The following is a 110,746-nucleotide window of genomic DNA, read 5'->3' as shown; positions in this document are numbered from 1 at the left end:
TGGCCGGCGGCCTGCTGGCTCAGGAGCGCCGGGGCCGGCACCGCTATGTGCGTCTGGCGGACCCCGGCATCGCGGAGATGATCGAGGCGCTGGCGGCCAGGGTGCCCCGACGGCTGGTCCCGGTCCGTTCGCTCACCGCCGCCCGCCGGCACCGCGCCGTCGGCTTCGCCCGGGTCTGCTACGATCATCTCGGCGGCTCCGTCGCCGTGGCGACGACCGAGGCCATGACCGCTCGCGGGCTGTTGTCCTGGGAGTCCGCCCTGCGCTCACCGCGTCCGGCGCGGCATGGCTGACGGGCCTCGGGATCGCGGACGAGGCGGTGGGGGCGGCGGGCCGTCCGCATGTGCGCGTAGCTGCCTGGACTGGACGGAACAGCGCCTGCATCTGGCGGGCGCGGTGGCCGCGGCCCTGTTCCACCGCGCGCTGGAGGCGTCCTGGCTCGTGCCCGGCGACGGCTCCCGCGTCGTGCGGCTGACGGATCAGGGACGCGACGCCTTACGACAGCACCTGGGCCTGGCGGACGAGATGCTCACGGCCGGCTGAGCACCTCCCCCGCCCCGGGACGGCCGGGCTCAGAACCGGTCTTGCTGCTGCGGCTGCCCGTACGTCTGGCCGCCGTTGCCACTCGCGCTCTGGGCCTGCAACTGCTCCGCCTGTTCCTTGGTCACCTTCTGTTCCGCACCGCAGAAGGTGCACTGCGTGAGGTACTTCGTCGAGATCGGGAACAGCGGCACGAAGAACAGCGTGAACTTCGTGACGCGCTTCCTGAGCGTGTGGGCGGCGGGGTTGCCGCACTGGCCGCAGACCAGCGTCAGTATCGCCAGCTGGTACAGGTACCCCTTGGTGCCGAAGATGATCACGTGACGGTCCTTCCCGGGTCGGATCTTCCTCCAGTGTCCTGTATCGCGTTCCACCCCGGCGAACCGGTACCCGAGGCGGATGTGCCCTCGTTCGTGTGGAGAGCCGGCGGGGCGTCGTCCAGTCGGGTGAGAGCGGGCCGAGTGCCTCCCGGTGCGCCGATACGGTTCCGCGGTGACCTCACCGGGGACGTTCCGTACCTTTTGGCCGGCTCCCTCGGAGACGGTGCGAACGACCCGGAGGCCACGTCGAAGGCCATCGAGCAGCTGCTGACCAACGCCGGCCTCCCCCCGGGCGAGGGTGTCGTCCACGCGACCCAGCGGCCGAGCCTGCCGGTCGGCCTGATCGTCGTGCCGGGTCGGCCGTCCTCACCGTGCAGCACCTCAAGTCCCGGTTCGTCCCGCCGTCGACCTGGTTGCAGGCCGTGGGCGAACTCGGGTACGCCTACCTCATCTTCGCCACCCGGCCGTGGCCGGAGGGCGCCGAGCCCGGCGACTTCGAGACGCTGGCCGCCTTCACGTCCGACGAGGACGTCCTCACTTCGGCGGCGCATGTCGTCCTGCCCGCCCGCAGCCTGCGGAGCTGAAGCCCGCCCGGCCCGGGCCACCATGCCGTGTCCCGGGCCGTCCCGTGCCGTGCTTCAGCCCGAAAGTGCCGTCAGCACCACGGTCTTGGCCTCTTCCTGGACCTGGCGGAGGTGCTCGGGGCCGCGGAACGACTCGGCGTAGATCTTGTAGACGTCCTCGGTGCCCGAGGGGCGGGCCGCGAACCAGGCGTTGTCGGTGGTCACCTTGATGCCGCCGATGGGTGCGCCGTTGCCGGGGGCCTCGGTGAGCACCGCGGTGACCGCGTCACCGGCCAGGGTGTCCGCCCTGACCTGGGCCGGGGAGAGCTTGGCGAGCAGGGCCTTCTCCTCGCGGGACGCCGGGGCGTCGATCCGCGCGTACGCCGGTTCGCCGAAGCGGGCGGTCAGTGCGGCGTAGTGCTCCGAGGGGGTCTTGCCGGTGACCGCCGTGATCTCGGAGGCGAGCAGCGCCAGGATGATGCCGTCCTTGTCGGTGGTCCACACGGAGCCGTCCCGGCGCAGGAAGGACGCCCCGGCCGACTCCTCCCCGCCGAAGCCGATGGTGCCCTCGACCAGCCCGTCCACGAACCACTTGAACCCGACGGGCACCTCGGCCAGTTCACGGCCCAGGTCGGCGGCGACCCGGTCGATCATGGCGGAGGACACCAGGGTCTTGCCGACACCGGCGGCGGCAGGCCAGCGGTCGCGGTGGGCGTACAGGTAGGAGATGGCGACGGCGAGGTAGTGGTTGGGGTTCATCAGGCCCGCGTCCGGGGTGACGATGCCGTGCCGGTCGGCGTCGGCGTCGTTGCCGGTGGCGACGTCGAAGCGGTCGCGCTGCTCGATGAGCGAGGCCATCGCGTACGGCGACGAGCAGTCCATACGGATCTTGCCGTCCCAGTCCAGCGTCATGAACCGCCAGGTGGGGTCGGTGTGCGGGTTGACCACGGTGAGGTCGAGGCCGTGCTGTTCGGCGATCCGGCCCCAGTAGGCGACGGACGCCCCGCCCAGCGGGTCCGCCCCGATGCGCACCCCGGCCGCGCGGATCGCGTCCAGGTCGAGCACGCCGGGCAGGTCGGTGACGTAGGTGCCCAGGAAGTCGTAGCGGCCGGTGGTGGCCGCGGCGAGGGCCCGGGCGTGGGGGATGCGCCGTACGTCCTTCAGGCCGCCGCGGATGATCTCGTTCGCCCGGTCCTGGATCCAGGAGGTCGCGTCGGAGGCGGCCGGGCCGCCGCTGGGCGGGTTGTACTTGAACCCCCCGTCGGCGGGCGGGTTGTGGGACGGGGTGACGACGACGCCGTCCGCGAGAGTGGTGGTGCGGCCGCGGTTGTGGGTGAGGATGGCGTGCGAGACGGCCGGGGTCGGTGTGTAGCCGTCCGCCTCGTCGATCAGCACGGTCACCTCGTTGGCGGCGAACACCTCCAGCGCGGTGACGCGCGCGGGCTCCGACAGGGCATGCGTGTCGGCGCCCAGGAACAGCGGGCCGTCGATGCCCCGGGCCGCGCGGTACTCGCAGATGGCCTGGCTGGTCGCGGCGATGTGGTCGTCGTTGAACGCGCCGGCCAGTGAGGTTCCGCGGTGTCCGGAGGTGCCGAACGTGACGCGCTGGCCCGGGTCGTCCAGGTCGGGGTGGAGCGCGTAGTACGCGGTGACCAGCCGAGCGACGTCTACGAGATCTTCGGGACCGGCCGGACTGCCCGCTCGCTCGTGCTGCATGGGCCCGCTCCTCCACATGGGTGTGATTCTTCGCTTGCGCTCTCATCCTTCCTCGTCACAGCCGTGACGCGCGAGAGGGGCACCGCTGTGAGGGCCGGATGTGCGCCAAGCCACGCGGCGGACCGGCGGACCGTCGGTCCGCGCCAGGCACCACGAGGAGGCGGCGCCGCGTACCACCGGGGACACCCGGTGTTGCGCCGCGCCGCCTTCCGGCCTTGTGGGCGTCCTGCCGGGCACCCTCCGCCTCGGGTCAGATCCGCCCGCCGGTGAGCCGGGTGAGCGGGCCGTGCGTGTGGCGTTCCGCGCGGCGTCCCACCGCGTACGACGCGGCGCTCAGGGCGGTCAGCCCGGCCCCGACGCCCGCGGCGACGCCCTTGCGGTGGGCGATCGCCGTCCAGGCCGTCTTCGCCGTGGCGGCGACGTGGCCCGAGGCCGCGACGACCGCCTGGCGGCCCGCCTCGACACTCCTGGCCGCGGTCTGCACGGCCGCCGTCGTCGTCTCGGCCGAGCGTTCGGCGCCGGTCTTGACGGCTGATGCCGCGTCATCGGCCTTGGCCGACGCGCGCTTCGCGGCCCGGGTCGTCGGCGCGGTCACCTTGTCCGCGGTGCTGCGGGCCTTGGACTCGGTCGTCCGTATGGTGGTCGGCTTCTGATTCGTGCGCTTGTTCTCTTCGGTCATGGACTCCGACTTGCCTCTGACTCCGACGGCAAACACGTTCGGTCGCGCACCATCCGGGCGGGCGAAGGGCTGAGCACCTCGTCCAAGGGGTAGGCGAGCTACAGGCAAGACGACGTCAGAACACGAGGGAAGTGCATCATGGCCGGCATCCTGAATCGCATCAAGCAGTTCACCCGGAGCCCGCAGGGGCGGCGGGCCGTCGAGCAGGCACGGCGAGCCGCCGCAGATCCTCGCAAGCGGGCCCAGGCCCAGCGGCTGCTGGGCAAGCTCCGCGGCCGCCGCTGACCGGTCCGCACCGGCCGTCGGAATTCTCCCGGAAACCAACTCTTCGGGCACACACGTGTGTTCATGCCCGGCATGGGCACTTGGGTCGCACCACACCCGAGAGGAGCTGGTTCGATGGGCAGGGCAGGGAACAGCAGGAAGGTCTGTGCCTTAGGTGTCGCCGGTGTGCTGGCCGGCACGGTGCTGGTCGGCTGCGGCGACGACGACGGCACGGGTGACCGCGCACGGGGTTCCTCGGCCGGAGGCAACGCACCAGAGCAGGGCACGCAGGCGGTGCGCTCGGCCTACGACAGGACGGCCGAGGAGGACACCGCCAAGGTGAGGCTGCGCGTGCAGACCTCGGCCCAGGGTGCCTCGCAGACCGCGAACGGACAGGGCGCCGTGGACCTGGACGACGGCGACAGCGTCATGACGCTCACGGTGCAGGGACAGCGGATCGAGCAGCGGGTGGTCGATCAGGTGCTGTACCAGAAGGTGCCCGAGGGGCAGGCGCCGGGCGGCAGGCCCTGGATCAAGATCGACCTGGGGAAGGTCGCCGCACAGCAGGGCGCGGGCGACCGGTCCATGAGCGATCCGGCGCAGTCCGCGGCCTACGCCAAAGCGATCACCGACAAGGACGTGACGAAGAAGGGCACGGCCACGATCGACGGCGTCCGGACCACGCACTACCGCGTCTCCGTCGATGTCGCCGAGCTGCCCAGCGGAGACACGCTGCGGAAGCAGGTCGGCCCGACTCTGCCGATGGACGTGTGGCTCGACGGAGAGGGCCGCATGCGCCGTCAGCAGATCGACATGAGCCTCAAGTCCGCTCCGGGCTCGACGGAACGGTCCTCCACCGACGCCTCGTCCTCGCCCCAGCGGGTGACGGTGCGCACGGTCATGGACTTCACCGACTTCGGCACCGAGGTGGAGGCGGACGCGCCCCCGGCCGGACAGGTCACCGACATGACCGGCAAGGCCCTGGAACAGGGCAAGGGGCAGAGCTGACCCAGCTCACCGCACGCCGCGGCTGCGCAACCGCCGTACGAGGTCGTCCGCGGCCGCCGGCCAGTCGGGACGGCCGAAGGTGAAGCCCGCGTCCAGGAGGCGGCCGGGGACGACGCGGCGGCTCTTCAGCAGCAGTTCGGTGTCCGAGCGCAGGGCGAAGGCGCCGACCTCGGCCATCCAGCGCGTCGCGGGCAGGCCCACCGGGACGCCCCAGGCGCTCCGCAGGGCGCGCATGAAGTCGCGGTGCGGCAGGGGCGCGGGAGCGGCGAGATTGACCGGCCCCGTGGTGTCGTCCCGGGCGATGAGGAACTCGACCGCCCGGACGAAGTCCTGGTCGTGGATCCACGACACGTACTGTGCGCCGCCGGCGACGGGGCCGCCGAGGCCCAGCCGGGCCAGCCGCAGCAGGACGTCGAAGACGCCGCCGCTGTCCGGGCTCATCACCATGGCGGCGCGCAGGGCCACCTTCCGGGTGTCCGGGGTGTCGGCCGTCTCCTGCTCCCGCTCCCAGGCCTTGGCGATGTCGACGCTGTAGGCCCAGTAGCCGGGGGCGTCGGGTTCGGTGCCTCCGATCACACCGGTGGCCTCGTCGTTGGGCGCGTCGTAGCGGTGGGCGTAGACGGTCGCGGTGCTCATCTGGAGCCAGACCCGGGGCGGCCGGGCGGCCGCGGCGATCGCCTCGCCCACGACCCGGGCGGAGTGGACCCGTGAGTCCATCATCTCGCGGAGGTTGGCGGGGGTGTAGCGGCAGTTCACGCTCCGGCCGGCCAGGTTGACCACGACGTCGCTGCCGTCGATCTCCTCCACCCACGGTCCCGGGGTCGCGCCGTCCCAGTGCACTTCGTCCCGCTGCCGCGGGCGCCTGCTGAGCACCACGACGTCATGTCCGGCCGCGCTCAGCGCCCGCTTCAGGACGGTGCCGACCTGCCCGGTGCCGCCGGGTATCACGATCTTCATGTCACTCCCCCTCGATGTATGGGAGTGACTCTAGCTCATATTTGAACGCGTTCAAAACACTCGATGACGTAGGACTTAGCCTGCGCAGATGTGCCATCGGGCAAGATGGGGCCATGAGCGTAGTCAAGATCAATGTGCTGACCGTGCCCGCCGAGCAGCGGGAGACGCTGGAGAAGCGGTTCGCCTCCCGCGCGCACACCGTGGAGAGCTCCGACGGGTTCGAGTGGTTCGAGCTCCTCCGCCCGGTGGAGGGCACCGAGACCTACCTCGTCTACACCCGGTGGCGTGACGAGGCGGCGTTCCAGGCCTGGATGGAAGGACCGATGAAGGCCGCGCACCAGGGCGGCGGCGAGGGAGGCGAGCGCCCCAAGCCCGCGGCGAGCGACTCGACGCTCTGGTCGTTCGAGGTGGTGCAGCAGGCGGGGCCGAAGGGCGCCTAGTGGTTCAAAGGAAAGCGCCCTAGCCGTCGCCCTGTTCCGTCGCGGGTTCGGCCGCGAGCACGAGGATCGCGATCTGTACGCGGTTCTCCAGTCCGAGCCTGGTCAGGATGCGGTTGACGGTGCTCTTCACACCGGCTTCGCTGAGGCCGAGCGACCCGGCGATCCGCGCGTTCGAGAGCCCGCGGGCGACCAGTTCCGCGACGTCCCGTTCGCGCCGGGTGAGCGCTTCCAGTGGGTCGCCCGGCCCGCCGGGCGACCCGTCGGCCGGTGACGGCCGGGGCCGCACGCCGGACAACAGCGGCGGCGGCAGGTCGGAGAACGTCCGGATCAGCCGCCGCGTGACCGTCGGCGCGAGCATCGCCTCGCCCGCCGCGACCACTCCGATCGCCTCGACCAGCAGCTCCGGCGTGGTGTTCTTCAGCAGGAACCCGCCGGCCCCGGCGCGCAGCGCGGCGTGCACGTACTCGTCCAGGTCGAACGTCGTCAGCACCAGCACGCGCGGTCGCGGGCCGGGGTGCGGCCAGCCCCGGAGGATCCGCGCGGTCGCCTCCACCCCGGTCATGCCGGGCATCCGTACGTCCATCAGCACCACGTCCGGGCGGAGTTCGTACGCGGCCTCGACGGCCCGCGCGCCGTCCGCCGCCTCGCCCACCACCTCCACATCCGTGCGCCGCCGCAGCATCACCCGCAGCGCCGTCCTGACCAGCTCCTGGTCGTCCACGGTCAGCACCCGCACCGGCGGCGTCATCGGCCGTCCTCCGGCGCGTACGAGCCGTCGGCGGGCACGTATGGGCTGCCGTCCCGCGGCCGGAACGTGGCCACGACGCGCCAGCCGCCGCCCGGCCCGGTTCCGCGCGGAGCGTGCCGCCGAACAGCGCGGCGCGCTCGCGCATGCCGATCAGCCCGAGCCCGGAGCCGGGCATCGGGCGGCGGTCCGCGGCGGGCGCGGCGTTCTCCACCGTGACGGTCAACCGGCCGTCCCGGCAGGCCAGTCCGACTCGCACGGGGACGGCGCCGGCGTGCTTGCGTACGTTCGACAGCGCCTCCTGCACGACGCGGTACGCCGAGACCTGCACGGCGGGCGGCAGCTCCGCGACCGGCCCGGTCACCGTGAGCGTGACCGGGCAGCCCGCCGCCTCGGACTCCCCTGTCAGCCGTTCCAGGTGGCGCAGCGACGGCTGCGGGAGGGGCGCGGCGACGGTCTCCGGCGGTGAGTCCGCGAGCAGCTGGACCAGGCCGCATCTCGTCCAGCGCGGTATCCGCCGCCTCGCTGATCGCCCCCACCCCATGACCGGCGGCGCGTGAGTCGTCCGGCAGGAAGACGGTGACCGCGCGTGCCTGCAAGGCAATCGCGCGTGGTGACGGGGGTCGGTGATGCCTCCCTTGGGGACGGCGGCCGGGGGCCGTGCTCAGGTGCGCCAGGAGCGCGAGGGTGCGGCGGTACGGCCGACCGCCGCCGCCAGCTTGCGGAGCCGGCGCCAGTCCAGGCGGGGTGGCGCCTCGGGGACGCCTGGGCGGTTGCGGGGCACCCGGACGCGCAGGGCACGGCGGGCGATGCGGCAGTGGACGGGAGAGGGCAGGGTGAGGGCTTCGCCGTCGAGGCCGACCTCCAGGTGCGGTGCGTCGGCTTCGACGACCACATGCTGGGCGGTGAGCACCGTGAGCCCCTCCGGGCGCGGGGCCAGCAGGAGTTCGGCCGCTTCCACGGCGCTGTCGACGCGGACGGCGAGCACGCCCAGCTTTCCGGAGTCGAGGCGCTCGCGCCGGCCGAAGCCGAACGGATCGTCCATGCGGTACGGGTTGTTGCTCACCAGCACGGCCTGCGGGTCGGCGATGGTGGTGCCGTCGGCGCCCGCCGTCAGCCGCGGGCCGCTCTGCCGGGTGAGCAGCTCGGGCAGCCGCTCCAGCGCCGCGCCGACCTTGTCCTCGCGATAGCCCGGGCTCTGGACGACGGCCCCGTACACGCCGAACGACGCGTTGTTGACGAAGGGCCGGTCGTCGGCGAAGCCGAGGTCGACGCGGAGTTCGACCCCGTCGGTGAGGGCGTCGAGGCACGTGGACGGATCGTCGCGGTCCAGGCCCAGGTCCATGGCGAAGTGGTTGCGCGTGCCGGCCGAGATGACGAGGAACGGCAGGCCGTGTTCCGCCGCGACGGCGGCGACCAGAGCCTGCGTGCCGTCGCCGCCCGCGACGCCGAGCAGGTCGGCTCCGTCGGCCACGGCGGCCCTGGCCAGCGCCGAGACGTCCTGGTGCTTCTCCGGGTCGAGGAGGAGGACGACCTGTGCGCCCAGCGCCTCGGCCTTCTCCTTGAGGCCGAACTTCCCGACCTTGCCGCCGCCGGAGCGGGGGTTGAGCAGGAGGAAGGGGCGCTTCGGCGGTGGCGTGCGGTACTCCTTGACCCGTACCGGCCGCAGGCCCGTGCTGCGCAGGGCGTAGCGGCCGCTCCAGACCGCCAGGCACCACAGCAGCAGGGACGCGAAGACCACCCAGAGGAGATTCGCGGCGGCGAAGAGGGTGATGACGGCGACGGGGGTGACGACGGCCAGTGCGCCCGACGCCGTGCGGGCCGGTCCCCGGCGGGACAGGACCCACCAGAGTGCCGCCGCGGTCAGGGCGAGTCCCGCCAGGCCGGCCGCGAGCAGCAGCAGTCCTTTCAGACCGCCGGTCACCAGGGGCAGCAACGCCGCCAGCGCGACCGCGGCCAGGGCCCCCCTGGCCGCCCATCTCTGCCGGCGGTGATACCGCTCGCTCATCGCCGATCCCATGAAGTCCCTCCGCTCGAAGGCGCGGGCGGGCCTTCCAGACCGCGCCCGGCCGTGAAACATGGTGCCCGCCGACAGATCGGCATGGCCACTGCCATCCCTGATGGCTCCCCTGCCGTGTGGCACGTCAGACGTGACGATCTTCCGGGGCGGAGCCATCGGTAGCGTACGCGGCCCTTGCGAGCGCGGTTCCGCGCCCCGGGGCACATCGGCGCTCACCGGCGCGGCCGCTGTCGACAGCGACTCCGCACTCCCTCTTGGCCTGGTGAGTCTTATTACGCAACTCTGCTGCCACAGTCCCTGTCGAGGAGGCCGGCACGCGATGGAGTGGACGGGCGCGCGGTACGCGGACAGACCGACGGTCGAGGTGACGACGTGGATCGCCGCCCCGCCGGGGCGGGTGTGGGCGCTGGTGTCGGACGTGACGCGCATGCCCGAGCTGAGCGAGGAGTTGCAGTCGGTGCGGTGGGTCGACGGGGCCAATGGTCCCGCGGTCGGGGCCCGGTTCGTCGGGCGGAACAGGCACGAGGCGTTCGGCGAGTGGGAGTCGACCTCCACGGTCGTCGCGTGCGAGCCCGGACGGGTGTTCTCCTGGGCGGTCGGGGATCCGGACGAGCCCGGTGCCGTCTGGCGGTTCGGCCTCACGCCCAGGAACGGCGGGACCGAGCTGTCGCAGTGGATGCGCATGGGCCCCGGGCGCTCCGGGCTCTCCTTCGCGATCGACGCCATGCCGGAGAAGGAGCAGAAGATCGTGTTCGTGAGGTTGCGGGAGTTCGAGCGCGGCATGACCGCCGCGCTGGAGCGCATCCGGCAGTGGGCTCAGGCGTGATGCGGACGGCGACGACCGTCGAGGCGTCGGGCCTCGGCTCCTGGTCCCGGCAGGCCGACTTCGTCGTCGAGGCCGAGAAACTGGGGCTCGACATCTGCTGGGTGGCCGAGGCGTGGGGCTCCGACGCCCCCTCCGCCCTGGGTTTCTACGCGGCCCGTACGAAACGGATGCTGCTGGGCTCGGCGGTCATGCAGGTCGGGACCCGCACGCCGGTGGCTCTCGCGCAGACGGCGATCACCCTGTCCAACCTGTCCGGCGGGCGTTTCCTGCTCGGTCTCGGCCCGTCCGGTCCGCAGGTGATGGAGGGCCTCCACGGAGTGCCGTTCGCCCGTCCCCTGGCTCGCGTGCGCGAGACCGTGGAGATCGTGCGGCAGGTGCTCGCGAGCGGCAGAATCTCCTACTCTGGCTCGGAGTTCAAGATTCCGCTGCCCGGCGGGGAGGCGGTGCCGATGCGCCTGTCCATGCGGGCCGAGCACGCCGTGCCCGTCTATCTGGCCGCGCTGTCGCCCGCCATGCTGCGACTGACCGGCCAGGTCGCGGACGGCTGGCTCGGCACCAGCTTCGTACCGGAGGGCGCGGCGGACGCCTACTTCGCTCCGCTGGACGAAGGGCTGGCCGCTGCCGGCCGCAGCCGCGCCGGCTTCGACGTCTGCCAGGGCGCCGAGGTCGCGTTCGCCCAGGACGAAGAGGCGCTGCGCGCCATGGTCGCGGGCCGGAAGAAGGAACTCGCCTTCAGCCTGGGCGGCATGGGCTCCGCGTCGGCCAACTTCTACAACCGGGCCTACAGCCGGCAGGGCTGGGCCGAGGTCGCGGCGGAGGTACGGGAGCGCTGGCAGGCGGGCGACCGGGACGGCGCGGCCGGTCTGGTGACCGATGAGATGGTGCTGGCCACCACGCTCATCGGCACGGAGGAGATGGTGCGGCGGCGGCTGCGCGTCTGGCGGGACGGCGGGGTGGACACGGTCCGCCTCTACCCGGCCGGGGAGAGCCTCGATGAGCGGCTCAACACCCTCGGCAGGGCGATCGAGTTGGTCCGTGAGACCGGCGGCGCGGTCTGAACCCGGCGGGCGGGTAGGCTCCCGTGCCGATCACCGGACGACACGACCAAGCCGATCACCGGCGACACGACCAACAGGGGGACTTCGTGCAGGCCAGGGCCACCGTGACGACGACCGCGCTCGCATGCCTGCTGGCGGGCGCCGCCCTGACCGGGTGCGGCGCCGGCGGCACCGGCGAGGAGAAGTCCGCAGGCGACGTCCTCGACGAGGCCAACGCGACGATGCGGAAGCTGAACTCCGTCACCGTCGACATCACCAACCGCACGACGAGCGGCGGTTCGGTCACCAACCGCCTCGTGACCGACCTCGACAGCCGGTGCAGATCCCGGACCACGTGGTCCGGGGGCAGCGCCCTGGAGCAGATCCGGCTCGGCGGGACCGACTACGTCCGGCCGAACCGGGCCTACCTGCAGAAGTGGAAGAGCTATCCGGGCCTCACCGGCGAGCAGAGGCTGTGGGTGAAGACGCCGGTGGATCCGGCCGGCAGGGGCGGTGACGGTCTCGCCTCCTGCGAACGGCCCTTCGACTCGTTCGGCACCGCGCGCAAAGGCGGCTCCGCCCGCGTCGAGGGCACGAAGGCCGTCGAGCTGATCGTGACCGACAAGGCGGACAAGGAGGGGACGTACACCTTCTACGTGGCCGCCGAAGGCAAGCCGTACCTGCTCAGGACGGTCTACAAGAGTGCCGCGCAGCACACCACCACGTCCTTCAGCGCCTTCGACGAACCGCTCGACATCCGGGCACCGAAGGCGGGCGAGGTGCTGAGCGTGCCGGGCGGCCGCTGACCTGGTGCCCAAGGAGAGTCGTCGACAGCGCTTTCCGTTGGAATTCGGCAGCAAGTGGCCGAGCGGGGCGAATCGGCTCACAAGGGCTTGACGGGGCGGGATGGGCTCGGCCTACTGGAAGGCGCAGCCGGCCGTGTCGGGGGTCTGGTCCGGTGCCGGCCCGGTGGGCCGAATCGCTCCGTCCTCCCCCACCGAGACGCAGGTCAGGGGTCTGATGGTGCGGCGACGTTGGGCAGCGGCGGTGGGCCTGGTGGCGTGCCTGCTGTTGCTGCATCTCGCCGTGCCGGGGCTCACGCAGGGCGGGCGCACGGCTGAGGCCGCGGTCACGGCGGCGGTGGATGCGGTGGATGCCGTGGATGCGGTGCAGCCGGGGGCGGCTTCGGACGCCGGGACCGAAGGGGCCAGGGGCGAAGGGGCCGAGGCCGAAGGGGCCGGCGGCGAAAGGCCCAGGGGCGAAAGGACGGGCGGCGAAACACCCAAGGCCGAAAGCGCCGGGGAGCCCTGTCCGTACGAGGAGGAGCCGTCGGTCCGGCAGCAGGCGGCACGGACGCCGAGGGCGGCGGCAGCGGCCCGGGTGGGCGCCGTGGTGAGCGGTGCGCCCGTGGTGGACCGAGGTGGTACGGACGTCCGAGCGGCGGGCACGGCCCGGCGTCCGGAGGCGGTCGCATCCGCCCCGGACGCCGTCGAGTTACAGACGTTCCGCTGCTGAGTGACGGCGGTACCGACCAGGGCCTGCGCCGTGCGGCCCGAGTACTGCCTGGTGCCGGTACGCGGTGATGTGCAGGCCTTCGTGTGTCCCCATGACGATGACACAGGAGGCAGAGTTGCCCGGAAAGCGCGTTCTGATTCTGAAGCCGGACGAACTGAGCCCGACCGACCAGAAGATGTGGCGGGAGATACGGACGGAGTCCGGAGCCCCGGCGAATCCTTTTCTCGACCCGGCGTTCACCACGGCCGTGGGACAGGTCAGGCCCGCGGCCAGAGTGGCGGTGTTGCAGGACGACGGCTCCCCGGTCGGATTCTTCCCGTACGAGAGGGGCCCCCTGGGGCAGGGCCGGGCCATCGGGCTCGGCGTGTCCGACAGTCAGGGGGCCGTGCTGCGCCCCGGGATCCGGCTCGACGCCCGCAGGTTACTGAGGTCCTGCGCGCTGTCGTCCTGGGAGTTCGACAACCTCGAAGCCGGCCAGGGGGTGTTCGAACCCCACGCGGTCGAGGAGCTCGCGTCCCCGGTCATCGACATCGGCGAGGGGTTCGAGCGGTACACGGAGCGGCTGCGGGCGAAGTCGCCGAGCTTCCTCAGACAGACCCTGGCCAAGGAGCGCAAGCTGGCCCGGCAGGTCGGCGAGGTGCGGTTCGTATACGACGCCCGGGATCCGGACGCCCTGCGGGCGCTGATGGAATGGAAGTCGGCGCAGTACCGGCGGACCGGCCGGCGCGACCGGTTCGCGCAGGAGTGGATCACCCGGCTGGTGGGGCTGCTCGGGCGGAGCGAGGATCCGGAGTGCCGTGGCGTGCTGTCCGTGCTGTACGCGGCCAACCGGCCCGTGGCCGCGCACTTCGGTCTGCGCTCGCGCACGGTGCTGTCCTGGTGGTTCCCGGCGTACGACCGCGACTACGCCAAGTACTCCCCCGGCCTCGTGCTCCAGCTGAGGATGCTGGAGGCCGCGGCGGCCGACGGCGTCGAGACGGTCGATCTGGGGAGCGGTCCGGCCCGCTACAAGGAATCCCTCAAGACCCGTGACCTGCGGGTGTACGAGGGGGTGGTGATACGGCCGGTGCCGGGCGGGGCCGTCCACTGGCTGGGCCGGGAGCCCGCGCGGGCCGCCCGTCGCTTCGTCCGCAACCGGCCCCGCCTGGCCGGCGCGGCGGCGCGGACACTGGAGGAAATGGGGCGGCTGCGCGGTCACTGAGACCGGCCCGTCCGGGCGCCCGGCTCCGCGGAACCGGGCGCACCGCGGTCAGCTCGTGCCGCTCCAGCTGTGGGCGACGTCCACGATGACGCGGCCGTCGAGCTGCAACACCCGGAAGGGCAGCCGGGCGCGGACGCCGAGCCCGACCTGGGTCTCGCCCTCGAAGCTGCCGGCGAACCTGGTGTCCCGGAAGGTGCGGTAGCCGGTGAGGTCCACGCCCGGCAGCGGGCGCGCCACCCGGCCGGGATACGTGGCGGCGCCGGTCTCCGGGTCGTAGGCGGGCGCGGCCACCCGTACCTCGAGGACGGCTCCGCCGGCCACGGGGATGTGCCGGCCCGATCCGTCCTGGTGGAGCTGGTCGACGTAGCGGACGGAGTAGCCGACGTCGCTGCCCCCGCCGGGCAGGTCGATGACCATCCGGTCGAAGCAGGCGTGACGGCCGGTCCGGATGTCCTTCACCGGCGCGAGCGTGGCGCTGGTGTCGGTCTTGGGCAGGCTCCCCCAGCCGGTCGGGCAGGTCGTGGCCTGGGCGGCTGCCTGAGGGGTGGCGACCGGTGCGGCACCGGCCGGGACCGCCGCCACGCCCACCGTGGCGCCCACGAGCGCGAGAGTCGCGCATGCTGTTCTGATTCGTACCATTACCGCCCCCAAGGCTCACATGTTGCTGATATGGGGTGAGACGGTCGACGGGTCCGAAAGGTTGCACCCCACCGCGCCGGACCGCCGACGATGGCACATCCTGGTGGGGAGCGATGGGGTCCGGTGCGTCCGTACCGGGAGGACGCGAGATGGATGAGGCAACCGCCGTACCGGACGGGCCGCGGTCACCCGAGGGCCGGAGCCGGGGCGGTGGTGACGGCCGGGTCCGGACCGGGGACACCGGCCGGATCGAGGATGCCCTGACCGCTCCGCTGATCGAGGCCGTACGGGACCTCGGGGGCTACGGCGGACTGGTCTACCTGCGCTCCCGCGACCGGCGTTCGCTCGTGCTCGCGATGGTGACCGGGGTGCCCCGGTCGCTGCTGAGGACCTGGTGGCGGGTGCCGGTGGGCGGTGCGCTGCCCATGGCGGCGGCCTACCGGCGGGGCGAGACCCTGTGGCTGCCCGACGAGCGGGCCACCATGCTGCGCTTCCCGCACTTCACCGCCGGGCTGCCGTACTCCTTCGGCTCGGCCTACCAGCCCGTCCGGGTCGGCGGGGAGCCCGTGGGCGTCCTGGTCGTGCTGCGTTCGGCCGCCCGGTCGCCGATGGACGCGGAGGCGGTGGAGCCGGCGCTGCGCCCCGCCGGACAGGCCATGGAGGAGCGTCTCACCCGCCTCGCCGCCGACCGGGCGGGCGCGGGCTCCGCCGCGTCCTCGATCGAGTACGACGACGAACCGGTCGGCGCGCGGCTTCCCACGCCCGCCGTCCACCCCGTCCGGGTCGGGCTCATCGACTGGGACCTGGACAACGGCCGGTGCTCCGCGGACGACGAGGCCCTCGCCCTCCTCGGCATCGGCCGGGCGGACTTCGGCGGCACGATCGCGGACATCGAGGCCCGTGTCAGCCCCGACGACCTGCACGAACTGCGGGCGAGCCGGCACGACGCGCTCACGCTCGGCCGGGTCGGATCCCGGCACTTCCGGGTGCGGGACGACTCCGCGGGTGACGAGGAGGCCGGCTACCGGCCCGTCGAGCTGTGGGGGCATCTCGGGCGCGGTGGCACGAGTTCCGGCCGGATCCTGGTGGCGGCCCTCGTCGACGCGGTCAGCGGGCTCACCGCGGCCGAGGCCGCCGAGCGGCTGCCCGACGGTCTCTTCTCCCTGGACCAGGACGGCCGCCTGACGTACGCCAACCGCCGCTGCGAGGAGCTACTGGGCGGCGGCCGGGAGGCGCTCCTGGGCCGCTATCCGTGGGAGGTGATCACCTGGCTCCGGGATCCCGCGTACGAGGACCGCTACCGGGCGGCGATGCTGTCGCAGGAGCAGGTGTCGTTCCTCGTGCGGCATCCCGCCGGGAACTGGCTGAGCTTCGTGCTGTACCCGGATGTGCACGGACTGACGGGCCGGGTCCATCCGACCGGCCCGCCGACCGGGGCCGAGGCGGCGCGCGAGGCCGGCTCCGCCGCCGGTCCCGTACCGGGGGCCGCGGCTGCCGCACCGCCGCCCGGGCCGGTCGCCGCGGCGCGTGCCGGAGCGCTCTACCACGTGGTGCAGATGGCGAGCGTGCTCACCCAGGCGGTCACCGTCGAGGACGTCTGCCGGGCCGTGTCCGAGCAGCTGCTGCCCGCGTTCGGCGTCCGGGAGCTCGCCCTGTACACGGTCCGCGACGGCCGGATGTACCTGCTGTGGGAGTCGGGCTACCCGGAGGGCTTCCTCACCCCGTTCGAAGGTGTCACCCTCGACACGCAGCTGCCCGGCGTGCACGCGCTGACCACGCGGCTGCCGCTCTTCTTCGAGTCGCCCGAGGACCTCTCCGTCGCCTACCCGGGCATCACCCTGGACCGTATGAGCGCCTGGTCGTTCCTGCCGCTGATCGCCTCCGGGCATCCCGTCGGCTCGTGCATCCTCGGCTGGGACGCCCCGCGCCGGTTCACCGCCGACGAGCGTTCCGCGCTCACCGCGCTGAGCGGTCTGGTCGCGCAGGCGCTGGAGCGGGCGCGGCTCTACGACGCCGAGTCCGCCGTCGCCCGCGGTCTTCAGGAGGGGCTGCTGCCGCACCGGCTGCCCGCCGTCGAGGGGCTGCGCACCACCGGGCGCTATCTGCCCGGCACCCAGGGCATGGCCATCGGCGGCGACTGGTACGACGTGATCACCACGGGGCGTGGGGTGGCCCTGGTGATCGGGGACGTCGAGGGTCACAGTGTCGGCGCCGCCGCGGTGATGGGCCAGCTGCGCAGTGCCGTGCACGCCTTCGCCGCGAGCGAGCGGCCGCCGCAGGAGGTCATCGCGCACACCAACCGGCACCTGGCCGAGCTGGACGCGGACGTCTGCGCCACCTGCTGCTACATCGAGCTGGATCCGCGTACGGGGCGTGCGTTCGCCGTGCGGGCCGGGCATCCCCCGCCGCTGCTGCGCCACCCCGACGGGCACGCGGAGACGCTGGATCTCGCGGGCGGCGTCATGCTGGGCGTGCAGCCCGACGCGGTCTATCCCGTAACGGCGCTCACGCTGGCTCCCGGCAGCGTCCTCGTCCTGTACACCGACGGGCTCGTGGAGGAGCCCGGCAGCGACATCGGGACGGGTATCGAGGAGGTCCGCCGCTGCCTTGCCGACACCCCGGCGGACTCGGTGGACCGACTCGCCGACCGCCTGGTGCGAACGGCACGCCGCGCCCGGGAGCGGCCCGACGACGTGGCGCTGCTGCTGACGGCGTATCGCTGAGCGAACGGGCTACCGGGGTGCCCTCGCGCCCCGCCCCGGTTTTTCGCAGGTACCTCGCCTCACGCGACCGGCGTCGACGGCGCGGCGCGGGGTACGGTGGGCGGGACGGGCGAGCGAGGCGGTGGTGGCGGTGGACTGGCAGCGGTACGCCGAGCAGATGGCGATGCTCGCCCGGGATCTGGTGGCGCAGGACTCGGTGCAGTCGACGCTGGACGAGATCTCGACAGCCGCTGTGAAGCTGGTCGAGGGCTGTGACGCGGCCGGGATCCTGGCGGTGTCCAAGGGCCGGGCCGTGACGCTCTCCGTGTGCGGCGACATGGTCGAGGAGTCCGACCGGTTGCAGGGCGAGCTGGGCGAGGGGCCGTGCTTCGACGCGGCCCGGCGCGTGGACGGCGAGCGGTTGTTCCGCATCGCCGACATGACCGAGCCGCAGCCGTCCTGGCCGCGGTTCTCCAAGGCGGCCCGCGACCTCGGGATCGGCAGCATGACCGGTGTGCTGCTCTACACCGGCCAGGAGGAATTCGGCGCGCTCAACCTCTACTCACGCCGGCCGGGGGCCTTCGGCAAGGACATCGAGGCCGCGGGCTGGCTGCTCGCCTCCCATGCCGCCGTCGCGCTGGCCACCGCCCGCACCGTCGACCAGCTCGAGCACGCCCTGGAGACCCGGCACGCCATCGGGGAGGCCATGGGGATCCTCATGGAACGCCACCGGCTGAACGAGGACGAGGCCTTCGACGTGCTGCGGCGCATCTCCCAGCACCACAACATCAAGCTGCGCGACGTCGCCCGGCGCGTCCGCACTGACGCCCCGGGCAGGGCCTGACCCGGGCGGCCGGGGCGGGGCCTCACGCCGGGCCGCCGTCGGGGCGGGCGGCCCGCAGGAGTAGCCGTGATGTCGTCGGCGTGCTGTCCGGTGGGTGTCGTGTGGTGGACGAGCCTGTCGATGAGCCGTTCCAGGTCCGTCGCCTGCGTCCAGGGTCACGTCGACGTACTCCGGCCACGGCGTCGGCCGGGGCCACCCGAGGGCGCCGTCCAGCGAACCGGCGCTCCCGGGCGGCTCGTTGCTCCCGGGCATGGTGTTCTCCCGCTTTTGCCCGGACGCTACGCCTCACGGGCGTGGGGGCACGTCATCCGGCCGGGCCGCGGAAGGGCGTGCGGTGCCGAAGGGCGTGGCAAGGCATGGTGCCGTGCTGGCAGAATCGGAGGCCCTCGACGGCGACCGGGAGGCCGGCCTTGCAGACGCTCACCTCGCAGGATCCACTGGCCGTCGCCGTCACCGAAGCGATCCGGGGCGGTGATCTCCCCGGACTGCGGCAGTTCCTCGCAGAGCATCCCGGTCTGGCCACCGTCCGCATCACCGAGCACGGCGAGGACGGCAAGGGCACGCGCAGTCTGCTGCACATCGCGACCGACTGGCCCGGTCACTACCCCCATGGGCCCGAGGTCGTCGCCGCCCTGGTCGACGCCGGGGCCGATCCCAACGCCCGCTTCGGCGGTGCGCACGAGGAGACGCCGCTGCACTGGGCGGCGAGCAACAACGACGTGCCCGTCCTGGACGCGCTCATCGCCGCCGGGGCCGACATCGAAGCCCCCGGAGCGGTGATCGCCGGCGGCACACCGCTCGCCGACGCCCGCGCCTTCGGCCAGTGGCGTGCCGCGCACCGGCTCGTCGAGCACGGCGCCCGCACCACCCTCCAGGACGCCGCCACGCTCGGCCTGCTGGAGCGGGTCCAGGCCTACGTCGAGGCCGAGGAGCCGCCCGCGCCCGAGGAGATCACCAGCGCCTTCTGGGGCGCCTGCCACGGCGGTCACCTGCCCACCGCGCAGTACCTCCACCGGCACGGCGCCGACATCGACTGGTGCGGCTACGACGACAGGACCCCGCTCGACATCGCCCGCGCCCAGGACGCCGACGACGTCGTGCGGTGGCTGCGCGGCCTGGATGCGCGGAGCCGCTCATAGCGTCCTCGGCGTCTCACAAGCAGTAGCGCACGAGCCACTCGTCCTGGTTGTAGGCGGTGCGCGCGGGGTCGGGCGTGCTGGCGGCGCGCTCTTCGACCATGTCCTCCAGGCGCACCGGCTCCGGCAGCGTCCCGAAGCGGGCCTGGCGTGTTGCGGCCTCCGACTCGCTGCTCCGCTGCGTCGCGTCGTCCACGGCGATTCCCCTCTCCGGCTGGTCTCTGAGACCGATCGGCCTACCTGGGTAAAGAGTTGACGCACGAAGCGGGCTCATGGTTCCCGCGGGGTCGCCCAGCCGTGGAGACGGCGGCTGCGGAAGTCGCCCTCGGGGAGCCGAGCCGGCCGTGAGGCTTGTTCGACCCTACGAACTTTCCGCTCGGCTGTTTCCCCTGCACTCCGCCAGCGATAGTTACCCTTCCTATCAGTTCTGCACGGCCGGCTCTTCCAACCCCCACCCTGCTTGGAGGCACCGTGAGACGCCCGTCAACCCCGGCACCGCGCCGCACCGTTCTGGCGCTGTTCGGCGCCGCCCTCGCCGCCGCCCCGTTCCTGAAGCCGCCTGGCGAAGTACCTGCCGGCGCTGCGACGGGTCGACGGTTCCGACTCGCACGACGGGCTCGATCCCGGCTTCCCCGGCGACTGGCGCAGGGCGGCCCGCGACGCCGAGTTCCGGCGGGCACAGGACGACGAGCGCGACCGGGTGTACTTCGGCCCGGCGGTCCGGCAGGGGAGGGCGGACGGGCTGCGGGTGCTGGGCCAGTTCGCGTACTACGACGCCATCGTCATGCACGGCGGCGGCAACGGCTCCCTCAGCTTCCGCAACATCCGCAAGCGGGCGCTGCGCACGGCGAATCCGCCGGCGTGGGGCGGTGACGAGGTGACGTACCTCGACGCCTTCCTGGACGCACGCGTGTGGGCCATGAGGCAGGAGGAGGCGCACAGCGACACCAGCAGGGTCGACACGGCGCAGCGTGCCTTCCTGCGCAAGCGCAGCCTCGACCTCGACCCGCCGCTGGACTGGAAGGTCTACGGCGACAGCTACCACACCGGCTGACCGCCGGGCGTGCGCAGCCCGGCGGTGGATTGGTCCGTCAAGGCGTCACGGAAGTGGACCTCCAACCGGGCCGCCGGGCTGCCTAGCGTCGCGGGCATGAACGCCACCACCACGCGGGGAGCTCTTCTCGCCGCGCTCGCCTGCATCCTCGTCGGAGGATCCTTCACGGCCAACAGCGTCCTGGGCGACTACCCGTACGCGGGCGGCCAGTTCCTGCGCTACGGGCTGGCCTGTCTGCTGCTCGTGCCGCTGGCCGGGAAGGGCGCGACCACCCGGCTGCGGGCGCTGACACTCCGTCAGTGGGTCCGGCTCGCCCTGCTCGCAGCGGTCGGCATGGTCGGTTTCAACCTCGCCGTCATCGCCGCGGAGCGCACGGCGGAGCCGGCGGTGCCGGGCGTGTTCGTGGGTTGTGCGCCGGTGGTGGTCGCCGTGCTCGTGCCCCTGCTGGACGGTCGCAGGCCCCAACGGGCGGTGCTGTACGGGGCGTTGCTCGTGGCCGTCGGTGCCTTCACCGTCCAGGGCTGGGGGCGCACCGACGGCGCGGGCATCGCCTTCTCCGTGTGCGCCCTGGCGGGGGAGGTCGGGTTCGCCGTGCTCGCCGTACCCGTGCTGCGACCCCTTGGCCCGCGGCTGCTGTCGGCCACGGTGTGCGCGGTCGCCGCGCTGGAGTCGGCGGCGGCCGGGCTGCTGGTCGACGGCTCCGGGTGGCTGCGGCGTCCGGACGCCGTCGAGACCTCCGCGCTGCTGTGGCAGGCGGTGGTGGTCACGGTGGTCGGCTTCGTGTGCTGGTACATGGGCATGCAGCGGATCGGCGCGGAACGCGCCACCCTCTTCTCCGGTCTCATCCCGGTCGCGGCGGCCTGCACCGCACCGCTCGTCGGCACGGGCTCCTACGGTCTCGGGCAGGCGGCGGGCAGCGCGCTGGTCGGCCTCGGCGTCGCCCTGGGGTCCGGGGCGCTGACGCGGCCGGTGAGCCCGAAGGGCGGGCCGGGTGCGGCCCGCGCACGGCGGTGGTGGCGGTCAGTGGAGCACCAGGTGGACGAGTGCGACGGTGCCGACCGACACGATCAGCGTACGCAGGACGGCGGGGCTGAAGCGGCGGCCCGTCCTGGCTCCGATCAGGCCACCCAGTGCGGACCCGGCGGCGATGAGCAGGACGGCCGTCCAGTCGAACTCCGCGAAGAAGACGAAGAGCACGGCGGCGACGGTGTTGACGATAGCGGCCAGCACGTTCTTCACGGCGTTGAGCCGCTGGAGCGTGTCGTCGAGCAGCATGCCCATCAAGGAGACGTAGATGATGCCCTGCGCGGCGGAGAAGTAGCCGCCGTAGACGCTGGCGAGCGTCAGGCCCGTGAACAGCAGCGGGCCGCCGTCACGACGGGCGGGACCGCCTGCCGGGCGACGGCGGCGCACCCTCTTGGCGATCAGCGGCTGGCAGGCGACCAGGGCTAGGGCGAGGCTCACGAGGACCGGCACGATCCGATCGAAGGCCGATTCGGGCAGGGTCAGCAGCAGGACCGCGCCCGCGAGGCCGCCCAGTACGGCACCGATGCCGAGCAGCAGGACGCGGCGTCGCTGCCCGCGGAGTTCCTCGCGGTAGCCGATGGCCGCGCTGATGGAGCCGGGGACCAGGCCGAGCCCGTTGGACACCGTGGCGGTGACCGGGGGCAGGCCGGTGGCGAGCAGCACCGGGAAGGTGATCAGCGTTCCCGAGCCGACGACGGCGTTGACGGCGCCCGCGCCCGTACCGGCCAGGAGCACGGCCGCCATCTCGCCCGGCGTCACAGTGCCGCTCCGCCGACGGCACCGCCGCGTGTGTCGTTCCTGGTGAGATTCATGGGATCACGCTAGAGGGTGCGCGGTTCGGCGGCGGCCGAAGTGTGTGTGGGGGTGACCGGGCGACCCAGGAGGACCGGGGCGGCAGTGACGCCTCTGCCTCCACGGTGCGTGCGCCGCTGGCGGCTGGATGACAAAAGGGCAAGGAGAGTTCGCCACTCCTTGCCACTCTCAACGTACAGCGCACCGGGGGGCTTGCGGCAAGGCCCGCATCGCGCCGCAGAATGGTCGGCCAGGGCCAGAACCTGACGAGATGTCAGGTTCGCGAAGTGGGCGTGTTGTTGTCGACGTAGGGGTTGCGGGGACGCGGCGCGGAGAGTCCCGGCGGATCGAAGCGCACTTCGGCTGCCCCCAGGACATCGAACGGTGTCTGGTCGACGACGGCTTCCAGATCGTGCAGAGCCGGCCGATCACCACGCTGTTCCCCATCCCGGAGGTGGGTGACCGAGCCAACCACGTCTATCTCTCCGTCGGTCATCAGCAGATGATGACCGACGCCATGAAGCCCCTCGAAGGGCGGGCCCGGGTCATCCTGGACCTGGCGCAGGCCGATCTCGAACCGGGCGACATCCTGGTCACTGCTCACACGGACCCCAGCTGGTCGCCCCTCTTCGTCGCGATCGCGGGCCTGATGACCCACGGCGCGGTGATCGCACGGGAATACGGCCTGCCGGCCGTCGTCGGGGGTGGAGCACGCCACGCAGCTGATCCGGGACGGGCAGCGGATCCGTGTGAACGGAACCGACGGGTATGTCGAGATCCTCCCGACGACTTGGCGCACTGAGCCCCTGGAACCTGTCGTGCTGCTGAGATCACCGACGGTCAACATGCGCGTCACGACGGCGGTGACGATATCGGCCGGTGTCTCGGTGTCGAAGGCGATGCTGCACCCCGGAACCTTCGCGGTGCCGGTGACGGCGATCCATCCACAACCACGTGGAGCGGGATCACGGCCATGTCCGGCATGCAGAGCAGGCACCGGCAGTTCGTGATCGGCGGCCGGCCCGGGCCTCCCTGGCCCTCATCCAGCAGGGCCTGGCCGACTGGGACCGGCACCGGCTCGCCCGCGGGCCCTCTCGCGTAATCGCTCACCCTGTCGGGTCCGCCGCGTCGGCCGACCAGTGGGGCGCAGCCGGCGGCGACCGCGAGGGCGTAGAGGGTGTTCGCCAAGACGGGTTGCTCCCGGCTCTCCGGGACGCGCGGGCGAGCCCGGCGTCGTCCTGTGGGCCGCGGCTCAGCCGAAGAACACCCCGACCTCGTCGTACAGCCTCGGGTCCACCGTCTTCAGCCGGGCCGTGGCCTGTGCGATCGGGACGCGGACGATGTCGGTGCCGCGCAGGGCGACCATCGTGCCGAAGTCACGTTCGCGCACGCAGTCGATGGCGTGCAGGCCGAAGCGGGTGGCCAGCCAGCGGTCGAAGGGGCTGGGCGAGCCGCCGCGCTGCACGTGCCCGAGGACCGTGGTACGAGCCTCCTTGCCGGTGCGTTTCTCGATCTCACCGGCGAGCCACTCCCCGACGCCGGAGAGGTGCACCGGTCCGGGAGAGGCCGGCGAGTCGGTCCTGAGCACCAGGTGGCCCTCCTTCGGCCGGGCGCCCTCGGCGACGACCACGATCGGGGCGTAGGAGGCCCGGAAGCGGGACGTCACCCAGGCGCACACCTGGTCGAGGTCGAAGGGCTGCTCGGGGATGAGAATGACGTTCGCGCCGCCCGCCAGGCCCGAGTGGACCGCGATCCAGCCGGCGTTGCGCCCCATCACCTCGACGACGAGCACGCGCATGTGGGACTCGGCGGTGGTGTGCAGTCGGTCGATCGCCGCCGTGGCGGTGTTGACCGCGGTGTCGAAGCCGAGGGTGCGATCCGTGGCGGACATGTCGTTGTCGATCGTCTTCGGTACGCCGACGCACGGCACGCCGTGCTCCTCCCACAGGCGCGCGGCCACGCCCAGGGTGTCCGCGCCGCCGATCACGACGAGCCCGTCGATCTCCCGCATTTCGAGGGTGTCCCTGATGCGGCGGGCGCCGTCCTCCTGCCTGAACGGATCGGTGCGCGAGGAGCCGAGGATGGTGCCGCCGCGGGGCAGGATGCCGCGCACCGCCGGGATGCCGAGTGGAACCGTGTCGCCCTGCAGCGCACCGAGCCAGCCGTCCCGGAGCCCGACGAACTCGTAGCCGTACTCCTGCACGCCCTTGCGGACGATGCCGCGGATGACCGCGTTGAGACCGGGGCAGTCACGGCCTCCGGTCAGTACTCCCACCCGCATGGGCTTGTCCCTTCGCCGCAGTGTCCTGCTGAGGCCCACGCTAACGGAGAGGTCATGTCCCACGCCGCACCCGCCGGTTCACGGCCGCCGGACGGGTCAAGAGCCACGGCGCGATCCACCGGCTGCGGGGTGCCGTCACGGCTCGCTGCCCACAGCTGTGTCTCGTCCCGCGCCTCCCCGGGTCCTCACCAGGTCCGTCACCGCCGCGGGTGCTCGCCGCAACGCGTCCCGCACTGCTGCGCGGGTCACGTCGATGAGATCGTGCCGCGTGACAGGAGTGCGTGGGAGCCGGTGGCCGTCGGCGGGAGGGAAAAGAACGATGCGGGGCGATCCCATGGACGTGCTTGCTGCAGAGCTGGGTGCGCGCGGAGGAGGTACGCCGAGTTCGAACGCCGACAGGCGGCGTCCTGCTCGGCTTCCGGTGTGAGCCGGACGCGGGTCTCGACACGTGGCGCCGCGCCCGTGAGCGATACGGATCCATGGGGTTGTGGCCTTTTATGACCCATACCTCGCCGACCCAATGGGAATGGGCGGAAGTATCCAGAGGCGGACGGGACGGGAAGCGGGCGGGCATCGACGTACTGCTGGAGTCGCAGGCGGACGCGCTCCTCAAGGAAGCACAGTGGTTCAAGCCGCCCCAAGAACATCAGGCCGCCGCCCGCGACCTCGAAGACTTGGCCCGACGCCGTGCCGAAGGCTCGGCCGCCGGGACGGCCCGGGTTGGTGCTGCTGTCGGTCGAGCGCCCCCCGTCAGACCCGTTCGAGACAGCACGGGTCGCGATCGAGCACTACGCCTACTGCCCCCCGAGGTCGCCTCCCGGCAGGTCCCGGCGGGTGCCTGGTTCTTCTGGTGGGACTGAGAAACCATCGCGCTGAAGGCTGTCCCGCAAACGCAGAGTCCGGTGTCAGCCACGCAACGCGACGACGAACTGGTAACCGGTGAGCCCGAGCCCGCCGCAGGCCATACCGAGGCCGACGACTGTCATCAGCGCCATCCCGACCTGGAGATAGAGGGACAGGGGGGCGGCGGCGCGGCTGGGGTTGCACGGGTCGTAACTGAGTTCCAGCTGCTCCCCGCCGGTCGAGTCCTGGTAGAAGTGCAGCCCGCCGTTGTGGTCCGTGTAGCGATACACCTTCGTGTTGTTGGTGTAGTGGTCGAGTTCGGCCATCACCGTGATGCCGTGCTTCGGCAGGCGCAGCCCGTCGTACAGGCCGCGTCCCAACGTGAGCACCATGAACGCTCCGGCGCACGCGAAGAGCTGGACGAACGGCAGTGCGACCAGCCACCCCGGCTCACGGAGCACCCCCACCGTCACATCGATCACGGCGAAGACGGCGATCGCGGCGGCAACGAGGAGAACGCGCCTCGACGGCCTCCGGGGCCTCACCTCGGAGACGGCGGTGACCAGATCTTCGCCGTCGACGCGCGGCCCTCCGGGTGCTCTCTCCGGCAGGCGGGCATGCACGGCTGCGCAGAACATGGCCACGGCGGCGGCGCTGGCATCGTGGACCGCGTACACGGAAGCAGGACGGTCGGCCTGCGCGGTCGTCAGCATGACCTCGACCGCGCGGCCCAGGCCGCGGACATCTTCGATGGCCTCCAGCGGGATCCGCGTCACCTGCCCGTCTTGTTCCCACTGCACATAGTCCAAGCCGTCCCCGAAGCGGGCGGTGGAACTGCTGCCACGCAGCACGAGGGAAGGCAAGGAGGGCGTCGTCATGTCCCTATGACAGCTGCGATCAGCAAACGGTTGCACGGCGTGTCAGCAATCATGACGTCGCCGAACGCTCCAAGACCTACCGATACTCCACCAACCACCAGGCCGTCCTCGATGCCGACACCCGACTCGTAGTGGTGGTCGGCCGCACCACCGTGATCGCCAACGGCGGCTACCCAGGCACCGGCCTGGTTCGAGTCGAACATACGAAGGTCCGGCGGGACCCGGAGCCGGTCCGGATCCCGCCGCCGTTTGCCGGTCGTGCCCGTGCCGTCGTCTCAGCCTCGCCTGACGCGGCGGAGGACGACGAAGCCCGCGATGACCAGGACGGCGCCTGCCGCGGCCGGCCAGAGCTGGGCGCCGGTGTCGGCGAGGCCGCCGCTGCCGACCGCCTGGGGCTCGGTCCGGGACGGGAGCGACGGGGTGGGAGCGGCGCTGGTCTCCGTTCCGACGGCCTGGGACTGGCCGAGTCCGTCCCCGTCCGCGTCTTCGCCGGCGTCGTCCTTCGTGCCGCCCTGCTGACCGGTGTTCGCGGTCCCCCGTTCGGGCGTGGGCGTCGCGAACACCTCCGGTTCGTCGGTGCGCGGCGCGGCCGTGGGCGAGCCGCCCTGCTCCGGCTCGGGGGCCGGCTTGTCCGCCGTCGGCGGCCTGGCGGCCTCGCCCTTCCCGCCGTCGCCGTCACCCGTGTCGCCGGGCTTTCCGCCCGCGTTGCCGCCCTGCGGGGCGTCCGGAGTGCGCGTGGGCTGCTCCTGCGGGGCCTCAGGGGTCTTCGTCGGCTGTTCCTGCGGCTCCTCTTCCGGATTGTCGTCCGGCTCGGCTTCCGCTCCGGCGGCGCACTTGCGGCCGTCGTTGATGCAGTCGGCCATCTCCTGCATCAGGTCCTCGTCGAAGACGTTGATGAAGTCGCCGTGGTCCGTGACCGGCTTGTGCAGCTGCTCCGGGAAGGAGTCCACCGCGAACAGCGGTGTCGTACGGCCGCCGTCCTCGAGGCTCGGCGCGTCGACGTCGTAGACGATGCGCTGGACCAGCTGCGGAATGGGCCGGAAGCCGGTCGGGCAGTCGCCGGCGGCGTCCGTGAAGGCCACGTGCGTACGATGGTTGGCGCTGTCGATATTGCGGCCGTCCCAGCAGCTCTGGAACTTGAAGGTGCGCACCACGTCGCTGCCCTGCGGGCACAGCGGGTACTTGTCCTTCAGCTGCCGGTCCTCGAACCCGGTGCAGCTCCAGGAGGCGTTGGCGTTGGCCGGGCCGTTGACGAACGACTTGGCGTCGCCGGTGATGATGCGCAGCAGCCGCGGCATCGCGGTGACCTCGCCGCGCGGGTTCCCCACGAAGGTCAGCGTGACCTGCTTCGGCGTGACGATCTCGCCGGCGTTGCCCTCGATGCCGCCGCCGGGCGAGTTGGCGTCCTGCTCCTGGGTGCCGTTCTGGAGGCGCAGCACGGGCCAGTAGTAGGAGGACTTGTCGCCCTGGTCGACGCAGCTCGTCTCGGCGTTCGCGAGGTCCTGGTCGCTGGCGAAGGCGTTGTTGGCCCGGTTTCCGATGTAGTCGTGGAAGTGGTGGGCGCCGTTGGTGACGCCCGGGGCGGCGATGATGTTGTCGGAGTTGAACAGGCCGTTCTCGTTCACTCCGCAGTCGGTGACGAAGGAGCCCCGGGAGGCTTTGCTCCCCTGGCGGGGGCTGCCCGCGTCGGGCTGGACGCTGGTGATGGGCGCGAAGTCGGCGGCGACGGGGCCGTTGCCCGCCTGTCCGCCGTTGCCGCCCTGCTCCTGCTCCTGCTCCTGGCCGGGCTGCTGGTCGTCGTTGCCGTCCTGGCCTTCGCCCTGCGCGGGGGCCTGGTTGCCGGAGTCCCGTACGGTGCAGGCGGCGAGGGCCTCGAGCCCGTCGGGCCGGTCCCCCGCGCGGTCGATGGCGATCGCGATGCGCTCGATCGTCGCGGTCCGCTTGTCCTTCAGCGGGTTCATGATCACGTTGTCGGCGAAGCCCGAGTCCTGCCGCACCTGCTGCGCCGACTCGCTCAGCCGCTGGTAGGCCTTGGCGATCTGCTCGTCCAGGAGGGCGAGTTCCTTGTCGACCTCCCCCCGCGCCCGCTCGGGGACCGAGGTCAGCTCGCTGCCGACGTCCGGGCAGTCGATCGTGGCGCCCGCGGTCCGGACCCCCGTACCGGACCGCGTCTGAGCGACGTCACCGTCCGAACCGCCGTCGGTCGCGGAGGCGTAGACGTTCGCGGCCATCAGGCCTCCTCCGCCGAGGATCAGTGCGAATGCGGCGAAGGTCGCGCGTCGTGGTCCGGAGGGGCGTCTTCGCGTGTTGCGTCCCAAGGGTGCTCTCCTGCGCTTGTGGCGAACCGGGCATGAAAATCCCCTCGCCCCATACGTACGGGAGCACCGGTGTGTTCAAGTACCTCGAAAATTTTCGGAGAACTCTCATGAGGCCGCGAAACACCCGGACCCCGCCGGACTCACGGTCCGGCGGGGAGGCGCAGGTCAGCGGAAGTTCACGTCACTGCACAGGAAGTAGGTCTGGTCCATGTGCGACGCCTGCCAGATCGTGTACACGACGTGCCGGCCACTCAGGCCCGAAGTGCTCACGGGGATCTCGTAGTTCTGGCTGGGCGCGTACTTGCCGGTGCTCGCGACGAGCCGGAGGTCGTTCCAGGTCAGCGGCTGGGTGGTGGGGTCGAAGCCCTGCCGCGTGACGTACACCAGGAAGTAGTCGGCGCCGTGGCTGGCCTGGTCGTACAGCTTCACGGTGAAGTTGCCGGAGATGTCGGTCATCTTCCAGGCGCCCACCGTGTCCAGGGAGTTGTACCGGCCGCCCTCGGCGCGTCCGCCGCTGCACAGCTGGCCGTCGGGGACCACGGCCTGGAAGTTGCCGCCGGAGCCGTTGCGGTACAGGCCGTTCCAGTTCCACATGGCGTTGGGGTTGTCCTGCCACGCCTGCCAGCACATGGGGTCCTGCTGGGCCATCGCGGGGTTCTGGAAGTCGCTGCCCCAGCGCAGCCAGCAGCCGTAGTTGCGGGATGCCGGGTCGACGACCGAGCCGTGGGCGACGGCGGTGCCGCTCCAGGGGATGAGGCTGAGCAGCGCGGCGACCAGGACACTCAGGGCGAGCGTCAGGCGGGAGCGGACTCTACGAACATGACCATGACAATTCATGATCTCCTTCTTTCGAGTGTGGGGGTTGCGGTGCTCGTTCCGTGGGGGTGCGGGAGCGCGCGTGGGAGCGCTCCCGCAAGCACAGGCTGCGCCCGATGCCCGAGGTCGGCAACGTGCGATTGCGCCACTTCCGTGTCCCCTGGCGGGTTCGATGCCTTCGATGCCTTCGATGCGCTCGACGGAGGGTTCTTCAGAGCCGGTCGAGTTCCTTGGTGGTGCGGCCGAGGTAGGTGGCCGAGCCGGGCTCGGGGACGTCGAGCTCGTGGAAGCCCATGCGGTCGTAGAAGGCCCTGGCCCGGGTGTTGGCGGTGGCCATGGCCAGGTGGACGGCCGGCACTCCCCTGTCCTGGAGGGTCGCCAGGAACGTCCGCATCAGGCGGCGGCCCTGGCCGCGCCCCTGCCACTCGGGCAGCAGGTCGATGTGCAGGTGCGCGGGGTAGGCGGCGAGTTCGGGCAGCACCATCCGCTCAGGGTCGTGCAGCAGTCCCGCCATCGCCTCGTCCGGGGTGCGGGGCGGCTGCGGTGGCTTCGGGTAGCGGTCGGCGACCAGCGGTAGCCATGTGGTGCGGAAGGCCTCGGCGAAGCGCGGGGTGTCCGCCGCGCCGAGGATGTAGCCGACCGCCTGTCCCTGTCCGTCGTCCAGCACGAAGGCAAGGTCCGGCTCCAGATGGACGTACGGAGCCGCGAACGTGGCCGGAATGATGCCCGGGTCCGTGTAATGAGGGCGACTGTCCTGGCCGTTGTGCGCGGTGCGGACGCAGATGTCGTCGAGGGCCGGACGGTCCTCGGGGCGGTACGAGCGGATGGCGGGGAGCTTGGTCATGGCGGCATCGTGCCCGTGCCGGGAGCGCTCCCTCAACCCGATTCGGGGAGCTCGCCGAGGGCCCTGAAACCGAGCGGTGGGTATGCGAAACTCCGGCCATGACCACCGTGACCCAGCTGCGCAAGGCCGCGCTCGCCCTCCCGGAGGTGGAAGAGGGGACGTACTTCGGCATGGTCGCCTTCTCCGTGCGGGGCAGGGGCTTCGCCTCGGTGACGAAGGACGGCCGGGTGCAGCTGCGCCTGTCGCAGGAGGAGACCGACGCCGCCCTGGCCGCGCATCCGGCCGGTGAGCGTCTCGTGCGCACGGGCACGCCGATCGGTTTCCGCGTGCCGCTCGCCGACATCAACGGCAAGGACCTCAACGCCCTGGTCCGGGTGGCCTGGTTCAGCCGCGCCCCGAAGCGGCTGGCCGCGTCGCTCGCCGCGGCTGAGGCGGCGGCCGACCGCCCCGGTGGCGACCTGCCCGCCGGAATCGGCCGGCCCGCTACGCAGGCCCTGCTCGGTGCCGGCGTGACGACGCTGGAGCGGGTGGCACAGCACTCCCGGGCGGAACTTCTGGCACTGCACGGGGTCGGACCGAAGGCGGTGCGTGTGCTGTCGGAGGCGCTGGAGCGGCGGGGGCTCGCCCTGCGGGGGTGACTCGGCGGCGGACAGCCGATGCCGGCATGGCGAGCGCGGCTTAACTGCCCAGCTCGGGGTTACCCGGTCCACATGGTGAAGCTGCATATTCCGGGACGAAAAGAACATCACGCGACCGAGGCTCCACCTCGGTCCTCCGCCCCCGGCCGGGCGCCTGCTCCGGCTTCGGAAGAGCCAGCTCGTGCTGCGGAGAGGCCCGCGCCGAGGCCGGATGAGGAGCCCGGCCCGGGGCCCGAAGTGGAGCGAGCGGCTCCGGACAGTCCGAGTGACCTCCCCCGCAAGTCGTGGGGAGCGGTGCTGAAGGGGAGCCTGAGGGAGTTCAAGGACGACGAACTGACCGACCGGGCGGCCGCGCTCACGTACTACGGGGTGCTGGCGCTGTTCCCGGCGCTGCTGGTGCTGGTGTCGCTGCTGGGCATCACCGGCAGGTCGACCACGGACAGGGTGCTCGAGAACGTCCAGCAGTTCGCCCCCGGCGCGGCCCGCGACATCATCACCCGGGCCGTCGAGCAGTTGCAGGGCAACGCCGGTATCGGCTCGCTGATGGCGATCGTCGGTCTCGTCCTCGCGGTGTGGTCGGCCTCCGGCTACGTGGGGGCGTTCATCCGCTCCGCCAACGCCGTCTACGACATGCCCGAGGGCCGGCCGGTGTGGAAGCTGTTGCCGGTGCGGCTGGGAGTGACGATCGTGCTGATGGTGATGGCGGTGATCAGCGCGCTGATCGTGGTCTTCACGGGTGGGCTGGCCCGGCAGGCCGGGACCGCGCTCGGGATCGGGGACACCGCGCTGACGGTGTGGTCGATCGCGAAGTGGCCCGCTCTGGTGGTGCTGGTCACGATCATGATCGCGATCCTGTACTGGGCGACCCCGAACGCCAAGGTGAAGGGGTTCCGCTGGATCACACCGGGCAGCGTGCTGGCCCTGCTGATCTGGATGGCCGCCTCGGCCGGGTTCGCGATCTACGTGGCCAACTTCGGCTCGTACAACAAGACCTACGGCACGATGGCCGGCGTCATCATCTTCCTGGTGTGGCTGTGGATCACCAACCTGGCGATCCTGCTGGGCCTGGAGTTCGACGCGGAGACGGCCCGGCAGCGGGCCATCGCCGGTGGTCATCCGCCCGAGGCCGAGCCGTACACACAGCCGCGTGACACCCGTACGTGGGACGAAGAGGACCGGCGCCGTATGGAAGGGACCTGACCCGTTCAGCCCATGAGTCCGGCGGCGACCGTCGCGCCCAGTTCCCAGCACTTCTCGACGTCGCCCTTGCCGGGCTCGCCGGTCACGGTCACGGCCTCGGCGGCGCGGCGCCAGCCGAGGCCCGTCGTGATCGACTCGATGCCCCGCACGGCTCCGGTGACGTCGTTCCCGCCGTGCACCCAGTAGCCGAAGGGCCGGCCCCGGGTCGCGTCCAGGCAGGGGTAGTAGACCTGGTCGAAGAAGTGCTTGAGGGCGCCGGACATGTAGCCGAGGTTCGCGGGGGTGCCTAGGACGTAGCCGTCGGCGGCGAGGACGTCGGAGGCGGTGGCGGACAGCGCGGGCACGCGGACGACCCGGACGTCCTCGATCTCCGGGTCCGTCGCCCCGGAGACGACGGCTTCGAACATCGCCTGGCAGTTGGGCGAGGGCGTGTGATGGACGATCAGCAAGGTGGCCACGTCATCCGACCTTACAAGTCGTGACGACCATGCGTGTCCGGCGCGAGATCTGGTACCCGTCCGTCGCTCTCCGTACGAGAAAGGGAGGTATCGCCTTGTCACAGGTAGAGGAATCCATCGAGGTCCGCGTCCCGGTGCACACCGCGTACAACCAGTGGACGCAGTTCGAGGACTTTCCCCGGTTCATGGACGGTGTCGAGCGCATCGAGCAGCGCACGGACACCCTGACGCACTGGGTGACGAAGGTCGGCGGCCAGCAGCGGGAGTTCGACGCGGAGATCACCGAGCAGATCCCCGACGAGCGCGTCGCCTGGACCACGGTGAACGGCGAGGCCAGGCAGGCCGGGGTGGTCACCTTCCACCGCATCCAGGACGACACGACCAAGGTCATGCTTCAGATGGACTTCGACCCCAGTGGCGTGGCCGAGACGGCGGGCGACAAGCTCGGGTTCGTCAAGCGGCAGGTCTCCGGTGATCTGCGGCGGTTCAAGCAGTTCGTGGAGGCCCGTGGGACGGAGACCGGGGCCTGGCGCGGCGAGGTCTGATCAGGCACAGAAGGCGGCCGCCACCACTGCACGTGGTGGCGGCCGCCTTCTGTCGTCGCCCTGTCGTCGCCCTGTCGTCGCCCGCTACGCCCCCACCGGCCGGGCCACCCCGCTCTGAAGCCGCTCCCGGGCCTTCCGGCTCAGGTCGTCGAGGCGCAGGGCGAGTCGTGCCGCGGCGTCGTAGAGGGTGTGGACCGACTGGAGGCGTTCCAGGTGCGGGGCCAGGGCCGAGAGGGCGATGGCCAGGGCCACGCCGGCCCAGCCCACGGGACCCAGCGGGGTGCAGCCGAAGAAGTGGCTGACGCCGGGCGTCTGGACGAGGGCGGCGAGCACGGCGGCCGAGCCGAGGGCGGTCGCCCACACCAGCGGGCTGTGGCGCCGGCCGGAGAGGGTCTGCACGAGCTGGGCGCCGACCACGCCGCACAGGGCCATGGTGGTGGAGCGGCGTTCGGTGCCGGGAGTGAGGCGGCCGATGAGGTACGCCGTGACCGCGCCGAGGCAGGTGGTGACGCCGCGGCGCCGTATGGAGCGCAGCAGCGGCGCGCCGAGGACGTTGAGACCCATCGGGCCGGTCTCGGCGTGCTCCGCCGTCGAGGGGTCGTCGCTCGGCGTGACCGCCACCGCCATGGCCGGGAACATGTCGGTGAGCAGGTTGACCAGCAGCAGTTGGCGCGTCGACAGGGGCGAGGCGCCGGCCAGCAGGGTGCCGAGGACGCTGAAGCCGACCTCGCCGGCGTTGCCGCCGATGAGGATGCTCACCGCGTCGGCGACGCTGCGCCACAGGGCCCGGCCCTCGGCGACCGCGTCCACCAGGACGGACAGGTCGCCGGAGGTGAGCACGAGGTCGGCGGCGTTGCGGGCGGCCGCGGAGCCGCGGGACTCGATGCCGACTCCGACGTCGGCGGCGCGGATGGCGGCGGCGTCGTTGGCGCCGTCGCCGGCCATCGCCACGACCCGCCCGGCCTGTTGCAGGGCCTCCACGACGTGCAGCTTCTGCTCGGGTGCGACCCGGGCGATGACACCCGCGCCGCGCAGCACCCGGACGCGTTCGCGGCGCTCCATGGCGACGAGTTCGTCGCCGGTCACCGCCTCGGTCTCCTCCGGCCAGCCCAGTTGCAGGGCGATGGCGCGGGCGGTCTCCGGGTGGTCGCCGGTGAGCATGACGGGCAGGATGCCGGAGCGGCGCAGTGACGCGAGCAGGGCCTGCGAGGTCTCGCGCGGGACGTCGGCGAGGGCGACGAAACCGCTGAAGACCAGGTCCGTGAGCGGCGCGTCGAGTTCGGCGTCGGCGTCGTCGGCCCGGCAGGGGCGCCGGGCGACGGCGAGGACGCGCAGTCCCTGTCCCGCCAGCTCGTGGGCGGTGTCGGTCGTGCCGTCGGGGAGGTCCCGGCAGGCGGGCAGGATCGTCTCCGGGGCGCCCTTGACGACGAGGAGCTCGCCGAAGTCCGGGTCGCCGTCGCGGCCGATCGCCGCGGCGTAGCCCCGCCGCGTCTCGAAGGGCAGCTCGCCGGTCGGTGACCAGCCCTGGTCGGGCGGGGCGACGTCGAGGACGGCCTCGTCGGTGGCGTGCGCGACGCGGCGGCCCTGGCCCGTCTCCTCCTGCGGGCAGGCGCGGGCGGCCAGGCGCAGGATCGGCAGGGCCTGTTCGGTGTCCACGGGCAGCACGGTGCCGTCGGCGGTGGCGACGCGGACCAGGCGCAGTGTGTTCTCGGTGAGGGTGCCGGTCTTGTCGAAGCAGACGGTGTCGACCCGCCCGAGCGCCTCCAGGGTGCGCGGGGTGCGGACCAGGACGCCGCGCCGGGAGAGCCGGCGGGCGGCCGCCATCTGCGCGACCGTCGCGACGAGCGGGAGCCCCTCCGGTACGGCGGCGACCGCGACCGCGACACCGCCGCTGACGGCGCGTCGTATGGGACTGCCGCGCAGCAGGGACAGCCCGGTCACGGCGGCGCCGCCCGTGAAGGTCACCGGCAGGGCCTTGCGGGTCAGTTCCTGGAGCCGGGCCTGGACGCCGGCGGGCGGCGGGGTGCGGGCGGCGAGCGTGACGGCGCGGCCCGCCTCGGTCTGGTCGCCGGTGTTCACGACGAGCGCGGTGGCGCGTCCGGCCACGACGGTCGTGCCCTCGAACACCATGCAGGTGCGCTGGGCCACCGGCAGACCGGGGGTGGCCTCGACGGCCTTGGCGACCGGCAGGGACTCGCCGGTGAGCGCCGACTCGTCGACCTCGAGACCGTCGACGTCGAGCAGCCGGGCGTCGGCGGGCACGACGTCGCCGGCGCCGAGGGTGATCTCGTCGCCGGGTCGCAGCCGGGCGGCGTCGACGGTGACGGTGCGCCTACGGCCGTCCCGCTTGCGGGCCTTGGGCTGCTGCCGGGCCGCCAGTCGGGCCAGTGCCTGTTCGGCGCGCATCCGCTGGAGTCCGCCGGTCACGGCGTTGAGGTCCATGGCGCCGACGACCAGCAGCGCGTCGACGAGCGAGCCGAGCAGCGCCGAGGCGACGGCGCCGGTGGCCAGGACGGGGGTGAGCGGATCGTCGAGTTCGCGGCGTACGGCGCCGGCCGCCTGCCAGGTCCAGCGGACGGGGGCCACGGCCGGGTGCTTGCCCAGGCGAGCGGCCTGTTGCCGCGAGCGGTCGGCGAGCAGGGCGAGTCCGGTGGGCTCGCCGTCGCGGCGGGTGCGCCCCAGCCGGTCGCGGGCCTCGTCGGGTTCCAGGGCGTGCCAGGGGATGTGCAGCCGGGGTGGGGGCGGGGTGGCCCGGGCCACCCGGACGGCTTCGAGCCAGCCCGCGAGCAGGGCGTTCGCGGCGGCGATGTTGACGGGGGCGTGCCGGGTGAGGGGCCACAGGAGGTGGCGGCCCGGGGGCTGCCCGCCGCGCGCGACCAGGAGCCCCGACAGGGCCGCCCCGGCGCGGGCCAGGGTCTGCGAGCGGCGTGCGACGCGCCGGGCCGCCGGGATCGCGGTCAGCAGCCGCCAGACGTCGGCGAGTCCGCCGGAGGCCAGCGCGTCGGCGCCCCAGGAGACGGCGGCGCGGCCGTCGGTGAGGGCGATGGCCACGTCGCCGGCGGGTAGTCCGGCCGCCACGTGCCCGTCGGCGGAGCCGTCCAGGCGGGCGACGGTCACCACCACGTGACCGTCGTCCTGGAGGGCTCGTACGACGTCTCCGAACGGCTTGCCGCCCGGGGCGACCTCGTCGGCGAGCCGGACGATGTCCTTCAGGTCCGAGCCGCCCGCGATCACGACGTGCAGTCCTGCCCGGCGGGCGGCGTCGAGGACGGCCTCGGCGAAGGGATGGACCGGGTCGTCGGGCAGCCCGTCGGTGTCGCCTTCGGCGTCCTGCCGCCGGCTGCGCAGGGCGTCGGCGTGCAGGACGAGGGCGTCGGCGATCTCCAGCTGGCGCAGGCGCTCCCCGCTGCGCACGAGGATCCCGGCGTGGGCGAGGAAGGTGCCGAGGGTCGCGGCGAAGGCGGCCGGACCGTAGCGGGCCGCCTTCGGGGATCCGGCGAGGACGGCTTCGGCCGCTTCCTTCGCGGAGTGCGTGACGAGGAGGGTGGCGGCGGCGCCGGCGACGCTGCCCGTGCTGGCGTGGGAGGCGTACTCCTGGGCGGGCGTCACCTTGAGCGGCGGCCGGGTGTCCGCAGGGCAGGGCAGGCTGGTGCGCCGTTCGTGGCAGATGTCGTCGTGCAGTGCCTCGAAGGCCGCCGCCTTGGCCACGGCTTCGGTCAGCTGGCTGCTGCGCAGCAGGCCGTCGAGCACGAGCGCCAGCGGGGTCTGGCCGACGCCGTGCGTGGCGGCGTTGGCGGCGGCGAGGACGAGTTCCATGCCGGAGGTGCCGAACCGCTGCCGGAGCAGGGCCCGGAAGCGGGGGTTCTCCCGCAGCAGCGTGACGGTGGCGGTGACGATGCGTGAGGTGGGCGGCAGGCGCAAGGACCGGCCGGCCAGGGCGCCGGCCGCGCCGGCGGCGTCCAGCAGGATCGCCGCAGCGGTGACGCGCACTTCGCCGGGGTCGCCGGGGTGGGCGGCCTCCTGGGCGACCGGGTCGGCGCCCTCGGTCAGGCCGAGGCGGGCGGCGAGCGCTGCGGCCCGCTCGCCGACGCGGTCGGTGACGGCGTCCTCGGCCACCGTGATCACCAGGCGGGCCAGTCCCTCGTCCCAGTACGCCGCGAGCACGTCCGGGTGGTCGAGCAGTTCCCCGGCGACCTTGCGGGCGAGGCTGGCGGTGTCGCCGTCGGACCGACGCAGGGCGATGTGGACGCGCCGGTCCGCCCGCCATTGCTGTCCGCCGGACAGGGCGTTGCGCGCGACGTTGCGGACGCGCCGCGTGGTGTCGTAGACGGACGTCACGCCCTGGGCGGTGCTGCGGGCGGCGCCTGCCGCCGCCCCAGCCATGGCACCGACGAGCGGGGCGACGTCGAAACGTGTGAGCATCTCCTGTTTCCCGACTCAGCCGGTGGGCCGGCTGTCGTTTCCTTGCCGGCGGGTCTGTTCCCGATCCGGCTCCTCCCCGTGCGGGCCGTGGTGCGCGGTGGCCTCGGCGACCTGCTTCAGCGCGGAGGCGGTGGCGGTGTCGCCCACTTTCGCGGGCTGTTCGTGGACGTGGTGCTCCGGCCGGTCGTGCCGGTAGTGGGACATGGCGAGTTTGTCGCCGGGGCCGTAGGACGAGGTGTCCTGATCGTCCGGCCTGCCCTCACCGCCGGCTCCGGAACGGCGCTCTGCGGTCTGACCGGACCGTGTCCCGCCGTTCGCTGATGTGCCGTCGGATCGCTGTCCGGGCTTCGGCTGCGTCAGCCAGGCGACGGCCGCGCCGGTCAGCGCCACCGGCCACTCCACCACCCCGGCCACACCGAGCACTCCGGCACCGGCGTAGACGGCCATCCGGCGCCCGCGCGGCGACACCGCGCCGATCCGGTCCAGGGCGTCTCCGGCCACCTTGCCCACCTGCTCCGCACCCGGCAGGTGCCTCAGACCCGAGGCGACGGCCCGCAACGGCTGCGGAAGATCGGGCGAACGTGATGTCTCCTGGTTCATGGCGACCTCCATACGCGCGTTGTCCAGCGGCTTCAACCGGTTTCCCAGCTCTTTGCCCCATATTCCGCCTTTAGTGGAGCGAGCGCTTGTCTTGTTCGGGTGAGATCTCAGCCGAGGAGCCCGTGCCAGGCCAGCGTCACCAGGCGGGCCCGGGCTCCCACTGGACGTGGTCCGCCCGGGCCGCCGTGGGGAGGAGGGTCCGGCCGACAGGTAGATCCATCGATGTAGTCGCCGGCTCGGCGCGCAGCAGGATGTACGGCGTGCGGGCGCGGGCGAGCATGGTCTGCGGACGTCCTCCGTACCGGCCCCCTCACCTGCCCCGAGGAGACTCGTCATGCCCGAAACGCCCAGGCGGCGCGTGCCGCGCCGCACCGCGGTGGTCACCGTGGCCCTGCTGGTCGCCGCCACCGGAACGACGGCGGCCGCACGGAAACAGCCGCCGGTCGCGGACCTGCGCGCCGACGTGAACCAGGACGGCCGCGTGGATGTCGCGGGGTCGTCCGACGAGGCGGGCGAGGAGGCGTGGCGGCCGGGCCGCGGGGCCGTCTTCCTCGCGAACGTCGACGACGACTCGCGGCGCTGCCGGATGCGCCTCGGTGGTCTGGACCGTGTCGACCCGGCGGTCGACGAGCGGCTCGCGGCCTGCCATGACGCGGCGGACGAGCGGGTCAACGGGGTGCGGGACGAGGCGGATCTCGCACCGCTGCGCATCGCGCCGCTCGCGGTCGGCGACCAGGGAGCGGGGCGGGTGGAGGTGCCGGCGGCGCAGCGGCCGTACATCCGTCTGTTCGTCCGGCGTGACGGGGCGCTGCGGGCGCTGCGCGGGCCGCTGACGGGCCGTGAGCTGCGGGCCGGTGTGGAGCTGGCCTTGGAGGGGCGGGACATCGTCCGCGACCCCCGGCGCTGGGGCGGCGAGGTGACCGTCACCCTCACCGTGACCGACCGGGGGCGCAGCACGTCCGACCGGGTGCGGCTGAAGGTGGCGCCCGTGCTGTTCCAGCACGATCTCCAGCGTGCCGAGCGGATCTTCGCGGCCAAGCCGGGCCCGGGCCTCGGTGTCCCGCCCGGTCCCTGGAGCGTGGGCGGCGGTTACCGGCCGCGGGAGTGGCGGCCGTTCGCCTCCTCGCTGGTGCGGGCGGCGGGTGCCGCGGGGCTGTCCGGGCGGGACGTGACCTTCACGGCCGGTACGGAGCAGTGGTGGCGGGACATCTGGCGGCAGGACATGGTCGAACCGGCCGCGGCGAGCGTCCCGGCGCCCGGCGCAGGGGTGCACAGCATGCGGGTGCTGTTGCGGGCGCCGGTGCTGTGGGCGCCGCCCGAGGGCGGCGAGGCGACCCTGAGCCGTTCGGCGCGGCTGCTCTTCCGTGACTTCCGGGGACCCGACGTCGGGGTGGTGCAGCAGGTCACGCCGGGGCGCGGGCCGAGCGGCATCGACCTTCAGAACTTCACCGGGAACTTCGAGTCCGTGCCGCCGTACAAGGGCCACCCGCACGGGCGGGTGCTGTACGGCACGGCCCCGCGCCGGGCTCCCGACCCGGCGTTCGTGCGGATGATCGAGGCGCAGGGCACGCAGCCGGCCGTCACCATCGACACCTCGTGGCTGCTGGTCGGTCATGTGGACGAGACGGTGCACGTGGTGCGGGCCCGCAACGAGCGCGGCTGGACACTGGCGGTCGCCGACCCCCGGCAGGCGGTGGAGCTGCTGCGCCGTGCGCAACGCGCCGGGGAGGGCGGGCAGCGGCTGTTCGCGGACACGACGGCGGAGCACAAGCCGACCGTCGACGCGCTGCTGGCCGACGGCGCCTTCCTCGCCGGCAACGAGGAGGCGGCGCGCCACATCGACGACCAGATCGGCGTGCTGCTGCGGGAGACGGGGCTGTCCCGCAGCGACCTCGTGCGCGTGCCGGTGCTGTACGCGATGGCGGGCCCGGCACCGGGTGTGCCGGAGGGCGCGATCGCCTACTCCCCCAGCATCGCCAACGGGTTGTCGCTGACCGCCCGGGACTACGCCGCGCCCGATCCGCACGGGCCGAAGGTGGACGGCCGCGACCTGTTCCGCGCCGCCGCGCAGGAGGCGCTCGCCGCCGGTGGGGTACGCGTGCACTGGGTGGAGAACTTCGCCTGGTCGCACCTGGCGGGCGGCGAGGTGCACTGCGCGACGAACGCGCTGCGCGACCCGTCCGGGGGTGTGCCGTGGTGGAGCACCGCCCCGGGGCGGTGACAGGGCCGGGGGCGGCTGGTGACGGCGGGTCGGGCAGCCCGCTCGGCCCGGCGCGGCCGGCGTCGGCGGAAACCGGCCCCCGTCCCGGTGCTCATCGGGGGCCTTCAGTGTCGGCGTGACAGCTCCGGGTACTCAGAGCAGGCACGCAGGCCGTCACGGGTCCGGGCACCGTGCGGCGGCGGGGTGCCCGGTTCGGCGAATGGAGTGGTCATGACGCAGAACGGTGATGACGCGACGCTCGTCCGGCGACCGGGAATCCCCGATTTCCGGCTGGCTCCGGACCAGCCCGAGCCCGCGCCACCACAGGACCCGCAGGCCGACGAGCCGCCCCAGGCGCTCCCCCTGGACCGCAACCAGGCGATCCTGGAGGCGGCCAAGCAGGTCGGTGCCCTGCTGAAACGCAAGGGGCACCTCTTCGCGCTGGCCGGGAGCGTGGCCGCCTACGCCCACGGCGGCGAGAAGAACCTCCAGCACGACGTCGACTTCGCCATCCGCCCCGAGGACGCGGACGCGGTGGCGGCCACGCTCCGCGAGGCCGGGCTGACGGTCTACACGCCGCCGGAGGACTGGCTGATCAAGGCCACGTGTTTCGGCCAGCCGGTGGACATCATCTTCGAGCTGGCGCACCGGCCGGTCGGCGCGGACATGCTGGAGCGGGCGGAGGAGGTCTCGGTCGACTCGGTGCGCATGCCCGTGCTGGCCCCGACCGACCTGCTGTGGAGCCTGATCGCCGCCTTCTCCGAGCACCACTGCGACTTCGGCGCGGCCCTGCCCATCGCGCGTGCCCTGCGGGAGAAGGTCGAGTGGGGGCGGGTGCGGCGCGAGTGCGGGGACGCGCCCATGCCCGCCGCCTTCTTCTTCCTCCTGGAGCGCCTGAACGTCATCTGATGCGGAAGGAACACCCATGACTACCCACGGCTCACAGCACACGGGCGGCGGGGAGCCGGAGCAGAACCTGGACTACCGGATCGCTCACCTCCAGGACCGCCTCGCCGCCGGTGAGCTCGGTGAACTGGGCGTGCGGGTCGAGGCCCGCGGCCAGACGGTGCTGCTCACCGGCACCGTGCCCTCGGCGCCCTGCCGCGACGAGATTCTGCGCACCGTCCGGGAGGAGCTCGCCGGGGTCCCGGTGCACAGCGACCTCGTGGTCACCGAGACGTCCTCCCCCGACCACGCGGAGGAACTCGCATGATCCGCATCGCAGCCGTCGGAGACATCCACATGGGGGCCGACAGCCAGGGCCTGCTCCGCCCCGCCTTCGAGACCCTGCCCGAGTGCGCGGACCTCCTGCTGCTGGCCGGGGACCTGACTCGGCACGGCACTGCCGAGGAGGCCCGGGTGGTGGCCCGGGAGGTCCGGGACCTCGGGGTTCCGGTGGTCGCCGTGCTGGGCAACCACGACCATCACGACGACCGGCCCGACGAGGTCACGGCCATCCTCCGGGACGCCGGCGCCCACGTCCTGGAGGGGCAGGGGACGGTCGTGGCGAGTGGCGGGGCGCGGATCGGAGTGGCCGGCACCAAGGGGTTCGGCGGTGGCTTCGTCGGCCGCTGCGCCGGGGAGTTCGGCGAGCCGGTCATGAAGGAGTTCGTCAGGTACTCGCGCCGGTGCGCCGACAGCCTGCGCACGTCCCTGGAGCAGTTGGGCGGGGAGGGCTGTGACGCGCGGATCGCGCTGACCCACTTCTCCCCCGTCCCGGACACGCTGGCGGGCGAGCCGCTGGAGATCTATCCGTTCCTGGGCAGCTATCTGCTGGCCGAGGCGATCGACACCGCCGGTGCCGACCTCTCGGTGCACGGGCACGCGCACGCCGGTACGGAACACGGCATGACGAGTGGCGGCGTGCGGGTGCGCAACGTCGCCCAGCCGGTCATCGGGCGGGCCTTCCACGTCTACCACCTGCCCGTCCGCGACCACGCGACCACCGGGGCCGCCGCACAAGCGGCCCGTTAGACAGCGCAGTCCCCCATCCGCCGCCGGCCGACGCCGGCGGCGTTTTTCATGTCCCGTTCGTGTCCCTGTTCGTGTCCCCGTTCGTCTCCCGCGAAACGACTGCGCCCGCCACCGGTCCCGTCGCCGACGGATGCGTGAGCGACGGCGAGACATGACGGGCCGCTCCCGTACCGCCTCTGGTGTGAACGCCGTGCAAGTCGTGCCGTTTCCAGGCATTTTGTCTGCTTAGCATGCTTGCTCGTGCCCCGTACGAGAGGACATCAGATGACGCTGACGGGCCGTCAAAGACCGCCGCCCGAGCATGCCTTCTCTCCGCACGACGCCGTACTGCGCACCGCGGCACGGGATGTCGCCCGCCGTCGCTTCCTGACCGTCACCGCGGCACCCGCGCTGCTCGCCCACAGCGTGCACGTCGACGTCGAGGGCCTGATGCCGGACAGCCACTACTACTACCGTTTCCGGGTGGGTGCCTGGACCAGCCCCACGGGCCGTACCCGTACCGCACCGGAGGCGGGCAGTGACGCCGACACCATGCGGCTGGCCGCCGTCGCCTGCCAGGCCTACCAGGACGGCTACCGGGCGCACTGGGAGAACCAGCCGCTGCGGGCCGAGCAGTTGCCGCAGGGGCCCGACGCCCGGCTGTACCGCCGGCCGGTCCGGGGCTCGCTCGCCCGGTTCGACGTCCTCGACACCCGCCAGTACCGCTCCGACCAGGCCTACAACGACCGTCCGCACGCGCCGCGCGCCGAGTCGGACGACCCGGCGCGCACCCTCACCGGTGCCGAGCAGGAACGCTGGCTGCTGGACGGCCGACGGGCCTCCGACGCCCTGTGGAACCTGATGCCCCAGCAGGGATGGTCCTCACCGGCGACGTCCACGTCGGGTACGCCTTCGACATCAAGGACGACTTCGACGACCCGCAGAGCAAGACGATCGGCACGGAGTTCACCGGAAGTACTCCGACGGCCGGCGCGGCTACGTCCGCGTCGAACCGGGCCGCGAGAACGCCGAGGTCGACTTCCGGACCGTCTCGGCCATCACCAAGCCGGGGAGCGCCATCTCGACGGCCGCGTCCTTCGTCACGGAGGTGGTTCACCCGGCCTCGAGTCCGCGTAGACGCGGCGGCCACCGTACTGCACTTGGCAACCTTCGCCGCATCAAAGCGCGAAACGGGCCGCCGTGGACATCGCGCGAGGCCGTTCAGGCAAGACCTGAGGTTTTGCGGCAGCTACATCCGTGAACGAAGGAGACACATCGCATGGTCGACAGACATGCCGTCACCGGCCGCCGGGCGGCCCTGACCGCGGTCGGCGCGCTCGTCGCCACCTGGCTCCCCACCCCCGCGGCGGCCGAGCCGACTCCCGCGGCGGGCCCGCTGCCCACCGCCTCCCAGACGCTCGGCGCCGACCGGCCGTCGGCTCCGGTGCTGCGTGCCCTGGAGCGCGACCTCGGGCTGACCCCGGCCCAGGCGTCGCGGCGGCTGGTCAACGAGGCGGAGGCGGGCACCCGGGCCGGGCGGCTGCGCAACGCCCTGGGCGACCGCTTCGCGGGGGCCTGGCTGCGGGGCAGGACGTCGCAGGAGCTCGTGGTGGCGACCACGGACACCGCGGACGTGGCCGCCATCAAGGCACAGGGCGCGAAAGCGGCCGTCGTGAAGAAGTCGCTGCGCGACCTGAAGGCGGCGAAGGCGAAGCTGGACGCGGCCGCCGCCCGCGTCAGCACCCGGGACACACCCCTGTGGTACGTCGACGTCCCGGCTAACCGGGTCGTGGTGCAGGCCGGCAGCAAGGCCGCGGCGGCCGCGTTCGTCAAGGCGGCGGGGCTCGACGGCAAGAGCGTGGGCGTCAAGGTGACGGCGAACCGGCCGCGGCTCATGGCGGACATCACCGGCGGCGACGCCTACTACACCGACGGCACCGGCCGCTGCACCGTGGGCTTCTCCGTCACCAAGGGCGCGCAGGAAGGTTTCGCCTCGGCGGGACACTGCGGCAAGCAGGGCGCCAAGACGACCGGGTTCGACAAGGCCGAGCAGGGGACGTTCCAGGCCTCCACGTTCCCCGGCAAGGACATGTCGTGGGTGGCCGTCAACGACCAGTGGACGGCGACGCCGAACGTGAAGGGCGCGGGCGAGCAGAAGGTGCAGATCACCGGCTCGGTCCAGGCGCTCGTCGGGGCGGCCGTCTGCCGTTCCGGCTCGACCACCGGCTGGCACTGCGGCAAGGTCGAGCAGCACGACACCAGCGTCAGCTACGGCGAGGGCGAGGTGGACGGGCTGACCCAGACGACGGTGTGCGCCGAGCCCGGCGACTCCGGCGGGCCGTACGTCTCGGGCGTCCAGGCGCAGGGCGTGACCTCCGGCGGCACCGGCGACTGCAAGACCGGCGGCACCACGTACTACCAGCCGATCAACCCGCTGCTCAGCGAGTTCGGCCTGACCCTGAAGACCGCGGAGGCCTACTCCCCGGCACCGGCGCCGCAGGACAACACCGTCGCGCAGCCGTGGGCCGCGGGCCGGGTCTACGAGGCCGGGGCCACCGTGAGCCACGCCGGTGTGCGCTACCAGTGCCTCCAGACCCACCAGGCCCAGGACGTGTGGGCGCCCACCCGCACCCCGGCCCTGTGGCAGCGGGTGTGACGAAGGGACAGGGCTGTCCGGCGCCGGCGCGGTCCGTGCCGCCGGCGCCGGGCGGGCCCGGCTACTCCTCCGCCGGCAGCGCGTACGCGGTGGCCACGAACGGGTCGTGGGGGCGGGAGCGTCGGGTGCACAGCGCGGCCAGGGCCGTGCCGGTGCCCGAGCCCCCGGCGGAGCACCGGGCGGCGCACCGCGCGCAGGGCGGCGGCCAGCCGCGGGCGTGCGCCGGCCGGGTGCAGATGGGCCTCCTGGAACGTGAGCAGGTCGTACGGCGCCCGCCGCCTGGATGCCTCCGGCGTCGAAGGGAGCACGGGGGTCTCGCCACGGCCAGCAGCTCGCAGCCGAGGTCCCACATCCGGGTGTTCAGGCAGGTGTCGAGCCAGGGCGGCAGCCAGTCGGCCAGGTAGGCGGCCAGGTCCGGTGGCAGGCCCCCGGGCCCGGTGCGTCCCCAGTCGGTGAGGTGGAAGACGACGTAGGTCAGGGCATATCCGGAATCGCGTTCGAAGGTCCAGGGTTCCGGCAGTCCGCCCAGCCAGCGGTCAGGGCGAGCGCGGCCAGCACCGCCAGCCCACCTTCCGGATCACCAGAATTCGGACGAAGGTTGCCAACTTTCCCAGAACTCACCTCAATAACTTTTCAACATCTCAGGCGTGAGTGGTTGACCCTCGTGCCACTACGCGCAGGGTGCGGACGGAGGAGTCCGCCGCGTCGGGGATGAGGACGCCGTGCTCGGCACCGCTGCGCAGGTAGTCCAGGACCTCGTCGGTGACGACCTCGCCGGGTGCCACCACGGGCACGCCCGGCGGGTAGGGGCTGATCATCTCCGCGGCGATCCGTCCGTCGGCCCGCTCGGCGGGCACGTGCTCGACCGGGGCGAAGAACGCCTCGCGGGGCAGCATCGCCTGCTCCAGCTCCAGTGCCGAGGGCTCGGGCAGGTGGACCGGCGGCCGCCGCTCGATGGTGTCCGCCCGCTCGACGAGCGCGGCCAGAGCGTCCACCAGGACCGTCTCGGTCTCGTCGTCGTCCGCGTACGTGATCGAGGCGCTGATTCGGCAGGTGTCCGAGCCGCCGACGTCCACGTGGCGGTGGGTGCGCAGCCACTCCGCGGCCTGCATCCCGCTGATGCCGAGCTTGCGTACGTCGATGACGAGCTTGAGCGGATCGAGGTCGGCGGCGAGCCCCTCCTCCACGACCTCGGGGCCCATGGGCCGCAGACCCGGCAGGTCGGCGACCACCGCCCGGATGCGCTCGGCTCGGCGAATGGCGGCTTCCAGGAGTTCGTACCCCTGTTCGACCATCTGGCGGCGCCAGCCGTCGAGCGTGGCGAACACGAGGGAGGAGGCACTGGTGGTGCCGAGCAGGTCCTCCCGCTGCTTCAGGGCCTCGGACGAGACGCGGTCGTACTGGAGGTGGAAGACGGAGCTCTGTTCCACGGCCCCACCCATCTTGTGCACGCTGGTCACCACCAGGTCGGCCTCGGCGTCCATGCCCCAGGCGGGCAGGGCGGGATGGAACGGCAGGTGGGCGCCCCAGGCCTCGTCGACGATGACCGGCACGTCGAACTCGTGGCACACCCGGGCCACTCCCCCGATGTCCGCGCAGGAGCCCCAGTCGGTGGGCGTGATGAGCAGCATGCCCTTGGCGTCCGGGTGTTCCCGGAGTCGCCGGCGGACGTCGTCGGGCTCGGGCGGGTGGGCCAGGTGCCGTTCGGCGTCGAACTTCGGGCGCACCCAGATCGGCTCGACGCCGTTGACGACGACTGCCGCGATGACGGACTTGTGGGCGTTGCGCGACAGCAGCAGCTTCTCGCCCGGGCCGGCCGCGGCCAGCATGGCGGTCTTCACGGACAGCGAGCTGCCGCAGGTGGAGAAGAAGGCGTGCTCGGCGCCGACCGCGTCCGCCATGAGCTCCTGGGCCCGGCTGAGGACGCCCTGCGACTGGCGGCGGTCGTCGAGGCCGTTGAGGGAGAGCACGTCGGAGCGGAACACGTCGAGTCCGACGATCTCGGCGACCCGGGGGTCCACTCCCCTGCCCTGCTTGTGGCCCGGCGGGCCGTAGGCGATGTCGCCGCGGCGCCGGAAGTCCTCCAGCGCCTCAAGGACGGGCACGCGCGAGTGGTCCATGGTTCCTCCCAGATCCGGCCCGCCCGGCCGCCGCCGCGGCGTCCACACTGTCGTGGCCCGGCGGGTACACCGACCGTGTTGCACTCGGGCACCGGTCGAAACGCGACGGGTGTGGCGGCGCCGGGCGGGGACCCGCCCGAGGGCACGGCCGCGCCCCGTCGAAACGCGGCGAGCACCGCGGCGGGGCGAATCCACCAAGGGACATGGCCACACCGGCCGAAACGGCGACGAGTGCCCACCGCACCCAGGCGGCGACCCGCCAAGGACACAACCGCGCCCCTCCAAACGCGGCAGGCACCGCGACAGGGCAACCCACCAGAGACACAGCCACACCAGCCGAAACGACGACGAGTGCCCACCGCACCCAGGCGGCGACCCGCCCAAGGACGCGGCCGCACCGGTCGAGACACGGCGAGTGCCACAGCAAGAAGAAATCCGCCGGAGAGACAGCCACACCAGCCGAATCGGCGGCGAGTGCCCGCCGCACCCAGGGGCTGCCCGCCCATGGACACAGCCGCGCCCGGCGAAACCCGGCGAACACCGCGACAGGGCGAGACCCGCCAACGGCCACAGCCACACCAGCCGAATCGGCGACGAGTACCGCCACACCCCGACCGTCCCAGAGCACAGCCACACCGGCCGAGACGCGGGGAGTGTCGCGGCAGGGCGAAATCGGCCAGGGGACACGGCCACACCGGCCAGAACGCGGCGGGTGTCGCCGTACCGCGCGGTGAAACCCGGTCGGGGACACACCACAGCCGACGCCGGGGAGGCCCCTGTGGACCGCACGCGCGACGACGTACACCAGGCCGTCCGTAAGGAAGTGGCGGCCCGGGCCGACAAGCTGTGGGGCGTGGCCTCGCGGCTGCACGCCGACCCCGAGTACGCCTTCGCCGAGCACCTGGCGGCGGCTCTGCTGTCGGGCGAGCTGGAACGGGCCGGTTTCGCCGTGGAACGCGGCGTGGCGGGGATGCCGACCGCGTTCACCGCGCGCCGGGGCCGGGGCCTGCCCGCGGTGGCGCTGCTGCTGGAGTACGACGCCCTGCCCGGCCTCGGCCACGCGTGCGGCCACAACCTCATCGCGGCGGCGGGCCTGGGGGCCGCGCTGGCGGTGGGGGCCGTGGCGGAGGAGTCCGCCGGGTCGGTGCTCGCGGTCGGCACGCCCGCCGAGGAGGGCGGGGGCGGCAAGGCCCTGGAGGTGGAGGCCGGGGTGTTCGACGGCGTCGACGCGGCGCTGATGTTCCATCCGGGTGTGTACACCTGGGCGCGGGCGCCGCTGACCGCGCAGGTGCAGTACCGGGTGGCCTTCCACGGCCGGGCCGCGCACCCCACGGGGAACCCGGCGGAGGGCATCGACGCGCTCGCGGCACTGGTGGAGCTGTTCAACGTGCTGGCCGTGCTGGGGCGGCGGCTGCCGGAGGGCTCGCACGTGCAGGGCATCGTCACCCATGGCGGCACCGCCACGAACATCGTCCCGGAGTACGCCGAGGGCCTGTTCGGTCTGCGCGCGGCCACGACGCCGGCGCTGGAGGATCTCCCGGAGCGGCTGCGGGAGTGCGCCGACGGCGTGGCCCGGGCCACGGGCACGACCGCCGAGGTGGAGCGGGCCACCGTGCGCTACGAGCACTTCCGGGACAGCGAGGCACTGTCCGAGCGGTTCGCCGCGCATCTGTCCCGGGCCGGGATCCCGCTGTCCCCGCCCGTGCCCGGCGTGTACCTGGGCTCGTCCGACATCGGGAACGTCAGTACGCGGGTGCCCGCCATCCACCCGTTCGTCGCGATCATGAACGACGACGGCTCCGACCACACTCCGGAGTTCGCCGAGGCCGCCGCCTCTCCCCGGGCCCGCGAGGTGCTGGTCGCCGCGACGGAGGCCCTCGCGTGCACCGCCGTGGACGTCCTGCTGTCCGCGGAGCTGCGCGAGGAGGCCTGGGCGCGGCACCGGGCGGCGCGAACCGGGTGAGTGCTTCCGCCCCTGGTGGGGAACCCGGCGAACGCTGTACCCACCGACACCCTGGAGAGGGCCATGAGTCTGTTGCGCGTGCTCGGCCGTCCCATGCTGGCCTCGATGTTCCTCACGGGCGGCCTGAACTCCGTCCGCGACCCGAAGGAGGTCGCCCCGGTCGCCGAGCCTGTCGTACAACCGGTCACCGAACGCGTCTCGGCGCTGCCGGACCGCACCGAGCAGGTCGTACGGCTCAACGGCGCCGTGCAGGTCGTGGCCGGACTGATGCTGGCCACCGGGCGCATGCCGCGTCCGGCCGCGCTGGCCATCGCGGCCACGCTGGTGCCGACGACGCTGGCGGGTCACCGCTTCTGGGAGGCCGAGGATCCTTCGGAACGGGCCGAGCAGCGGATCCACTTCTTCAAGAACATGTCCATGCTCGGCGGGCTGCTGATCGCCGCGGACGACACCGGCGCCCGCCCCTCGGTGCTGTGGCGTGGCACCCACGCCGCCCGTGGCCTGCGGCGGGACGCGGGTCTGGTGCGGCGCTCCGTCCGGACCACCGCGGGCCCGGCCGCGGCGGCCGGGCGTGTCCGGGCCAAGCTCCCGCACTGAGCCACCGAATGGGGGGTCTCGGACCGTGCGTTAGCCCCCTGGGGCCCGGGGGACCCGGGGGGCTGGAGGTGAAGGACATGGGACACGGAGGAAACGTCATCGACGAGCTGGTGACCGATCACCGCGAAGTCGAGGAGATGTTCGGCAAGATCGGGGGACTGCCGTCCGGTCACAAGGACCGCAAGACGTACGCGGACCAGGTCACGATCGAGCTGGTGCGGCACTCGGTGGCCGAGGAGGCCTACCTCTATCCGGCCGTACGCGAGCACGTGGCCAACGGTGACGCTCTCGCCGACCAGGAGCTCGAGGACCACGCCACGGCCGAGCGGATCATGAAGGACCTGGAGGGCTGTGACCCGGGCGACGCCGACTTCGACCGGCTGATGGGCATGCTGATGAGCGAGATCCGCTCGCACATCGCCGACGAGGAGGGCAACCTCTTCCCGGCGCTGCGGCAGGCCTGTCCGATGGACACGCTCAACGAGCTGGGCGAGAAGGTCCGGAGGGCGAAGAAGACCGCCCCGACCCGGCCCCACCCGGCCGCCCCCGACAAGCCTCCGGCGAACAAGCTCCTGGCTCCGGGCACCGGGATGATCGACCGGCTGCGCGACGCGCTGACCGGTCGCGGGAAGCCGGAGTAGAGCGGCCACTGCCGCACACCGCCGTACAGGAGAAGGGCCCGTCGCCTCGGCGACGGGCCCTTCTCTGTCCGTTGTGGCCGCTGTCACGTGATGCGGGCTGGGCGAGGCCCGTGATCGACGCCTGTGATCAACCACACTCGCGGCCTCAAATGCCAGGAGGCTGAGGACGGTTGGGAGGTGTGAGGACGGCGGGCAAGGGGCGGATGGATCCGACTCGGGGGTCCCCTCTGCCACGATGGTCGGCGCCGCATCCGGCGAGGGGAACCACCACGCAGCGCAGCCGGTGCTTCTCGTTCTCCTCGTCCCCCTCCTGCTGAGTCCTCCGACTCGTCTTGCGAGTACCGCACTGTGTCTTCCTCGCCCTCCCCTGCCCAGCCCGTCTCGCGCTCGCCCTGGCGGTCGCTGCGGTACCGCAGCATGCGCTGGTGGTCCGTCGCGAACTTCGTGTCGAACGCCGGTACGTGGATGCAGCTCACGGTGCAGAACCTGCTGGTCCTCGAGATCACCGGGTCCGCCGCCGCGACGGGGCTGTCCATGTCCGTGCAGGCCGCCCCTGCCCTGCTGATGAGCGTCCTCGGCGGCGCGGCCGTCGACCGGTGGCCCCGCAAGCTGACGGCGGCCGTGAGCCAGGCGCTGCTCGGCGCGATCGCGTTCACGACGGCCGTGCTCGTGACGCTGGACCGGCTCGACATGACCTCCCTGATGGTGCTGGCCGCCGTCACGGGTGTCGTCGCGACCGTCGACAACCCGGCGTGTGCCCTGCTGGGCAACGATCTCGTCCCGGCGGAGGACGTGCCCTCGGCCATCGGGGTCGGGGCGCTGGTGCACCAGTCGGGCCGGCTCGTGGGTGCGGCCATGGCCGGTGTGGCGGTGGGGTTCCTCGGCACGTCCGCGGCGTACTTCGCGAACGGCCTGTCGTTCCTGTTCGTGGCCTCGGTCATTCCGTTCCTGCGGCCGGCTGCCGGGGCGGTGCGCGAGGTCGCCGCGGGCCCCAAGCGCACCGGCTCGGACATGTCCGTGCGCGAAGGGCTGGCCTTCTTCGCGCGCCGGCCGCGTCTGATGGCCCTCGCCGGGGTGACCGGGATCAGCGCGGTGTTCGGCCGTAACTACGGGCTCACCCTGGCCGTGCTCGTCACCGGGCCGCTCGCGGGTGGTGCCGGTTCGTTCGGCACGGTGTCGACCGTGCTCGCCGTCGGCGGCATCCTCGGCGCGGTCCTCGGCGCCCGGCTGCGCCGGCCGTCCGTGCGGCTCGTGGGGGCGCTGGCGGCGGCCGGGGCGCTGCTCCAGGTGGTGGCGGGGCTGTCGCCGTCGCTCGCGGTGCTGATCGTGCTCGTGCTGCCGATGGCCGTGGTGGAGTCCGTCTCCGACACCGCCGGCACGGCCGTCCTCCAGACCGACCCGCCCGCCCATCTGCGCGGTCGCGTGCTGGGCGTGTGGGGCAGCGTCGGCACGGTGTGGAGCCTGGGCGGCCCGCCCGCCCTCGGCCTCCTCATGGAACTGGCCAGCGCCCGTGGCGCACTCGTCACCGGCGGCCTGCTCATCGCCGGCTCGATCGGCGCGGGCTACCTGCTGCGACAGCGCCGCAGCACGACGCCGGTGGTACTCCGGACGGAGGAGGGCGACGTACAGGGGCAGCCGGCGCTGAGCACGGCGGCCTGAGCGGGAGCGAGGCGGGGGCGAGGCGGGGGGCGCAGCGACTGGTGGCCGTGACCGACTGAGGCTGATTCCCGGGGCGCGCACGGCGGTCGGCCGCGGCTGCTGGAGAGAGCCGGGGCCACAACGACCGATCGGCGGGACCGCCTCAGCGGCCGGTCAGCCGTACGCCGTCAGGAACCCGACGGCCGCAAGGCCACCGTCGCCGCCTTTGCCGCTCGGCGGGTCAGCAGGGTCGTGGAGCGGCCGTCGAGGTAGGGCAGGACCACGGCCTGGCCGCCCCAGGCGCGGAGCACCTCCGCCTCGGGCAGGTCCTGGACGGAGTAGTCGCCGCCCTTGACCCAGACGTCCGGGCGCAGCCGGGCCAGTACCGCCTCGGGGGTGTCCTCCTCGAAGACCACGACGGCGTCGACGCTGCCGAGCGCGGCGAGGACGCGGGCGCGGTCCGCCGCCGGGTTGAGCGGGCGGCCGGGGCCCTTGCGGCGGGTGACGGACGCGTCGGAGTTCAGGCACACGATGAGGCAGTCGCCGATGCGCCGCGCGCTCTCCAGCAGGCCGACGTGACCGGCGTGCACCAGGTCGAAGCAGCCGCCGGTGGCGACCACGGTGCCGCCGCGGGCCCGGACGCTCTCCGCGAGGGCGAACGCGTCGGTCGCGGGGTCGTCCGCGGGGCCGGGCGGCGGCTCGGTCCGCCACAGGTCGGGGTTGCCCGCGCCGCCGGCCGCGACGAACGCGGCGGCCTCGGCGACGGCCCGTTGCAGCGCCTCCTCGGGGAGCAGGCCGTCGGCGAGGGCGGCAGCCGTCGTCGCGGCGAAGCAGTCGCCCGCGCCGCACGGGTCGCCGGCGGCCCGGTAGGGCACGGGGACGAGCATCGGCGTACCGGAGCCGGGCCGGGCGAGCAGCACCCCGCGGTCACCGAGGGTGACGGCGACGCCCGCCGCGCGCCAGCGTTCCGCCAGCCGTGCTCCCCGCTCGGCGTACGCGCCCAGTGACGTCCCTCCGGAGGAGGGGTACAGGGCTTGTGCCTCCGCCGCGTTGGGGGTGACGAGCCGGGCTCCGGGCACGGGCGGGTCGCCCTTGGGGTGCGGGTCCCACACCAGGGGTGTGCGGCGGGCGGCGTCCTCCAGGTGCGGCCGCAGGGCGCCCGCGGTGTGGCGCCCGTAGTCGGCGACCAGGATCGCGCGGGCGTTCGCCAGTGCCTCCCGGACCGCGCCGTCGGGCTCGCCGGGTGTGCCGCCGCCCCGGTCGATGCGTACGACGGGCCGGCCGCCCGCGAGGACGCGGGTCTTGACCGGCAGGGTGCCCTTCAGCGGGAGTTCCAGCAGCCGGACCCGGCCGCGCAGGTCACGCCGTACGGCCTCGCTGGCGTCGTCGTCGCCGAGCGCGGTCACCAGGACGACCTCCCGGCCGCCGCGGGCGGCGAGGGCGGCGGCCAGTCCGGCTCCTCCCGGGTGCCGCCGGTTGCCCGTCACGTCGACGACGGGGGCGGGGGCGTCCGGGGAGAGCCGTGTCGAGACGCCTTCGATGTCCTCGTCGAGGAGGACGTCCCCGACGACCGCGAGCGGTTGCGGTCCGGTCATGACGTGCTCCCGTGGGTGAGGACCGTACGCCGTGCGAGCGGTGTGGACACGGCCGTGTCGAAGCACTCGCAGAGCAGGTGGACGGCGACGAGGTGGATCTCCTGGACGTTGGCTGTACTGCCGGCGTCGATGCACAAGGCTTCGTGGGCGGCTTCGGCGAGGGGGTTCGGGCCGCGCCCGGTGAGCGCCCACACACGCAGTCCGGCCTGCCGGGCGGTCACGGCCGCGGCGATGAGGTTGGCGCTGCGGCCGGAGGTGGACAGCAGCATCAGGATGTCGCCGGGGCGGCCGTGGGCGGTGACCTGGCGGGCGTAGACGTGGTCGAAGCCGTAGTCGTTGCCGATGGCGGTCACGCTGGAGGTCTCGGCGTGCAGGGCGAGCGCGGAGTAGGCGCGGCGTTCCTGGCGATAGCGGCCGACCAGTTCGGCGGTGAGGTGCTGGGCCTGGGCGGCGCTGCCGCCGTTGCCCGCGGCGAGCAGCCGGCCGCCGCCGGCGAGGACGTCGGCGAGCAGGCCGCCCCAGTCCGTGATCCGTTCGAGGCCGTGCCGGCGGAACCGGCCGAGTGCCTCTTGAAGCGACCGGCAGTGGAGGCGGGCGGCATCGAGCGCGGGGTGTGCGGGGTGTTCGCTCATGCTGTTCGGGCGTGCCACCGCCCGGTGGACGGTGGCGGACCCACACCTCCTTCGGTCTTCGGGCGCCGGCGGCTGTCGGCGGGTCGGGGACGGATCGGTTCAGCCGGCGCCCGTCGCGGCGGGCTCGGCGTCGAGGACCTCGCAGTAGGCGGCCTCGGTGGCCGCGGCGACCTGGCCCCAGCCGTAGCGGCTCAGCACCCGGCGCCGGCCGGCCGCCCCGCACGCCTCGCGGGCCGCCGGGTCGGCGAGCAGGCCGGCGACGGCGCAGGCCAGGGCCTGCGGGTCGCGGGGCGGCACCAGCCGTCCGGTGCCCGGGTCGGCGACGGTGTCGAGCTGCCCGCCGACCGCGCTGGCCACGACGGGCACGCCGCAGGCCATGGCTTCCAGCGGGACGATGCCGAAGGGTTCGTAGTCGGCGGGGCAGACCACGACGTCCGCGGAGCGCAGCAGCGGCGGCACGTCCTCGCTGGGCACGGCGCCGGTGAAGCGGACCCGGTCGGCGACGCCGGCGTCCCGGGCGATGGCGCGCAGCCGGTACACCTCCGGGTCGTCGTCGAGCCGGTCCGCGGGCGGCCCGCCGACCACGACGAGCTCGGTGCCGGGCAGCCGGGCCAGCGCGGCGACGGCCACCGCGGTGCCCTTGCGCGGCACCAGCCGGCCCAGCTGGAGCAGCCGGTGCGGGTACAGTCCGCGCGGCGCGGCCTGGCCCTTTGGGGTGAACCGGTCGGGGTCGACGCCGCACGGCACGATGCCGATCTTGTGCGGGGGTATGCCCATGCGGGTCAGTTCGGCGGCCTCGTCCCGGCAGGTGGCGACGACGCGGTCGCAGCCCAGCCCGATCTCGATCTCGCCGGGGATCCTCTCGGGCGGGCTGGTGTCGGCGTGGCCCTGGTGCCGGCGCTTCACGGTGCCGAGGGCGTGATACGTGTGCAGCAGGGGCAGCCCGTGTGCGCGGGTCGCGCGCAGTGCGGCCAGGCCCGACATCCAGTAGTGCGAGTGCGCGAGGTCGGGGGCCCGGGTGCGCCAGCCGCGCGCCAGGTAGCGGCCGAACTCGCCCATGTACGGAAGGAGTTCGTCCTTGGGGAGCGGCTCGGCCGGTCCGGCGGGGACGTGGTGCACCTCGACGCCGTCGCGCAGCTCCACCCGGCAGGGCAGGTCGGGCGCGTCACGGCGGGTGTAGACGGTGACGCGGTGGCCGCGGTCGGCGAGCGCTCCGGCGAGGCAGGCGACGTGGACGTTCTGGCCGCCGGCGTCGACTCCGCCGAGCGCGGCGAGCGGGCTCGCGTGCTCCGAGACGAGCGCGATCGCGAGGACGCCCGGGTCGAGGGGGTCGCCGCCGAGCGGTCCGGTGGGGAAGGGGCTGAGGGACGGGGTCATGAGCACACCTCCGTGATCAGGCGCTCCCAGTCGGCCAGGAAACGCTTGAGCCCGTAGCGTTCGAGGGCCGCCTGCCGGGCGCGGGCTCCGTCCTCGGCGGCGGCCTCGGGTTCGTGGAGGTAGCGGCGGGCGGCGCGGGCCAGGACCTCGGGGCGGGTGGAGAGGGTGCCCGCGCCGGGCGGTACCGCCTCGACGGCCTCGGTGGTGGCGAGGGCCAGGACGGGCAGGCCGAGGTGCATCGCCTCCAGCAGGGACAGGCCGAGGGAGGTCCAGCGCACCGGGTGCAGGTACATGCGGCGTTCGGCCATGGCCGGGTGCAGCTCGCTCTGGGGCAGGTCGGCGGTGCGGCACCGGTCCGGTGGCAGTCCGAGGTGGCCGGTCAGGCCTTCGGTGCCCATGCCGAACACGTCGAGCGGCACCGCCTCGGCCAGGGCGGGCAGCAGGTCCGTGCCGGTGTACCGGGCGCGTCGCACGGGTTCGTTGACGACGACGGCGGCGCGGGCGAGCCGGCCGGTGTAGCGGTGGCCCGGGTCGACGATGCCGTGTGCGACGACCTCGGTGCGGGTGGTGCCGCAGTCCCAGAACAGCCGGTTGAAGTGCGTGACGTGCACGATCGTCAGGTCGGCGCGGTCGGCGCACGGGTGCCGGGTGTCCGGTACGTCGCCGTCGGGCGCGTTGTGCTCCAGGTACAGCGCGGGCACGTCCCGGCCGGGTCGGCGTCCGCCGAGCCATCGCTCGGCGAGCTCGGCTTCGTGCGGCCGTTGGAGAAGGACCAGGTCGACGGGCGTGTCGCGGAGCTCCTCAGGGGTGGTCTCGCGCACCGAGGACGGCCAGGAGAAGGTTCGGGCCCGCCCCAGGCCGTCCGGGCCGCGGCCCGGGGTGACGGGGACGAGGTAGGTGTGCGGGCCCTGGACGAACGCGGTCGTCCAGGAGCCGTGCACGTGCCACAGCAGGATGTTCATACGGCCGCTCCTCGCTCCGTCTGTTCTCCCTGGTCCGCCGGGTCGTCGGTGAGGGCCGCCACGGCGGCGAGTACCTCGGCGTCGCCGATGCCGTCCAGGCAGGGGTGACCCGGCACGGGGCAGTGCCGGGCCCGGGTGTCCGCGCACGCGGCGCGCCGGTCGCCGAGCAGGACGTGCGGCACGCCGTAGGGCGCCCACCGTTCGGCCGGCACGACGGGTGCGAAGAGACTGACGACTGGTGTGCCGACGGCGGCGGCGAGATGGGCCGGGCCGGTGTTCCCGGCCACCACGGCCTGTGCCCCGGCGAGGACTGAGGCCAGGTGCGGCAGGTCGGTGGCGCCGCCGAGGTCCAGCGCGTTTCGACCGGCGACCCGCGCGGTCAGCTCCCGCTCGTCGGGGCCTCCGGTGACGACGACCCGGTACCCCTCGGCGGACAGGGCGGCGACGGCCCGGGCCGCCCGGTCGGGGGTCCAGGCCCGGGCGGGGACGGCGGCGCCGGGGTGGACGACGACGTACGGCTCGGGGCCGGTGAGGCGGGTGGTGGGGGGCGGCGGGGTGACGCGCAGTCCGCCGTCGTCGCCGGGCGGAAGGGCGTAGCCGGCGGCGCGTGCCAGGTCGAGGGCGGCCAGGGCCTCATGGCGGTGGGGCCGTCTGCGGTGCCGCAGGTCGAGCAGCGCGCCCGGGTAGTCCTCGCTGTCGGCGGCGGTCCATCCGATCCCGGCGAGCCTCAGCAGCAGGGCGATCGGCAGCGGGCTCTGGTGGTACGACACGAGGACGAGCGCCCGGTCGAAGCGGTCCGCCGTGAGCGTCTCCATCAACTGCCGGGTGGCCGCCCGCGTGACGGGCGGCGGCTCCAGCCCGACCCAGGGGGCGTCGTAGGTCAGCACGTCGTCCGCCCCCGGCAGCATCCGCCCCGCCGCGGCGCCCTGCGACCCGCACAGCAGCGCGGTGTACGAGGACCCGGCCGCTACGGCCCGCACGGCGGGCCCGGCCAGGAGCACGTCTCCGGCGCTGTCGAGGCGGACGACGAGGGTCCGGGGCAGGCGGCTGCGGGAACGGAAGGGGATCACCGCGACTCCTGCGTCGGCACGGCCGAGTCGAGGGCGAGGCGTACCGCCTCGATCAGGTCCGCTGCCGTGGCGTCGGCCGCCGTGACCTCCTCGGGCCGGGTGACGGCCGTGGGAACCAGGACGCCGCGGGCCCCCGCGGCCCGCGCGGCCTCCATGTCGGCCCCGATGTCGCCGATGACGACGGTGCGTTCGGGCGGGACGGCAAGTCTGCGGCACGCGGCCAATACCAGGCCGGGGGCCGGTTTGCGGCAGCCGCAGCCCTCCCCCGGTCCGTGCGGGCACACGGCCCAGACGGCGAACGGCCCGAGCAGCTCCTCCACCCGCAGGCGTACGTCCTCGACCTGGCGAGGTCTGAGAAGGCCACGGGCCACGCCGGACTGGTTGGTCACGACGCCGACGGGGATCCCGGCGGCGCGCACGGCGTCGACGGCCTTTCGCGCGCCGGGCATGAGCGCGACCCGCGCCGGGTCCCCGTTGTAGGGGACGTCGGCGACGAGCGTGCCGTCGCGGTCGAAGAGGACGGCCGCGGGGAGCGGACCGCCCAGGGCGTGCGGGGGCTGCCGCACGCCGGGGGCCCCGTGCGGCCCGGAGAGCAGCCAAGGACCGGTGGGCCGGGTCATGATTGCAGCCGTTCCCTGATCGCCGGGCGGGGCGCGGGCGCCGGCTCGCCGGTCCCGAGCGGGGTGAGCGGCCGGGCCGTTCGGTGCGCGAGCCGTCCGCGCAGCCAGTGCCAGGTCGCGGTCGGCGGGATGAGCACGCTGGTCAGGGCCATGGTGAGCACCTCGTCACGGGTGCGCGGCCCGGGCAGGATCCGGGTCAGGGCGAACTCGGTCGTGCCGGCCAGCCATACGGCGGCGCAGGCCCCTGCCGGTCGGTGCCGGCCGAGCAGGGCGCAGCCGAGCGCCGTCACCCCCGCCCCGGTCAGGGCCAGGTGCACGGGCAACCGGCCGCGGGGCGCCTGCGCCCGGCGCCACCAGTGGCGGCCGTGCAGCCGGGTCATCAGCACGTCGTCGGCGTTACCGGCCTGGAGCCGGACGGAGGTCCAGCGCCCGGCCGGCCGCACGGGGTGGGTGGTGGTGCGCCGGCCCTCGGTGAGCGTCCAGTCGGCGTCGAGGATGCGCAGGGCGAGGTCGGCGTCCTCCCTGAAGGCCCGCCGGAAGCGTTCGTCGAATCCGCCGACGGCGGTCAGCGCGGCCCTGCGGTACGCCATGTCGGCGGTGATCCAGCGGGCGCCGGCGAGTGAGGCCGTGTTGCGTTCCCAGTCGGTCGGGCGGCGGTCGGTGGGCAGCGGCACCTCGATCCGGGCGGTGATCCCGGCGGTCCGCTCCGTCGTCGCGGCCAGGTCGAGGGTCAGGTCGTCGCCCCAGGTGGACCCGGGTACGACGTCGTCGTCGAGGAAGACGATCCAGGGCACGTCACCGGCCGCCCGCCAGCCGAGGTTGCGTGCGGCGGCGGGTCCGCGCGCCCCGCCGGGTACGACGATGGTGCGCGAGCGCAGGGAGGGCGGAACGTCGGCGGTGAGGGGCGGGCGGCCCGGGCCGGGCCGGTCGTCGACGATGACCACCCGGACCGGCCCCGGACCGCTCGCCTCGGCCAGGGCGTGCAGGCACACGCGCAGACTGGGCCGGCCGAGGGTCGGTACGACGACGGCGTACGCGGCGTCCCGTGTGCGGGCGGCGGGCTCGGTCATCGCAGGCCTCCGGCGTCCTCGGAACGGAACAGGTCGCCGCGGCGGACGGCGTACGGGCCGATGGCCAGCAGGTCGACAGGCGAGGAGCCGAAGCACTCCAGGGCGTCGCGCGGGTCGTCGACCATGGGCCGCCCGGCGGTGTTGAGGCTGGTGTTGACGACGACGGGCAGTCCGGTGAGCCGCTCGAACTCGCCGAGCATGCGGGCCACGAGCGGTTCGCGGGCCGGGTCGACGGTCTGGATGCGGGCGGTGCCGTCGACGTGCACGACGGCGGGGATGCGGTCCCGCCAGGCCGGGGCGACGTCGTGCACGAACAGCATGTACGGGCTGGGCAGCGGGCCGTCGAAGATCTCGGCGGCGCGGTCGGCGAGGACCATCGGTGCGACGGGCCGGAACTGCTCGCGGCCCTTGACGTCGTTGAGCCGTTCCAGGTTGCCCGCGTGCCCGGGGTGGGCGAGCAGGGAGCGGTGGCCGAGCGCCCGGGGGCCGTATTCGGAACGCCCCTGGAACCAGGCGACGATCGCGTTGTCCGCGAGGGCGCGGGCGACGGTGGCGGCGATGTCCGGGGGCCGTTCGAAGGGTACGGCGGCCGTCTTCAGCCAGGCGCCGAGCTCCGCGTCGGACCAGTCCCGGCCGAGGTCGGCGCCGGTCATGGGCTCCGGTTCGTCGCCCTCGCCGGCGGACAGCAGCAGGGCGCCGCCCAGGGCGGTACCGGCGTCTCCGGCGGCGGGCTGCGCCCACACCCGGGAGAAGGGGCCCTCGCGGGCGATACGGGAGTTGGCGACGCAGTTGAGGGCGACGCCACCGGCGAGCGTGAGCACCTGGTCGTGGGTGCGGCCGTGCAGCCAGCGCACGAGGTCCAGCAGAGTCTCCTCCAGCACGGCCTGGGCGCTGGCGGCGACGTCGGCGTGGTCCTGGGTCCAGGGCTCGTCGGGCCAGCGCGGCGCGCACAGCTCGTGCCAGGGCACGCCGGTGGCGTGGAAGCCGCCGTCGCCGGTGGGGTACACGTGGCGGCGCAGTTCGGTGAGCATGCGCGGGGTTCCGTGGGAGGCGAGGGCCATCACCTTGAACTCGTCGGAGGAGCGCAGGAAGCCGAGGTGTTCGGTGAGTTCCTCGTAGACGAGGCCGAGCGAGTGCGGCAGGTCCTGTGCGTGCAGCGCCTCCAGCCGGTCACCGACACGGCGTGCGGCCAGGTGGGAGGCGCGTTCGCCGCGGCCGTCCAGGACCAGCACGGAGGAGTCGCCTGCGTCCGGTGCGGCGAAGGCGCTGGAGGCGGCGTGGGCCATGTGGTGCGGCACGAAGCGGACGATGCCGGGGTCGAGGCCGGGCAGGGCCGTCCGCAGGAATCCGGGTGCCTCGCGGGCGTAGGTCAGCCGCAGGTGGTCCCACGGGTCGTCCAGGCCCATGTCCCCGGCGGGCCGGGCGAGTTCCGGGTCGAAGGAGTAGGCGACCGCGTCGAGGTCCTGCGGGCGCAGCCCGGCCCTCTTCAGGCACCAGGCGGCGGCCTTCTCGGGCAGCTCCCAGGCGGAGAACGGCAGGGGTCTCTTCCCGTGCTTGCGCCGGGAGAACCGCTCCTCCTCCGCGGCGGCGACGGTCCCACCGTCGATCACCAGGGCGGCGGCGGGGTCGTGGAAGAGGGCGTTGATTCCGAGGATGCGCATGGGGGTGGCGGCCCTTTCGGCGGTCGGGAGAGAACCGGACGCGGTGGTGCGGGGGGCCCGGGCGGGTCAGTCGTCGGTTCCGTCCTCGCGGAACCAGGCGATCGTGCGCCGCAGCCCCTCCTCGGCGCGCACCTGCGGTTCCCAGCCGAGCTTGTCGCGGGCCAGCGCGATGTCCGGGCAGCGCACGGCCGGGTCGTCCACCGGGCGTTCGATGAAGCGGATCTCCGACGGGGAGCCGGCGAGTTCGACGACCAGCCGGGCCAGGTCGAGCATGGTGATCTCGGTCGGGTTGCCGATGTTGACCGGGCCGCGCATGCCGTGGGCGGCCGCCGCGAGGATGCCGCGGACGGTGTCGTCGACGTAGCACAGCGACCGGGTCTGACGGCCGTCGCCGGTCACGGTGAGGGGCTCGCCGGCCAGGGCCTGCCGTACGAAGGTCGGCACCGCGCGTCCGTCGTGGCCGCGCATCCGCGGGCCGTATGTGTTGAACAGCCGCACGATGCAGGTGTCGGTGCCGTGGGTGCCGGCGTGGGCGGTGGTCAGCGCCTCGCCGAAGCGTTTGGCCTCGTCATAGACGCTGCGCGGGCCGACCGGGTTGACGTTGCCCCAGTAGCTCTCGTCCTGGGGGTTGTGCTGCGGGTCGCCGTAGACCTCGGACGTCGAGGCGAGGACGAAGCGGGCGCGGGAGGACCGTGCGAGTTCCAGGGCGTTGCGGGTGCCGAGGCTGCCCGTCTCCATGGTGTGCAGCGGCAGTCGCAGGTAGTCCGCGGGGGACGCCGGGGAGGCGAAGTGCAGGACGAGGTCGGGCCTTCGCTTGATCCGCATGCCCTCGGCGACGTTGGCCTGCACGAGCGTGAAGCCGGGCCGTTCGAGCAGCGGGGATATGTTCTCGGGCCGGCCGGTGCTGAAGTCGTCCACGCAGGTGACGGCCCCGCCCGCGTCCAGCAGGGCGGCGCACAGGTGGGAGCCGACGAACCCGGCGCCGCCCGTGACGACGGCGTGTCCCCAGCTCCGTGAGAGGGCGGTGGTCATCTCGGTCTCTCCTCCGTCAGCGGCGTGTGGCCCGGCACGACCGTGTGCGCCTCGTGCCGCCGAGGGTGGCCGGAGGCCGTCGAGCCCACGATCAGCGTCCGCCGACGGTGCGACCGAGGCACGGTCGCTTACGGCAAACCGGTGAGTCACGGAGGGTGAGGGATTGAGGTTACCGGCTGTTCGTGCAGGCCGGGGGGTGGGTGGAGAGCTGGGGGCCGGGGGTGCTCGTCCAGCCTGTGACGGGGGCACGGGGCAGGCGCTGGGGTGGGCGGGCCGAAACCGCGGGGGGCCGACAGGCAGAGCCGTCGCGGGTCTGTGGACCAACACCTTCGCGGACCGGGGGCCAACGCCGCCGCGGACCGGCGGACAGACACCGCCGAAGGCCGGCGGACCGAGACCGCCGTGCGCCGGTGGGGCGTGCCCCGCAGGGACACCCCCGCCCGTGTCAGGCGATCAGCGTGCGGCCCGGGTGCAGGCGGTCGAGGAGTTGGGAGTGGTGCAGTTCGGCCACGGGGGCGAGCAGGTCGGGGTGGCGCAGCAGGGCGGCGGCGCGCTGATCGCTGTCGTCGGGCGCGACGAGCCGGCGGAACTCGGCCGGTGTGCCGGCGCTGTGGTCGCCCTCGGCGAGCGCGGCCACCGCCAGTTCGGCCAGCTGCGGGTCGGTGAGCAGACTGGCCGCCCAGCTCGCGACGACCTCGTCCACCCAGGTGCGCCAGGCGGGCGTGTCCACGTCGTCGCCCAGGGACGCGTCGGCGCCGGTGACCCAGTCCAGCCGCGCGGAGCCGCCGGGGCCCGCCACGTCGACCAGGGCGGCGTCCATCGCCGTCGGGTACCTGAGCCATGCCGCGACCGTCACGGCCTGCCGGGCCTGCACCTCGCACAGCGCGGCGGCGAGCGCGCCGCCGGAGGCGGGGAAGGCGCGGGTCAGCCACTGGGCGGTCGCCGCTATGACAGGGGAGAGGTCTGCTTGCACTGCCGGGCCGTCCGAGAGGGTGGGGAAGCGGGGATCTGCCCGTAGACGGTAGCCGCCGCCCCGCGCACCCGGACGTGATCGGGACCTCGTCCAGGATGTGGCCTCGGCCACATTCCAAACGGCCTGGGGCGCAGCGAGACCGTTCCCGTTTCGCCGGGAGGGGCCCGGGCACCCGCCCCACGTAATCCTCCGCAAGCCGGAAAAGTCCGGCGAACCCCCTGTTCCGGCGGCCCTGGGGCAGGGCCGGAGCAGGACAGGAGCAGTGTCATGACGCGAACTGATCCGCCGGGCGCCCAGCGTGCTCCGGCCACCGACATGTCGCTGCTGGGCATCTACCTCAACGACCATCTCGCCGGCGCCACCGCCGGGACCGCGCGGATTCGCTATCTGCTGCGCTCGTGCCGGGGTACGGCGCTCGCCGACGCCCTGGCCCCCGTCGCCGCCGAGATCGCCGAGGACCGGGCGAGCCTGCTCCACATCATGCGGCGGCTCGACGTCCCGGTGCGGCGCTACAAGGTGTACGCGGGCCGCGCGGCCGAGCAGATGGGCCGGCTGAAGAGCAACGGCAGCCTGGTACGGCGGTCCCCGCTGAGCACGCTGTGGGAGCTGGAGGCGATGGGGCTCGGGGTCGAGGGCAAGACGGCCGGCTGGCAGACGCTGCGCGCCCTGGCCGCCACGGACGCGCGCCTCGACGCGCGGCAGCTCGACGACCTCGTCGAACGGGCCCGGCGGCAGCGCGCCACCCTGGAGGAACTGCGCCGCAAGCAGGTCGAGGTCGCCTTCCGCGAGACCTGACGCGCAGGCCCCGCCGCCAACCCTGCCTTACCAGAACCTGCTGCTGAGAGTCGGCTGATGCGACAGCTCCACGGCGTCCCGCAACCGCAGCGCGACGCTGATGGTGGCGCGCAGGGCGGAGGGACGTACGGTCTGGGCGGTCTCCGTGGCCAGGACCAGCAGGCAGGCCGCCGCCTGCTCGACGACCGACGCGGGGAGGGTGAAGTCGTTGTCGGCGGCCGCGCGGAAGGCCTTCAGGGGGATCGCGGCCCCGTCGATGGCCCGGTGCGCGGCCTGCTCCAGGTGCTGTGCGGCCTGTTCGCACACGGGGGCGGGCAGGGCGATGGTGCGCTGGAACGGTGAACTCGTCATGCTCCGACTGCTCCCCCGGCGGCACCCGGTTCTGTCGGCGGACGACGGGATTTCACCGTCCCGCGTGACCGGGGCGTGGCGAATGTCCCGGAATCGAAACGGCCTCCGAGTGGGGCCGGCAAGGCGGACCGGGTCGAGGCGGACCGGGTCGAGGCGGACCGGGTCGAGGCGGACCGGGTCGAGGCGGACCGGGTCGAGGCGGACCGGGTCGAGTGCCGTCTGCGGGTGCGTGGGGGCCGGTCGCGCCCCTGCGGCGGAGCCGCACATCGACACGGCCCCGCGCCCGTGATGGGCCTGGTCGTACTCTGAGTGTCGATCAAGCTCGGAGTCGAGGAGGAGCGCGTATGACCGCCAGTACGGAAGTCGTGGCCCGGCTCACCGGGCGGGCGGTCACCGGGGAACGGCCCCTGTCCGGGGCCCTCGCCGAGGTCACACTCGACGACGGGCGGGTGGTGATCGTCAAGCGTGCCGACGCTCCGGGGGCGACGCGAGCCGAGGCGGCCGGGCTTCGCTGGCTGGCCGGCGCCGGCACGGTGCGGATACCGGATGTGCACGGTCACGACGGGATCTGGCTGGTCGTCGACCGGGTCGCAAAGGGGCGGCCGAGCCGGGAGGCGGCGGTGCGTTTCGGCCGTGACCTGGCCGCCCTGCACGCCGCCGGGGCGCCCGCGTTCGGCGCGCCGCCCCCGGACGGGCCGACGGACGCGTACATCGGGCTCGCCCCGATGCGCAACGAGACCGGCACCGACTGGCCGGTCTGGTACGCCGAGCATCGCGTGCTGCCGTATCTGCGGCGCGCGGTCGACCAGGGCACCGTCCGGTCCGGGGAGGCGGCCGTCGTGGAGCGGCTGTGCGAGCGGCTGCCGGAGCTGGCGGGGCCCGCCGAGCCGCCCGCGCGGCTGCACGGCGATCTGTGGAACGGCAACGTGCTGTGGGGGGTGGACGGGCATGTCCGGCTGATCGACCCGGCCGCGCACGGCGGGCACCGCGAGACCGACCTGGCGATGCTGCGTCTGTTCGGCTGTCCGCACCTGGAGCAGGTGCTGGACGGCTACCAGGAGGCGGCGCCGCTCGCCGACGGCTGGGCGGACCGCGTCGGCGTGCACCAGCTGTTCCCGCTGCTGGTGCACGCCGTGCTGTTCGGCCGCAGCTACGCGGATCAGCCCCTCGCGGTGGCCCGTAGCGCCCTGGCGGGGTGACCGGTCAGCGAGTCACGACGTGCCGTTCGTCCGGCACGCAGTGGGTCATGGTGAGGCCCTCGACGTCGCGCGGCTGGTTCTTGCCCAGCTTGGCCAGGCGTTCGCGGTCCTCGTCCGTGAGGTCCTGGCTGGCCAGCGGCTCCAGACCGGCGACGTCCTCCGGGCCGATGCCCAGTCCCTCGCCGACCCGCAGTCCGAGGTCGTTCTCGACCAGCAGGAAGTGCCAGACCATGCGCTCCTGGACGGGCCGGTCGCACTCGGACAGCAGGTCGATGAAGTTCTTCACCAGGTCCTCGCGTTCCCAGTCCTCCAGGAGCAGGTAGCGCTGGCCTGCCTGCATGTAGTCGTTGGTGCGGGGGATGCGCTTGCGGGTGAGCCGCCCCTCGATGACGGGTCCCTGCTCGTCGTGGGTCGGGTAGCGGGCCTCGCGCAGGCCGCCGGTGATCGACGGCTCGTAGTTGACCTGCGGGTTCTCGCCGCCGCCGTCCACGTGGTACGTCATCTGGCCGTCGCGCTGGTTGGTGCTGACGTCCGCGTTCTTGGCCTGGTTGACGGGCAGTTGCAGGTAGTTCGGGCCGACCCGGTAGCGCTGGGTGTCGCTGTAGGAGAAGGTCCGGCCGACGAGCATCTTGTCGTCGGAGAAGTCCAGGCCGTCGACGAGGACGCCGGTGCCGAAGGAGATCTGCTCGTTCTCGGCGAAGAAGTTCTCCGGCATCCGGTCGAGCACCATCCGGCCGACCGGCTTCGGCGGGAAGTCCTGCTCGGGCCAGGTCTTGGTGTCGTCCAGCGGGTCGAAGTCGAGCTCGGGGTGGTCGTGGTCGTCCATCATCTGGACGAGCAGCTCCCACTCCGGGTAGTCGCCGCGCCCGACCGCCTCGTACAGGTCCTTGGTGGCGTGACCGAGGGAGTCGGCCTGGACGCTCGCCGCGTCCTCCTCGGTCATGCTGCGCACGCCCTGTTTGGGCATCCAGTGGTACTTGACGAGCTTGGTGTCGCCGTCGGCGTTGACCCACTTGTACGTGTTGACGCCGAAGCCCTGCATGTGACGGTAGTCCGCGGGGATGCCGCGCGGGCTGAACAGGTTGACCAGCATGTGCATCGCCTCGGGCGTCTGCGACATGAAGTCGAAGATGCGCCGGGGCTGCTGTTCGAAGGTCACCGGGTCCGGCTTGAGGGCGTGGATGACGTCCGGGAACTTGATCGCGTCGCGGATGAAGAAGACGGCGAGGTTGTTGCCGACCAGGTCCCAGTTGCCGTCCTCCGTGTAGAACTTCACCGCGAAACCACGTGGGTCGCGGGCGGCCTCGGAGGAGTCGCGTCCGCCGATGACGGTGGAGAAGCGGACGGCCACGTCCGTGCGTTTGCCGCGTTCCTGGAACAGTTTGGCCCGGGTGTAGCGGTTGATCGGCTCGTCGCCCCAGGTGCCGTAGGCCTCGAAGTGGCCGTAGGCGGTGACGCCGCGGGCGTGCACGACGCGCTCGGGGATGCGTTCCCGGTCGAAGTGGCTGATCTTCTCCAGGAACTGGTAGTTCTCCAGCGTGGCGGGGCCGCGGGCGCCGACGGTGCGCTGGTTCTGGTTGTCGTAGACCGGATGGCCCTGGCGGTTGGTGAGGACCTTGCGGTCGTCGCCCGGAGCGGGACCGGTACCGGATACGTCCGTCATATGCGTGGGCTCCTTCGGCTCATGGCCGGCGACCGACCGGGTCGGCGCCGCGAGCGGCCGCCCGGCCGGTCCTGGCGGAACGCCCGGGTACCCGGCGGGGCGGGGTCAGTCACGTGCCTCGCGCGGGTGGGGAGCCCTGCGGAACGGCACCGGCGCCGCGGTTCTCACACATGGGGCCGGCGCCGGGCAGCGCCGGCTCGGGCAGGGTCGCGACCTCCGCGGAAGGCGGACGTCAGGTCACCGAAGGCCGCCCGCCGCTGACGTTGGCCTCCTCGACGCCGGTGAACCGCTCCAGGAACTGGAGGGCACAGGTGTGGTCGAAGGGCTCGGAGGAGACCCAGCTGCCCCACGGTTTCAGTGCGTGAACCGGGGCGCGGTCAGGGGCCGGCTACGCGTGCCGTCCCTTGCACACGGACCAGACCTCCGCGAGGAGGGCCGGGTGGTTCTCGCCGTACGTGACGACGGCCGCGAACACCGCGTCGAGGGCCGCCCGGAGCGGGTCGGGTTCGGTGGCGCCCGTCACCGCAGGGAGGGCCATGTGCGGCTGCGACATCCGCAGGGACGAGTCCGGTCGGCCGATGGTGAACGCCCCGGCGTACGGGGCGGAGCTGGAGGCAGGCGATTTCGCCACGGCGGCCGCCGGGCCCACGACGGCCCCTGCCACCTCCTGGGGCTGCGGCAGGGAGGCGCCCGGGGTCGCGGGCGGTCGGAAGGGGGGCCGCTCGGAAGGGACGGCCCGGCCGACGGTGCGGTCCGGGACACGCGGGTCGGTGGCCAGGGTCTGCCACATGCGGGCGTCGTCGTCGAACGGCGGCGGCAGCGGACGGCCTTCGGCCAGGGCCGACAGCGCGTCGGCGACCCAGTCGAGGGCGGTGAGGCCGGCCGCTTCACACGCCCGGCGGGCCGCGAACACGGCCACCGCACGCTGGGTGGCGGGGCCGGAGGCGTCGATCGCGTGGAGCAGGGCGGGGTCGAATTCGAGGAGGCCGCGGACGTTGCCGCCGACGTCGCGCAGGGCCTGGCTCGGTGGCTGGCCGCCCCATTGCCATCGTTCGAAGGCGAGCCGGCGTTCCCGCTGCGCCGTCTCCTGCGCGAGGCGGGCCTGGCGTTCGGCTTCGGCGCGTTCGGCCGGTGTGGGAGGCGGCGGTAGCTCGCGGGCGTAGCGGTGCCGGTAGGCGGCGATCCGCGAGGTCTGCTTCAGGACGCGGTCCGGCTCGGGCGGCGCGGGCCAGAACTGGAGTAGGTAGCGGTCGAGTTGGGGCTCGCCGTCCAGGCGGGTGTCCCGCTCGCTCGCCTGGTCCATTCCCCTGGCGCAGTACCGCACCCGGTGGTCGGTCTGCTCCAGATCGAGCGGCCAGGAGGCTCCCCCTCCCCATTCCACGAGTGCGCTGTCCGCCGACACCGGACGGAAAGACACCTCCACCACGTCCTCCCAGGCCGGATCCAGCGGCGGCGCCTGCTCGTGCACCTCGACCGTGAAGCCCACGTCGCCGGTGTGCAGGCCGGTGCTCAGCCACAGAGCGCCCGGTGTCGCCGCCCCGCACAGTCCCGCACTCTGCCCGGCGAAAGCCTCCTCGAGGTCCGGCCCGAAGCTGTCCGGATCGGTCTCGACGTAGATCTGGCCGTAGTGCACATGGACCTCTCCCTCGACCGGCCTGCGCACGATCAGCTCCTTCTCGTCCGGGGATGCAATGGTGAGCTGTCGGCATCGTGGCATCCGCCACTGACAATCAGAGCGCGATCACGGGAGAGCTGAGGCATGCGGCACGTCTACTGGATCGGGGGCGGGAGCGGCGCGGGCAAGTCCACGATCGCCCGCAGGCTCGCCGAGCGGCACGGCTGGCGTCTCTACGCGACCGACGACGTGATGGGGGATCACGCCCTCCGGACCACGCCCGACGAGGCCCCGTTCCTGCACGAGTTCATGGCCATGGACATGGACGAGCGCTGGGTGAACCGGTCTCCGGAGACCATGCTCCAGACGTTCCACTGGTTCCGTGGTGAGGGCTTCGGGCTGATCGTCGAGGACCTGCTGCGCATGCCGCGTGAGACGTGTGTCGTCGTCGAGGGCTTCCGCCTGCTGCCGCACCTCGTGCAACCCCTGCTCACCGAGCCCGGACACGCCGTCTGGCTCCTGCCCACACCGGAGTTCCGGCAGGCCGCGGTCACGAACCGGGCCACGCCGGAAGGGGAGTTCACGGGCAGGACCAGTGACCCGGAGCGGGCGAACCGCAACCTCGCCGCACGGGACCACATGTTCACGGAACGCCTCCGCAAGGAGACCGCACGCCTCCGGCTGCCCACCGTCACCGTCGATCTCACGATGTCGGAGGACGAACTCACCGAGCGGGTGAGCCGGGTCTTCCGGCTCTGACCCCTTACCACCTCCGGCTCCGCCCCCGCACAACCTCCGGTCGGCGTCAGGTGTCTTCGTCACCGAAAGGAACAATCCGGCCCGACTCGTTCCAACGGGGAACACATGAGCCTGGCCCGCAGCCGTACCCGCCGCGGCACGACCGCAGCCCTCACCGTCCTGATGGCGGCCGCCCTCGGAGCCGCCGGCGCCGGGGCGTCGAACGCCGGCACCGCAGACCCGGCAGATCGCCTCGTCCGTCCTCGGCTCCGACTACAAGATCACTCTCACGGCGCTGCGTTCGACGGAGGACGAGTACGCCGCCTCGGTGCGTCTCCAGGTCTACACGCAGTCCGGCGGCGCCTGGAAGGAGTCGGACCGCGTGACCGTGGGCGACGTGGACGGCTGGTTCTGGTACCCGCTCACCGGCAAGGGTGCCGTCTGCGAGTTCTCGACCGCGAGCACGGAGCCCGCGCCGCTCACGGTGAGCCTGCTGCTGACGCCGTCCCTCGGCTGCTCCGCGCCGGCCGACTACGTCGTGAAGGAGGGCAGGGTCTACGCCGGCTGAGCCGGGCGGCCCGAGTGGTTTTGCCGCCCCGGCAGGAAGAGGGCCCGGACCCCCGCCGGCGGGCGGTGTCCGGGCCGTGCGGCCGCGATGGGCCTCAGCCGCCGTTGAGGCGTGTGCGCAGGAGCGCCTTGCCCAGTTCGGCGCCCTTGCGGCTGTCCGCCTGGGCCTTGCGGAACAGGTCGGCGACCTCGGTGTCCTTGGCGCGCTCCGCGTCCTGGACGTAGCTCTCCAGACGCAGGGCATTGTTCAGGCACGCCTCGACGTACCAGATCAGGTTGTAGTCCTTGTCCTGCGTACCGGTCACGCCGCCGGTCTCCGTCTCGCTGGTCATTCGGACCTCCTTCTTGCGGAGCGGACCTCTTCAGGCGCCGGACGGGTACCCGTCCTCCGGTCGGACACACAGCCCGCCCGCATCACGTTCCGTGACATCCCGATCACCGCCCCACCGAGTGGGGCGCCGACCGGGTGGCCAGACCCGTACGCACCGCCAACTCCCCTCCCCCGCACGGCAATCCCGACAGTTGCCACAGAAGCGAACAGAGACCGGTCACTTTCCGAACGAAGTGCCGCTCCACCGTGCGAGATCGGTCGATGACGGTGTGTACTGTGCTGCGGGTGGCTCGTGAGAGCACCTCGGACTCCGCCCTGCCCGACTCTGACCTGGACTCGACTCGATGATCGAATTACCGGACCTGGTCGTCGGCGGTCTCGCCGTCGGCACACTGTCCGCGTTCGCCCTCGGCGGCGGGTTGCTGCGCTCACGGCGGCAACTGGCCGCGCAGCGCGCCAAGACGGCCGCGCTGCGGGCGCAACTCGACGGCACCACACGGGCGTTCACGGCCGAGGTCGAGCACCTGGCGGCGCGGCGCGTGCCTGCAGCGGCCCGGCAGGTGGCCCATCCTCACGTCGCCGTGCCCGGCCCGCTCAGCCCGCAGCTCGCCGGTTCGCCCCTGGGGCTCGCGCTGGAGCAGGTGCTGAAGGGACTGCAGGCCGAACTCGCCGCGCAGCGCACCCGGATCGACGCCGCCGCACAGGCCGGGATGCGCGGGGCCACCCGGGAGATCCAGGCGGCGCTGTACCGGCTCCAGGACGCCCTGCGCGGTCTGCAACAGCGCTATGACGATCCCGAGTTGGCGCAGACCCTGTTCGAGCTGGACCACGAGAACGAGCAGTCGCTGCGGCGCGCGCAGATCGCCGCGGTGGTGTGCGGGGCCTGGGTGGGACTGGCCCGGGAGGAGTCCCATCTGGTGGACGCGGTGACGGGCGGTCAGGCCCGGCTCGCGGGCTACCAGCGCGTCCGGGTCCACAACCACCTGGCGGCGGGCACGGCCCTGGTGTCCCACGCCGCCGAGCCGGTCGCCATCATCGTCGCCGAGCTCCTCGACAACGCGCTGCGGCACTCCGCGCCCGACACCGACGTGGTGGTCAACCTGGAGGCCGTCCACCACGGTGTCTGTGTCACCGTGGACGACGCCGGGCTGGGCATGACGCAGGACGAACGGGCCCGTGCCCAGCGGATGGTGGCCGGTTCCGAACCGATCCTGCTCACCGAGCTCGGCGACCCGCCGCGCATGGGACTCGCCGCCATCGGCCAGCTGACCCGGCAGTTCGATCTGAGCGTGGACCTGTCCTCCCCGTCCCCGTACGGCGGGGTGCGGGCGGTGCTGCGGGTCGACAGTCACCTGCTGACGCGGATCGATCCCGACGAACTGCCTCCGGCGGCCAGCGCCCCGCGGTCGACGCGCAGGGCGGAGCGGGACACGGCGGGCGGTGCCGCCACGCCCTCCGGTGCCGCCACGCCCTCCGATGCCGCAACATCCCCCGGTGTCGCCACGTCCCGCGGTGCCGGACCGGACGCCTCCGCCCCTGACACGCCTGCCGCCCCTGCCGCCCAAGCCGCCCAGGCCCGCGCATCCGAACCGGCCCCGGCCACCGCCTCCAACGGCTCCGAGCCGTCCCCCGCGTCCCTAAAGCCCGAGCCACCGTCCACCACCACCGCCGTCGCCCACCCCACCGCGTCCGACGATCACGGCTACGGCACGGACCAGGACGACCAGGCCTCCACCGCGGCCTCCGGCCACCACGGCCCCCGCGACAGCGGCGTCCTCCCCCAGCGGCGTCGCCGCAGCCGGGCCACGCCTCCGTCGGGCGCCCCCGCACCCGCACCCGCACCACAGCGCCGGCCGCGGCGCCCCGAGGAGTCCGCCGCCGCCCTGGGCGCCCTCCAGTCCGGCACGGCGGCCGCACGATTTGCCGCCCGGCCGAACACCGGCGCCGTTCCAGCCGTACCTGATGATGCCCCGGCCGCGACCACGGCCGACGGAGCGCCCGACGACACCGGCCGAGACCGGAACGACCACGAAGGGGGAACAGCTCGATGACCAGCCGCGCAACGGGGGACACGGCCTGGGTGCTCGAACCGGTCCTGGAGGTGCCGCACGTCGTGGCAGCCGTCCTGCTCACCCGGGACGGGCTCGTGACGGGCTACACCGACGCGCTGTCGCAGCCGTCGGCCGAGCGGGTCGCCGCCATCACCAGCACCGTGCAGGGCGCGTGCCGTACCGCGGCGGCGGCGTTCGCCGACACCGACCGGGCCGACATCCGGCAGGTCGTCATCGAGTCGGACCACGGCTATGTGCTCATCGTGCCGACGGACCACGGCACCTGTGTGGCCGCGTACGGCGATCCCGAGGTGCGCCTGGACCTGCTCGCGCACCGGGTGCACTCGCAGGTGGCGCGGCTGGGTGAGAAGGCGATGGCCGCCGGGCCCCGAGGTGCCGACGGCGACACTCCGGCATGACCGGCCGCCGAGGCGGCCGTCCCCTGGTTCCCGCGTATCTGTCGACCGGCGGGGTGGCGCGGCCCAGCCGTGCCCATCTGGAGCGGCTGTCGGTCCTCACCGGCAGCGGCGAGCCGGCTCCCGCCGATCTGCCCGCCGCGCAGGCGGCCCTGCTGGAGGAACTGGAGTACGGGTCGCTGACGGTGGTGGAGGCCGCGGCCCTGCTGCGGCTGCCCGTCACCGCCGTACTGGTGCTGGCCGCCGACCTCATCGACCGCGACCTGGTACTGGCCCGCGCGCCGATCCCGCCCGCCCAGCGCTTCGACCCCGACCTGCTGAAGAGAGTGGCCGATGGCCTCCGCGACCTCAAGCACCGTTGACACCACCGCCGGCGGCGGCATCCATCTCCCGGACACCGCCCGCGACCTGGTGAAGATCCTGGTCACGGGGCCTTTCGGGGTGGGCAAGACCACCCTGATCGGCTCCGTCTCGGAGATCCGCCCGCTGCATACGGAGGAGCAGCTCACCGAGGCGTCCGCGCAGGTCGACGATCTCGCCGGGGTCCGGGACAAGTCGACCACCACGGTCGCCATCGACTTCGGCCGGATCAGCCTGCCGGGCGGGATCGTGCTGTATCTGTTCGGCACGCCCGGCCAGGAGCGGTTCCGGTCGCTGTGGGACGACATCGCCCACGGGGCCCTCGGCGCGCTCGTGCTGGTCGACGCCCGCCGGATCGACGCCTCCTTCGACGTGCTCGGGCTGGTGGAGGAGACCGGGCTGCCGTACGCGGTCGCCTTCAACACCTTTCCGGACGCACCCCGCCACCACACGCCCGAGCAGTTGCGCGCCGCCCTGGACCTGGACACGACGACCCCGATGGTGACCTGCGACGCGCGCGAGGCGGACTCCTCGATCGACTCCCTGCTCGCCCTGGTCCAGCACCTGATCGACCGTCGACCCGCGGAGCACCGGTGACCAACCCGTCCCCTGCCGAGCAGGCCTTCTCTCTCGCGGCGCCCGTCCGCCTGTGGGAGGACGGCTTCGCCCGCGATCCCCACCCGTACTACGCCGCCCTGCGCGCCCAGGGGCCGATCGGCTGGGCGGAACTCGCGCCCGGTGTGCCGGTGTACGTCGTCACGGACCGGCGGGCGGCGCTGGATCTGCTGCACGACACGAAGACGTTCTCACACGATCCCCGGCCGTGGCAGGCGACCGTCCCCGACGACTCCCCCGTGCTCGGGATGATGCGCTGGCGGCCCAACACCCTGTTCGCCGACGGCGCCGCCCACATCCGCTACCGCACCACGCTGATCGACGCCTTCGACCTGGTGGAGCCGCACGACCTGCGGGCCCGGGTGCACCGGGCGGTGCATCTGCTGGTGAGCCGGATCGGACCGCGGGGCGAAGCCGACCTGGTCGGCGAGTTCACCCGGCCGCTGATGGCGCTGGTGTTCAACAGCCTGTTCGGGCTGCCGGACAGCGCGAGCGACCGGCTCGACGCCGTACTCGGCAAGCTGATCGAGGGCGGCGCGCAGGCGGCGGAGGGCGAGGCGGAGTACGCCGGATACGTGCTGGAGCTGATCGCGGCCAAGACCGAGCGGCGCGGCGACGACCTGCCGAGCTGGCTGCTGGACCATCCGGCGGGGCTGACCCCGGAGGAGGTCACCTGGCAGGTGTTCCTCACGCTCGGCGCGGGACACGAGCCGACGGCCAACCTGGTGTCCAACGCGCTGTCCAGGATCCTCGGCAACCCGGCCTACTACTCGACGCTCACCAGCGGCGCCCGCCCGGTGACGGACGCGGTGCTGGAGGTGCTGCACCACGAGACGCCGCTCGCCAACTACGGCATCCACTACGCCCGCACGCCCGTCACCTTCCACGGTGTGTGGATCAGGGCGGCGGTACCGGTGGTGATCTCGTACGGGGCACTGGCGCAGGCCACCGAGCAGGAGCGCGGCCCGGACCGGCACCCGGGCGACGCCTCCCACCTGTCCTGGTCGGCGGGGCCGCACGCCTGCCCGGTCCGGCAGCACACGCTGCTCATCGCCACCGAGGCGATCGAACGGCTCACCCAGTGGCTGCCCGACCTCGAACCCGTGCTGCCCCGCGAGCGCCTCACCTGGCGGCCCGGCCCCTTCCACCGCTCGCTGACGGCGCTGCCCGTCCGTTTCACTCCCCGCTCCCCCGACCAGCCAGGAGGACGACCGTGACCGTGACCGACCGCATCACCCTCGACCCGTTAGGCACCGATATCGCCGCCGAGAGCGCCCGGCTGCGCGCCCTCGGCCCGATCGTGCCCGTGGAGTTGCCCGGCGGCATCCCCGTCTGGGCACCCACGCGCTACGACACGCTGAAGGAACTCATCCTCGACCCGCGGGTCAGCAGGGACCCGCGGCTGCACTGGCGGCTGTGGCCCGAGATCGGCGAGCATCCGTCCTGGGGCTGGATCCTGGGCTGGGTGGGCGTGGTCAACATGCTCTCCACCTACGGCGCGGACCACACGCGGCTGCGCAAGCTGGTGGCGCCCAGCTTCACGCACCGGCGCACCGAGGCGATGCGGCCCCGGGTGGAGGCGATCACCGCGGAGCTGCTGGACGCGCTCGACGCGGCCGACGGCGAGGTCGTGGACATCAAGGAGGGGTTCGCCCATCCGCTGCCGATGCGCATCATCTGCGAACTGTTCGGCGTGCCGGACGAGTTGTGGGAGGACACCGGCCGGCTCGTCGCGGCCATCATGGACACCTCCGACCCGAGCCCGGAGCACGCGGCGTCCGTGCAGCGGCAGATCGGCACGGTGCTGCCCGCGCTGATCGCGTACAAGACCGCGCATCCCGGTGACGACATGACCACCGAGCTGATCCGGGTCCGGGACGAGGACGGCGACCGGCTCAGCGACGAGGAACTGCTGTACACGCTGCTGCTGGTCATCGGGGCCGGGTTCGAGACCACCGTCAACCTGATAGGCAACGCGGCCGTCGCCCTGCTCCGCCGCCCCGAGCAGCTCGCCGCCGTACGGTCCGGGGAGATCGGCTGGGACGCCGTCGTCGACGAGACGCTGCGCGCGCACCCGTCGATCGCCGCGCTGCCGCTCCGGTTCGCCGTCACCGACCTCACCGTCGGCGACGTCACGATCCCGGCCGGCGACGCCATCATCACGACGTACGCCGCCGCGGGGCTCGACCCCGAGCACTACGGGCCGGACGCCGACGACTTCGACGCCACGCGCGCCGCCGACGACCATCTGGCGTTCGGGATCGGGGTCCACCGCTGCATCGGGGCACCCCTGGCCCGTCTGGAGGCACTCACCGCGCTGCCGGCGCTGTTCGACCGGTTCCCCGGCCTGAGCCTGGCCACCGGTGACGAGGGCCTGCGGCAGGTGCCGTCCTTCATCGCCTTCGGCTGGCAGGAGATCCCGGTGCGGCTGCGGGGCTGAGGCAACAGGAGGGAGGCCGCCTCACCGGGCAGCTCGCGGGAGCGCGACCGGTCCCCCGTTCCGGTCGAGCCCCCGCGGTTCGTCGAACCTACGTCCAGGGCAGAGGCCTTGTGAATCGCGTCGATGCCCGTTGCACGCTCAACAAGGCTCACCCGTGCACAGCTGAGTCCGGATGGCCCGGTTTCGTCCCGCCCGACCTGGCCAACCGGTTGCCACGGAGGCAAGCCGGTCAGTTGGGGCGGTGGAAAACCGGCACGTCGAGGTCACCGACGGACAGGTGGGCCAGCACGACCTCGTACAGGTCGGTGCCCGCGGCGAGGAGTTGGCGTTCCAGGACGGGTTCGGCGCTGCGGACGTGCTCGCGCACCGTCTGCGCGTGCATGCCCAGGGCCTGCGCGGCCCGTTCGGCGTTGCCGCCGGCGGCGATCCAGGTGCGCAGCGTCCGGCGCGGGTTCCTGGCGTCCGGGTCCAGCCGGCCCAGCAGGTCCTGCGCCCAGGTGCGCACGGCCGGCCCGGACAGCAGGTCGGAGAGCCGGGGGCTGGAGTTCGCGGTGTCGTCGGCGAACGGGGCGTCGGGCAGGCCGATCTGGGTGTTGAGCGCCAGGTGGACGACGGTCCGGACGGTGACGTCGGCGAAGTCGGTGCCGAGCAGGGCTTCCACGCGTTCCATGCGGGCGCGGACGGTGTTGCGGCTGACGCCGAGGACCTTGGCGGCGTTGACGGCGGTGAACTCCAGGCCGAGGCGGGTGGTGGCGAGGAGTTCGGCGCGGGTGTGGTGCGGCAGGGTGTCGAGCGGGCGCAGCACCCGGGCCGTCCAGCCGCGCAGCGCCTGCGGGTCCATGAGGCGTTCGGGGTGGGTGCGCTCGGCGTAGACGGCGGTCTTGCCGGGCCGGAAGTGGGCGACGGCGAGGGCGCTGACGGCCTGTCCGTACGCGGTGGCGATCCGGGCGAGGCTCTGCCGGACGCTGCCGCCGAGGAAGATGTCCGGGTGCCGGCCGACCAGTGACCGCAGGGCCTCGTCGGTGGTGTCGCGGGGACTGACGACGATCACGTGGCCGTCCATGGCCGGGCAGCGCACGACCAGGGCGTCCTCCCTGGTGCGGTCCAGGCACTCCTCGGCGATCCGGTCGCGGACGGCGGGGTCGGACTCGACGACGTACACGCACGCCGTGTCGGCGTCGAGCAGTCCGGGCCAGAGCCCGGCGGCGACGCGGCGGGCGGCGATGGTGTCCTCGACCATCAGCAGTTGCAGGATCGCCAGGCGCAGGTCGGACGTGGCCCGCCGGAGCCGGTGTCCGGCCGCGGTCGACTCGCGCGCGCTCAGCAGGAGCTCGATCACCTGGGCGGTGTGCGTGACGACGTCGGAGGCCCGGCGGTCGAAGGGGGTCTCGCGGGAGACGGCCAGGACGCAGGCGTGGGACGGGTGCTCCACCCGGACCAGGCGCAGATGGCGCTCCCGGCTCTCCCAGGCGGCGGAGGCGATCCGGCCGGCGGTGATGTCCGTGACGAGGTCCCCGTCCAGCGGGAACCGGGTTCCGGCCATGAGGTTCCCGGCGGCGTCCTGAAGGGCCACGGACCCGCGCACGGCATCGGCGAGCCAGCTCACGACCCTGCCCACGTCGCGCCCTGCCGGGCGCAGGTGCTCGAGCAGTTCCTCCGCCCACGCCGGACCCGGCCCGGCCTTCGTCTCCCGCTGTCGGTTCCCGTCCTCTCGGCCAGCCACCTCGGCCTTCCCCTCGCTCCTCGCACCGCCTCCGGCGCACCGGTCGGGGACGTTACCTCACACGTCCCGCGCTCTCACTCCGGGCGAACCCGCCCCGGCGCCCGCCCGCAGGCCGACACCCCACCCTGCGCCGCCGCACCCCGCGGGCGGCATAAGCTCGACGGATGGCGAAGTACTACGACGTGCACCCCGACAACCCCCAGCCCCGCACCATCGGCCAGATCGCCGACAGCATTCGTGCGGACGCTCTTGTCGCCTACCCCACGGACTCCTGTTACGCACTGGGCTGCCGCCTGGGCAGCCGTGACGGCATCGATCGGATCCGGGCGATCCGCAAGCTGGACGACCGGCACCACTTCACCCTGGTGTGCCAGGACTTTGCGCAGCTCGGCCAGTTCGTGCGGATCGACAACGACGTGTTCCGCGCGATCAAGGCCTCGACGCCCGGCAGCTACACGTTCATCCTGCCCGCGACGAAGGAGGTGCCGCGCATGCTCCAGCACCCCAAGAAGAAGACGGTCGGCGTGCGGATCCCCGACCACGTCGTCACCCAGGCCCTGCTCGCCGAGCTCGGCGAGCCCCTGCTGTCCAGCACCCTGCTGCTGCCCGGCGAGGAGGGGCCGATGACGCAGGGCTGGGAGATCAAGGACCTGCTCGACCACGTGCTGGACGGGGTGGTCGACTCCGGTGACTGCGGCACCGAGCCGACGACGGTGATCGACTTCTCCGGCGGTGAGGCCGAGATCGTGCGACACGGCGCGGGCGACACGTCACGGTTCGAGTAAAGGGCGCGCCAAGGGGCGTTCACGGTTGCACCGCGTGCGGGGGGTGGGTGAAATGCCCCGGGAAGCGGCGTGTCACGATGCCCGTGATCCGCCCGGTCACGCGGACGGGTTCCTGGCCGACACCCCCCAGAGAGGCAGCCCAGCCATGACCGCCGTACAGGGAACCGCTGTCGAGATCCCCACCGAGGACGGCACCGCCGACGCGTATCTGGCACATCCCGCCGACGGGGCCGCCCACCCGGCGGTCCTGCTCTACATGGACGCCTTCGGGCTGCGTCCCCAGCTGCGCTCCATGGCCGACCGGCTGGCCGGCGAGGGCTACACGGTGCTGGTGCCCAACGTGTTCTACCGGCACGGCCGCGCCCCGCTGTTCGATCTGCCCGAGTTCATCGACCCGGGGGCGCGGCCGGAGATATTCGAGCGCATCATGCCGGTCATGCGGGCCCTGACGCCCGAACTGGCGATGCGGGACGCCGGTGCCTATCTGCGTCGGCTGGCCGAGTCGCCCGCGGTGGCCGACGGCCCGGTCGCGCTGACCGGCTACTGCATGGGGGCGCGCCTGTCGCTGCTCACGGCCGGGACCTACCCGGAGCGGGTCGCGGCCGCGGCCGGCTTCCACGGCGGGCGGCTGGCGACGGACACGCCGGACAGCCCGCACCTGGTGGCCGGCAAGGTCACCGCGGAACTGCACTTCGGCCACGCCGACCAGGACCCCTCGCTGCCCCGGGAGCAGATCGAGCGCCTGGAGGAGACCCTGACCGCGGCGGGCGTCCGCCACCGGTGCGAGGTGTACACGGGCGCGCCCCACGGTTTCACCCAGGCCGACACCGCGGCGTACCACGAGGAGGCCGACGAGCGGCACTGGTCGGCTCTGCTCGACCTGCTGAAGCGCACATTCTGACCTCAATCGACTCCTGGTGAACAGAAGTTGACGCCCTACCGACGGTAAGGGCTTGCTTTCCCGCGATCCCTGCACGTAGACCTTGCTGAAAACCAGCCATGACTCGGGGGGAGTTGGCTCATGGACGGCACGGTCGACGGGTTCCGCTACGGTGCGGTGACCCCAGTGGCGGCCTATCTGATGGCCTGTCTGGGAGGGGCGCTGGGGCTGCGGTGCATCGTGCGCTCGCTGCTCGACACGCGGTCGTGGAAGCCCGGCTGGCTGGCGTTAGGCGCCGCCTCCATCGGGTGCGGCATCTGGACGATGCACTTCATCGCCATGATCGGCTTCCACGTGGAGGAGACCCGGGTCCGTTATGACGCGGCCACGACGGTGCTCAGTCTCGTCGTGGCCGTCGCCGTTGTGGGCATCGGCGTGTTCATCGTCGGCTACCGCGGCACGGGCCGTGGCACCCTGGCGGTCGCGGGTGTCGTCACCGGACTGGGGGTGGCGGCCATGCACTACCTGGGCATGGCCGCGATGCGGCTGCACGGCGACATCGGCTACGACCCGGTCGGCGTCGTCCTGTCCGTGTTGATCGCCATCGCCGCCGCGACCGCCGCGCTGTGGTCGGCCGTCACGATCCGCGGCTTCCTGACGAGCCTCGGGGCGAGCCTGGTGATGGGCGTGGCGGTGTCCGGGATGCACTACACGGGCATGGCCGCCGTCAGCGTCCATGTGCACGACACGACCGGCGGGACGTGGGAGGGCGACTCGCCCCTGTCCCTGCTGCTGCCGATGCTGCTGGGGCCGGGCGTCTTCCTGCTGCTGGCCGCCGTCGTGGTCATGTTCGACCCGCTGCTGGTACACGGCGAGCGCGCCGGGAACCGGACCCCCGCTCCGCACCCGGGCACCTCCGCCGGCGTCCGGGGCGCCAACTCCATTCCCGCGCCGCGCTCTTCATGGCACGACACGGACTCGCCCACCCGCGGCCGGTGAACGACCCGCCTGCGGACGGCTCGTAGATCATTGTTACGGTGCAGCGGTGTCTGACTCCTCACGCGATACCGCCGAAGGCGCCGGCTGGGGTACCGACGAACGCGGCGCGTACCAGCAGTTGATGCCTTCGAAGGCCGAGAAGATCTCCTGGCTGGACCCGAAGATGCTGTGGGCCGCCCGCAACGGCGTGCTGGCCTCCTGGTTCGGGGACCCGACCGGCCGTACCCGCGGCCGGTGGGTGGCACAGCGCGCGGCCGCCGGCGCACCGGCCGACAAGGTGATCCGGCGCGACGACCCGGACCGGTTCTCCTTCCTCGTCATCGGCGACACCGGCGAGGGTGACGACCCCCAGTACGCTGTCGTGCCCGGCTTTCTGAAGACCGGTCAGGACACCCGCTTCGCCGTGCTGGCCAGCGACGTGATCTACCCGGTGGGCAGCGCGGACGACTACGACACCAAGTTCTTCCGCCCGTACCGGGACTACCAGGCGCCGATCTACGCGATACCCGGCAACCACGACTGGTACGAGGACCTCGGCGGCTTCATGCGCGTCTTCTGCGACGACGCCCCGCCGCTGCCGCCCGAGCCCCGGCCGCGCCCCCTGACCCGGGCCTGGCTGCGGTCCCTGCTGTGGCACCGGCCGCGTCCGGACGACGGTCAACGCCTCGCCGAGGCCCGCGCGTTGCGGTCCGCTCCCGCCCAGCTGGCCGTCCAGCCGGGCCCGTACTGGGCGATCGACGCCGGACCCGTGCGGATCATAGGCATCGACACGGGCCTGCTGGGCACCCTCGACGCCGAACAGGGCGCCTGGCTGCGCGAGGTCTCCCAGGGACCCCGCCCGAAGATCCTGGTCACCGGATCGCCCCTGTACGTGGACGGCAGGCACGAGCCGTGCGCCATCGAAGGGGGCGGCACTGTCGACGACATCGTCCGCGACCCGGCGCACCACTACGTGGCGGCGATCGGCGGCGACATCCACAACTACCAGCGCTACCCGGTCCGGCTGGACGACGGACGCACCCTCCAGTACGTGGTCGCGGGCGGCGGCGGCGCGTTCATGCACGCCACCCACACCATCCCCCGCGTCAACCTCGCGAACGTGACCGAGCGGGACTTCCGCTGCTATCCACTACGCGGCGACTCCCTCGCCTTCTACAGTCGGCTCTACGGCCGCCGGCTGCGCATGCCCCGCTTCTTCACGCTCACCGAGGCGGAGGCGACGGCCGTGATCGCCGAACGCCTGGGCATCCCGCCGACCCGTGTCCCGGGCGCGGCCACCCGCGTCACCCGGCGCGTCCGGCTGGTCGCCGGGCTGCTCGGCACCGGCCGCCGGCCCGACCGGGCCAAGCGGTTCCGGCTGCCCGTGCGCAAGATCTACACGTCGCTGTTCTCGCCGAGCTCGGCGACCTACAGCCCGCCGTTCTTCAAGTGCTTCCTGCGCCTGGACGTCTCCCCGGAGGCGGTCCGGCTGCGCTGCTACGCGGCCACCGGCAACCGCGCGCAGGAACTCGCCCCACCGATCGAGGACGAGGTGACGATCCCGCTGCGCTGATCCGGTGACGCTGCCCCTGACGCAGCGGGAACAGCACGGGCCGCTACCGGGTTGACACAGCCATACACCATTGAACGTTCAACGATGGAGGGCCCGTGCCGCCGACCCCACGACCGCTGCGCAAGCTGGGCTTCCTGACCATCGGGCTGTTCGACGAGGCGGATCCGCGGCGCGGCCACGAGTCGACGCTGGAGATCATCGAGCTGGGCGAGCGGCTCGGCTTCGACAGCGCGTGGGTACGCCACCGCCATCTCCAATACGGCATCTCCTCCCCCGTCGCCGTCCTGTCCGCGGCCTCGCAGCGCACCCGCCGCATCGAACTCGGCACCGCTGTCATTCCGCTCGGCTGGGAGAACCCGCTGCGCCTGGCCGAGGACCTGGCCACCGTCGACCTGCTGTCCGGGGGCCGGCTCAACCCGGGCGTCAGCGTGGGCCCGCCGATGCACTTCGACCAGGTCGAGGGCGCGCTCTACCCGGACACGGCCGATGCCGAGGACTTCGGCCACGGGCGGGTGGAGCGGCTGCTGGACTTCGTGCGGGGCAAGCCGGCGACGGACTTCAGCGGGACGGAAGGGTTCGAGACCTTCTCCGACCGGGTGCAACCCCACTCCCCCGGGCTGGGCCGCCGCATGTGGTACGGCGGCGGCAGCCTGCGGTCGGCCCGGTGGGCCGGCGAGCACGGCTTGAACCTCCTCACCAGCAGCGTCGTGAAGGCCGAAGACCCCGACGGGCCCCACGACTTCGCGCAGATCCAGCTCTCCCACATCCGGGCTTTCCGGGCCGCCCACCCCGACGGCGATGCCGCCCGCGTCTCGCAGGGCCTCGTCGTCATCCCCACGGACTCCGCCTCACCCGAGCAGCGCGCCCGCTACGAGAAGTACGCCGCCGAGCGCACTCCCCGTACAGCCACACCACAGGGCCCGGCCCGGCTGCTGTTCGCGCCGGACCTGGTGGGCACCTCGGAGGAGATCGCCGAGCGGCTGCACGCGCACGCCGCGTTCCGGGAGGTGGACGAGGCCGCGTTCGCGCTGCCGTTCACCTTCGAGCACGAGGACTACGTCCAGATCCTCACCGACATGGCGACCAGGCTCGGCCCCGCGCTGGGGTGGCGACCGGGCGCGTAGTCCTCCGGCGGAGCAGGTCGCCGGAGGCGGGGCGTCTCCGGCAGACCGGGTTGCCCGGAAGGCGGCGCATCCCCGACGCACCGGGTCGCCCGCGAGGCGGCGCGCCCCCAACCGGACCAGGTCCCCCCTAGAGACGGCGCGCCGGAGACCGCCGACGCCGACCGGATCACCCCGCACACGCCGACGCGCGGAAGGGGACATGTCGGGGGGTGTCCGCCCGCAGCGATTGGCGCGTCAACGGACAGCCAGTCGGCGTCCGACCCCCTCGCGCCGTTCCGAGGAGGGACACTCCCCGACACGGCCCCGACCCACCACCACAGCGCAGGCGCAGGCCCGCACATCCCGGCGGCGGCGCACCGGGGTCACCCCGCAGACGGCGCACCCCCGGCCGGCCCGCCGGTCCGGCGCGGGTCACCAGCGCCCGGGTGCCGTCCCGGTGATCGGCTCCGACGCCTTGCCGTCCACCCCGGCGGGCACATCCCCGGCCAGCATCACCCGGTGCATGATCCGCGGGTGGTCGAGGTGCGCAGTGTCGCCGGGAGCCAGGTGCATCGTCGCGCGGTTGTCCCAGAACGCCACGCTGCCCGGCTCCCAGCGGAACCGGACCGTGTACTCGGGCCGGACCGCCTGCTCCAGCAGCATCTCAAGGATCGCGCTGCTCTCGGGCCGGGAGAGGCCGGCGATCTGCTCGACGTAGTAGCCGTTGACGTACAGGATCCGCTCCCCCGTCTCCGGGTGGACGCGCACCAGCGGATGCAGGGTGGCGACCTGACGGTCCAGCAGGTGACGGACGTACGCGTCGTCGCCGGGCCGGGGCTGGTAGCCGACGCCGAGCCGGTGCTCGGCCCGCAGCCCGTCGGCGAACTCCCGCAGCGGCGCGGAGAGTCCGGCGTACGCCGCGGCGAGGTTCGACCAGGTGGTGTCACCGCCGTAGGGCGGCACGGTCTCGGCGCGCAGGATCGTCGCGGCGGGCGGGTCGACGCGGGCGCCGTGGTCGCAGTGCCAGCCGCGCAGCAGGGTGTGGCGGCGGCGCCGCAGCCACTCGTCGTGCTCCATCCCGAACCGCCCGCCCAACTCCAGCCGGTCGGCGGTCGTCTCGATCTCGGGGAAGTCCGGCGGCGAGGCCTTCCCCCGCCGCGGCAGCACGACCGGTTCCCCGAACCGCCGCGCGAACGCCACATGCCCGGCATGGTCCAGTCGCTGTCCCCGGAAGAACACCACCTTCCACCGCAGCACCGCGGCCCTGATCGCGGCGACCACGGCGTCGTCGAGGTCCGCGGTCAGATCGACCCCGCCGATCTCGGCGCCGATGTGCCCGGCGACCGGCTGCACCTCCACCCCGGCGTCCCGCACCGCCTCGTCCGTCATCGGGCTGTCCGTCGTCATGCGCACTCCGCTGGTCGTGGGCGTGGTCGAGCCTTCCGGAAGAGCGTGACAGCGATCCCCGCCCGGGGCGACACCGGTCGCAGGACCTAACTCGTTAAAGGCCAAGCAGTCACGCGTCTTGACAGGCCTGTGCGGCGCTCACATCATCTGGGGCATCAGTCCACTACTAACACGAGTTAGGCCTCACAATGACCGACTCGCACCTCACCCGCCGCACGCTGTTGCGGTACGGCGCCTACGGCGCGGGGGCCGCCGCCCTGGGCGGCACCGCCGCGAGCTGGGACCGGCTCAGCGGAGCCGACATCCCCGGCCGTGACGACGGCTCCCTCGTCGTCGCCACCCTGGGCCCCGCCTACGGCCCGGAGGCCATCCGCACGCTGCGCGAGGGCTTCCGCGAGCTGCACCCCGACATCAAGCTCCAGATCAACGCCGTGCAGGCCGTGGACTGGTCGGACTTCTTCGCGAAGATCCTCACGCAGGTGGCCGCGGGTACCGCCCCGGACCTGGTGTACGTGGCCACCGAGGGCGTGCAGTTGTTCGCGCAGCGGCTCGGCGTGGCCCTTGACAAGTGGGTGAAGCGGGACGCGGCCGAGCTGAAGGAGTACTTCGCCGACGTCCACCCGTCGCTGGTGGAGTCGATGATGTACGAGGGCAGCCTCTTCCAGCTGCCGGTGGAGTTCAACGCGGCCGACATGTACCTCAACCGCCAGGTGCTGCGGCGGGCCGGGGCACAGTACCCGCCGGCCGACTGGACCCGCGACGACTTCACGACGCTGCTGCGGGACATGAAGAAGGCCAGCGGCTCGCGCTTCACGCCCTACTTCTGGACCAACCGGCTGTGGGGCGGTGTGGTGCCCTGGCTGTTCGCGAACGGCACCAATCTGCTCGCGGAGGCCAAGGCGCCCGGCGGCGAGTGGCTGTGGGACTCCTTCTACCCGGCCGACCAGCGCAGGGGCCGCGGAGGCGGCTTCCGGTGGACGACGCCGCAGGCCACGCACGACCGGGTGGAGGAGGTCTACGACTATCTCGCCTCCCTCGTCCGGGACGGCCTGTGCACCCGCCCCGAGGGCGGCAACGGCCAGAACCTCATCGGCGTGTTCTCCACCGGCCGGGTCGGTGTCACCCCGGCGGGCGGCTTCTGGGCGGGCGGCCTGCACCTGGCGGGGATGCGGCGGGACGGGTTCGACGTGCAGTACTTCCCGCGCTGGCGCGCCCAGCGCATGCAGTACGGCGCTGCGGGCTACGCGCTGCTGCGCACCTCGAAGAGGCAGGAAGAGGCCTGGGAGTTCATCAAGTACGCGGCCCGCAAGGACACCCTGACGCGGCTGTTCACGACGAACCAGACCACCCCGGCCCGCCGCTCGATGCTGACCGCGGACCGCTACGAGGAGACCGGCCCGGCGCACTGGCCGGTCTTCTACGACACCCTCGACCGGTTCCCCGACACGGGACCGATCCCGGCGCCGCCGCAGGTCGCCGAGGTCGAGCAGCTGCTGCTCAAGCACACCGGCACGGCCCTGGCCTCCCCGCGCTCGGTGCGTCCCGCGCTGCGTCGGCTGCAGGGCGACCTGGAGAAGGCCATGGAGCGTGACGTATGACGAACACCCAGATACCGCCCGCGCGAGCCGAACGGCCGAAGGCCCCGCCCGCCAAGGACGCACCCCGTCCCTCGGCCCGCGACCGCGGCACCCGGCTGCTGGCCACGCTGTTCCTGGCCCCGACGATCGTCGGCATCGTCGTCTTCACGGTCGTCCCCATCGTCGGCTCGGTGGTGCTGAGCCTCTTCCACTGGAACGTGATCGACGAACCGCGCTTCGCCGGCGGCTCCAACTACGGCTCGGTGTTCGGCGACGAGACCGTGCTGGTGTCCTTCCGCAACACCCTCGTCTTCATGGTGTTCGCGGTGGCGCTGCAACTGCTCGTCGCGCTGGCGCTCGCGCTGACGCTGAACGGGCGGATGCCCGGGTGGCTGCGGTCGATGTTCCGCTCGGCGTTCTTCTTCCCGCTGGTGCTGTCCGCCGCGTCGATCTCGGTGGTGATGAAGTACCTGTTCAACCAGGACTTCGGGGTGATCAACTGGCTGCTCGGTTTCGTCGGGATCGCGCCGGTGCCGTGGCTGACGTCGGAGAACGCGGCGATGACGACCGTGGTCCTGGTCTACGTCTGGCAGCAGTTCGGCTTCTCGTTCCTGCTGTTCGTCGGCGGCCTGAACAACATCCCGAAGGAGATCCACGAGGCCGCCGCCCTGGACGGCGCGACCGGCCTGCGCAAGCACCTCACCGTCACGCTGCCGCTGCTGTCGCCGACGCTGCTGGTCGCCTCGGTGGTCGGCATCATCAACGCGCTCCAGGTCTTCGAGCAGCCGTACGTCCTGACCAACGGCGGTCCCGGCGACTCGACCCGCACGGTCGTGATGGTGATCTACGAGACCGCGTTCGAGCAGCTCCGCTTCGGTGAGGCGTCTGCGGTGGGTGTGCTGCTGTTCGTGCTGATCATGGCCGTCACGGCCCTCCAGTTCCGGCTCAGCCGGCGTTTCGTCCACTACCAGTGAGCCGGGTGAGTCCCTTGAGCCAAGCAACCCTGTCCTTCAGCCGTGCGCGCCACGGGCTGGCGCCGTGGGCGCGGATCGCCGGGCTGACGGTGTGCGCCCTGCTCACCCTCGGCCCGGTGGTGTGGACGGTGTCCACCTCGCTGCGCACGCCCGCCGAGGCGTTCAACCTGCCGCCGCAGCTCATCCCGTCCGACCCGTCGACCGAGGCGTACCGGGGGGTGTTCGACCAGATCGACGTGTGGCTGCTCGCCCTCAACTCCACGCTGGTCACGGGTCTCATCGCGGTCGGCCAGATGATCACGGCGGGGCTGGCCGGATACGCCTTCGCCCGCCTGGAGTTCCGCTTCAAGAAACCGCTGTTCGCCCTTGTCCTGGCGACGATGATGGTGCCACTGCAGGTCACGATCGTGCCGGTGTTCCTGGTCCTGAAGTCGATGAGCCTGACCGACACCCTGCTCGGGCTGATCATCCCGGCCTTCCCGACGGCGTTCGGCACGTTCCTGATGCGGCAGTACTTCCTGGGCATGCCCAAGGATCTGGGCGAGGCGGCGATGCTGGACGGTGCCGGGCCCTGGCGGACGTTTAGGTCGGTGTACGCCCCGCTGGCCGCGCCGGGCCTCGCGATCGTCGGCGTCCTGGCCTTCAACTACCACTGGAACGAGTTCTTCCGGCCGCTGATCCTCGAAACGTCGGGCCAGAACTACACGTTGCCGCTGGGGCTGGTCTCCCTCCAGGGCAACCTCGGCACCGGCTCCATCTCCGTGGTGCTCGCCGGTGTCGTCCTGTCCATGATCCCCGCCGTCGCCGTGTTCGTCGTCGGCCAGCGCCCTCTGCGTGAGGGCATCACGTCCGCAGGAGTCAACCGTTGAGCCTCGCCGCTCCCCCGCAGGACCCGCACGCCCCGCGCTTCAGGGTCCGCCCGCCCGCCAACTGGATGAACGACCCCAACGGCCCCTTCCGCTGGCGCGGCCGCTACCACCTCTTCTACCAGCACAACCCCGACGCCCCGGTGCACGCGAACGTCCACTGGGGCCACGCCTCCAGCGCCGACCTCGCCCACTGGGAGCACCACCCGATCGCCCTCACCCCGGCCCCGGGCGGCCCGGACGAGGCGGGCTGCTGGTCCGGGTGCGTGGTCGACGACGGGGGCGTGCCGACGGCCGTCTACACCGGGGTCGACCGTGACCACAGCGGGCTCGGCATGATCTGCCTGGCCCGGGCGGCGGATCCGGACGACCCCGCGCTGACCGACTGGACTGCCCTGCCGACGCCGGTGGTGACGGGTCCGCCCGAGGGCCTGGACGTGGTGATGTTCCGCGACCCGTTCGTCTTCCGGCACGACGGACGGCGGTGGGCCCTGGTCGGCGCGGGGCACGCCGACGGTACGCCGTCGGTCCTGCTGTACGACTGCGACGACCTGACCGACTGGCGCTTCGCGGGTGTGCTCCTGGACGGCCGCGACCCGGCCGCCGCGGCGGCGTTCGGCGACCGGGCGACCGGCTGGGAGTGCCCGCAGCTGTACGCGACGCGGGGCGGCGAGTGGGTGCTGGTGGTGTCCCTGTGGGACGGCCATCCGTGGACCACCGGCTATCTGACGGGGCGTCTGGACACGGACCTGCGCTTCTCCGCCCGGGCGGGCGGGCTGCTCGACCACGGCCGCGACTTCTACGCGCCCGCCGTGCTCCAGGAGCCGGACCGGGCCCTGATGTGGGGCTGGTCATGGGAGGCCCGTGAGCAGGGCGAGGCCGACTGGGCCGGCGTCCTGACCGCACCCCGGGTCGTCGACGTCCATCCGGACGGGGCGCTGCGGGTGGCGCCGGCCCCGGAGCTGCACCGTCTGCACGCCGCCGAGCCGTTCGTCATCGCACCGGGCCGGGCCGCGCTGCCGACGGCCTACGACCTGACGGTCGGCGCCCGTGGTCACGCCACGGTGAGTCTGCTGCGGTCGTCCTCGGGCGCCGAGCTGACGGTCCGGCTGGACCCGGACGGGGGCACCGTGACACTCGACCGGGCCGGCTGGCCGCGGGGGGAGGCCGAGACGCCGGCGCCGGTCGTGGTACGGGTGCCGCCCGAGGAGGAGCTCACGGTGCGTGTCCTCGCCGACGGCTCGCTGTACGAGCTGTTCGTCGGCGACCGGGCCGTGGTCACCGAGCGCGTCTACCACCGGCCCGACGACATACGGGAGTTGAGGGTGTCGTCCGGCGCGGCTGTCACCGCATGGGAGCTGGTCCCACCGACGCGCGGCTGATCACCGGGCAGGCCAGGCGCCGCACCGTGGCGGGCGGGGTCCGGCCGGTGGCGATGGAGTCGAGGAGGAGCCGGGTGGCGGCCTCGCCCATCGCCCGGTGGGGCAGCGCGACGGTGGTCAGGGGCGGCGCGAGGTACGCGGCCATGTGCTCCTGGTCGTCATAGCCCACCACCGACAGGTCGCCGGGGACGGTGATCCCGAGCCGGGTCGCGACGTGCAGGACGCCCGCCGCGACCCGGTCGTTGTAGGCGAAGATCCCGGTGGGCCGGCGGTCGGCCGGGGTGCCGTCGAGGAGGCGGACGGCACCCTCGTAGCCGCCGGAGATCTCTCCTCCGGTCCGTACGACCCAGTCCCTGGGCACGGTGATGCCCTCGGCGCGCAGCGCGTCGCGGAAACCGCGCAGCCGCTCCACGGAGGCGATGTCGTTCTGCCCGCCGACGAGCGCGACCCGCCGGTGTCCCTGCTCCAGCAGCAGCCGGGCCGCCGTACGGCCGCCGGCGCGCTCGGCGGGGATGACGGCGGGCAGCGAGCCGTCCTCGGGCAGGCAGTTGGCCAGCACGGAGTGGGTGCGGTGCAGTCCCTCGGGGACCCGGACGCGGCGCAGGGACATGGCCGCGTAGATGATGCCGTCGACGCGCCGGTCGAGGAGTTCGGCGACCGCCGCGTCCTCCTTGGCCCGGTCGCCGCCGGAGTCGACGGTGAGGACCAGGTGCTCGCCGGCCCAGGCGGTGTCCATGGCGCCGCGCAGCAGCCGCCCGGCGAACGGCGAGGAGGCGATCTCGTCGGTGACCAGCCCGATCACGGCCGTACGGCTGCGGCGCAGACCGCGGGCGACGGGGTCGGGCCGGTAGCCGAGCTGCACCGCGGCCTGCCGGATGCGCTCCTGGGTGGCGGGCGAGAGGTTGCCCTCGGCACGGCCGTTGAACACGAAGGACACCGCGGTGTGCGACACGCCGGCGAGCCGGGCGACGTCCCGCGAGGTGGCACGCCCCGATCCGGTCGTCTGTTTTCCCTCGGCGCTGCCCATGCCGTCCGCCGTCCTCATCCCCCACCTGTCCGATTGATCATTGCTCACCCTATCCGTGACGCTGGAGGGACGACACAGCCAGACGACACAGTCAACGGGAAGGTCCGACGGTGATCAGCATCCCGACGCACACGCTCAACGACGGTACGGCGCTCCCCGCCCTCGGTCTGGGCACCTGGCCGCTCGGCGACGACGAGGCGCAGCAGGCGGTGCTCTCGGCCCTGGAGGCGGGCTACCGCCTGATCGACACGGCGACGAACTACCGCAACGAGACAGGGGTCGGCCGGGCCGTGGCCTCCGGTGTGGTGCCGCGCGAGGAGATCGTCGTGACGACGAAGCTCCCGGGCCGGCACCACGGCTACGAGGAGACGCTCGCCTCCTTCGAGGAGTCCCGGACCCGCCTCGGCCTGGAGTACGTGGACCTGTACCTGATCCACTGGCCGCTGCCGCGCGTGGACCGGTACGTCGACGCGTGGAAGGCCATGATCAAGCTGCGCGAGGAGGGGCTCGTCCGGTCGATCGGCGTCTCGAACTTCACGGCCGGGCACATCGAGCGGCTGGAGAAGGAGACCGGGGTGCTGCCTTCCGTCAACCAGATCGAGCTGCACCCCTTCCTGCCGCAGGACGACCTGCGCGCCTTCCACACCGCCAAGAACATCCTCACCGAGAGCTGGAGCCCGCTGGGCCGGGGCACGTCCCTGCTTCGGGACCCCGCCGTGGCGCGGATCGCCCAGGCGCACGGGGTGACGGCCGGACAGGTCGTGCTGCGCTGGCACACGCAGCTCGGCGCGGTGCCCATCCCGAAGTCGGCGAACCCCGAGCGGCAGCGCGAGAACCTCGACGTCTTCGGCTTCGAGCTGAGCGAGGACGAGATGACCGCCGTCGCGGACCGGACGCACCGGCGCGTCGGCGGGGACCCCGAGGTGCACGAGGAGTTCTGACGGGTACCCGGGGCCCGCGAGTCAGGAAGGAGTCGCAGGTGGCTGAGCGGGACAGGCTGCGGGACTACCGCGGCAAGCGCGACTTCACCCGGACCGGCGAACCCCGGGGCAGCGGGGAGTCCGCCGGGGACCAGCCCCGGTTCGTGGTGCAGATCCATGACGCGAGCACGATGCACTTCGACTTCCGGTTGCAGGTGGACGACGTCTTGAAGTCCTGGTCGATCCCCAAGGGTCCCTCGGCGGACCCGAAGGACAAGCGGCTGGCGGTGCCCACGGAGGACCATCCGCTGGAGTACGAGGAGTTCGAGGGCGTGATCCCCCGCGGCGAGTACGGCGGCGGCACGGTGATCGTCTGGGACCACGGCACGTACGAGCCGCTGAGCCACGACCGCAAGGGACGGCCGGTGGACTTCGCCGAGTCGCTGGAGCGGGGGCACGCCACGTTCCGGCTGAGCGGGGCGAAACTGCGCGGCGAGTACGCCCTGACCCGGTTCCGCGACGGTCGGGGCGGTGACGGTGAGGAGGCCTGGCTGCTGGTGAAGCGGGCCGGAGGCGCCCGTACGCACGGGGCTCCCGATCCGCGCCGGGCGCGTTCGGCCGTGTCCGGGCGGACCCTCGCACAGGTCGCCTCGGACGCGGCCGCGGAGTGAACGGTGACGGTGGCGGCAGCCTGCCTGGCACGGGGGATGCAGCGACCGACCTGCGCGGTGTGGGTGTTCCCGATGAGGCGACCCGCTGAGAGACCCGAGGCGGGGAGGCTGCTGGGGCGCCGGCGCGAGCAGGGCCGCTTGCGTGAAGCACTCGTCCGGTTGCCGGCGCGTGCCGCGAGGCGGCCGGCCCGGGAGCGGCGTCCCGTACGGACCGCTCAGGGCCGCGCTCGGCGGTCACTGGCCGGGAACGGCAGGGGCCGGGGCCGACGTACCGGCGGCGGTGAGAGAGGCGTTCGAGCGCCTGGCGCGGCAGCGCCCACTGTGGTCTTCCTCGACGACTTGCACTGGGCGCACGCCGCGACGCTGATCGTCCTGCGCGGCTGGGTGGTGCCTTCGGCCGGGCTTCCCTTCCTGGTCATCGGGGCGTACGCCGCGCCCGTGGTCTGCCCTTCTACCCGCTGTATACGGCCATCCCTTGGACGCGTCGTCGACTCCACGCCTGTGCGGCGCGGTCAGAACAGCGGCGTGAGCGGCTGTTCGCACCAGATGGTCTTGCCCCGGGTGGTCTGCCGGCTGCCCCAGCGCTGGGTGAGCTGGGCGACCAGCAGCAGTCCGCGTCCGCCCTCGTCGTCCTGGTGGGCCCGCCGCAGGTGCGGGGAGGTCGAACTGCCGTCGGACACCTCACAGATGAGGGTCTGGTCGCGGATCAGACGGAGCTGGATGGGCGTGGCGCCGTACCGGATGGCGTTGGTGACCAGTTCGCTGACGACGAGTTCGGTGACGAAGGCCGTCTCCTCCAGCCCCCACACGGTGAGCTGTTCGGTGGCGGCCTGGCGGGTGGCGGCCACCTGCGCGGGGTCGGGCGCCACGTCCCAGGTGGCGACCTGGTCCGCGCCCAGCGCCCGGGTACGGGCCAGCAGCAGGGCCACGTCGTCGCTGGGCTCCTCCGGCAGCACGGCCTTCAGCACGATGTCGCACTGGGCGTCGAGCGACTCGGCGGGCACGGTCAGAGCGCGGCACAGCTCGTCGGTGGCGTGGTCGACATCGCGGTCGCGGTCCTCGACGAGTCCGTCGGTGTAGAGGGCGACGACGGAGCCCTCGGGCAGCTGGAGGTCCGTCGCCTCGAACGGCAGCCCCCCGACGCCCAGCGGGGGCCCCGCGCTCATGGGGATCAGCCGCGCGGACCCGTCGGGCAGCACCAGTGCGGGGGCGGGGTGCCCGGCGGCGGCCAGGTTCAGCCGGCGCGTGACGGGGTCGTAGACGGCGTACAGACAGGTGGCGCCGAGTTCGGCGACCTCGTCGCCGTCGTCGTCCGACGCGAGATGGGTGACCAGGTCGTCGAGGTGGGTGAGGAGTTCGTCCGGTGGCAGGTCCACGTCGGCGAGGGTGCGTACGGCCGTGACCAGCCGGCCCATGGTCGCCGTGGAGGGGATGCCGTGGCCCACGACGTCACCGACGACGAGCGCGACCCGGCTGCCGGACAGCGGGATCACGTCGAACCAGTCGCCGCCGATGCCGGCCGCCGAGCCGGAGGGCAGATAGCGGTGGGCGACCTGGACGGCGGCCTGGCCGGGCAGTCCCCTCGGCAGCAGGCTGTGCTGGAGGGCCAGTGCGGTGGTGCGTTCGCGGGCGAAGCGGCGGGCGTTGTCGACGCAGACCGCGGCGCGGCTGGCGAGTTCCTCGGCGAACACGGCGTCGTCGGCGGCGTAGTCGTCCACCTGCCGGATGCGCACGGCCACGGCGACGCCGAGGGTGGTGCCGCGGGCCCTCAGCGGCACCGCCATCATCGAGTGGACGCCCTTGCGGTAGGGGCGGCCCTGCGGGGCGCGCGTGTTGCGCTCGGCGACCCACCGCATGAACGCGGGCTCTCCTGCCTGACTGAGGACCGCCCGGCCCTCCCGCATGGCCCGGGCGATCGGCGTGAAGGAGGGGTAGACGTCCACCTCTCCCAGGTGCACGGCCGCCTCGGGGGTGCCCTCGGTGACGGAGCCGTGGGCGACGCGGCGCAGCGTGATCTCCTCGGCGGGCACCGTCGGCGACTCCTCCGCGCCGAGGACCCAGTCGAACAGGTCCACGCTCGCGAAGTCGGCGAACCGGGGCACCATGACCCCGATCAGCTCCTCGGCGGTGCGCACCACGTCCAGGGTGGTGCCGATGGCGGCCGCGGCCTCGTTCAGCAGGGCCAGCCGCTGCCGCGCCCAGTACTGCTCGGTGCTGTCGAACGCGGCCAGGGCGGTGCCCAGGAGCTCGCCGGAGCCATCCCGCAGCGGCCACATCTCGGTGACCCAGGCGTGCTCCCGGTTCAGGGACGGTGCGCCGGTGTAACTCTCGTAACGGAGCGGCCGGCCCGTCTCGACGACGTGGCGGAGATGCCAGTTGAAGCCGCGGCTGTGCTCCGCGTCCTCCACGGTCTCCGGGAAGTGCCGGCCGAGCAGTGTCTCCTCGGACACGCCCATCACGTGGCAGGCGGCGTCGTTGAGCCGCAGGTAGCGCTGGCTGGTGTCGAAGACGGACATCGACATGGACGCCTGCTGGAAGGCGCGGCCCGCGAGGGACGTCTCCGCCCGTCCGGGTGGCGCGGCGGTGATCACATATCCGTCCGGTTCCCCGTCCTGGCTCGTCACGGCCATCGCTCTGACGCGTAGCCCGACGAGGTAACCCTCGTGGTGCCGCACCATGACGGTGCCCGACCGCGCGGACACCGCCTCGGGCGGCACCTCCTCGGCGAGCAGCTCCCGTACGGACCGGCCCACGGCCTCCTCGGCCGGGTAGCCGGTCAGCCGCCGGGCACCCTCGCTCCACCCCGTCACAATGCCGCGGGCGTCGATGATCACAGCGGCGGAGGCATCCTCCATATCGTCCAGGATTATCCCATTGTCGCCCTGTATCAACCGCGACGGAGCATTCGTGAGGGCGTCAGCTCCGGTGGGCGCGCAGAGCGGCGAGCGCCCGGTCGGCGTGCGCGTTCATGCGCAGTTCGCTGCGTACGACGTCGAGGACGGTGCGGTCCTGCGCTATGACGAACGTGGTGCGCTTGGTCGGCGCCAGGGAGAAGCCGCGCTTCACACCGAACCGCTCGCGGACCGCGCCGTCGGCGTCGGACAGCAGGGGCATGCCGAGGGCGTGCTGTCCGGCGAACTCCTGCTGGCGCTCGACGGTGTCCCCGCTGATGCCGACGGGGTGTGCGCCGACGGCGGCGAACTCGGCGGCGAGATCGCGGAAGTGGCAGGCCTGTGCGGTGCAGCCGGGCGTCAGGGCGGCCGGGTAGAAGAAGAGCACGACCGGCCCCTCGGCGAGCAGCCCGGACAGGCTGCGGACGGTGCCGGTCTCGTCGGGCAGGGCGAAGTCCTCGACCTTGTCCCCGGCCTCCACGCGCGCGGTCACGACCGGCCCTGCGCGTTCCGTGCGACGCCGCGGGCCCAGAGCACGAGGGGCAGCTGGAGCGGCAGGCGCCCGAAGGCCGCGGCCTTCTGCGGCGCGGGGCGGTGGCGCCAGTCGGCCGCCATCTTCACATTGGCGGGGAACACCCCGACGAAGAAGGCCGCCGTGGCCAGCGCGGCCGCCTTGCGGGTACGCGGCAGCGCCAGGCCCGCGGCCAGCGCGAGCTCCGCGGCTCCGCTGACGCGGGTCCAGGTCCTGGGCGTGCCCGGCAGGCCGCGCGGGATGGTCGCGTCGAACGGTCGTGGTGCGGCGAAGTGGGCGATCCCCGCGGCGGCCAGCAGACCGGCGAGCAGCAGGGGCGAGCGTTCGGACCGGGACACGGTTCCTCCTCTGATGGCCTGCCGCGCGATATTACTGGACGGTAAAAAGGTGGCCGTGGCCGGGGTTTCGACGGGTCAGGCGCGGCGGTTGTGCGTGCCCGGGGTGTAGCCGAACGAGCGGCGGAAGACGTCGATGAAGGCGCTGGCGGAGGACCAGCCGCAGCGGTGGGCGACGGTCGTGACGGGCAGGCCGTCGGCCAGCATCCGCAGGGCGTGGTAGAGCCGTGACTGGGTGCGCCACTGCGGGAACGTCATGCCGAACTCGCTGCGGAAGAGCCGGCTCAGGGTGCGCTCCCCCACCCCGGTCGCGGCGCCGAGGGCGGCGAGGGTGCCCGCGCCCGCCGGGTCGGCGTGCACGAGCGCGCAGACGGCGGCCAGGCGCGGGTCGGCGGGCGTGGGCAGGCGCAGCGGCTGCTGCGGCGAGACGCGCAGCTGATCGCGCAGGACGGCGCGCAGTCGGCCGCGCTCGGGGCTGTCGTCGCCGGGGTCGCGGGTGTAGGCGAGGATCAGCTCGCGCAGCAGCGGGCTGACGGCGAGGACGGCCGGGTGGTGCAGGAAGAGGGGGTTGTCGTCGGCTGGCAGGCCGACCAGGCGCAGGTCGAGCCGGCCGTGGGCACGGTGGGCGTGCACGGTACCGGCGGGGACCCAGATGGCGCGGGTGCCGGGCGCGAACCAGGTGCCGGCGTCGGTGGTGACGGCGACGACACCGGAGCCCGCGTAAACGATCTGGTGGTCGTCGTGCCGGTGCGCGTCGATGCGGTCGCCCGCGGTCAGCCGCTGCGCGCGGGTCGGCGCCGTGGGGGTGTGGCGGATGTTCGGCACAGTCCGGCAGATTATCGGAAGCGCGCCAGGTGCCCCGGCGGCGACGATCACCGGGTGACCGCTTCCCGCCGCAATCGGCCCATCGCCCTGATGTCCCTGGGACACGCCTGCGTGGACGTGTACCAGGGCGCCGTGGCCGCTCTGGTGCCGTACTTCGTCGCCGAGCGCGCCTACTCCTACGCCGCCGCCTCCGGCGTCGTGCTGGCCGCATCCCTGCTCTCGTCGCTGGTGCAGCCGCTGTTCGGGGTGCTCACCGACCGGTGGGCGATGCCGTGGCTGCTGCCTCTCGGCGCGCTGACGGCCGGGGCGGGCGTCGCCCTGAGCGGGGTGACCGGCTCCTACGCGGCGACGCTGGCGGTGGTCGCCGTGTCGGGGGTGGGGGTGGCCGCCTATCATCCGGAGGCCGCCCGGGTGGCGCGGGCCGTCGCGCACGGCCGGCACTCGGCGATGGGCTGGTTCTCCTTCGGCGGCAACGCCGGTTTCACCCTGGCTCCCCTGCTGGTCTTCGCCGTGGTGGCGACGGGCGGGCTGCGCGCCTCTCCCCTGCTGGCCGTCCCGGCGGTGGCGGGAGCGGCGCTGTGTGCGGCGGCGGTGCGCGCCGCCGCGTCCGGCGCGGCGGGGGCCGGTGCGTCCGCCGCCGCGGGCCGGGACGACTGGGCGGCCTTTCTGCGGCTGTCCGGGGCCGTGGTCTGCCGCTCGGTCGTGTTCGTCGGCCTGAGCGCGTTCGTCTCGCTGTACGTGCGGGAGCGGACCGGTGGTGGGGAGGTGGCCGGTACGGCGGCGCTGTTCGTGCTCTACGCCGGTGGTGCGGTGGGCACGCTGGCCGGGGGGCGGCTGGCCGAGCGGTACGGGCGGCTGGCGATGATGCGCCGGTCGTACGCCCTGACGGTGTTCGCCGTGGCCGGTCTGGTGCTGGTGCCCGGGCCGCCGGTGTATCTGTTCGTCGCGTTGACGTCGGTGTGCCTGTATGTGCCGTTCTCGCTGCACATCACGCTGGGCCAGGACTGTCTGCCCCGGCGGGTGGGCACCGCGAGCGGGGTCACGCTGGGGCTGGCGGTGAGCGTCGGCGGTCTCGCCGCTCCCTCGCTCGGGGCGCTGGCCGATGCCACGTCCCTGCGGACGGCCCTGCTGCCGCTCATCGCCCTGCCCGCGTTGGGCCGGCTGCTGCTGTGCCGGCTGCGCGAGCCCGCACCGCCGGCCCCCGCGGTCGCCGAGCGGGCGGATCCGCGTGGCTCCGCCGCACGGTGAGCGTGCGGCCTGTGTGAACGCCGCTCGCGGCCCGGTCCGGGGATCAGGCGCTGCCCGCCGGGGCGGACTGGGGCTCGGGCTCGCCGGCGTGGGCGAGGAAGTCGTCGACCATGCGGTGGAAGAGCGTGGCGAGCTGCCGCAGCTCCTCGGGGGACCAGTCGGCCAGGGCCATCTGCATGCCGCGGACCCCGACCTCGCGGATCTTGGTGATGGCCTGCCGGCCGGCGTCGGTGAGCTCGATGCGCTGGGCGCGCCGGTCGTCCGGGTCGGGGACGCGGGTGACGTAGCCCGACTTCTGCAACTGCTGCACCGTGCGCGTGACGTGCGAGGCCTCCACTCCCAGCCGGGCGGCGAGCTCCCCCGGCCGCAGCGGCTCGGAGTCGGCGACCTGCCGGAGCAGCGCGACGGCGGCACGGTCGAGCGGCACGCCCGCCAGGGCCATCAGCCTCTCGTGCTGGCGGGCACGCGTGCTCAGGTAGGTGATGCGGGTGAGCGCACGCTCGATCTCGATGACTTCCGGCGAGGGGACGTCGGGGAGCGGTGGTGTGGACATGAGACCACTTTACCATCTCGTTGCCTAACTCAAGCAATTTCAGGCCGGGACCGCTCGGGGCGATCGGTGAGGCCGGCGCCCGCATCGACGCCGTTCAGGGGAAAGACCCGGGAAACGCGCGTGACCGGGCACGGGGACGTCCACAACTCACCCGTGGACCTGCCGCTGATCCCGCCCATACTCGCCACGCCCGGCACCCTGCCGCCCGTCGCGCAGGACGCCCGCTGGGCCTATGAGACCAAGCAGGACGGCCAGCGCGTGGTGGTCTATCTCCCCGGGGAGGGCAGCGTGCTGCTGCGCGCCCGGTCCGGGGAGGACATCACGGCCGCCTACCCCGAACTGCGGCCCCTGGAAGCCGCCCTCGGTCCCACGCCCGCCGTGCTGGACGGGGAGATCCTGGCCCTGGACGAACAGGGCCGGGCGAGCTTCCAGTTACTCCAGTCCCGCATGGGGCTGGCGCACGCGCCCGCGAGGGCGGCGCGGCGGGCGGCGGAGGTGCCGGTCCATCTCGTGCTGTTCGACCTGATGCATCTGGAGGGCCACTCGCTGATCCGGCTCCCCTACGCACGACGCCGCGCGGCGCTGGAGGACCTCGGCCTCGCCGGGCCCTCCTGGTCGACCCCGGCCGCGATCGTCGGCCACGGCGCCGTGGCCCTGGCCGCCACGCGCGAGCACGGACTGGAGGGCCTGGTCTGCAAACGGCTGGACTCGGTGTACGAACCGGGGGTGCGCTCCCGGGCCTGGATCAAGATCCGCAACATGCGCACCGAGGACGTCCTGGTCGGCGGCTGGCAGCCCGGCAAGGGACGGCTCACCGGCCTGCCCGGCGCGGTGCTGGTCGGGCAGCGTGCCGCGGGGCGGCTGCGTTACGTCGGGAGTGTGGGCACCGGCTGGAGCGAGGCCGAACGGACGGAACTCGCCGGGCTGCTGCGGGCCGCCGCGACCGACGTCTGCCCCTTCGACCCCGCTCCGCGCGCTCCGGGCGCGCACTGGGTCGTGCCCCGGCTGGTCGGCGAGGTCCGCTACAGCACCCGCACCCGGGAGGGCCTGCTGCGGCAGCCGTCCTGGCTGCGGCTCCGGCCGGATCTCGCGCCCGAGGAGGCGGCGGCCGACATCCCGGACGACAGGGTCTGAAACGGCGCCCGGACTCCGGCTGTTGGGTTGCGATTCACTTCCGGGATCACACCTTTCTCTTGGCATGGACGCGTTCAGCCTGGAAGCTGAACCTCCTTTTCCCCCACAGCCGTTGGGCTGCGCCCAAGAGGAGGACGCAGTGTCGTCACGCCCGTTCGCACCCCGCAGGAGATGGCTCACCGGACTGGCCGGTGCCGCCGCCCTCGTCCTCGCCTTCCCCGCCACGGCCTTCGCCGCCCCGCCGCGAGCGCTGCCCGCCAACGCGGAGTCGCTGGAGAAGACGTACCAGCCCGCCTACGACTACGACACCGACGGCTGTTACTCCACGCCCGCCGTCGGCGCGGACGGCACCGTCAACGGCGGGCTGAGCCCGACCGGCGCGCTCAACGGCGACTGCCGCGACGCCTCGGACCTGGACAACACCAACGGCTACGCGCGCTACAAGTGCAACAACGGCTGGTGCGCCATCCTGTACGCCCTCTACTTCGAGAAGGACCAGGCGGTGGCCGGCAGCGGCATCGGCGGCCACCGGCACGACTTCGAGCACGTCGCGGTGTTCGTGCAGGACAACCAGGTCAAGTACGTCTCGACGTCCGCCCACGGCTCGTTCAGCGTGCACCCGGCGTCGCAGGTCCGCTTCGACGGCACACACCCGAAGATCGTCTACCACAAGGACGGCGCAAGCACCCACTGCTTCCGTCTCGCGAACACGAACGACGAGCCGCCGGAGAACCACAAGCGCACCTGGCAGTACCCGCCGCTGGTCGGCTGGAACGGCTACCCCGCGGGGGTGCGCGACAAGCTCACGTCCTACAACTTCGGCAGCGCCAACTTCGGCCTGAAGGACGGCAACTTCGCGAACCACCTCGCGTCGGCCAAGCCCTCCGGCATCGCGTTCGATCCCTACGCCTGATCCGGGCTCTGCCCGGCCGGAGGCCTAGGCCCCCGGCCGGGGCAGACTTCCGCCTCGCGCCCGATCCGTCGGCGCGGGGCGTGGGCATAGCGTCCCGTCATGGACGCGCACGACACGACAGGGACACTCGAAGAAGCCCTCGAACGGCTCCACGCCTCGGGGCCGGAGCGGCTCGGCCGGCTCACCAACCACGCCCCCATGGTCGTGGAGGCGCTCGCCGCGCACGGGCAGGCGGGCGCCGTGCACCGCTGGCTGGATCTGTACCGGCCCAAGCTGGAGGACTTCCCCACACCCGTGGCAACCGTGACCCGCGCCAACTGGCGCGAGGCGCTGGGAGATCCGCACCGGGCCGCCGACTGGATCGCGTACTTCGGCCACGCCCTCGCCGAACAGCCGTGGCGGGACGTCCTCGCGGCATGGTGGCCACGGCTGCTGCCCGGGTTGTACGGCGGCTCCACGCACCCCGTCATCCGCGTCGGCCATGCCGTACGGGCCCTGGAAGCCGGCGAGAGCGCGCCGCGGCTCGCCGAACTCGCGCACGGGCTGGGCTACTGGGCGGCCCGGCACCGCCCCGTGTCCGGCATCGCACCCCTGCCCGCAGCGCCGAGCGCGGCGCGGTCCCTGGACGCCGTGCCGCCGATCGCCGAACCCCGGGGCGGATTTCCCGACCGGCTGGCCGCCGTACGACGCCTGCCTCTGTGGGCGGGCGCCGTGACCGACCCGGACACGGCACGGGCCCGACTCGCCGAACTGGTCCGGGCCGCGACCCACCGGTACGCCACCCACGGCCACGGGGAGGCGACCATGCTGGTACACGCGGCGACGGCGCCCAACGCCGTGCTGCGCGCCCTCGGTTCCCTGCCGCGCGAGCTGTGGGTGCCGAGCCTGCACGCGGCGTGGACCGCGTCCGCGGCGGTCACCGCCATGTACGCCACCGCCGAGCCCGTCGCCCACGTCCCCGCACCCGGCCGCAGCGTGCAGGAGGTGCTGGAACGAGCCCTCGCCCACGGCGACGAACACGTCATCAAGCTCGCCGACACCGCCCTCGACGTCGGTGACGAGCGGGCCCTCACCGCGGCTCTGCGCGCGGTCGAACTCAGCGAGCCCCTCGTCCCGAACTGACGTACGTCGAAGGGCGGTCGGGAGGAGGTATGGCACAGACGTACCCCCGGGAGGGTCTATCGTGTCCGCATGTCCGTCCCCGAACTGATCCGCATCGTCTCCCGCGACTCGCCCATGGCGCTCGCCCAGGTGGAGCGAGTCCGGGCCGAGCTGGCCACCGCCCACCCCGGAGTGCGTACCGAGGTCGTCCCTGTGAAGACCACCGGGGACAAGTGGATGGGTGATCTGTCCAAGGTCGAGGGCAAGGGCGCGTTCACCAAGGAGGTCGACGCGGCGCTGCTGGCCGGGGAGGCCGATCTCGCCGTGCACTGCGTGAAGGACGTCCCCGCCGACCGGCCGCTCCCGGCGGGCACGGTGTTCGCCGCGTTCCTGAAGCGGGACGACATCCGCGACGCCCTGATCCACCCGGGCGGGCTCACCCTGGACGAGCTGCCCGCCGGGACGCGGATCGGCACCTCCTCGGTGCGCCGGGTCGCCCAACTGGCCGCCACGCACCCGCATCTGGACTGCGTGCCGTTCCGGGGCAACGCCAACCGGCGCCTGGCGAAGCTGGCCGCCGGCGAGGCCGACGCCCTGCTGCTCGCGGTCTCCGGCCTGGAGCGCATCGGCCGGCAGGACGTGATCAGCGAGATCCTCTCCACCGAGACGATGATGCCGCCCATCGGCGCGGGCGTGCTGGCGCTGCAGTGCCGTGAGGACGACGCCGACCTGATCGACGCGGTCAGCGGTCTCGGCGACCCGGACACCTACCGGGAGACCACCGCCGAGCGCATGTTCCTGCACGTGCTCCAGGGGCACTGCAACAGCCCGATCGCCGGGTTCGCACGCGTGGACCGCGGTGGTGAACTGTCCCTGCGGGCCTGTGTGTTCACCCCGGACGGCAAGACCCGGCTGAACGCCCACGAGTGGGCGGGCCGGCTCGACCCGGCCACGCTCGGCACGTCGGTCGCCGTGGCGCTGCTGCGCCAGGGTGCCCGCGAGATCATCGACGGCATCCCGCACTGACCGGCCAGGCGTTCTGACGCCGGATCAGGCGGTGCCTTCCCCCGCCTGATCCTGGAGGAAGACGCTCACCTGGTGGGCCAGGCTGTCGCGCACCGCGCCCTGCTGGCCCCCGGTGGGTCCCTCGTGCGCACCGATGCCGCCCGACCACAGCCGGCGGTCGGCCCACTCCTCCTCGACGCGCAGCTGGACCTGGACGTCCACGAGGCTCAGGGACGCCTCGGCGCCGGCCGCGTACAGCACGGCGGTGGCCCGTCGCAGCGGGTACACGTCGAAGCCCTCGATGAACTGCGAGTTGCGCCAGTCGAGGAAGGCGCTGTCCCCGTCCGGGCCGATCCGCACGTCGATCTGGCCGTCCTCGAGGTGGATACCGAGGTGCCGGCTGCCGCGGTTCTCGACGGTCACGCGCAGGCTGAAGTACGTCAGCCCCTCGGCGGCGTCGTCACGGCCGCGGGGCGGCTCGGCCAGTTCCAGACGGTGGACGCGGACGCGCAGACCGGCATGCTCGTCGTACTCCTGCCAGTCCCCGACCACGTTCGGCTCGTACACGCTGCCCCTCTCGACCTCTGGAAGCTGCTTCCTATCTGTGGTCTCAGCGCACTGTCAAATGAGCAGAATGCGCTGTGGCCTGGCAGTTCATCCCTTTTGATCGGTGATCAAGCCGTGCCCAGCGGTTATCCGGAAACAGCCGGAGAAAGCGTTTGCCGCGGCGTGCCGCACATCACTTTCCCGGGTGAAGATCAACGGGCCAGACGGCCCAGCAGGGCCGAGGCCGCGGCGACGCCGAGGGCGGCGGCCACGAGCAGCACCGCGAAGTCGGAGGCCAGGTGGTGGGGCGTGCCGAGGAGGGGGCCGCGCAGGGCGTCCACCTCGTAGCTGAGCGGGTTGGCCTCGCTGACCGCCTGGAGCCAGCCCGGCATCACGGACACCGGGTACAGGGCGTTGGAGCCGAAGAACAGCGGCATGGTGATCGCCTGTCCGAAGCCCATGAGGCGGTCGCGGCTGAGCACGATGCCGGCGATGGTCATCGACAGACAGGAGAAGAAGGCCGAGCCGAGGACGACGATCGCGGCGACGGCCGGCAGCTTGAGCGGGTTCCAGGTCAGTGCCACGCCGAGCAGCGCGGCGATGAGCAGGACCACGACCGCCTGGACGAGCGACTTGACGCCCGCCGCGAACGCCTTGCCGGTGATCAGCGCGGAGCGCGGGGTCGGCGTGACGAGGAGCTTGTCGAGGACGCCGGCGTCGCGCTCCCAGATGATCTGGATGCTGTAGAAGATGGCGATGAACATTGCGGACTGGGCGATGATGCCGGGTGCCAGGTAGTCGACGTAGGGGATGCCGCCGGTGGGGATGGCCCTGATCCGGGTGAAGGTCCGGCCGAAGATCAGCAGCCAGAGGGCCGGCTGGACCGCCCGGGTGCAGAGCTCGGTGCGGTCGTGGCGCAGCTTCCGTAGCTCGACCGCGCACATCGCGCCGACGCGGGCGGGCAGCAGCAGCCGGCCCGGGCGGGGCTGCCGGGGTTGGAGCAGCAGATCGATGCCGTGGGCGCGGGCGGGGTCAGCCGACACGGCGGGCGGTGCGGCGGGGGCTTGGACATCGCGGAAATCTCCTGCCTCGTCATCGAGACCGCTGCCCGCCACGTCGCGGAAGACGTCCTCCAGCGTGGGCAGCGTGTCCGTGGCCGCGCCCGCGGCGCGGCGGCGGGCGCCGAGTCCTTCCCTGAGCTCGGCCGGCGTGCCGAGGGCCCGGATCCGGCCGCGGTCCATCAGGGCGACCCGGTCGCAGTACTGGTCGGCCTCGTCCATGGAGTGGGTGGTCACGAGCACGGTCATGCCGGTGGCCGCGCGGACCACGCCGATGTGCTCCCAGGCGCTGGTGCGGGCGATCGGGTCCAGGCCGATCGTGGGCTCGTCGAGGATCAGCAGCCGCGGGGCGCTGACCAGGGCCTGGGCGAGTTCGAGCCGGCGGACCATGCCGCCGGAGCAGGTGGCGGCGAGCCGGTCGGCGGCGTCGGCGAGGTCGACGGCCGCCAGGGCCTGGGCGAAGAGATGTACTCGAAACGGCAGCCGCCCCCAGGGACGCCTGGGGTCACAAATGAGCGTATTGTCGGAATTGTTTCGTTGTCTCCCCGCCCGGGAATGGGCGATGAAGTGCTTCGGACAGGAGGCACGTCCGTGGGAGCCGCCCGGGCCCGCGGTGCCCTCCGTGAGGTCCGAGTCCGCGCTTTCCATGGTGTCTGTCCTTTCGGCACCTGCTCAGGGAGGTGCGCACCATGCGTATCGCCGGCAGCACCAGACCGCACCCCCACGACGACGCCCCCGACACCGCCGCAGCGTTCGAACGTCTCGTGCGGCTGCCCGAGGGGCCCGAGCGCAAGGCCCTGCGTGACGAGCTGGTCGAGGCCTGGCTGCCCATGGCCGAGCGGATCGCCGTCCGCTTCCGGGGCCGTGGCGAGGCCCTGGAGGACCTCTACCAGGTGGCGGCCCTCGGTCTCGTCAAGGCCGTCGACCACTACGACCCGGCGCGCGGCAACGCCTTCGAGGCCTACGCCGTGCCGACGGTCACCGGCGAGATCAAGCGCCACTTCCGCGACCATATGTGGACGCTGCACGTCCCCCGCCGGGTCCAGGACCTGCGCAACCGCGTGCGGCACGCCGTCAAGGAGCTGTCGCAGACGACCCCCGGCCGCTCCCCCACGGTCGCCGAGATCGCCGAGTACGCCCACCTCACCGAGGGCGAGGTGCGCACCGGCATGGAGGCCCTGGAGTGCTTCTCCGCCCTGTCGCTGGAGGCGGAGATGCCCGGCACGGACGGCTACGCCCTCGGGGACGCGATCGGCGGGCCGGACCCGGCCTTCGACATCGTCGTCAACCGCGTGGCCGTCAAGCCCTGTCTTCAGGCGCTGCCGGAGCGCGAGCGGATCATCCTCTACCTGCGGTTCTTCAAGGGCATGACGCAAAGCCGCATCGCGGAGCAGCTCGGCATATCGCAGATGCACGTCTCCCGGCTGCTCAGCAGTTGCTTCGCCCATCTGCGTGAGGAGCTGCTCACCGAGGCCGGATGAACGCGCGACCCCATGTCGGTGCCGCCGGGGCGGATCACTGCTCCGGCGGCGCTTCGGGGATCTGGGTCGGTCCGGCGCGGTCGAGGGCGTCCTCCAGCTCGGCCCGTATCTCCCGGGGCATCACACCGGTGCGTCCCCACACGAGGATCAGTTCCGCGACGTTGCGCAGCTTGATGTTGGTGTGCTGGGAGACCTCCTTCAGCACGGCCCAGCCCTGGTCGGGCGAGATCCGGCCGAGCACGACGATCATCCCGATCGCCTGGTCCACGACCGCGTGGGAGACGACCGCCTCCTTCAGTTGCCGGACTTCTTCCTGCAACTCGAAGATCCGCTCCGAGCCCCCGTCCGTGGGCATGGTCACCTCCGGGTCCGGTGCGCCGCTGTCCTCATGGCCTCGTGTGGTGCTTGAGTGCCTTGACGCAGTGTCCGACGCCTCCATCGTCGTCACTCGGCCCGCCCGGTGCCACCGGGGCGGTCCAGGCCGGTCCACCACACCGTTTCGGTGCCGTCGCCGGGGTACTCGGCAGGCGCCCACGGGGGTTCCGGTTGGACACTGGTGTCATTCCTCCGGTGGCTGCCAGGCCTACGAGATCAGGACGCGACTGCCATGAACCACGACACCCCCACCCCCTTCGGCACAAAGGACGTCGTCTCTTCGCACTCCGTGTTCGGAGCACCGTGCTGGGTGAGTCTGACCAGCAGGGACGTCAAGGCGACCGAGGAGTTCTACGGGGCCGTGCTGGGCTGGCAGTGGCGGCCGGCCAAGCTCGGCGACCGGTTCCGGATCGCACTTGCGGACGGCTCGCCGGTGGCCGGGATCGCGGGGGTGGCCACCATGTGGCAGATGGCGGTGGCGTGGACGCCCTACTTCGCCGTGCGGAGCGCGGACGACGCCGTGGCCCGGGTCCAGGAACGCATGGGCACGGTCGCCGTCGGGCCGATCTCGCTGCCGCCGGGGCGGGCGGCGCTGCTGGCCGACCGGGACGGGGCGACCTTCGGGATCTGGGAGGGCGACCTGTTCACCGACTGGGAGACCTGGCGCAACGCGCAGCCGGCCTTCATCACACTGCACACGCGTGACGCCTTCGACGCCGCCATCTTCTACGGCGAGGTCCTCGACTGGGCGTCGGAGAGTCCCGGCTGCTGCGAGGTGCACTACGAGGGCGGGGAGGTCGTGCTGCGCAGCCGCGGTGACGTCGTGGCACGGATCGAGTCCGGGGCGCTGGAGGCGGCCCCCGACCCGACGATCCGGCCGCACTGGCAGGTCCACTTCACGGTCGACGACGTCGAGGCCTGCACCCGGGCCGCGGAACTGCACGGCGGCAGCGTGCTGTCCAAGGGCACAGACGAGGCCGTGCTGCGCGATCACGACGGCGCACAGTTCACGGTGACGGCGCGCCGGGGGCGGTGACTCGGGCGCGGACGTCCATGACAGGATCCGCCGCCCCCGTCATCATCCCGCCTCGTTGCGCCCACGCCGGGAGGGCCGGGACAGCAGGACCATGCTGCGGGACCCGACCATCAGGGCCGTGCCCGCCTTGTGTTCCGATTCATCAGGGATGCCCTCCGGGTCGGCGGTGTCGATCAGGGCCGTCCAGCGTTCGCCGTAAGTGGCGTCCGGGAGGCGGAAGTCGACCGGTTCCCAGTGGCTGTTGAGCAGCAGCAGGAACGAGTCGTCGACGACGGGGCGGCCGCACGGGTCGGGTTCGGCGATGGCGTCGCCGTTGAGGAAGACGCCGACGCAGTGCGCGTCGCCGCGATCCCAGTCGTCGTCGGTCATCTCCTGGGCGTCGGGCGCCAGCCACACCAGGTCGGGCAGCGGCTGGTCCGCGCGGGTCAGGGTCTCGCCGAGGAAGAAGCGGCGCCGGCGCAACACGGGGTGCCCGGTGCGCAGCCGGATGACGTACCGGGTGAACTCCAGCAGGTCGCGCTGTTCCTCGGTGAGCCGCCAGTCGATCCAGGAGATCTCGTTGTCCTGGCAGTAGGCGTTGTTGTTGCCGCGCTGGGTGCGCCCCAGTTCGTCGCCGTGGCAGAGCATCGGGATGCCCTGGGAGAGCAGCAGCGTGGCGAGGAGGTTGCGTTGCTGACGGGCGCGCAGCTCCAGCACGGCCGGATCGCGGGTCGCGCCCTCGGCGCCGCAGTTCCAGGACCGGTTGGCGCTCTCGCCGTCCTGGTTGTCCTCGCCGTTGGCCTCGTTGTGCTTGTCGTTGTAGGAGACGAGGTCGCGCAGGGTGAATCCGTCGTGCGCGGTGACGAAGTTGACGCTGGCGCGGGGCCGGCGCCTGCTGTGCGCGTACAGGTCCGAGGAGCCGGTCAGCCGGGAGGCGAACTCGCCGAGCGTGTGCTCCTCACCGCGCCAGAAGTCGCGCACCGCGTCGCGGTACATGCCGTTCCACTCCGACCACAGCGGCGGGAAGTTGCCCACCTGGTAGCCGCCCTCGCCGACGTCCCACGGCTCCGCGATCAGCTTGACGCGGCTGATCACCGGGTCCTGCTGGATCAGGTCGAAGAACGCCGACAGCCGGTCCACCTCGTGGAACTGCCGGGCCAGGGTGGCCGCGAGGTCGAAGCGGAAGCCGTCGACATGCATCTCGGTGACCCAGTACCGCAGCGAGTCCATGATCAGTTGGAGCACGTAGGGGTGGCGCATGAGCAGGCTGTTGCCGGTGCCGGTGGTGTCGTAGTAGTGGTCCCAGTCGCCGTCGACCAGGCGGTAGTACGAGGAGTTGTCGATGCCGCGGAAGGACAGGGTGGGACCCTTCTCGTTGCCCTCGGCGGTGTGGTTGTAGACCACGTCGAGGATCACCTCGAGCCCGGCCGCGTGCAGGGTCCTCACCATCGACTTGAACTCGGCGACCTGCTGGCCGCGGGTGCCGTCGGCGGCGTAGCCGTTGTGCGGGGCGAAGAAGCCGATGGTGTTGTAGCCCCAGTAGTTGGCCAGGCCGCGGTCGTGCAGTACGCCGTCGTGGACGAACTGGTGCACCGGCATCAGCTCCACCGCCGTGACGCCCAGCGAGGTGAGGTGCCCGACGGCGGCGGGGTGGGCGAGCCCGGCGTAGGTGCCGCGCAGCTCGGCGGGGATCTCGGGATGGGTGCGGGTCAGGCCCTTGACGTGCGCCTCGTAGATCACCGTGTCGGCGTAGGGCCGGCAGGGCCGGGTGTCGTCACCCCAGTCGAAGGCCGGGTCGGTCACCACTCCGAGCATGGTGTGCCCGGCGCTGTCGGCCGGGTCGGGGCCGTCCGGGTTGCGTTCGTAGAGCGAGGGGTGGTTGTCGATCTGCCCGTCGACCGCGCGTGCGTAGGGGTCCAGGAGCAGCTTCGCCGGGTTGCAGCGGTGGCCGGCGGCCGGGGCCCACGGCCCGTGCACCCGGTAGCCGTAGCGCTGGCCGGGGCCGACGCCGGGGAGGTAGCCGTGCCAGACGAAGCCGTCGACCTCGGTCAGCGGCACCTGGGTGTGGGTGCCGTCGTCGTCGACGAGGACCAGCTCGACGCGTTCGGCCACCTCGCTGAAGAGCGCGAAGTTGGTGCCCTCCCCGTCGTACTCGGCGCCCAGCGGGTAGGGGCGCCCGCTCCACGCGGACACCCCTTTCCGGGTCTGCCGGCGGGTCACCGGGCCTCCTCCAGGACCTCGCCCGGCGTACTGGCGGGGCCGGCCAGCTGCGCGACGCGCACCTCGCGGGGCACCTCGAGGCCCTCCCGCTCCCGCGGGGCGGGCGCGGTCGGCACGAGCGGGACGCGTTCGCCGGCCCGGGCGCGCTGCGAGAACCAGATGACCTTGCTGCCGGTCTCGGTGGCGCAGCAGCCCCAGCCGTCGCTCATCGCCGCGAGGTGCTCCAGGCAGCCACGCAGCTCCTGGTCCGGGCGCAGGGCGCGGTCGTTGTCCCCGATGGCGGTGATCAGGTGCTGGCCGTTCCACCACATCTCGATCGACGTGTTCTTGTCCGTGGCGTGTTCGTCGATGGCCTTGAGCAGCATCTCGGCACCGCCGCAGACGGGCTGGACCAGGTTGTCCAGGTCCCAGAACCTCAGGTGAGCGGCCAGAATGCGGCTGACCTGTCCCACCCGTTCCGGGCTGACTTCCACGTCGAGGTGGTAGTAGCAGGGCACTGCGGTCTTCATCGGTTGGCTCCTCACCGCGAAGCTCAGCTCCTCCTCGCTCCCGCGGTCCTGCGGGACGAGCCCCGAACACGGAACGTGAGCGCGTATCGCTTCTGAGTCACCCTCAGCCTGAGGGTGCTAGCCCGTTCGTGCAACACGAGCGCACAGCTGAGGCGCATGAACGCCCAAGTGAGCACGCCCGGATGGCCCTCACGGCTCAGCCGAGCCGTTGTTGGTTGAGGATCCAACAAGACGCTGCGTCGTCGCCCGTGCACCATGTGTGAAGAACTCGATCGCCGTTACGGGTCCGTGCCGCTGTGGGCACGGCCGCCGTCCGACCGTCGGGAGACCGTGCCCCTCGAGCCCGAAAGGTGATCGGCGCCATGCTGCTACCCGCCAAAGCCGAAGTCGCCCGGCAGTTGCGGCGTTACCGGGCCTGGGAACGCGTCATGCTCGCGGCACCGAACGACCGCACGGTGCGGGCCACGTTCGAGGACTCGGGCTACACGCTCTGCGTGCTGATGGGCAAGCGCTGCGCGCGGGAGGCGGCGGACGCGGCCGAGCGGTATCTGCGCACCAACCAGGTCGCCTATTTGCAGGAACAGCAGGTGACCTATCTGCAGGAACAGCAGGTCACCTGTCTGCAGGAGCAGAACGAACGGCCCCGTCCGGCCGCCGCGGTCCGGCGAAGACCGCCGGCGGCGGAGCGGCGCTCTCCCGCGGGACGGTAGCCGCCGCACACATCTCGTCCCCTGGACCGGGCCCCTGGCCCGGCTTTCGAGCACGGTGGAGGTGAGGACCATGAGTAGGACCCGGGCCATCGGCCGTATCCCGGTACGGGACGTCCGCCCGGCCGTGGAGAGCGGCAACCGGCCGGCCAAGGCGGTCGTGGGAGAGACGTTCGAGGTCACCGCCACCGTGTTCCGGGAGGGGCACGACGCGGTCGCCGCCAATGTCGTCCTGAAGGATCCCGAGGGCCGCCCCGGGCCGTGGACGCCGATGCGTGAGCTGGCCCCGGGCAGCGACCGCTGGGGCGCCGAGGTCACCGCGGACGCCGTCGGCCGCTGGACGTACCGGGTGGAGGCCTGGAGCGACCCGGTGGCCACCTGGCGCCACACGGCGGGCATAAAAGTGCCGGCCGGCATCGACCCCGGCCTGGTCCTCGATGAGGGCGCCGAACTCTACGAGCGAGCGGCGGCCGGCGTTCCCAGGGAAGCCGGCCGCGATGTGCTGCTCTACGCCGCCAAGGCACTGCGCGACGACTCGTTGCCCCCGGCGGCGCGGCTGGCGGCGGCACTGACGCCTGAGGTGGACGAGGTCCTGGCCCGGCATCCGCTGCGGGACCTGGTCACCACCTCCGAGCCGCTGCCCCTCCTGGTCGAGCGGGAGCGG

Annotated in this window: 99 protein-coding genes and 12 pseudogenes (1 of these 111 cut by a window edge); 61 read left to right on the top strand and 50 right to left on the bottom strand. The window is 72.9% G+C overall.

Annotated features, from left to right (window positions below; genetic code table 11):
* Positions 1-543: pseudogene (locus ACIBNA_RS31120) on the top strand (ArsR/SmtB family transcription factor) (it extends 219 nt beyond the left edge of the window).
* A gap of 29 nt (positions 544-572) precedes the next feature.
* On the opposite strand, the gene ACIBNA_RS31115 reads toward ACIBNA_RS31120, so the two are convergent.
* Complete coding sequence (locus tag ACIBNA_RS31115; protein ID WP_399168503.1) at positions 573-860, bottom strand: zinc-ribbon domain-containing protein; 288 nt, start codon at positions 858-860, stop codon at positions 573-575.
* Here ACIBNA_RS31115 and ACIBNA_RS31110 point away from each other — a divergent pair.
* Positions 774-1,444 (top strand): annotated as a pseudogene (locus ACIBNA_RS31110) (DUF5949 family protein). The gene ACIBNA_RS31115 and the pseudogene ACIBNA_RS31110 sit on opposite strands and share 87 nt — an antisense overlap.
* Positions 1,445-1,498: 54 nt before the next feature.
* Here ACIBNA_RS31110 and pgm read toward each other — a convergent pair.
* Positions 1,499-3,139 (bottom strand): phosphoglucomutase (alpha-D-glucose-1,6-bisphosphate-dependent), encoded by a 1,641-nt coding sequence (gene pgm / locus ACIBNA_RS31105; RefSeq protein WP_399168502.1) that lies wholly within the window; start codon positions 3,137-3,139, stop codon positions 1,499-1,501.
* Between the two features lie 250 nt (positions 3,140-3,389).
* Positions 3,390-3,818 carry a hypothetical protein gene (locus ACIBNA_RS31100; protein ID WP_399168501.1) on the bottom strand — a complete coding sequence of 143 codons (429 nt, stop codon included), beginning with the start codon at positions 3,816-3,818 and terminating at the stop codon, positions 3,390-3,392.
* Between the two features lie 138 nt (positions 3,819-3,956).
* On the opposite strand from ACIBNA_RS31100, the gene ACIBNA_RS31095 reads away from it, so the two are divergent.
* Both ACIBNA_RS31095 and ACIBNA_RS31090 read left to right on the top strand, forming a co-directional pair.
* Positions 3,957-4,103 carry a hypothetical protein gene (locus ACIBNA_RS31095; RefSeq protein ID WP_356040482.1) on the top strand — a complete coding sequence of 49 codons (147 nt, stop codon included), beginning with the start codon at positions 3,957-3,959 and terminating at the stop codon, positions 4,101-4,103.
* A 114-nt stretch (positions 4,104-4,217) separates the two neighbouring features.
* Positions 4,218-5,090 carry a hypothetical protein gene (locus ACIBNA_RS31090; protein ID WP_399168500.1) on the top strand — a complete coding sequence of 291 codons (873 nt, stop codon included), beginning with the start codon at positions 4,218-4,220 and terminating at the stop codon, positions 5,088-5,090.
* 6 nt (positions 5,091-5,096) lie between these two features.
* Here the strand turns inward: ACIBNA_RS31090 and ACIBNA_RS31085 are convergent, their stop codons facing one another.
* Entirely contained in the window at positions 5,097-6,047 is a 951-nt protein-coding gene (locus tag ACIBNA_RS31085; RefSeq protein WP_399168499.1) for a TIGR01777 family oxidoreductase, read from the bottom strand.
* A 113-nt stretch (positions 6,048-6,160) separates the two neighbouring features.
* On the opposite strand from ACIBNA_RS31085, the gene ACIBNA_RS31080 reads away from it, so the two are divergent.
* Complete coding sequence (locus ACIBNA_RS31080; RefSeq protein WP_399168498.1) at positions 6,161-6,487, top strand: antibiotic biosynthesis monooxygenase family protein; 327 nt, start codon at positions 6,161-6,163, stop codon at positions 6,485-6,487.
* A gap of 19 nt (positions 6,488-6,506) precedes the next feature.
* On the opposite strand, the gene ACIBNA_RS31075 is transcribed toward ACIBNA_RS31080, so the two are convergent.
* From ACIBNA_RS31075 to ACIBNA_RS31065, 3 genes and pseudogenes are all read right to left on the bottom strand, one after another.
* Complete coding sequence (locus ACIBNA_RS31075; RefSeq protein WP_399168497.1) at positions 6,507-7,235, bottom strand: response regulator; 729 nt, start codon at positions 7,233-7,235, stop codon at positions 6,507-6,509.
* Positions 7,236-7,326: 91 nt separating this feature from the next.
* Positions 7,327-7,776 (bottom strand): annotated as a pseudogene (locus tag ACIBNA_RS31070) (sensor histidine kinase); the annotation flags it as partial.
* A gap of 120 nt (positions 7,777-7,896) precedes the next feature.
* Positions 7,897-9,252: a diacylglycerol/lipid kinase family protein gene (locus tag ACIBNA_RS31065; protein ID WP_399168496.1), complete on the bottom strand. Its 1,356-nt coding sequence runs from the start codon at positions 9,250-9,252 to the stop codon at positions 7,897-7,899.
* 319 nt (positions 9,253-9,571) lie between these two features.
* Here ACIBNA_RS31065 and ACIBNA_RS31060 point away from each other — a divergent pair, with 319 nt between their 5' ends.
* The 5 genes from ACIBNA_RS31060 (at position 9,572) to ACIBNA_RS31040 (ending at position 13,831) form a co-directional block, all read left to right on the top strand.
* Entirely contained in the window at positions 9,572-10,078 is a 507-nt protein-coding gene (locus tag ACIBNA_RS31060) for an SRPBCC family protein (RefSeq protein WP_399168495.1), read from the top strand.
* A complete protein-coding gene (locus ACIBNA_RS31055; RefSeq protein WP_399168494.1) occupies positions 10,078-11,136 on the top strand; it encodes an LLM class flavin-dependent oxidoreductase in 1,059 nt (352 codons plus the stop codon). Before ACIBNA_RS31060 ends, ACIBNA_RS31055 begins: the two co-directional genes overlap by 1 nt.
* A gap of 86 nt (positions 11,137-11,222) precedes the next feature.
* Positions 11,223-11,921, top strand: coding sequence for a hypothetical protein (locus tag ACIBNA_RS31050; protein ID WP_399168493.1), 699 nt, complete (start codon positions 11,223-11,225; stop codon positions 11,919-11,921).
* 214 nt (positions 11,922-12,135) lie between these two features.
* Positions 12,136-12,630 (top strand): hypothetical protein, encoded by a 495-nt coding sequence (locus ACIBNA_RS31045; protein ID WP_399168492.1) that lies wholly within the window; start codon positions 12,136-12,138, stop codon positions 12,628-12,630.
* A 97-nt stretch (positions 12,631-12,727) separates the two neighbouring features.
* A complete protein-coding gene (locus ACIBNA_RS31040; protein WP_399168519.1) occupies positions 12,728-13,831 on the top strand; it encodes a GNAT family N-acetyltransferase in 1,104 nt (367 codons plus the stop codon).
* 48 nt (positions 13,832-13,879) lie between these two features.
* On the opposite strand, the gene ACIBNA_RS31035 is transcribed toward ACIBNA_RS31040, so the two are convergent.
* A complete protein-coding gene (locus ACIBNA_RS31035; RefSeq protein ID WP_399168491.1) occupies positions 13,880-14,470 on the bottom strand; it encodes a hypothetical protein in 591 nt (196 codons plus the stop codon).
* A gap of 149 nt (positions 14,471-14,619) precedes the next feature.
* On the opposite strand from ACIBNA_RS31035, the gene ACIBNA_RS31030 reads away from it, so the two are divergent.
* From ACIBNA_RS31030 to ACIBNA_RS31020, 3 genes are all read left to right on the top strand, one after another.
* Positions 14,620-17,193 (top strand): SpoIIE family protein phosphatase, encoded by a 2,574-nt coding sequence (locus tag ACIBNA_RS31030; RefSeq protein WP_399168490.1) that lies wholly within the window; start codon positions 14,620-14,622, stop codon positions 17,191-17,193.
* Between the two features lie 130 nt (positions 17,194-17,323).
* The gene (locus tag ACIBNA_RS31025) at positions 17,324-18,016 is read left to right on the top strand and encodes a GAF and ANTAR domain-containing protein (protein ID WP_399168489.1); all 693 of its coding nucleotides are present in this window, start codon (positions 17,324-17,326) and stop codon (positions 18,014-18,016) included.
* A 410-nt stretch (positions 18,017-18,426) separates the two neighbouring features.
* Positions 18,427-19,155, top strand: coding sequence for an ankyrin repeat domain-containing protein (locus tag ACIBNA_RS31020; protein ID WP_399168488.1), 729 nt, complete (start codon positions 18,427-18,429; stop codon positions 19,153-19,155).
* A gap of 13 nt (positions 19,156-19,168) precedes the next feature.
* On the opposite strand, the gene ACIBNA_RS31015 is transcribed toward ACIBNA_RS31020, so the two are convergent.
* Complete coding sequence (locus ACIBNA_RS31015) at positions 19,169-19,348, bottom strand: hypothetical protein (RefSeq protein ID WP_399168487.1); 180 nt, start codon at positions 19,346-19,348, stop codon at positions 19,169-19,171.
* 363 nt (positions 19,349-19,711) lie between these two features.
* Here ACIBNA_RS31015 and ACIBNA_RS31010 point away from each other — a divergent pair.
* Both ACIBNA_RS31010 and ACIBNA_RS31005 read left to right on the top strand, forming a co-directional pair.
* Positions 19,712-20,206 (top strand): annotated as a pseudogene (locus tag ACIBNA_RS31010) (chitosanase); the annotation flags it as partial.
* A 96-nt stretch (positions 20,207-20,302) separates the two neighbouring features.
* Positions 20,303-21,172 (top strand): annotated as a pseudogene (locus tag ACIBNA_RS31005) (EamA family transporter); the annotation flags it as partial.
* Positions 21,173-21,226: 54 nt separating this feature from the next.
* Here the strand turns inward: ACIBNA_RS31005 and ACIBNA_RS31000 are convergent.
* Positions 21,227-21,976, bottom strand: a complete 750-nt coding sequence (locus tag ACIBNA_RS31000; RefSeq protein WP_399168518.1) for a sulfite exporter TauE/SafE family protein — start codon at positions 21,974-21,976, stop codon at positions 21,227-21,229.
* 574 nt (positions 21,977-22,550) lie between these two features.
* Between ACIBNA_RS31000 and ACIBNA_RS30995 the strand changes: the two are divergent.
* Positions 22,551-22,809, top strand: a pseudogene (locus tag ACIBNA_RS30995) (PEP-utilizing enzyme); the annotation flags it as partial.
* 467 nt (positions 22,810-23,276) lie between these two features.
* On the opposite strand, the gene ACIBNA_RS30990 reads toward ACIBNA_RS30995, so the two are convergent.
* Both ACIBNA_RS30990 and ACIBNA_RS30985 read right to left on the bottom strand, forming a co-directional pair.
* Positions 23,277-24,305, bottom strand: a complete 1,029-nt coding sequence (locus ACIBNA_RS30990) for a 6-phosphofructokinase (RefSeq protein WP_399168486.1) — start codon at positions 24,303-24,305, stop codon at positions 23,277-23,279.
* A 905-nt stretch (positions 24,306-25,210) separates the two neighbouring features.
* Entirely contained in the window at positions 25,211-26,026 is an 816-nt protein-coding gene (locus ACIBNA_RS30985; RefSeq protein ID WP_399168485.1) for a hypothetical protein, read from the bottom strand.
* Positions 26,027-26,073: 47 nt separating this feature from the next.
* Between ACIBNA_RS30985 and ACIBNA_RS30980 the strand changes: the two are divergent.
* Positions 26,074-26,253, top strand: a pseudogene (locus tag ACIBNA_RS30980) (IS5/IS1182 family transposase); the annotation flags it as partial.
* A 48-nt stretch (positions 26,254-26,301) separates the two neighbouring features.
* On the opposite strand, the gene ACIBNA_RS30975 reads toward ACIBNA_RS30980, so the two are convergent.
* The 3 genes from ACIBNA_RS30975 to ACIBNA_RS30965 form a co-directional block, all read right to left on the bottom strand.
* A complete protein-coding gene (locus ACIBNA_RS30975; protein ID WP_399168484.1) occupies positions 26,302-28,257 on the bottom strand; it encodes a DUF1996 domain-containing protein in 1,956 nt (651 codons plus the stop codon).
* Positions 28,258-28,509: 252 nt separating this feature from the next.
* Positions 28,510-29,181, bottom strand: a complete 672-nt coding sequence (locus ACIBNA_RS30970; RefSeq protein WP_399168483.1) for a lytic polysaccharide monooxygenase — start codon at positions 29,179-29,181, stop codon at positions 28,510-28,512.
* Positions 29,182-29,371: 190 nt separating this feature from the next.
* Positions 29,372-30,004, bottom strand: coding sequence for a GNAT family N-acetyltransferase (locus tag ACIBNA_RS30965; protein ID WP_399168482.1), 633 nt, complete (start codon positions 30,002-30,004; stop codon positions 29,372-29,374).
* 98 nt (positions 30,005-30,102) lie between these two features.
* On the opposite strand from ACIBNA_RS30965, the gene ACIBNA_RS30960 reads away from it, so the two are divergent.
* The gene (locus ACIBNA_RS30960; protein WP_399168481.1) at positions 30,103-30,642 is read left to right on the top strand and encodes a hypothetical protein; all 540 of its coding nucleotides are present in this window, start codon (positions 30,103-30,105) and stop codon (positions 30,640-30,642) included.
* 18 nt (positions 30,643-30,660) lie between these two features.
* The gene (locus ACIBNA_RS30955; protein ID WP_399168480.1) at positions 30,661-31,842 is read left to right on the top strand and encodes a YhjD/YihY/BrkB family envelope integrity protein; all 1,182 of its coding nucleotides are present in this window, start codon (positions 30,661-30,663) and stop codon (positions 31,840-31,842) included.
* A gap of 5 nt (positions 31,843-31,847) precedes the next feature.
* Here ACIBNA_RS30955 and ACIBNA_RS30950 read toward each other — a convergent pair whose 3' ends face one another.
* Positions 31,848-32,300 carry an NAD(P)H-dependent oxidoreductase gene (locus ACIBNA_RS30950; RefSeq protein WP_342456340.1) on the bottom strand — a complete coding sequence of 151 codons (453 nt, stop codon included), beginning with the start codon at positions 32,298-32,300 and terminating at the stop codon, positions 31,848-31,850.
* A gap of 95 nt (positions 32,301-32,395) precedes the next feature.
* On the opposite strand from ACIBNA_RS30950, the gene ACIBNA_RS30945 reads away from it, so the two are divergent.
* Positions 32,396-32,845, top strand: a complete 450-nt coding sequence (locus ACIBNA_RS30945) for an SRPBCC family protein (protein ID WP_399168479.1) — start codon at positions 32,396-32,398, stop codon at positions 32,843-32,845.
* A gap of 84 nt (positions 32,846-32,929) precedes the next feature.
* Here the strand turns inward: ACIBNA_RS30945 and ACIBNA_RS30940 are convergent, their stop codons facing one another.
* From ACIBNA_RS30940 to ACIBNA_RS30930, 3 genes are all read right to left on the bottom strand, one after another.
* Complete coding sequence (locus tag ACIBNA_RS30940; RefSeq protein WP_399168478.1) at positions 32,930-37,267, bottom strand: HAD-IC family P-type ATPase; 4,338 nt, start codon at positions 37,265-37,267, stop codon at positions 32,930-32,932.
* Between the two features lie 15 nt (positions 37,268-37,282).
* Positions 37,283-37,867 (bottom strand): hypothetical protein, encoded by a 585-nt coding sequence (locus ACIBNA_RS30935; RefSeq protein WP_399168477.1) that lies wholly within the window; start codon positions 37,865-37,867, stop codon positions 37,283-37,285.
* Positions 37,868-38,003: 136 nt separating this feature from the next.
* On the bottom strand, positions 38,004-38,147 hold the full coding sequence (locus tag ACIBNA_RS30930) for a hypothetical protein (protein ID WP_399168476.1): 144 nt from the start codon (positions 38,145-38,147) through the stop codon (positions 38,004-38,006).
* Between the two features lie 54 nt (positions 38,148-38,201).
* On the opposite strand from ACIBNA_RS30930, the gene ACIBNA_RS30925 reads away from it, so the two are divergent.
* The 6 genes and pseudogenes from ACIBNA_RS30925 to ACIBNA_RS30900 all read left to right on the top strand — a co-directional run bounded on the left by ACIBNA_RS30925 (position 38,202) and on the right by ACIBNA_RS30900 (position 44,676).
* Positions 38,202-40,088, top strand: a complete 1,887-nt coding sequence (locus ACIBNA_RS30925; protein WP_399168475.1) for a protein-arginine deiminase family protein — start codon at positions 38,202-38,204, stop codon at positions 40,086-40,088.
* Between the two features lie 210 nt (positions 40,089-40,298).
* The gene (locus ACIBNA_RS30920) at positions 40,299-40,976 is read left to right on the top strand and encodes a nucleotidyltransferase family protein (RefSeq protein ID WP_399168474.1); all 678 of its coding nucleotides are present in this window, start codon (positions 40,299-40,301) and stop codon (positions 40,974-40,976) included.
* A 16-nt stretch (positions 40,977-40,992) separates the two neighbouring features.
* On the top strand, positions 40,993-41,280 hold the full coding sequence (locus tag ACIBNA_RS30915) for a BON domain-containing protein (protein WP_399168473.1): 288 nt from the start codon (positions 40,993-40,995) through the stop codon (positions 41,278-41,280).
* On the top strand, positions 41,277-42,041 hold the full coding sequence (locus ACIBNA_RS30910; protein ID WP_399168472.1) for a metallophosphoesterase: 765 nt from the start codon (positions 41,277-41,279) through the stop codon (positions 42,039-42,041). The genes ACIBNA_RS30915 and ACIBNA_RS30910 overlap by 4 nt, the downstream gene beginning before the upstream one ends.
* A 264-nt stretch (positions 42,042-42,305) precedes the next feature.
* Positions 42,306-43,342: pseudogene (locus tag ACIBNA_RS30905) on the top strand (alkaline phosphatase D family protein).
* Positions 43,300-44,676, top strand: a complete 1,377-nt coding sequence (locus ACIBNA_RS30900; RefSeq protein WP_399168470.1) for an alpha-lytic protease prodomain-containing protein — start codon at positions 43,300-43,302, stop codon at positions 44,674-44,676. The pseudogene ACIBNA_RS30905 and the gene ACIBNA_RS30900 overlap by 43 nt, the downstream one beginning before the upstream one ends.
* Positions 44,677-44,737: 61 nt before the next feature.
* On the opposite strand, the pseudogene ACIBNA_RS30895 reads toward ACIBNA_RS30900, so the two are convergent.
* From ACIBNA_RS30895 to ACIBNA_RS30885, 3 genes and pseudogenes are all read right to left on the bottom strand, one after another.
* Positions 44,738-44,994 (bottom strand): annotated as a pseudogene (locus ACIBNA_RS30895) (penicillin-binding protein); the annotation flags it as partial.
* A pseudogene (locus ACIBNA_RS30890) lies at positions 44,993-45,214 on the bottom strand (DUF6895 family protein); the annotation flags it as partial. The pseudogenes ACIBNA_RS30895 and ACIBNA_RS30890, both read right to left, overlap by 2 nt.
* Positions 45,215-45,317: 103 nt before the next feature.
* Positions 45,318-46,796 (bottom strand): aminotransferase class I/II-fold pyridoxal phosphate-dependent enzyme, encoded by a 1,479-nt coding sequence (locus ACIBNA_RS30885; protein WP_399168468.1) that lies wholly within the window; start codon positions 46,794-46,796, stop codon positions 45,318-45,320.
* 778 nt (positions 46,797-47,574) lie between these two features.
* Between ACIBNA_RS30885 and ACIBNA_RS30880 the strand changes: the two genes are divergently transcribed.
* The 4 genes from ACIBNA_RS30880 to ACIBNA_RS30865 all read left to right on the top strand — a co-directional run bounded on the left by ACIBNA_RS30880 (position 47,575) and on the right by ACIBNA_RS30865 (position 51,656).
* Positions 47,575-48,759, top strand: a complete 1,185-nt coding sequence (locus ACIBNA_RS30880) for an amidohydrolase (RefSeq protein WP_399168467.1) — start codon at positions 47,575-47,577, stop codon at positions 48,757-48,759.
* Between the two features lie 63 nt (positions 48,760-48,822).
* The gene (locus tag ACIBNA_RS30875) at positions 48,823-49,356 is read left to right on the top strand and encodes a DoxX family protein (protein WP_399168466.1); all 534 of its coding nucleotides are present in this window, start codon (positions 48,823-48,825) and stop codon (positions 49,354-49,356) included.
* Positions 49,357-49,433: 77 nt separating this feature from the next.
* Positions 49,434-49,997 (top strand): hemerythrin domain-containing protein, encoded by a 564-nt coding sequence (locus ACIBNA_RS30870; protein ID WP_399168465.1) that lies wholly within the window; start codon positions 49,434-49,436, stop codon positions 49,995-49,997.
* A gap of 417 nt (positions 49,998-50,414) precedes the next feature.
* Positions 50,415-51,656 carry an MFS transporter gene (locus ACIBNA_RS30865; RefSeq protein WP_399168464.1) on the top strand — a complete coding sequence of 414 codons (1,242 nt, stop codon included), beginning with the start codon at positions 50,415-50,417 and terminating at the stop codon, positions 51,654-51,656.
* Between the two features lie 167 nt (positions 51,657-51,823).
* Here ACIBNA_RS30865 and rfaE2 read toward each other — a convergent pair whose 3' ends face one another.
* The 10 genes from rfaE2 to ACIBNA_RS30815 all read right to left on the bottom strand — a co-directional run bounded on the left by rfaE2 (position 51,824) and on the right by ACIBNA_RS30815 (position 62,627).
* Positions 51,824-53,230 carry a D-glycero-beta-D-manno-heptose 1-phosphate adenylyltransferase gene (gene rfaE2, locus ACIBNA_RS30860; protein ID WP_399168463.1) on the bottom strand — a complete coding sequence of 469 codons (1,407 nt, stop codon included), beginning with the start codon at positions 53,228-53,230 and terminating at the stop codon, positions 51,824-51,826.
* Positions 53,227-53,862, bottom strand: coding sequence for an SIS domain-containing protein (locus ACIBNA_RS30855; protein WP_399168462.1), 636 nt, complete (start codon positions 53,860-53,862; stop codon positions 53,227-53,229). Before ACIBNA_RS30855 ends, rfaE2 begins: the two co-directional genes overlap by 4 nt.
* 99 nt (positions 53,863-53,961) lie before the next feature.
* Positions 53,962-55,239 (bottom strand): glycosyltransferase, encoded by a 1,278-nt coding sequence (locus ACIBNA_RS30850; protein WP_399168461.1) that lies wholly within the window; start codon positions 55,237-55,239, stop codon positions 53,962-53,964.
* The gene (locus tag ACIBNA_RS30845; protein WP_399168460.1) at positions 55,236-56,201 is read right to left on the bottom strand and encodes a glycosyltransferase; all 966 of its coding nucleotides are present in this window, start codon (positions 56,199-56,201) and stop codon (positions 55,236-55,238) included. Before ACIBNA_RS30845 ends, ACIBNA_RS30850 begins: the two co-directional genes overlap by 4 nt.
* Positions 56,198-57,271 carry a glycosyltransferase family 9 protein gene (locus tag ACIBNA_RS30840; RefSeq protein WP_399168459.1) on the bottom strand — a complete coding sequence of 358 codons (1,074 nt, stop codon included), beginning with the start codon at positions 57,269-57,271 and terminating at the stop codon, positions 56,198-56,200. Before ACIBNA_RS30840 ends, ACIBNA_RS30845 begins: the two co-directional genes overlap by 4 nt.
* Positions 57,268-57,891: a D-glycero-alpha-D-manno-heptose-1,7-bisphosphate 7-phosphatase gene (locus ACIBNA_RS30835; RefSeq protein WP_399168458.1), complete on the bottom strand. Its 624-nt coding sequence runs from the start codon at positions 57,889-57,891 to the stop codon at positions 57,268-57,270. Before ACIBNA_RS30835 ends, ACIBNA_RS30840 begins: the two co-directional genes overlap by 4 nt.
* The gene (locus tag ACIBNA_RS30830) at positions 57,888-58,961 is read right to left on the bottom strand and encodes a glycosyltransferase family 2 protein (protein ID WP_399168457.1); all 1,074 of its coding nucleotides are present in this window, start codon (positions 58,959-58,961) and stop codon (positions 57,888-57,890) included. Before ACIBNA_RS30830 ends, ACIBNA_RS30835 begins: the two co-directional genes overlap by 4 nt.
* Positions 58,958-60,622, bottom strand: coding sequence for a carbamoyltransferase (locus tag ACIBNA_RS30825; protein WP_399168456.1), 1,665 nt, complete (start codon positions 60,620-60,622; stop codon positions 58,958-58,960). The genes ACIBNA_RS30830 and ACIBNA_RS30825 overlap by 4 nt, the downstream gene beginning before the upstream one ends.
* 66 nt (positions 60,623-60,688) lie before the next feature.
* Positions 60,689-61,654: an NAD-dependent epimerase/dehydratase family protein gene (locus ACIBNA_RS30820; protein WP_399168455.1), complete on the bottom strand. Its 966-nt coding sequence runs from the start codon at positions 61,652-61,654 to the stop codon at positions 60,689-60,691.
* Between the two features lie 445 nt (positions 61,655-62,099).
* Complete coding sequence (locus ACIBNA_RS30815; protein WP_399168454.1) at positions 62,100-62,627, bottom strand: hypothetical protein; 528 nt, start codon at positions 62,625-62,627, stop codon at positions 62,100-62,102.
* Between the two features lie 267 nt (positions 62,628-62,894).
* Here ACIBNA_RS30815 and ACIBNA_RS30810 point away from each other — a divergent pair, with 267 nt between their 5' ends.
* A complete protein-coding gene (locus tag ACIBNA_RS30810; RefSeq protein WP_399168453.1) occupies positions 62,895-63,422 on the top strand; it encodes a hypothetical protein in 528 nt (175 codons plus the stop codon).
* Positions 63,423-63,449: 27 nt separating this feature from the next.
* On the opposite strand, the gene ACIBNA_RS30805 is transcribed toward ACIBNA_RS30810, so the two are convergent.
* Entirely contained in the window at positions 63,450-63,773 is a 324-nt protein-coding gene (locus ACIBNA_RS30805; protein WP_399168452.1) for a hypothetical protein, read from the bottom strand.
* Between the two features lie 75 nt (positions 63,774-63,848).
* On the opposite strand from ACIBNA_RS30805, the gene ACIBNA_RS30800 reads away from it, so the two are divergent.
* On the top strand, positions 63,849-64,082 hold the full coding sequence (locus ACIBNA_RS30800; protein ID WP_399168450.1) for a hypothetical protein: 234 nt from the start codon (positions 63,849-63,851) through the stop codon (positions 64,080-64,082).
* A 35-nt stretch (positions 64,083-64,117) separates the two neighbouring features.
* The gene (locus ACIBNA_RS30795) at positions 64,118-64,972 is read left to right on the top strand and encodes a fructosamine kinase family protein (protein WP_399168449.1); all 855 of its coding nucleotides are present in this window, start codon (positions 64,118-64,120) and stop codon (positions 64,970-64,972) included.
* A 4-nt stretch (positions 64,973-64,976) separates the two neighbouring features.
* Here ACIBNA_RS30795 and ACIBNA_RS30790 read toward each other — a convergent pair whose 3' ends face one another.
* Both ACIBNA_RS30790 and ACIBNA_RS30785 read right to left on the bottom strand, forming a co-directional pair.
* Positions 64,977-66,635: a catalase gene (locus ACIBNA_RS30790; RefSeq protein WP_399168448.1), complete on the bottom strand. Its 1,659-nt coding sequence runs from the start codon at positions 66,633-66,635 to the stop codon at positions 64,977-64,979.
* Between the two features lie 388 nt (positions 66,636-67,023).
* A complete protein-coding gene (locus ACIBNA_RS30785) occupies positions 67,024-68,298 on the bottom strand; it encodes a hypothetical protein (RefSeq protein ID WP_399168447.1) in 1,275 nt (424 codons plus the stop codon).
* A 96-nt stretch (positions 68,299-68,394) separates the two neighbouring features.
* Between ACIBNA_RS30785 and ACIBNA_RS30780 the strand changes: the two genes are divergently transcribed.
* Together ACIBNA_RS30780 and ACIBNA_RS30775 are read left to right on the top strand one after the other, a co-directional pair.
* Entirely contained in the window at positions 68,395-69,009 is a 615-nt protein-coding gene (locus ACIBNA_RS30780) for a hypothetical protein (RefSeq protein ID WP_399168446.1), read from the top strand.
* 105 nt (positions 69,010-69,114) lie between these two features.
* Positions 69,115-69,556: pseudogene (locus ACIBNA_RS30775) on the top strand (hypothetical protein).
* 94 nt (positions 69,557-69,650) lie between these two features.
* Here the strand turns inward: ACIBNA_RS30775 and ACIBNA_RS30770 are convergent.
* Positions 69,651-69,887 carry a hypothetical protein gene (locus ACIBNA_RS30770; RefSeq protein ID WP_399168445.1) on the bottom strand — a complete coding sequence of 79 codons (237 nt, stop codon included), beginning with the start codon at positions 69,885-69,887 and terminating at the stop codon, positions 69,651-69,653.
* Between the two features lie 343 nt (positions 69,888-70,230).
* Here ACIBNA_RS30770 and ACIBNA_RS30765 point away from each other — a divergent pair, with 343 nt between their 5' ends.
* Genes ACIBNA_RS30765 through ACIBNA_RS30740 form a run of 6 tightly spaced genes read left to right on the top strand, consistent with a single transcriptional unit; the run spans position 70,231 to position 75,768 of the window.
* Positions 70,231-71,937 (top strand): ATP-binding protein, encoded by a 1,707-nt coding sequence (locus ACIBNA_RS30765; RefSeq protein ID WP_399168444.1) that lies wholly within the window; start codon positions 70,231-70,233, stop codon positions 71,935-71,937.
* Positions 71,934-72,356, top strand: a complete 423-nt coding sequence (locus ACIBNA_RS30760; RefSeq protein ID WP_037673550.1) for a roadblock/LC7 domain-containing protein — start codon at positions 71,934-71,936, stop codon at positions 72,354-72,356. The genes ACIBNA_RS30765 and ACIBNA_RS30760 overlap by 4 nt, the downstream gene beginning before the upstream one ends.
* Positions 72,353-72,715 carry a DUF742 domain-containing protein gene (locus ACIBNA_RS30755; protein ID WP_399168443.1) on the top strand — a complete coding sequence of 121 codons (363 nt, stop codon included), beginning with the start codon at positions 72,353-72,355 and terminating at the stop codon, positions 72,713-72,715. The genes ACIBNA_RS30760 and ACIBNA_RS30755 overlap by 4 nt, the downstream gene beginning before the upstream one ends.
* The gene (locus ACIBNA_RS30750) at positions 72,687-73,310 is read left to right on the top strand and encodes a GTP-binding protein (protein ID WP_399168442.1); all 624 of its coding nucleotides are present in this window, start codon (positions 72,687-72,689) and stop codon (positions 73,308-73,310) included. The genes ACIBNA_RS30755 and ACIBNA_RS30750 overlap by 29 nt, the downstream gene beginning before the upstream one ends.
* A complete protein-coding gene (locus ACIBNA_RS30745; RefSeq protein ID WP_399168441.1) occupies positions 73,307-74,545 on the top strand; it encodes a cytochrome P450 in 1,239 nt (412 codons plus the stop codon). The genes ACIBNA_RS30750 and ACIBNA_RS30745 overlap by 4 nt, the downstream gene beginning before the upstream one ends.
* Positions 74,542-75,768, top strand: coding sequence for a cytochrome P450 (locus tag ACIBNA_RS30740; RefSeq protein WP_399168440.1), 1,227 nt, complete (start codon positions 74,542-74,544; stop codon positions 75,766-75,768). The genes ACIBNA_RS30745 and ACIBNA_RS30740 overlap by 4 nt, the downstream gene beginning before the upstream one ends.
* A gap of 229 nt (positions 75,769-75,997) precedes the next feature.
* On the opposite strand, the gene ACIBNA_RS30735 is transcribed toward ACIBNA_RS30740, so the two are convergent.
* Positions 75,998-77,491, bottom strand: coding sequence for a helix-turn-helix domain-containing protein (locus ACIBNA_RS30735; RefSeq protein ID WP_399168439.1), 1,494 nt, complete (start codon positions 77,489-77,491; stop codon positions 75,998-76,000).
* A 164-nt stretch (positions 77,492-77,655) separates the two neighbouring features.
* Here ACIBNA_RS30735 and ACIBNA_RS30730 point away from each other — a divergent pair, with 164 nt between their 5' ends.
* The 5 genes from ACIBNA_RS30730 (at position 77,656) to ACIBNA_RS30710 (ending at position 82,831) form a co-directional block, all read left to right on the top strand.
* Positions 77,656-78,276 (top strand): L-threonylcarbamoyladenylate synthase, encoded by a 621-nt coding sequence (locus ACIBNA_RS30730; RefSeq protein ID WP_399168438.1) that lies wholly within the window; start codon positions 77,656-77,658, stop codon positions 78,274-78,276.
* A 145-nt stretch (positions 78,277-78,421) separates the two neighbouring features.
* Entirely contained in the window at positions 78,422-79,177 is a 756-nt protein-coding gene (locus ACIBNA_RS30725) for a dienelactone hydrolase family protein (RefSeq protein WP_399168437.1), read from the top strand.
* 120 nt (positions 79,178-79,297) lie between these two features.
* The gene (locus ACIBNA_RS30720; protein WP_399168436.1) at positions 79,298-80,155 is read left to right on the top strand and encodes an MHYT domain-containing protein; all 858 of its coding nucleotides are present in this window, start codon (positions 79,298-79,300) and stop codon (positions 80,153-80,155) included.
* Between the two features lie 46 nt (positions 80,156-80,201).
* Positions 80,202-81,707, top strand: coding sequence for a metallophosphoesterase family protein (locus tag ACIBNA_RS30715; RefSeq protein WP_399168435.1), 1,506 nt, complete (start codon positions 80,202-80,204; stop codon positions 81,705-81,707).
* 95 nt (positions 81,708-81,802) lie between these two features.
* Entirely contained in the window at positions 81,803-82,831 is a 1,029-nt protein-coding gene (locus ACIBNA_RS30710) for an LLM class flavin-dependent oxidoreductase (RefSeq protein WP_399168434.1), read from the top strand.
* A 411-nt stretch (positions 82,832-83,242) separates the two neighbouring features.
* On the opposite strand, the gene ACIBNA_RS30705 is transcribed toward ACIBNA_RS30710, so the two are convergent.
* On the bottom strand, positions 83,243-84,217 hold the full coding sequence (locus tag ACIBNA_RS30705) for a TauD/TfdA dioxygenase family protein (RefSeq protein WP_399168433.1): 975 nt from the start codon (positions 84,215-84,217) through the stop codon (positions 83,243-83,245).
* 188 nt (positions 84,218-84,405) lie between these two features.
* On the opposite strand from ACIBNA_RS30705, the gene ACIBNA_RS30700 reads away from it, so the two are divergent.
* Genes ACIBNA_RS30700 through ACIBNA_RS30685 form a run of 4 tightly spaced genes read left to right on the top strand, consistent with a single transcriptional unit; the run spans position 84,406 to position 89,016 of the window.
* Positions 84,406-85,815: an extracellular solute-binding protein gene (locus ACIBNA_RS30700; protein WP_399168432.1), complete on the top strand. Its 1,410-nt coding sequence runs from the start codon at positions 84,406-84,408 to the stop codon at positions 85,813-85,815.
* Entirely contained in the window at positions 85,812-86,768 is a 957-nt protein-coding gene (locus tag ACIBNA_RS30695; RefSeq protein WP_399168431.1) for a carbohydrate ABC transporter permease, read from the top strand. Before ACIBNA_RS30700 ends, ACIBNA_RS30695 begins: the two co-directional genes overlap by 4 nt.
* 14 nt (positions 86,769-86,782) lie before the next feature.
* Positions 86,783-87,637 (top strand): carbohydrate ABC transporter permease, encoded by an 855-nt coding sequence (locus ACIBNA_RS30690; RefSeq protein ID WP_399168430.1) that lies wholly within the window; start codon positions 86,783-86,785, stop codon positions 87,635-87,637.
* Complete coding sequence (locus ACIBNA_RS30685) at positions 87,634-89,016, top strand: glycoside hydrolase family 32 protein (RefSeq protein ID WP_399168429.1); 1,383 nt, start codon at positions 87,634-87,636, stop codon at positions 89,014-89,016. Before ACIBNA_RS30690 ends, ACIBNA_RS30685 begins: the two co-directional genes overlap by 4 nt.
* On the opposite strand, the gene ACIBNA_RS30680 is transcribed toward ACIBNA_RS30685, so the two are convergent.
* A complete protein-coding gene (locus ACIBNA_RS30680) occupies positions 88,979-90,043 on the bottom strand; it encodes a LacI family DNA-binding transcriptional regulator (RefSeq protein ID WP_399168517.1) in 1,065 nt (354 codons plus the stop codon). The genes ACIBNA_RS30685 and ACIBNA_RS30680 overlap by 38 nt on opposite strands.
* A 110-nt stretch (positions 90,044-90,153) precedes the next feature.
* On the opposite strand from ACIBNA_RS30680, the gene ACIBNA_RS30675 reads away from it, so the two are divergent.
* Positions 90,154-90,984, top strand: coding sequence for an aldo/keto reductase (locus ACIBNA_RS30675; protein WP_399168428.1), 831 nt, complete (start codon positions 90,154-90,156; stop codon positions 90,982-90,984).
* 38 nt (positions 90,985-91,022) lie between these two features.
* Complete coding sequence (locus tag ACIBNA_RS30670) at positions 91,023-91,634, top strand: DNA polymerase ligase N-terminal domain-containing protein (protein WP_399168427.1); 612 nt, start codon at positions 91,023-91,025, stop codon at positions 91,632-91,634.
* 512 nt (positions 91,635-92,146) lie between these two features.
* Here the strand turns inward: ACIBNA_RS30670 and ACIBNA_RS30665 are convergent.
* From ACIBNA_RS30665 to ACIBNA_RS30650, 4 genes are all read right to left on the bottom strand, one after another.
* Entirely contained in the window at positions 92,147-94,489 is a 2,343-nt protein-coding gene (locus tag ACIBNA_RS30665; protein ID WP_399168426.1) for a SpoIIE family protein phosphatase, read from the bottom strand.
* A 61-nt stretch (positions 94,490-94,550) separates the two neighbouring features.
* Positions 94,551-95,018, bottom strand: coding sequence for a peroxiredoxin (locus ACIBNA_RS30660; protein ID WP_399168425.1), 468 nt, complete (start codon positions 95,016-95,018; stop codon positions 94,551-94,553).
* Positions 95,015-95,395: a DoxX family protein gene (locus ACIBNA_RS30655; RefSeq protein WP_399168424.1), complete on the bottom strand. Its 381-nt coding sequence runs from the start codon at positions 95,393-95,395 to the stop codon at positions 95,015-95,017. The genes ACIBNA_RS30660 and ACIBNA_RS30655 overlap by 4 nt, the downstream gene beginning before the upstream one ends.
* Before the next feature lie 75 nt (positions 95,396-95,470).
* Positions 95,471-96,217 (bottom strand): AraC family transcriptional regulator, encoded by a 747-nt coding sequence (locus ACIBNA_RS30650; RefSeq protein ID WP_399168423.1) that lies wholly within the window; start codon positions 96,215-96,217, stop codon positions 95,471-95,473.
* 90 nt (positions 96,218-96,307) lie between these two features.
* On the opposite strand from ACIBNA_RS30650, the gene ACIBNA_RS30645 reads away from it, so the two are divergent.
* Positions 96,308-97,465 (top strand): MFS transporter, encoded by a 1,158-nt coding sequence (locus tag ACIBNA_RS30645; protein WP_399168516.1) that lies wholly within the window; start codon positions 96,308-96,310, stop codon positions 97,463-97,465.
* Positions 97,466-97,508: 43 nt separating this feature from the next.
* Here the strand turns inward: ACIBNA_RS30645 and ACIBNA_RS30640 are convergent, their stop codons facing one another.
* A complete protein-coding gene (locus ACIBNA_RS30640; RefSeq protein WP_399168422.1) occupies positions 97,509-98,018 on the bottom strand; it encodes a MarR family winged helix-turn-helix transcriptional regulator in 510 nt (169 codons plus the stop codon).
* Positions 98,019-98,171: 153 nt separating this feature from the next.
* Here ACIBNA_RS30640 and ligD point away from each other — a divergent pair, with 153 nt between their 5' ends.
* From ligD to hemC, 4 genes are all read left to right on the top strand, one after another.
* On the top strand, positions 98,172-99,152 hold the full coding sequence (ligD, locus tag ACIBNA_RS30635) for a non-homologous end-joining DNA ligase (RefSeq protein ID WP_399168515.1): 981 nt from the start codon (positions 98,172-98,174) through the stop codon (positions 99,150-99,152).
* A gap of 139 nt (positions 99,153-99,291) precedes the next feature.
* Entirely contained in the window at positions 99,292-100,065 is a 774-nt protein-coding gene (locus ACIBNA_RS30630) for an NPP1 family protein (RefSeq protein ID WP_399168421.1), read from the top strand.
* A gap of 99 nt (positions 100,066-100,164) precedes the next feature.
* A complete protein-coding gene (locus ACIBNA_RS30625) occupies positions 100,165-101,187 on the top strand; it encodes a questin oxidase family protein (RefSeq protein ID WP_399168420.1) in 1,023 nt (340 codons plus the stop codon).
* Between the two features lie 69 nt (positions 101,188-101,256).
* A complete protein-coding gene (gene hemC, locus ACIBNA_RS30620; protein ID WP_399168418.1) occupies positions 101,257-102,192 on the top strand; it encodes a hydroxymethylbilane synthase in 936 nt (311 codons plus the stop codon).
* A gap of 24 nt (positions 102,193-102,216) precedes the next feature.
* Here hemC and ACIBNA_RS30615 read toward each other — a convergent pair whose 3' ends face one another.
* The 3 genes and pseudogenes from ACIBNA_RS30615 to ACIBNA_RS30605 all read right to left on the bottom strand — a co-directional run.
* Positions 102,217-102,738 carry a hypothetical protein gene (locus tag ACIBNA_RS30615; RefSeq protein ID WP_399168417.1) on the bottom strand — a complete coding sequence of 174 codons (522 nt, stop codon included), beginning with the start codon at positions 102,736-102,738 and terminating at the stop codon, positions 102,217-102,219.
* 191 nt (positions 102,739-102,929) lie between these two features.
* Positions 102,930-103,760 carry an ABC transporter permease gene (locus ACIBNA_RS30610; RefSeq protein ID WP_399168514.1) on the bottom strand — a complete coding sequence of 277 codons (831 nt, stop codon included), beginning with the start codon at positions 103,758-103,760 and terminating at the stop codon, positions 102,930-102,932.
* Positions 103,750-104,234 (bottom strand): annotated as a pseudogene (locus ACIBNA_RS30605) (ATP-binding cassette domain-containing protein); the annotation flags it as partial. The gene ACIBNA_RS30610 and the pseudogene ACIBNA_RS30605, both read right to left, overlap by 11 nt.
* 230 nt (positions 104,235-104,464) lie before the next feature.
* On the opposite strand from ACIBNA_RS30605, the gene ACIBNA_RS30600 reads away from it, so the two are divergent.
* Positions 104,465-105,256 (top strand): RNA polymerase sigma factor SigF, encoded by a 792-nt coding sequence (locus tag ACIBNA_RS30600; protein ID WP_399168415.1) that lies wholly within the window; start codon positions 104,465-104,467, stop codon positions 105,254-105,256.
* A gap of 34 nt (positions 105,257-105,290) precedes the next feature.
* Here ACIBNA_RS30600 and ACIBNA_RS30595 read toward each other — a convergent pair whose 3' ends face one another.
* Positions 105,291-105,611: an ANTAR domain-containing protein gene (locus ACIBNA_RS30595; RefSeq protein WP_274813706.1), complete on the bottom strand. Its 321-nt coding sequence runs from the start codon at positions 105,609-105,611 to the stop codon at positions 105,291-105,293.
* A 252-nt stretch (positions 105,612-105,863) separates the two neighbouring features.
* On the opposite strand from ACIBNA_RS30595, the gene ACIBNA_RS30590 reads away from it, so the two are divergent.
* On the top strand, positions 105,864-106,667 hold the full coding sequence (locus ACIBNA_RS30590) for a VOC family protein (RefSeq protein WP_399168414.1): 804 nt from the start codon (positions 105,864-105,866) through the stop codon (positions 106,665-106,667).
* A gap of 42 nt (positions 106,668-106,709) precedes the next feature.
* On the opposite strand, the gene glgX is transcribed toward ACIBNA_RS30590, so the two are convergent.
* A complete protein-coding gene (glgX, locus tag ACIBNA_RS30585) occupies positions 106,710-108,866 on the bottom strand; it encodes a glycogen debranching protein GlgX (protein WP_399168413.1) in 2,157 nt (718 codons plus the stop codon).
* Entirely contained in the window at positions 108,863-109,375 is a 513-nt protein-coding gene (locus ACIBNA_RS30580; protein WP_399168412.1) for a pep a2, read from the bottom strand. Before ACIBNA_RS30580 ends, glgX begins: the two co-directional genes overlap by 4 nt.
* A gap of 362 nt (positions 109,376-109,737) precedes the next feature.
* Between ACIBNA_RS30580 and ACIBNA_RS30575 the strand changes: the two genes are divergently transcribed.
* Complete coding sequence (locus tag ACIBNA_RS30575; protein WP_399168411.1) at positions 109,738-110,085, top strand: DUF5133 domain-containing protein; 348 nt, start codon at positions 109,738-109,740, stop codon at positions 110,083-110,085.
* Between the two features lie 70 nt (positions 110,086-110,155).
* On the top strand, positions 110,156-110,746 hold a 591-nt coding region (locus tag ACIBNA_RS30570), incomplete at its 3' end, for a maltotransferase domain-containing protein (protein WP_399168410.1).

Origin of the sequence: Streptomyces sp. NPDC050164, from assembly GCF_044459945.1 — a bacterium.
In the GTDB taxonomy this organism is placed as follows: domain Bacteria; phylum Actinomycetota; class Actinomycetes; order Streptomycetales; family Streptomycetaceae; genus Streptomyces; species Streptomyces coeruleorubidus_A.
Note: the sequence above shows the minus strand (reverse complement) of the source record. Positions and strands in the feature narration are given on the sequence as shown.

Bases quoted from the DNA above. Each gene is read 5' to 3' on its own strand.
- pgm (WP_399168502.1), bottom strand. From the start codon at position 3,139: ATGCAGCACGAGCGAGCGGGCAGTCCGGCCGGTCCCGAAGATCTCGTA.
- ACIBNA_RS31100 (WP_399168501.1), bottom strand. From the start codon at position 3,818: ATGACCGAAGAGAACAAGCGCACGAATCAGAAGCCGACCACCATACGG.
- ACIBNA_RS31095 (WP_356040482.1), top strand. From the start codon at position 3,957: ATGGCCGGCATCCTGAATCGCATCAAGCAGTTCACCCGGAGCCCGCAG.
- ACIBNA_RS31090 (WP_399168500.1), top strand. From the start codon at position 4,218: ATGGGCAGGGCAGGGAACAGCAGGAAGGTCTGTGCCTTAGGTGTCGCC.
- ACIBNA_RS31085 (WP_399168499.1), bottom strand. From the start codon at position 6,047: ATGAAGATCGTGATACCCGGCGGCACCGGGCAGGTCGGCACCGTCCTG.
- ACIBNA_RS31080 (WP_399168498.1), top strand. From the start codon at position 6,161: ATGAGCGTAGTCAAGATCAATGTGCTGACCGTGCCCGCCGAGCAGCGG.
- ACIBNA_RS31075 (WP_399168497.1), bottom strand. From the start codon at position 7,235: ATGACGCCGCCGGTGCGGGTGCTGACCGTGGACGACCAGGAGCTGGTC.
- ACIBNA_RS31065 (WP_399168496.1), bottom strand. From the start codon at position 9,252: ATGGGATCGGCGATGAGCGAGCGGTATCACCGCCGGCAGAGATGGGCG.
- ACIBNA_RS31060 (WP_399168495.1), top strand. From the start codon at position 9,572: ATGGAGTGGACGGGCGCGCGGTACGCGGACAGACCGACGGTCGAGGTG.
- ACIBNA_RS31055 (WP_399168494.1), top strand. From the start codon at position 10,078: ATGCGGACGGCGACGACCGTCGAGGCGTCGGGCCTCGGCTCCTGGTCC.
- ACIBNA_RS31045 (WP_399168492.1), top strand. From the start codon at position 12,136: ATGGTGCGGCGACGTTGGGCAGCGGCGGTGGGCCTGGTGGCGTGCCTG.
- ACIBNA_RS31040 (WP_399168519.1), top strand. From the start codon at position 12,728: ATGACACAGGAGGCAGAGTTGCCCGGAAAGCGCGTTCTGATTCTGAAG.
- ACIBNA_RS31035 (WP_399168491.1), bottom strand. From the start codon at position 14,470: ATGGTACGAATCAGAACAGCATGCGCGACTCTCGCGCTCGTGGGCGCC.
- ACIBNA_RS31030 (WP_399168490.1), top strand. From the start codon at position 14,620: ATGGATGAGGCAACCGCCGTACCGGACGGGCCGCGGTCACCCGAGGGC.
- ACIBNA_RS31000 (WP_399168518.1), bottom strand. From the start codon at position 21,976: ATGGCGGCCGTGCTCCTGGCCGGTACGGGCGCGGGCGCCGTCAACGCC.
- ACIBNA_RS30990 (WP_399168486.1), bottom strand. From the start codon at position 24,305: ATGCGGGTGGGAGTACTGACCGGAGGCCGTGACTGCCCCGGTCTCAAC.
- ACIBNA_RS30985 (WP_399168485.1), bottom strand. From the start codon at position 26,026: ATGACGACGCCCTCCTTGCCTTCCCTCGTGCTGCGTGGCAGCAGTTCC.
- ACIBNA_RS30975 (WP_399168484.1), bottom strand. From the start codon at position 28,257: ATGGCCGCGAACGTCTACGCCTCCGCGACCGACGGCGGTTCGGACGGT.
- ACIBNA_RS30970 (WP_399168483.1), bottom strand. From the start codon at position 29,181: ATGAATTGTCATGGTCATGTTCGTAGAGTCCGCTCCCGCCTGACGCTC.
- ACIBNA_RS30965 (WP_399168482.1), bottom strand. From the start codon at position 30,004: ATGACCAAGCTCCCCGCCATCCGCTCGTACCGCCCCGAGGACCGTCCG.
- ACIBNA_RS30960 (WP_399168481.1), top strand. From the start codon at position 30,103: ATGACCACCGTGACCCAGCTGCGCAAGGCCGCGCTCGCCCTCCCGGAG.
- ACIBNA_RS30955 (WP_399168480.1), top strand. From the start codon at position 30,661: ATGCCGGCATGGCGAGCGCGGCTTAACTGCCCAGCTCGGGGTTACCCG.
- ACIBNA_RS30940 (WP_399168478.1), bottom strand. From the start codon at position 37,267: ATGCTCACACGTTTCGACGTCGCCCCGCTCGTCGGTGCCATGGCTGGG.
- ACIBNA_RS30935 (WP_399168477.1), bottom strand. From the start codon at position 37,867: ATGAACCAGGAGACATCACGTTCGCCCGATCTTCCGCAGCCGTTGCGG.
- ACIBNA_RS30930 (WP_399168476.1), bottom strand. From the start codon at position 38,147: ATGCTCGCCCGCGCCCGCACGCCGTACATCCTGCTGCGCGCCGAGCCG.
- ACIBNA_RS30925 (WP_399168475.1), top strand. From the start codon at position 38,202: ATGCCCGAAACGCCCAGGCGGCGCGTGCCGCGCCGCACCGCGGTGGTC.
- ACIBNA_RS30920 (WP_399168474.1), top strand. From the start codon at position 40,299: ATGACGCAGAACGGTGATGACGCGACGCTCGTCCGGCGACCGGGAATC.
- ACIBNA_RS30915 (WP_399168473.1), top strand. From the start codon at position 40,993: ATGACTACCCACGGCTCACAGCACACGGGCGGCGGGGAGCCGGAGCAG.
- ACIBNA_RS30910 (WP_399168472.1), top strand. From the start codon at position 41,277: ATGATCCGCATCGCAGCCGTCGGAGACATCCACATGGGGGCCGACAGC.
- ACIBNA_RS30900 (WP_399168470.1), top strand. From the start codon at position 43,300: ATGGTCGACAGACATGCCGTCACCGGCCGCCGGGCGGCCCTGACCGCG.
- ACIBNA_RS30885 (WP_399168468.1), bottom strand. From the start codon at position 46,796: ATGGACCACTCGCGCGTGCCCGTCCTTGAGGCGCTGGAGGACTTCCGG.
- ACIBNA_RS30875 (WP_399168466.1), top strand. From the start codon at position 48,823: ATGAGTCTGTTGCGCGTGCTCGGCCGTCCCATGCTGGCCTCGATGTTC.
- ACIBNA_RS30870 (WP_399168465.1), top strand. From the start codon at position 49,434: ATGGGACACGGAGGAAACGTCATCGACGAGCTGGTGACCGATCACCGC.
- ACIBNA_RS30865 (WP_399168464.1), top strand. From the start codon at position 50,415: ATGCGCTGGTGGTCCGTCGCGAACTTCGTGTCGAACGCCGGTACGTGG.
- rfaE2 (WP_399168463.1), bottom strand. From the start codon at position 53,230: ATGACCGGACCGCAACCGCTCGCGGTCGTCGGGGACGTCCTCCTCGAC.
- ACIBNA_RS30855 (WP_399168462.1), bottom strand. From the start codon at position 53,862: ATGAGCGAACACCCCGCACACCCCGCGCTCGATGCCGCCCGCCTCCAC.
- ACIBNA_RS30850 (WP_399168461.1), bottom strand. From the start codon at position 55,239: ATGACCCCGTCCCTCAGCCCCTTCCCCACCGGACCGCTCGGCGGCGAC.
- ACIBNA_RS30845 (WP_399168460.1), bottom strand. From the start codon at position 56,201: ATGAACATCCTGCTGTGGCACGTGCACGGCTCCTGGACGACCGCGTTC.
- ACIBNA_RS30835 (WP_399168458.1), bottom strand. From the start codon at position 57,891: ATGACCCGGCCCACCGGTCCTTGGCTGCTCTCCGGGCCGCACGGGGCC.
- ACIBNA_RS30830 (WP_399168457.1), bottom strand. From the start codon at position 58,961: ATGACCGAGCCCGCCGCCCGCACACGGGACGCCGCGTACGCCGTCGTC.
- ACIBNA_RS30825 (WP_399168456.1), bottom strand. From the start codon at position 60,622: ATGCGCATCCTCGGAATCAACGCCCTCTTCCACGACCCCGCCGCCGCC.
- ACIBNA_RS30820 (WP_399168455.1), bottom strand. From the start codon at position 61,654: ATGACCACCGCCCTCTCACGGAGCTGGGGACACGCCGTCGTCACGGGC.
- ACIBNA_RS30810 (WP_399168453.1), top strand. From the start codon at position 62,895: ATGACGCGAACTGATCCGCCGGGCGCCCAGCGTGCTCCGGCCACCGAC.
- ACIBNA_RS30805 (WP_399168452.1), bottom strand. From the start codon at position 63,773: ATGACGAGTTCACCGTTCCAGCGCACCATCGCCCTGCCCGCCCCCGTG.
- ACIBNA_RS30795 (WP_399168449.1), top strand. From the start codon at position 64,118: ATGACCGCCAGTACGGAAGTCGTGGCCCGGCTCACCGGGCGGGCGGTC.
- ACIBNA_RS30790 (WP_399168448.1), bottom strand. From the start codon at position 66,635: ATGACGGACGTATCCGGTACCGGTCCCGCTCCGGGCGACGACCGCAAG.
- ACIBNA_RS30780 (WP_399168446.1), top strand. From the start codon at position 68,395: ATGCGGCACGTCTACTGGATCGGGGGCGGGAGCGGCGCGGGCAAGTCC.
- ACIBNA_RS30770 (WP_399168445.1), bottom strand. From the start codon at position 69,887: ATGACCAGCGAGACGGAGACCGGCGGCGTGACCGGTACGCAGGACAAG.
- ACIBNA_RS30765 (WP_399168444.1), top strand. From the start codon at position 70,231: ATGATCGAATTACCGGACCTGGTCGTCGGCGGTCTCGCCGTCGGCACA.
- ACIBNA_RS30760 (WP_037673550.1), top strand. From the start codon at position 71,934: ATGACCAGCCGCGCAACGGGGGACACGGCCTGGGTGCTCGAACCGGTC.
- ACIBNA_RS30755 (WP_399168443.1), top strand. From the start codon at position 72,353: ATGACCGGCCGCCGAGGCGGCCGTCCCCTGGTTCCCGCGTATCTGTCG.
- ACIBNA_RS30750 (WP_399168442.1), top strand. From the start codon at position 72,687: ATGGCCTCCGCGACCTCAAGCACCGTTGACACCACCGCCGGCGGCGGC.
- ACIBNA_RS30730 (WP_399168438.1), top strand. From the start codon at position 77,656: ATGGCGAAGTACTACGACGTGCACCCCGACAACCCCCAGCCCCGCACC.
- ACIBNA_RS30725 (WP_399168437.1), top strand. From the start codon at position 78,422: ATGACCGCCGTACAGGGAACCGCTGTCGAGATCCCCACCGAGGACGGC.
- ACIBNA_RS30720 (WP_399168436.1), top strand. From the start codon at position 79,298: ATGGACGGCACGGTCGACGGGTTCCGCTACGGTGCGGTGACCCCAGTG.
- ACIBNA_RS30705 (WP_399168433.1), bottom strand. From the start codon at position 84,217: ATGACGACGGACAGCCCGATGACGGACGAGGCGGTGCGGGACGCCGGG.
- ACIBNA_RS30700 (WP_399168432.1), top strand. From the start codon at position 84,406: ATGACCGACTCGCACCTCACCCGCCGCACGCTGTTGCGGTACGGCGCC.
- ACIBNA_RS30695 (WP_399168431.1), top strand. From the start codon at position 85,812: ATGACGAACACCCAGATACCGCCCGCGCGAGCCGAACGGCCGAAGGCC.
- ACIBNA_RS30680 (WP_399168517.1), bottom strand. From the start codon at position 90,043: ATGGGCAGCGCCGAGGGAAAACAGACGACCGGATCGGGGCGTGCCACC.
- ACIBNA_RS30665 (WP_399168426.1), bottom strand. From the start codon at position 94,489: ATGGAGGATGCCTCCGCCGCTGTGATCATCGACGCCCGCGGCATTGTG.
- ACIBNA_RS30645 (WP_399168516.1), top strand. From the start codon at position 96,308: ATGTCCCTGGGACACGCCTGCGTGGACGTGTACCAGGGCGCCGTGGCC.
- ACIBNA_RS30640 (WP_399168422.1), bottom strand. From the start codon at position 98,018: ATGTCCACACCACCGCTCCCCGACGTCCCCTCGCCGGAAGTCATCGAG.
- ACIBNA_RS30625 (WP_399168420.1), top strand. From the start codon at position 100,165: ATGGACGCGCACGACACGACAGGGACACTCGAAGAAGCCCTCGAACGG.
- hemC (WP_399168418.1), top strand. From the start codon at position 101,257: ATGTCCGTCCCCGAACTGATCCGCATCGTCTCCCGCGACTCGCCCATG.
- ACIBNA_RS30600 (WP_399168415.1), top strand. From the start codon at position 104,465: ATGCGTATCGCCGGCAGCACCAGACCGCACCCCCACGACGACGCCCCC.
- ACIBNA_RS30595 (WP_274813706.1), bottom strand. From the start codon at position 105,611: ATGCCCACGGACGGGGGCTCGGAGCGGATCTTCGAGTTGCAGGAAGAA.
- ACIBNA_RS30590 (WP_399168414.1), top strand. From the start codon at position 105,864: ATGAACCACGACACCCCCACCCCCTTCGGCACAAAGGACGTCGTCTCT.
- ACIBNA_RS30580 (WP_399168412.1), bottom strand. From the start codon at position 109,375: ATGAAGACCGCAGTGCCCTGCTACTACCACCTCGACGTGGAAGTCAGC.
- ACIBNA_RS30575 (WP_399168411.1), top strand. From the start codon at position 109,738: ATGCTGCTACCCGCCAAAGCCGAAGTCGCCCGGCAGTTGCGGCGTTAC.